At 72.5% G+C, this 86,906-nt stretch carries 74 protein-coding genes and 1 riboswitch; of the genes, 38 read left to right on the top strand and 36 right to left on the bottom strand.

What is annotated here, in order from left to right; all coding sequences use genetic code 11:
* Window positions 1-383 (top strand): RNA-guided endonuclease TnpB family protein (locus OQ02_RS32650; protein WP_033442497.1); only part of this gene is annotated, 383 nt, incomplete at its 5' end.
* Window positions 384-487: 104 nt separating this feature from the next.
* Here OQ02_RS32650 and OQ02_RS32645 read toward each other — a convergent pair.
* The 4 genes from OQ02_RS32645 to OQ02_RS32630 are packed head-to-tail and all read right to left on the bottom strand — an operon-like array spanning window position 488 to window position 10,791.
* Window positions 488-3,895, bottom strand: coding sequence for a DUF5682 family protein (locus tag OQ02_RS32645; RefSeq protein ID WP_033442496.1), 3,408 nt, complete (start codon window positions 3,893-3,895; stop codon window positions 488-490).
* A complete protein-coding gene (locus OQ02_RS32640) occupies window positions 3,876-5,072 on the bottom strand; it encodes an ATP-binding protein (RefSeq protein ID WP_051773077.1) in 1,197 nt (398 codons plus the stop codon). Before OQ02_RS32640 ends, OQ02_RS32645 begins: the two co-directional genes overlap by 20 nt.
* A 5-nt stretch (window positions 5,073-5,077) precedes the next feature.
* Window positions 5,078-9,931, bottom strand: a complete 4,854-nt coding sequence (locus OQ02_RS32635; RefSeq protein WP_033442495.1) for a hypothetical protein — start codon at window positions 9,929-9,931, stop codon at window positions 5,078-5,080.
* Window positions 9,931-10,791 (bottom strand): DUF4132 domain-containing protein, encoded by an 861-nt coding sequence (locus tag OQ02_RS32630; RefSeq protein ID WP_033442494.1) that lies wholly within the window; start codon window positions 10,789-10,791, stop codon window positions 9,931-9,933. The genes OQ02_RS32635 and OQ02_RS32630 overlap by 1 nt, the downstream gene beginning before the upstream one ends.
* Before the next feature lie 179 nt (window positions 10,792-10,970).
* Here OQ02_RS32630 and OQ02_RS44335 point away from each other — a divergent pair, with 179 nt between their 5' ends.
* The 7 genes from OQ02_RS44335 (at window position 10,971) to OQ02_RS32600 (ending at window position 19,951) form a co-directional block, all read left to right on the top strand.
* Complete coding sequence (locus OQ02_RS44335; RefSeq protein WP_156077459.1) at window positions 10,971-11,141, top strand: hypothetical protein; 171 nt, start codon at window positions 10,971-10,973, stop codon at window positions 11,139-11,141.
* Window positions 11,142-11,446: 305 nt separating this feature from the next.
* Window positions 11,447-12,646 (top strand): putative glycoside hydrolase, encoded by a 1,200-nt coding sequence (locus tag OQ02_RS32625; RefSeq protein WP_197043603.1) that lies wholly within the window; start codon window positions 11,447-11,449, stop codon window positions 12,644-12,646.
* Between the two features lie 183 nt (window positions 12,647-12,829).
* Window positions 12,830-13,594, top strand: a complete 765-nt coding sequence (locus tag OQ02_RS32620; RefSeq protein WP_051773075.1) for an AfsR/SARP family transcriptional regulator — start codon at window positions 12,830-12,832, stop codon at window positions 13,592-13,594.
* Between the two features lie 82 nt (window positions 13,595-13,676).
* Window positions 13,677-13,868 (top strand): DUF6229 family protein, encoded by a 192-nt coding sequence (locus OQ02_RS32615; protein WP_063747199.1) that lies wholly within the window; start codon window positions 13,677-13,679, stop codon window positions 13,866-13,868.
* A gap of 2 nt (window positions 13,869-13,870) precedes the next feature.
* Window positions 13,871-16,693, top strand: coding sequence for a type 2 lanthipeptide synthetase LanM family protein (locus OQ02_RS32610; RefSeq protein ID WP_033442491.1), 2,823 nt, complete (start codon window positions 13,871-13,873; stop codon window positions 16,691-16,693).
* 5 nt (window positions 16,694-16,698) lie between these two features.
* Window positions 16,699-18,576, top strand: a complete 1,878-nt coding sequence (locus tag OQ02_RS32605; RefSeq protein ID WP_197043602.1) for an ABC transporter ATP-binding protein — start codon at window positions 16,699-16,701, stop codon at window positions 18,574-18,576.
* On the top strand, window positions 18,569-19,951 hold the full coding sequence (locus OQ02_RS32600) for an FAD-binding oxidoreductase (protein WP_051773074.1): 1,383 nt from the start codon (window positions 18,569-18,571) through the stop codon (window positions 19,949-19,951). The genes OQ02_RS32605 and OQ02_RS32600 overlap by 8 nt, the downstream gene beginning before the upstream one ends.
* Here OQ02_RS32600 and OQ02_RS32595 read toward each other — a convergent pair.
* The 5 genes from OQ02_RS32595 to OQ02_RS32575 form a co-directional block, all read right to left on the bottom strand.
* Window positions 19,930-20,145, bottom strand: a complete 216-nt coding sequence (locus OQ02_RS32595) for a hypothetical protein (RefSeq protein ID WP_033442489.1) — start codon at window positions 20,143-20,145, stop codon at window positions 19,930-19,932. The genes OQ02_RS32600 and OQ02_RS32595 overlap by 22 nt on opposite strands.
* A 133-nt stretch (window positions 20,146-20,278) precedes the next feature.
* On the bottom strand, window positions 20,279-20,692 hold the full coding sequence (locus OQ02_RS32590) for a hypothetical protein (RefSeq protein WP_033442488.1): 414 nt from the start codon (window positions 20,690-20,692) through the stop codon (window positions 20,279-20,281).
* Window positions 20,693-20,701: 9 nt separating this feature from the next.
* Window positions 20,702-21,409, bottom strand: a complete 708-nt coding sequence (locus OQ02_RS32585) for a response regulator (RefSeq protein ID WP_033442487.1) — start codon at window positions 21,407-21,409, stop codon at window positions 20,702-20,704.
* Window positions 21,406-22,626 (bottom strand): sensor histidine kinase, encoded by a 1,221-nt coding sequence (locus OQ02_RS41540; RefSeq protein WP_156077457.1) that lies wholly within the window; start codon window positions 22,624-22,626, stop codon window positions 21,406-21,408. Before OQ02_RS41540 ends, OQ02_RS32585 begins: the two co-directional genes overlap by 4 nt.
* Window positions 22,623-23,159, bottom strand: coding sequence for a hypothetical protein (locus tag OQ02_RS32575; RefSeq protein ID WP_033442486.1), 537 nt, complete (start codon window positions 23,157-23,159; stop codon window positions 22,623-22,625). The genes OQ02_RS41540 and OQ02_RS32575 overlap by 4 nt, the downstream gene beginning before the upstream one ends.
* Before the next feature lie 286 nt (window positions 23,160-23,445).
* On the opposite strand from OQ02_RS32575, the gene OQ02_RS32570 reads away from it, so the two are divergent.
* From OQ02_RS32570 to OQ02_RS32560, 3 genes are read left to right on the top strand one after another with little or no spacing between them, the layout of a single operon-like run.
* The gene (locus OQ02_RS32570; protein WP_231500324.1) at window positions 23,446-24,624 is read left to right on the top strand and encodes a 3-deoxy-7-phosphoheptulonate synthase; all 1,179 of its coding nucleotides are present in this window, start codon (window positions 23,446-23,448) and stop codon (window positions 24,622-24,624) included.
* A gap of 14 nt (window positions 24,625-24,638) precedes the next feature.
* Entirely contained in the window at window positions 24,639-25,637 is a 999-nt protein-coding gene (locus OQ02_RS32565) for an FkbO/Hyg5 family chorismatase (RefSeq protein WP_081916102.1), read from the top strand.
* A complete protein-coding gene (locus tag OQ02_RS32560; protein WP_033442485.1) occupies window positions 25,634-25,840 on the top strand; it encodes a hypothetical protein in 207 nt (68 codons plus the stop codon). Before OQ02_RS32565 ends, OQ02_RS32560 begins: the two co-directional genes overlap by 4 nt.
* A 208-nt stretch (window positions 25,841-26,048) precedes the next feature.
* On the opposite strand, the gene OQ02_RS32555 is transcribed toward OQ02_RS32560, so the two are convergent.
* Both OQ02_RS32555 and OQ02_RS32550 read right to left on the bottom strand, forming a co-directional pair.
* Complete coding sequence (locus OQ02_RS32555) at window positions 26,049-26,348, bottom strand: DUF1540 domain-containing protein (RefSeq protein ID WP_033442484.1); 300 nt, start codon at window positions 26,346-26,348, stop codon at window positions 26,049-26,051.
* A 133-nt stretch (window positions 26,349-26,481) separates the two neighbouring features.
* Window positions 26,482-28,023, bottom strand: coding sequence for a substrate-binding and VWA domain-containing protein (locus tag OQ02_RS32550; protein ID WP_033442483.1), 1,542 nt, complete (start codon window positions 28,021-28,023; stop codon window positions 26,482-26,484).
* Window positions 28,024-28,162: 139 nt separating this feature from the next.
* On the opposite strand from OQ02_RS32550, the gene OQ02_RS32545 reads away from it, so the two are divergent.
* On the top strand, window positions 28,163-28,930 hold the full coding sequence (locus tag OQ02_RS32545; RefSeq protein WP_197043601.1) for a class I SAM-dependent methyltransferase: 768 nt from the start codon (window positions 28,163-28,165) through the stop codon (window positions 28,928-28,930).
* A 271-nt stretch (window positions 28,931-29,201) separates the two neighbouring features.
* Window positions 29,202-33,302 carry an alpha-(1->3)-arabinofuranosyltransferase domain-containing protein gene (locus OQ02_RS32540; RefSeq protein WP_081916101.1) on the top strand — a complete coding sequence of 1,367 codons (4,101 nt, stop codon included), beginning with the start codon at window positions 29,202-29,204 and terminating at the stop codon, window positions 33,300-33,302.
* Here OQ02_RS32540 and OQ02_RS32535 read toward each other — a convergent pair.
* On the bottom strand, window positions 33,280-34,464 hold the full coding sequence (locus OQ02_RS32535; RefSeq protein ID WP_033442481.1) for a hypothetical protein: 1,185 nt from the start codon (window positions 34,462-34,464) through the stop codon (window positions 33,280-33,282). The genes OQ02_RS32540 and OQ02_RS32535 overlap by 23 nt on opposite strands.
* A gap of 65 nt (window positions 34,465-34,529) precedes the next feature.
* Between OQ02_RS32535 and OQ02_RS32530 the strand changes: the two genes are divergently transcribed.
* Genes OQ02_RS32530 through OQ02_RS32525 form a run of 3 tightly spaced genes read left to right on the top strand, consistent with a single transcriptional unit; the run spans window position 34,530 to window position 37,096 of the window.
* Complete coding sequence (locus tag OQ02_RS32530) at window positions 34,530-36,173, top strand: hypothetical protein (protein ID WP_033442480.1); 1,644 nt, start codon at window positions 34,530-34,532, stop codon at window positions 36,171-36,173.
* A gap of 3 nt (window positions 36,174-36,176) precedes the next feature.
* Window positions 36,177-36,350 (top strand): DUF2613 family protein, encoded by a 174-nt coding sequence (locus tag OQ02_RS44330; RefSeq protein ID WP_156077456.1) that lies wholly within the window; start codon window positions 36,177-36,179, stop codon window positions 36,348-36,350.
* Between the two features lie 41 nt (window positions 36,351-36,391).
* A complete protein-coding gene (locus tag OQ02_RS32525; RefSeq protein WP_033442479.1) occupies window positions 36,392-37,096 on the top strand; it encodes a class I SAM-dependent methyltransferase in 705 nt (234 codons plus the stop codon).
* 25 nt (window positions 37,097-37,121) lie between these two features.
* On the opposite strand, the gene OQ02_RS32520 is transcribed toward OQ02_RS32525, so the two are convergent.
* The 7 genes from OQ02_RS32520 to OQ02_RS40380 form a co-directional block, all read right to left on the bottom strand.
* On the bottom strand, window positions 37,122-38,147 hold the full coding sequence (locus OQ02_RS32520; RefSeq protein ID WP_051773070.1) for a DUF3068 domain-containing protein: 1,026 nt from the start codon (window positions 38,145-38,147) through the stop codon (window positions 37,122-37,124).
* A 17-nt stretch (window positions 38,148-38,164) separates the two neighbouring features.
* A complete protein-coding gene (locus OQ02_RS32515; RefSeq protein ID WP_063747198.1) occupies window positions 38,165-39,571 on the bottom strand; it encodes a glycosyltransferase family 4 protein in 1,407 nt (468 codons plus the stop codon).
* Window positions 39,572-40,318, bottom strand: a complete 747-nt coding sequence (locus OQ02_RS32510; RefSeq protein WP_051773069.1) for a dolichyl-phosphate beta-glucosyltransferase — start codon at window positions 40,316-40,318, stop codon at window positions 39,572-39,574.
* A 212-nt stretch (window positions 40,319-40,530) separates the two neighbouring features.
* On the bottom strand, window positions 40,531-41,712 hold the full coding sequence (locus tag OQ02_RS32505; RefSeq protein ID WP_033442478.1) for a PucR family transcriptional regulator: 1,182 nt from the start codon (window positions 41,710-41,712) through the stop codon (window positions 40,531-40,533).
* 140 nt (window positions 41,713-41,852) lie between these two features.
* A complete protein-coding gene (locus OQ02_RS32500) occupies window positions 41,853-42,326 on the bottom strand; it encodes an SRPBCC family protein (protein WP_033442477.1) in 474 nt (157 codons plus the stop codon).
* Between the two features lie 45 nt (window positions 42,327-42,371).
* Window positions 42,372-42,797: a hypothetical protein gene (locus OQ02_RS47295; RefSeq protein WP_231500323.1), complete on the bottom strand. Its 426-nt coding sequence runs from the start codon at window positions 42,795-42,797 to the stop codon at window positions 42,372-42,374.
* Window positions 42,767-44,032: a cellulose binding domain-containing protein gene (locus OQ02_RS40380; protein ID WP_231500322.1), complete on the bottom strand. Its 1,266-nt coding sequence runs from the start codon at window positions 44,030-44,032 to the stop codon at window positions 42,767-42,769. The genes OQ02_RS47295 and OQ02_RS40380 overlap by 31 nt, the downstream gene beginning before the upstream one ends.
* A 142-nt stretch (window positions 44,033-44,174) precedes the next feature.
* Between OQ02_RS40380 and OQ02_RS32490 the strand changes: the two genes are divergently transcribed.
* The 4 genes from OQ02_RS32490 to OQ02_RS32475 all read left to right on the top strand — a co-directional run bounded on the left by OQ02_RS32490 (window position 44,175) and on the right by OQ02_RS32475 (window position 49,094).
* Window positions 44,175-45,035 (top strand): sigma-70 family RNA polymerase sigma factor, encoded by an 861-nt coding sequence (locus tag OQ02_RS32490; RefSeq protein ID WP_033442476.1) that lies wholly within the window; start codon window positions 44,175-44,177, stop codon window positions 45,033-45,035.
* Between the two features lie 148 nt (window positions 45,036-45,183).
* Window positions 45,184-46,572 (top strand): glycosyl hydrolase family 18 protein, encoded by a 1,389-nt coding sequence (locus tag OQ02_RS46235; protein ID WP_033442475.1) that lies wholly within the window; start codon window positions 45,184-45,186, stop codon window positions 46,570-46,572.
* 80 nt (window positions 46,573-46,652) lie between these two features.
* Window positions 46,653-47,597, top strand: coding sequence for a DNA polymerase domain-containing protein (locus OQ02_RS32480; protein WP_033442474.1), 945 nt, complete (start codon window positions 46,653-46,655; stop codon window positions 47,595-47,597).
* 201 nt (window positions 47,598-47,798) lie between these two features.
* Window positions 47,799-49,094 carry a M28 family peptidase gene (locus OQ02_RS32475; protein WP_033442473.1) on the top strand — a complete coding sequence of 432 codons (1,296 nt, stop codon included), beginning with the start codon at window positions 47,799-47,801 and terminating at the stop codon, window positions 49,092-49,094.
* A gap of 190 nt (window positions 49,095-49,284) precedes the next feature.
* Here the strand turns inward: OQ02_RS32475 and OQ02_RS32470 are convergent, their stop codons facing one another.
* The gene (locus tag OQ02_RS32470; RefSeq protein ID WP_033442472.1) at window positions 49,285-49,692 is read right to left on the bottom strand and encodes a VOC family protein; all 408 of its coding nucleotides are present in this window, start codon (window positions 49,690-49,692) and stop codon (window positions 49,285-49,287) included.
* A 129-nt stretch (window positions 49,693-49,821) separates the two neighbouring features.
* Here OQ02_RS32470 and OQ02_RS32465 point away from each other — a divergent pair, with 129 nt between their 5' ends.
* Window positions 49,822-50,532 (top strand): TetR/AcrR family transcriptional regulator, encoded by a 711-nt coding sequence (locus OQ02_RS32465; protein WP_033442471.1) that lies wholly within the window; start codon window positions 49,822-49,824, stop codon window positions 50,530-50,532.
* Between the two features lie 400 nt (window positions 50,533-50,932).
* Here OQ02_RS32465 and rph read toward each other — a convergent pair whose 3' ends face one another.
* A complete protein-coding gene (rph, locus tag OQ02_RS32460) occupies window positions 50,933-53,578 on the bottom strand; it encodes a rifamycin-inactivating phosphotransferase (protein WP_051773068.1) in 2,646 nt (881 codons plus the stop codon).
* Between the two features lie 250 nt (window positions 53,579-53,828).
* On the opposite strand from rph, the gene OQ02_RS32455 reads away from it, so the two are divergent.
* The 3 genes from OQ02_RS32455 (at window position 53,829) to OQ02_RS32445 (ending at window position 57,038) form a co-directional block, all read left to right on the top strand.
* Complete coding sequence (locus tag OQ02_RS32455) at window positions 53,829-54,374, top strand: PadR family transcriptional regulator (RefSeq protein WP_033442470.1); 546 nt, start codon at window positions 53,829-53,831, stop codon at window positions 54,372-54,374.
* Window positions 54,371-56,377, top strand: a complete 2,007-nt coding sequence (locus OQ02_RS32450) for an NADPH-dependent 2,4-dienoyl-CoA reductase (RefSeq protein ID WP_033442469.1) — start codon at window positions 54,371-54,373, stop codon at window positions 56,375-56,377. The genes OQ02_RS32455 and OQ02_RS32450 overlap by 4 nt, the downstream gene beginning before the upstream one ends.
* A 61-nt stretch (window positions 56,378-56,438) precedes the next feature.
* The gene (locus OQ02_RS32445) at window positions 56,439-57,038 is read left to right on the top strand and encodes an HD domain-containing protein (RefSeq protein WP_231500321.1); all 600 of its coding nucleotides are present in this window, start codon (window positions 56,439-56,441) and stop codon (window positions 57,036-57,038) included.
* A gap of 49 nt (window positions 57,039-57,087) precedes the next feature.
* Here OQ02_RS32445 and OQ02_RS32440 read toward each other — a convergent pair whose 3' ends face one another.
* A complete protein-coding gene (locus OQ02_RS32440; protein ID WP_033442467.1) occupies window positions 57,088-57,951 on the bottom strand; it encodes a fructosamine kinase family protein in 864 nt (287 codons plus the stop codon).
* A 95-nt stretch (window positions 57,952-58,046) separates the two neighbouring features.
* Between OQ02_RS32440 and OQ02_RS32435 the strand changes: the two genes are divergently transcribed.
* The gene (locus OQ02_RS32435; RefSeq protein WP_081916098.1) at window positions 58,047-59,183 is read left to right on the top strand and encodes a hypothetical protein; all 1,137 of its coding nucleotides are present in this window, start codon (window positions 58,047-58,049) and stop codon (window positions 59,181-59,183) included.
* Window positions 59,184-59,211: 28 nt separating this feature from the next.
* Here OQ02_RS32435 and OQ02_RS32430 read toward each other — a convergent pair whose 3' ends face one another.
* Window positions 59,212-61,743, bottom strand: a complete 2,532-nt coding sequence (locus OQ02_RS32430; protein WP_033442465.1) for a DUF4118 domain-containing protein — start codon at window positions 61,741-61,743, stop codon at window positions 59,212-59,214.
* A 132-nt stretch (window positions 61,744-61,875) separates the two neighbouring features.
* Between OQ02_RS32430 and OQ02_RS32425 the strand changes: the two genes are divergently transcribed.
* Window positions 61,876-63,570, top strand: coding sequence for a PHP domain-containing protein (locus OQ02_RS32425; RefSeq protein WP_033442464.1), 1,695 nt, complete (start codon window positions 61,876-61,878; stop codon window positions 63,568-63,570).
* Window positions 63,570-64,109, top strand: coding sequence for a hypothetical protein (locus OQ02_RS41535; protein ID WP_051773067.1), 540 nt, complete (start codon window positions 63,570-63,572; stop codon window positions 64,107-64,109). The genes OQ02_RS32425 and OQ02_RS41535 overlap by 1 nt, the downstream gene beginning before the upstream one ends.
* An 8-nt stretch (window positions 64,110-64,117) precedes the next feature.
* On the opposite strand, the gene OQ02_RS32415 is transcribed toward OQ02_RS41535, so the two are convergent.
* Both OQ02_RS32415 and OQ02_RS41530 read right to left on the bottom strand, forming a co-directional pair.
* Window positions 64,118-65,842, bottom strand: coding sequence for a hypothetical protein (locus OQ02_RS32415; RefSeq protein ID WP_033442463.1), 1,725 nt, complete (start codon window positions 65,840-65,842; stop codon window positions 64,118-64,120).
* Between the two features lie 14 nt (window positions 65,843-65,856).
* Window positions 65,857-66,609: a hypothetical protein gene (locus OQ02_RS41530; RefSeq protein WP_051773066.1), complete on the bottom strand. Its 753-nt coding sequence runs from the start codon at window positions 66,607-66,609 to the stop codon at window positions 65,857-65,859.
* 36 nt (window positions 66,610-66,645) lie between these two features.
* Here OQ02_RS41530 and OQ02_RS32405 point away from each other — a divergent pair, with 36 nt between their 5' ends.
* Window positions 66,646-67,176: a hypothetical protein gene (locus OQ02_RS32405; protein WP_033442462.1), complete on the top strand. Its 531-nt coding sequence runs from the start codon at window positions 66,646-66,648 to the stop codon at window positions 67,174-67,176.
* Window positions 67,177-67,342: 166 nt separating this feature from the next.
* Here the strand turns inward: OQ02_RS32405 and OQ02_RS32400 are convergent, their stop codons facing one another.
* From OQ02_RS32400 to OQ02_RS32390, 3 genes are read right to left on the bottom strand one after another with little or no spacing between them, the layout of a single operon-like run.
* Window positions 67,343-67,936, bottom strand: coding sequence for a TetR/AcrR family transcriptional regulator (locus OQ02_RS32400; RefSeq protein ID WP_033442461.1), 594 nt, complete (start codon window positions 67,934-67,936; stop codon window positions 67,343-67,345).
* A 57-nt stretch (window positions 67,937-67,993) separates the two neighbouring features.
* Complete coding sequence (locus OQ02_RS32395; protein ID WP_033442460.1) at window positions 67,994-69,529, bottom strand: MDR family MFS transporter; 1,536 nt, start codon at window positions 69,527-69,529, stop codon at window positions 67,994-67,996.
* A gap of 12 nt (window positions 69,530-69,541) precedes the next feature.
* Complete coding sequence (locus tag OQ02_RS32390) at window positions 69,542-70,150, bottom strand: TetR/AcrR family transcriptional regulator (RefSeq protein WP_033442459.1); 609 nt, start codon at window positions 70,148-70,150, stop codon at window positions 69,542-69,544.
* A 187-nt stretch (window positions 70,151-70,337) separates the two neighbouring features.
* Between OQ02_RS32390 and OQ02_RS32385 the strand changes: the two genes are divergently transcribed.
* Window positions 70,338-70,619 carry an isoamylase early set domain-containing protein gene (locus tag OQ02_RS32385; protein WP_033442458.1) on the top strand — a complete coding sequence of 94 codons (282 nt, stop codon included), beginning with the start codon at window positions 70,338-70,340 and terminating at the stop codon, window positions 70,617-70,619.
* 5 nt (window positions 70,620-70,624) lie between these two features.
* Here OQ02_RS32385 and OQ02_RS32380 read toward each other — a convergent pair whose 3' ends face one another.
* Both OQ02_RS32380 and OQ02_RS32375 read right to left on the bottom strand, forming a co-directional pair.
* Window positions 70,625-72,022: a carotenoid oxygenase family protein gene (locus OQ02_RS32380; RefSeq protein WP_051773065.1), complete on the bottom strand. Its 1,398-nt coding sequence runs from the start codon at window positions 72,020-72,022 to the stop codon at window positions 70,625-70,627.
* Window positions 72,023-72,085: 63 nt separating this feature from the next.
* Entirely contained in the window at window positions 72,086-72,400 is a 315-nt protein-coding gene (locus tag OQ02_RS32375; RefSeq protein WP_033442456.1) for a winged helix-turn-helix transcriptional regulator, read from the bottom strand.
* A 97-nt stretch (window positions 72,401-72,497) separates the two neighbouring features.
* Between OQ02_RS32375 and OQ02_RS32370 the strand changes: the two genes are divergently transcribed.
* The 3 genes from OQ02_RS32370 to OQ02_RS32360 all read left to right on the top strand — a co-directional run bounded on the left by OQ02_RS32370 (window position 72,498) and on the right by OQ02_RS32360 (window position 74,947).
* Entirely contained in the window at window positions 72,498-73,097 is a 600-nt protein-coding gene (locus tag OQ02_RS32370) for an NADPH-dependent F420 reductase (RefSeq protein ID WP_033442455.1), read from the top strand.
* Between the two features lie 42 nt (window positions 73,098-73,139).
* On the top strand, window positions 73,140-74,063 hold the full coding sequence (gene pip / locus OQ02_RS32365) for a prolyl aminopeptidase (protein WP_033442454.1): 924 nt from the start codon (window positions 73,140-73,142) through the stop codon (window positions 74,061-74,063).
* Window positions 74,064-74,137: 74 nt separating this feature from the next.
* Window positions 74,138-74,947, top strand: a complete 810-nt coding sequence (locus tag OQ02_RS32360) for a Clp protease N-terminal domain-containing protein (protein WP_033442453.1) — start codon at window positions 74,138-74,140, stop codon at window positions 74,945-74,947.
* On the opposite strand, the gene glyA is transcribed toward OQ02_RS32360, so the two are convergent.
* A complete protein-coding gene (gene glyA / locus OQ02_RS32355; protein WP_033442452.1) occupies window positions 74,923-76,179 on the bottom strand; it encodes a serine hydroxymethyltransferase in 1,257 nt (418 codons plus the stop codon). The genes OQ02_RS32360 and glyA overlap by 25 nt on opposite strands.
* A 28-nt stretch (window positions 76,180-76,207) precedes the next feature.
* Window positions 76,208-76,294: riboswitch (ZMP/ZTP riboswitch) on the bottom strand.
* Between the two features lie 279 nt (window positions 76,295-76,573).
* On the opposite strand from glyA, the gene OQ02_RS32350 reads away from it, so the two are divergent.
* The gene (locus tag OQ02_RS32350) at window positions 76,574-77,434 is read left to right on the top strand and encodes a hypothetical protein (RefSeq protein ID WP_033442451.1); all 861 of its coding nucleotides are present in this window, start codon (window positions 76,574-76,576) and stop codon (window positions 77,432-77,434) included.
* Window positions 77,431-78,090, top strand: a complete 660-nt coding sequence (locus tag OQ02_RS32345; RefSeq protein WP_033442450.1) for an extensin family protein — start codon at window positions 77,431-77,433, stop codon at window positions 78,088-78,090. Before OQ02_RS32350 ends, OQ02_RS32345 begins: the two co-directional genes overlap by 4 nt.
* Window positions 78,091-78,222: 132 nt before the next feature.
* On the opposite strand, the gene OQ02_RS32340 is transcribed toward OQ02_RS32345, so the two are convergent.
* The 4 genes from OQ02_RS32340 to OQ02_RS32325 form a co-directional block, all read right to left on the bottom strand.
* Entirely contained in the window at window positions 78,223-79,581 is a 1,359-nt protein-coding gene (locus OQ02_RS32340) for an MFS transporter (RefSeq protein ID WP_033442449.1), read from the bottom strand.
* A gap of 137 nt (window positions 79,582-79,718) precedes the next feature.
* Window positions 79,719-80,219: a DinB family protein gene (locus tag OQ02_RS32335; RefSeq protein WP_231500320.1), complete on the bottom strand. Its 501-nt coding sequence runs from the start codon at window positions 80,217-80,219 to the stop codon at window positions 79,719-79,721.
* A gap of 41 nt (window positions 80,220-80,260) precedes the next feature.
* The gene (gene ligD, locus OQ02_RS32330; RefSeq protein ID WP_231500319.1) at window positions 80,261-81,253 is read right to left on the bottom strand and encodes a non-homologous end-joining DNA ligase; all 993 of its coding nucleotides are present in this window, start codon (window positions 81,251-81,253) and stop codon (window positions 80,261-80,263) included.
* A gap of 166 nt (window positions 81,254-81,419) precedes the next feature.
* On the bottom strand, window positions 81,420-82,253 hold the full coding sequence (locus OQ02_RS32325; protein WP_033442448.1) for a helix-turn-helix domain-containing GNAT family N-acetyltransferase: 834 nt from the start codon (window positions 82,251-82,253) through the stop codon (window positions 81,420-81,422).
* A gap of 99 nt (window positions 82,254-82,352) precedes the next feature.
* Between OQ02_RS32325 and OQ02_RS32320 the strand changes: the two genes are divergently transcribed.
* From OQ02_RS32320 to OQ02_RS32310, 3 genes are all read left to right on the top strand, one after another.
* Window positions 82,353-83,666 carry an FAD-dependent oxidoreductase gene (locus OQ02_RS32320; protein WP_033442447.1) on the top strand — a complete coding sequence of 438 codons (1,314 nt, stop codon included), beginning with the start codon at window positions 82,353-82,355 and terminating at the stop codon, window positions 83,664-83,666.
* An 89-nt stretch (window positions 83,667-83,755) separates the two neighbouring features.
* Window positions 83,756-84,883, top strand: coding sequence for an MFS transporter (locus tag OQ02_RS40375; RefSeq protein ID WP_331281565.1), 1,128 nt, complete (start codon window positions 83,756-83,758; stop codon window positions 84,881-84,883).
* A 31-nt stretch (window positions 84,884-84,914) separates the two neighbouring features.
* Entirely contained in the window at window positions 84,915-85,268 is a 354-nt protein-coding gene (locus tag OQ02_RS32310; protein WP_033442446.1) for an MmcQ/YjbR family DNA-binding protein, read from the top strand.
* A 4-nt stretch (window positions 85,269-85,272) separates the two neighbouring features.
* On the opposite strand, the gene OQ02_RS32305 is transcribed toward OQ02_RS32310, so the two are convergent.
* On the bottom strand, window positions 85,273-85,932 hold the full coding sequence (locus OQ02_RS32305; RefSeq protein ID WP_033442445.1) for an arsenate reductase ArsC: 660 nt from the start codon (window positions 85,930-85,932) through the stop codon (window positions 85,273-85,275).
* 113 nt (window positions 85,933-86,045) lie between these two features.
* On the opposite strand from OQ02_RS32305, the gene OQ02_RS32300 reads away from it, so the two are divergent.
* The gene (locus OQ02_RS32300; RefSeq protein WP_033442444.1) at window positions 86,046-86,741 is read left to right on the top strand and encodes an arsenate reductase/protein-tyrosine-phosphatase family protein; all 696 of its coding nucleotides are present in this window, start codon (window positions 86,046-86,048) and stop codon (window positions 86,739-86,741) included.
* Window positions 86,742-86,906 lie beyond the last annotated feature (165 nt).

Raw genomic sequence — 86,906 nt, 5'->3', positions numbered from 1 at the left:
TGCTGCACAAGCTGACCACTCGACTCGTCCGGGAGAACCAACTGGTCGTGATCGAGGATCTCGCGGTCCGCAACATGCTGCGCAACCGGTCGTTGGCCCGCGCGATCTCCGACGTGGCCTGGTCGGATCTGCGGTCGATGTTGGAGTACAAGTGCGAGTGGTACGGCCGCGACCTGGTCGTGGTCGACCGCTGGCTGCCCTCCAGCAAGACCTGTTCGGCCTGCGGGTTCCTGCTGGACACGCTGCCGCTGCGGGTGCGTAGGTGGACCTGCCCCGGCTGCGGGGCTTCGCACGATCGCGACGTGAACGCCGCGCGCAACATCCTGGACGCCGGGCAGGCGGTCGCAGCCTGTGGAGCCGGAGTAAGACCGACCCGACGCTAGTCGGCGAGGCATCCGGCGAAACCTCCCTTCCGAGGGAGAAGAAACAGGAACCGGCGGGCGCGAGCCCGACGGGGAATCCTCACCCTTCGAGGTAGGGGAGGTTGTCAACCGCGCACCTTCTCCCCCACCCACCGCGCCAGCTCCTGCGGGCTCAGCGCGGCGATCGGCATCCCGGCCGCGACCAGCGCGCCCGCTACCGACGTGGAATAGCGGGCGACGCCGCGGTCGTCGAGGCTCGCGCAGCCGAGCACGGTCACCCCGGAGGTGACCAGTTCCCGCACCTGCCCGACGAGCGGCCCGACCGGACCGCCCTCCTCGAAATCACTGACCAGTACCACCATCGTCCTCTCCGGAACGGTCACAAGGGAACGGGCGTGGCGCAACGCTCCCGCGATGTGGGTGCCGCCCCCGACCCGAACCTCCAGCAGCAGCGACAACGGGTCCGCCACCCGGTCGGTCAGGTCCACGACTTCCGTCGAGAACGCCAGGAAGTGCGTCGACAGCGCGGGCACCCCGGCGAACACCGAGGCGGTCAGCGCCGACCACACCGTCGAGGCCTCCATCGACCCCGACACGTCCACCACCAGCACGAGCCGCCAGTCGCTCGACCGCCGACCCCTGGTGCGGAACACCGGGCGTTCCGGCACGACCACCACCCGCCCGTCGGCGTCACGGCGCGCGGTGGCGAGGTTCGCGCGGAGGGTGCGCGGCAGGTCCAGCCGACCGCCGGGGCGACGGGTCGGCACCGGCAGCTGGATACCGGACAACGCCGGCCGCATCCGGTTGGCCAACTGCGCGGTCAGCTCCCGCACCAGCCGCGCCACCAACGGCCGCAGCCGCGCCAGCGCCGACTCCGACAGGCCGCCGGCCAGCGACAGGACGTTCCGCAGCAGCTCCACCGAAGGCCGCACCGAGCCGGGGTCGATCTCCAGCGCCGCTTCCAGCCGGCCGCCTTCCGCCGCCGCGGCCAGCACCTCCTCCCGGACGTGGTCGCCGAACAGGTCCCGCAGCTCCTCCGACCACTCGCGCACGCCGGGGAACGGGCTGGAGCGGTCCGCCCCGAGATCGCCGGCCGACGCGCCCTCACCGCGGTCACGCCCGTACAGCTCGTCCAACGCGGCGGCATAGCGCTCGCCGCCCGCCGGCCGTTCACCGTTCGCCCCGAGCACCAACCGCCACCGGATGGCCGCCGGCAGCGTGCCCCCGGAGGTCGCAGCCGCCTTGACGGGCTCGACCGGCGACACCGCGCGGTCACGAGGGCCGGGCAGCAAACCGCGGGCACGCAGGGCATCCACACCGGCCTGCTCGGCTTCCAGCCAGGCCGCCAACAGCTCGGGATCCGGGGCGCCGGCAGCGTCGACCCGCTCGCCCGTGCGCTCCTCCACGACCGTCAGCACCCGGGCCCGCGCCGCCGGGCCGACCGACGTGAACGCCCCGCGCAACGCGGGCAGCCGGTCCAGGAAATCCCGGTCCGCCAGGCCTTCCACACGGTCCAGCAGCGGCGACAGCGCTTCCGGCGTCTCCAGCAACGGCCCCGCCGCCGCCAGCACGCCGGTCAGCCCGCGCCGCAGCGCGTCCCGCCGTTCGGGGGAGCCGGCACCGTCCACCCACGACGCGACCCGCTCACCCAGCGCTTCCGGCGGCACCAGCCCGAGCAGCACCCGCACCGCACCGGCGGCACCGGCGATCAGCGGCGCGCCCTCGTCGGCCAGGCGCCGCAGGCACGCCGCGAGCCGCAACCCGTGCACGTCGTGCCGCTGCCCCAGCTCCACCAGCGCCCGCGCGTCCGCCACGTCCTCCGACCCGGCGAGCCCGTCGAGCAGGGCCACCGCCGCCGTCTCCAGTTCCCGCGCGAGCGACGGGTGCGCGTCGAGCACCTCACCGGGAGTCCCGGGCAGGTGACCGGCGCGCAACCGGTCCAGCAAGTCCAACGCCGCCAACAACTCCCGCAACGTGCCGGCGGACGGCAGCACGGTCGCCGCGTCGTCCAGCAGCGTGTCCACCAGCTCGGGCAACCCGCACCCGGCCGCGTCGGAGAGGTCGGTCAGCACCGCGGCGGGTGTGTGCCCGCCGCGCTGCTCCCGTTCAACACGCCGGGCGCGCAACCGACCGGACGCGGCCAGTTCCAGCGTCGCGCCCCACAACCCGGCCACCGGCAACGTGGCCGCCGTCGCCGGGGTCCACTCCGCCGTCCACCGGGTGGTGAGGGCGTCGGCGCCGCCGACGCCCGTGGTCGCCGTCTCCCCGGCGTACGTCACCCCCAGCACGGTCAACCGCCGCAACGCCACCTCACGCCGCGCGTCCAGCGCCGACCGCAACGGGTCCAGCCGCAACGACACCGGCTCCCGGGAGTCCGGACCGGGCAGGCGGAGCGACGCGAGCAGTGCCTCCACCGCCGGCGCCAGACCGGACCGGGGCGTGCCGGGCGCGAGCAACCCGGTGCGGTGCCCCACCAGCACGTCCCCGGCGGCCCGTGCCACGACCCGGCCTCGGCCCAACGGCTCGGCGTGGGTCAGCACGGACTGCACCGCCTCCACCACCTCGCCCCGTCCGGGTGCGGGCAGGTCGCGCAGCCGGGCCAGGTCCACGGCCAGCCGCAACGCCTCCCGCGCCTCACCCGGACCGGCCGGGTGGCCGAGTTCCCGCACCCGCCCGCAGATCCGCACGATCACCGACGCCGCCGCGGCCTCGACCGCGTCCGGGTCGCCGGCCGCCTCCAGCACCGCCTGCTGCCACTCGGGGTCGCGGATGCCCGCCGGGTAGCCGGACCGCTCGTCCAGCAACCCGAACCCGTACGGCACCAACGAGGTGACGACGTCCGCCTTCGGCACCGGCGAGTCGTCCACCGGTCCGTCCAGCAGCGCCGCCGCGTGGAACGACCCGATCACGGCCGCGCACCGCCGTCCGCCCGCACGCTGGACCGCGCGCCGCATCCACGCTTCGCGGCGCAGGTCGAACGGATCCACCCCGCCGTCCTCGGCGTCCCGGCGCAACGCCCAGCCGACCAGCAGAGCCGCCCGCCGCACCGCTTCGGGGGTCTGGCCCGGCGCGGCGGCCTCCACCAGCCGGTCCCACAGGTCGTCGCCGTCACGGCCGGTGGTGGCCCGGCGCAACGCGTCCGCCAGCGGTGACGCGCCCTGCCGTCCGCCTTGGTGCCCGTCACCGCGCGACGCGATCGGCAGGTCGCACGGGCGGACCTCGACGCCGTTCCGGTACGCCCACCGGATCGCGGCCAACTCGGGTGAGAAGTCGGCGAACGGGTAGAACGCGAGGGCGCCGTCAGGGGACGCGCCCGACAACGCGACCGGCGCGACCAGGTCGGGATCGGCCAGGAACGGCAGCCACTCCCCCAACTCCTCGGGCAGCTCGACCAGCAGCACCTCGGGCGCGAACGACTCCAGCAGCGCGGGCATCACGCCGGCGAGCGCGGGCGAGTGGTGCCGCACCCCGATCAGGTGCGGCACCTCGTGGTCGGCCAGCCGGTCCGCGAGATCAGGCGTCGAGGACGTCACGGAGTTCCCACAGCCGTCGCCAGGTGCGCGCGCCCGACTCGGCCCGCCGCCGCACCGCGCCGTCCCAGTAGCCGAGCAGCCGGACCGCGTCGGACGGGTCGTCCTTGCGGACCACGCCGAGCAGGTGCCCCGGCAGCAGCGACAACGTGTCGCGGTCGCCGGGGAAGTACGCGTCGGCCAGCCCGAGCGAGGTCGCCACCGACACCGCCTCCGCCGTGCTCATCACGGTGGACGGCCGTTCGACCGCCCAGCCCTCCTCGGACACCCCGCTTCGCAGGTCGCGGAACGCGGTGACCAGCACTTCCAGCACCACGTCGTCCACCGCGAACGGCGCGCTGACCCGTTCGAGCGCGGCGCTCGCCTGCCGTCGCACCAACGCCGTCTCGGCGGCCAGGTCGCCGATGGGGCCGACGGCCTCGAAGTTGAACCGCCGCTTCAACGCCGCCGACATCTCCGACACGCCGCGGTCGCGCAGGTTCGCGGTGGCGATCACCGTGAAGCCGGGCGCGGCGTGCACGGTCGCGGCGTCCGTGCCCGACAGCTCTGGCACGGCGATGCGCCGGTCGGACAGGATGGACACCAGCGCGTCCTGCACCTCGGGCAGGCAGCGGGTCACCTCTTCGACCCGCACCACGCCGCCGCCGCGCATCGCGTTGAGCACCGGTGACGGCACCAGCGCACGCGGACTCGGGCCTTCGGCCAGCAGCAGCGCGTAGTTCCAGCCGTAGCGCAACTGGTCTTCGGTCGTGCCCGCCGTGCCCTGCACGACGAGCTGGCTGCTGCCGGACACGGCGGCGGCCAGCAGTTCGGACAGCATCGACTTCGCCGTGCCCGGTTCGCCGACCAGCAACAGGCCGCGCTCGCCCGCGAGCGTCACGACGGCCCGTTCGACCAGCGCGCGTTCACCGACGAACTTGGGGCTGATCAGCAGCCGCGACGGCACGCCGTCCGCCGAGGCGCCCTTGGGCAGCGCCAGGACGTCGCCGCTGCCCATCACGAACGTCACCACGGCGCGCGGGGTGAGCCGCCACCCCGGCGGCCGGGGGCCGCTGTCGTAGGCCGCCAGGAACGCCAGCTCCTGATGGAAGGCGTCCTCGGCCGGCTCGACCTGCCTCGATCCGCCCTGCCGGGACTCACCCTGCCGGGACTCACCCCGACCGGGTTCGACCCCCTTGATCGCGGTCACCTGCGTCCTCCGGTCTTCAGCTCTTCGTAGGCGGGGGCGTCGCCGTCGAGGATTCGCCCCCAAGCGCGCGCGAACAGGTCCGCGACGGGTTCCAGCGGCACGATCGCGCCGGGCCGGCCGCTGGGGTACTCGAACATCTGCGCCTTCCACACCTCCAGCGGCAGGTGCGGCGTCGACAGGGCCAGCCACCCACCGGGCAGGAACAGCGACCGCCCGGCCCGCGCGCGCTTCGCGGTGAGCACCAGGTCGGTCTCGGCGAGAGCGGCACGGGCCTGCTTCAGGCGGGCGGGTTTCCACCCGGTCCACCTGGCCACGTTCGCATCGGTGGGATCGGGCAGCGCCAGCAGTTGCAGGTACAGCACCGCCGCGTCCTCGGGCAGCCCGAACCGCTCGGCGGCCTCGGCCACCAGCGCGGGCACGGACACCGTCGGGTCCTGGTGGTACGCGGCCGGGTCGACGCCTTCGGGCGCCTTGACCGCGCACGCGGCGGTGAGCCGGTCGTCCGCCAGCCGGTCCAGCACCGCCAGCGCGTCGTGCCCGCCGCCGATCTGCGCGAGGGCCTTGAACAGGTCGCGGTCGTCCGGGGGGACCAGGCCGGGACGCGCGATGAGCCGGCAGTACTCGTCGCCGACGCGGGTCAGCTCCAACCAGTCGCGGTACCGGTGCACCTCCCCCGCGGCGGGCTCGCCGACGCCGAGCAGCGCGCAGACCTTGGCCAGGTCGACCCAACGGCCGAGTTCCACCGCGAAACCGGGGTGCGCCACCCGCTGCCGCGCCAGCGACAACGTCTCCGGCAGCCGGGAGCGCAGCGGCGAGCCGACCGGGAGCCGGTGCGCCAACCACAGCAGCACCTGCGGCACCGCACCCAGCGCCGACCGGTCGAACCCGTCGGAGTTGCGGGCCACCAGCGTCGAGCCGTCGAACACCAGGTCGGCGTCCTTGCCGAGCCACGGCGTGATGTCGGGGTTGACCACACCCGTCACGTACTCGCCGACTCGCTGCACCTGCACGAACTTCACCGCGTCGGCCAGCACGTCGTCCGGCACCGGCGACCGCTGCCCGTGCTCGGCGGTCCACACCTCGGCGACCGCGTCCACGTCGGGTCCGCGGGTCCACAGGTCGACCGGGTCGGCGGGCACGGCGGCGACGAGCAGCCGGCGGAGGTACCAGCGGGACAGCCCTTGCAGCCGTTCCTTGGCCGCCTTCGCACCGGCCGCGGACAGGCCGACCAACTGCCGTTCGGCGGCGTCGAGGAACTTCGCGCCCCACTGGAGCACGCCCGGCATCCCGGTCAGCACCACAGTCGCCTCGGCGGTGCTCAGGCCCGTGCGCTCCACCAGCGCGGGCACGGCCTCGGGGAACCACGGCGCGGGCCCGCGTTCGGCCAGCACGTCGAGGAACCGGGTGATCTGCTCGCCCGGGAACGGCGTCCGCACCTCGTCGGCGAACTGCACCCGCCAGCCCTTCGGCAGGTGGAAGACGCCTGGTGTGCGGCTGAACTGGAGGCCGTTGAACCGCCTGCCGGGCTCGCTGCGCCACTGGGTCTCGAACATGGCGACGAACCCGTCGCGCACCGGCACGACCCGGTCCTTCGGGTTGAGCTGATCGTCGTCCACGACCACGCCGACGGACCGCCAGTGCCCCGCGTGGTCGGTCAGGCCGGCGTCCGCGACCGACCGCAGCACGAGCACCAACGCGGCCCGCTGGTTCTCGGGGGTGAGCGGCGACGCGGCGCGGTACGCCAACGCGGCCAGGTCCGGCACCGCCTGGAACCAGTCCGGCACCCCGGACTCGGGCAGCTCGCGTGCCACCGGCTCGGTCTGACCGGCCGTCTCGGCGAGCGCGGCGATCAGCTCGGGCAACCTCGTCGGGGCGTGGCCCTCCGAGTAGCGGGACGAGTAGTTGCCGAACCAGCCGAGCGCGGCGGCGACCTCGTTCTCGCTGATCGCGGGCCCGGTCGGCGCGACGATCGGCTCGACCAGCCGGGCCGCTTCGGCGATCGCGGCGTACTCGCGGTAGGCGCTCAGCAGTCCTGCCGCGCGCCGGACCACGTCGGCCACGCCGGTGATCAACCCCGGGTGGGTGATGCCGGGCAGGGCCGCGGTGACGGCGTCGGCCAGACCGCCGCGTTCACCGCGGACCAGCACGGCGAGCTTGTCGCGCAGGGACGGCGCCTTCTCCTTCTGCTCCGCCAGCGCCGCGGCCAGCATGGCGTCCACGGCCTCCCTGGTCACGCCGCGCAGTGCGGCGGACCCGGCCTCGTCGCGCGGTCGGAGGAGGTGCCACCAGTCCAACGACGGCACGAGCGGCGTGCCGGCCGCGTACGGCGGGTTCTTCCCGCCGGCCGACACGGACGACAACTCGACGCCGTCCGGGTCGAACAGCACCATCGAGTCGCGCCCGCCGGCCAGGGTCAGCTCCGCCCCACCGGGCAGGCGCAGCAAGCCGATCGGGGTGCGGCGGCTGACGGCCAGCCGGACCCGGCGCCCGTCGACGCCCTCACCGGTCGACGAGCCGTCCGCTTCACGGCGCACCCGCCAGCCGTGCAGGCCGTTCGCCGCGCCGAGGGGGCTGCCCTCGGTCGCCGGCACGGCGGGCCGAAGGTCGCAGTCGCTGAACAACAGGGATGCCCCGTCGACGGCGAAGTCCTCCACGAAGCGGGGCAGACTCGCCCGACCGCGCTCCCCGGTGGCCGGGTCGACCTCGAACCAGCGCCACCGGTGTTCGTGGTACGCCTCGGTCCACACCGTCGTGCCGTCGCTGTTCGTCGGCTGCGCCGTCGGCACGACCGTGTCGCCGGGGTGCACGGCACGCCCGCCGGTGAAGCGCCCGCCGCCGGGCAGCGCGATGGACGGCGCGATGGAGTCGCGCCGGTAGTAGTAGCGGTTGCCCTCGCCCAGCCTGAACACGTGGTCCGGTGCGTCGCTCCAGTACGCCAGTTCGTCCTCAGGACCCTGCCAGCGCACCAGCAGCACACCGTCGAACCACGATGCGCGCGGCTCCGGCCGGTGACCGCGGGCGTCGACGGGGATGCGGGAGATGTGCTCGGCGAGCACCTCGTCCGGGCCGACGACCACGAACGTCTCACCGCGGCGCAGCACGAGCGCGGGCCAGCCCTCGCCGCACACCTCGACACCCGAGTCCTTGGGCGCGGCGGCGGACCGCAGCCGGGCGACCGCCTCTTCCAGCGCGGGCCACCCCAGCTCGTCCAGCAGACCGGCGCGCAGCGTCGTGCGCAGTGCGGCGGCGACGTCGGTGGCGGCGATCGACTCGGCCGCCTCCGGCACGTCCAGGAACGCCTCGGGCAGTCGCACCACGAGCTGGTTGCTCAGGTGGGCTTCCAGGCCCGGCAGGCCGGTGGCGGTGATGTCGGCGGCGGCAGCGGTGACCCAGGTGCGCAGCGCGGCGCGCAGACCCGGCACGGCCATCGCGGCGACCAGCACGTCGGCGGCGACCGTCTGCTTCCGGGACACGGACCTGAGGTACGCGACGAACCCCCTGCCCAAGGCCTCCCCGAACCGCTCGGACGCGGCCAGCGAGGTCAGGTCACGGTGGCCGGGGTTGTCGTCGGACAACCACCCGGCCACGCCGAAGGTGTCGAAGGACTCCTCGGGCGCGATCGGCACCCCGCGCGCCACCAGCAGGTCGAGCACGTCGAGTTCGCCCTGCTGCCGGTAGCGCAGCGCGCGGACCGGCACGCCGTTGGCGACCAGCCGGTCGGCCATCGCCTCCACCAGGTCCAGCAGCTTCACCGAGCGCCCTACGTCCCGCCACCCGGACCGGCGGACGTCGAGGACCGCCGACAGCCACTCGGCGGGTTCGGCGGGCACCTCGTCCGGCCCCACGAGGGCACGGGTCGCGCCGCACGACGTGAGGATGTCCAGCCACAGGTCGATCGCGCCCCCGGCGTCGGGCACGAACGACAGCAGCCGCGCCCGCACCTCCACGTCGTCCGTCGCCAACGCCACCAGCGAGTCGCGGTACGCCTTCCAGAACGCGGTGCCCGCGCGGCTGATCGCGGAGCTGTCGAGGACGGCGTGCAGCAGCTTCGCGTCCTCGGCGCGGAGGTCCCGCTTGGCGGCCTTCGCCAACCGCCGCAGGTCTTCCGGCATCCCGGTGTACGGGGGCAGGCCGCCGCGGGTCCGTTCGACGCACAGCGTGTAGAACAGCTCGTAGGCCGCGTCGGCGTCGTGCTTGCGAGCCAGGCCCTTGGCGTGCGCGGACAGCGCCTTGGCGGTGAGCGCGCCGGCGAAGGCGAACTCCAGGAACACCTCACGGGTGCGTTCCGGGTCCACCGCCAGGTCGTGCACCTCCTCAGCCTCGCGGGCCTTGCCGAACATGCTCGCCGCGTAACTGGTGTTGCCGTGCTGGAGGAAGATCCGCCCGGCCTGCTCGTAGAACGTGGGCAGGAAGTGCGGCGCGGACCTTCCGAGCATGGTGCCGAGCGACGTGAAGCCGTCCTTCGCCGAGCCTGCCTTCGACTTGGCCGTGCGGGCCAGGCGTTCGATCTCCTTGACGAGGTTGAGCGCGTGGTGGGCGTTGGCCGGGTCGTGCACCAGCGCCCACGCGGGGAAGCCCAGCGCGCTGCGCCGACCGGTGCCGACACCCTCGACCCGGCTCGGCGCGTCGAAGCCGAGGTATTCGCAGGTGAGGTCTTCGGCGCGGCCGAGGACGGCGGGCACCAGCCGCACCACGACGCGGTCGTCGAGCGCCGGGTGGCTGTAGTGGCGGGCGGTGACCGTGTCGCGGTCCTCGCCGACGTCGGAGGTGCCGGGGAGCACCGCGCCCGCCGAGAGGAGTGCGTTCGAGTGCCGCGCGTCCGACTTGCGCGCCTTCGACGTCCGGGCCATCACTGGTTCACCACCGCTTCCTCGACGACGCGGCCGGCGTGGATCGCCGCCGCCATGCGCATGCCCTCGGACCAGGCCACCGGTCCGACGTCGGCGAGCGGCACCGCGGTTCCGTCCTCCAACGCCCACGTCAGCCCGCCGGTCCACGTCTCGCTCTCGGGGTAGTCCGAGCCGAGCCAGTAGCGGGCCTCGACCACCCGGCCGTCCTCGAACGCGGAGTACACCGCGTCACCGCCGCGGACCGGGTAGCCGAGCGTGCGGCACCGGCTGAGCGCGTGGTTGAGCTGCTCGAACTTCCCGCCGGAGTAGTCGTCGACGGACGTCTTGCCCGCCACCGAGTCGGGCCGGGTGAACGTCTGCCGGAACAGCTGCTGCGCCTTCTGCTCGACGCCGAGCTCCGCGCCGAACTCGCGCAGCTCCTCCAAGTCCTCCAGCAGCACGGGGTGCGGGATGCCCACCACCTCGGGCCGCAGCCGGCGCGTGTCACCGTCGAGGGTGACCACGCCGAGCCCGCGCTCCGGATCCGCGTCGCGCAGGAAGCCGGTCTCCGGGCCGCTGCCGTCGTCCGCCGTCACCACGAGGTCCCGCAGGGCGGCGGCCCACGTGGCGTCCGCCCAGACCTCCGCGATCAAGGCCGCGGGCACCGGCAGCGAGCGCACCATCCAGCCGTCCACGGCGGCGAGGCACTCGGCCTCGTGCCGGGACAGCCATTCGGCGAGCTGCCTCAACTGGACGACCCGGGGGTCGTCCTTCAGCGACGCGGGTACCGAGGAGAGGAGCTTTCCCTTGCCGTTGCGGCACTGGACGCGCCCGTTCTCCCCGAGCCGCACCTGGTACCCGGCGGCGTCCAGCCAACCCACGGTTCCTCCTGCGAATCGTTCACGACGGTGTTGGGGCAGGAGGCTAGCGAGGGGGTCCGACAAAACGATCAGTTCGGTGGGTTCGTCGCCACCCTGTGACCACGGGTCAGCGGGTTCCGCACCTCAAGCCTTGCCTAATTCGGGTGTGCTGTGACCCGCGTCTCCCTAACCTCATCCCCATGAGACTGCTGCTGTGGATCGCACTCACGTGCGCGCTGGCGGTCGAGGGGGCCATGGTCCTTCCGCTGCTGGCCGGCGTGGTGATCGTCGGCTGTGCCGAGGTTCGACCGAGGTCGCCTCGGCCGCAGCCGCGGCGCCGCCACGATCTCGCCGTGGGTCGACCGGAATAGAACCGGAGAAGAGCGGGTATTTCGTGCGTGCGGGGCGCACGACTACTTGACCGCGCGCCGGCAAAAGGTTTTACTGCCGAGTAACACCGGGCGACCGGACAAAGGTGATGCGGGCAGTTCGAACACGGTGGCGGGAGCCCTTTACCCACGATCGCGATCGGCATTGTCGCGACGGTATCGGACACTGCCCTGTCGCGATTGGGGTCGACATGTCCCTGCTCGATCGGCACGAACACGGCCGGAATGACCGCGGCCGACTTGCGAGGTGCGGCCGGAGCCGCATACTGCTGTCCACCGTGGTCGCCGTGACCGTGTCGGCGGTCCTGGTCGCCCCGGCGGGATCCGCGGTGGCCGCGGGCAGCGGTTCGACCACGGGCGGAGGTGGGCGCGTGCAGTCCTTCTGGCTGCACTTCAACGGCACGCCCATCTCCGACATCACCCTGTTCACCGAGGCGCGCAGGCGCAGCTACATCGTGCTGAACGCGTGGGAGGACCGGCTGGTGCCCAAGCTCAAGGCGGTGAACCCGGCCATTCCGGTATTCGTCTACAAGGACCTGTCGTCCACCCGTTCGTACGCCTGCCGCAACGGGGTCGACGACGAGCAGTTGCCGACCGGAGTGGGCTATTGCGAAGCGAAGAAGAACCACCCTGAGTGGTTCTTGCTCGATCCGCAGGGCCGGGAGTTCGAGTACGACGGCTATTCAGGGCATTGGCAGATGGACGTGGGCAACTCCGCGTATCAGAAAGCATGGGCCACTCGAGTGGTCGAGGACAGCACGGCTTCCGGATTCGACGGCGTGTTCATGGACAACGCGCTGTTCCCCTGCGACGCCTATCACCCGGGAGTGTGTCCCGCGAAGTACCCGACCGACGCCGCGTTCCAGCAGGCGTACCTGTCGATGCTGGCGAACACGCGGGACGAATTCGTCGCGGCGGGGTTGAAGACGGTCGCGAACCTGTCCAACGCCCGCGTGCACGACGGTGTCTGGGACGCCTACACCGAGCACCTGGACGGCGGCTTCGACGAGTGGTGGCTCGCGTTCGGCGACGGGAACCTGCTGTCCGAGTACCCCGAGGGGTGGAGCAGGCAGGTCGCCGAGATCGCGTCGAACGAGGCCCGCGGCAAGATCACCTGGGTGCAGCCGCACTTCACCGCGGGCAACGAACGGGCGTTCCGGTACGCGCTGGCCGGCTACCTCATGGCCAACGGCGAGCGGGCCGCGATCGCGGAGCTCCAGGAGACCGACCGCTACGGCGAAGCGTCCCCCTGGCACCGCGAGTACAACTGGGACCTCGGCACGCCGTCCGGGCCCTACCGGTCCGTGGCGCGGAACGTGTTCCGGCGCGACTTCTCGTGCGGCGCGGTCCTGGCCAACGCGAACCCGACCGGCAGCCGGTCCGTCACGGTGAAGCTGGGCGGGCCGCACGTCGACGAGCGCGGCACGGTCGTGAAGTCCGTGTCGCTGCCGGGCACCACCGGTTCGATCCTCCGCAAGTTCTGCTGACGACTCCGGCGCGGGGCAGGTGGAACCGGAACCTCCACCTACTCGCCGTGCCCACGCCGTTCCAGCGCACCGCACCGAACGCCTTCGCCCGCCCGCAGTGACGTGCGAACGTGCGGGGACGTCGGTGTCCGTCGCCCTCAACCCCTGGTATATCGGGAGGTCTGCCCGCGAAGGGGTTGTCGGATGGCGGTTCTGGTGCTGGGACGTCCCGTGGTGCGGTCCGGTGGTGTGCTGCGCCACCCGGCGCGGCGGATGAGCCGCGTCCTGCTCGGTCTGCTCGCGTTGCGGGCCAACCGCGCGTTGCCGTCGGAGTGGATCGTCGAGGCGCTGTGGCCGGACCACCCGCCGGCGTCGGCCGCGTCGAACGTGCGCACGCACCTGGCGGAGCTGCGCAAGCTGCTCGGCGCGACCCGCCAGTCGGGCATCGTCAGCACGCGCGACGGGTACGTGCTGGTGGCGCCGCCGGACGGCGTGGACGTGACCATGTTCCAACTGCTCTTGGCCGAGGGGCGGGAGTTGCTCGGCCACGGCGCCCACGCCGAGGCGGCGCGGTCGTTGGCGCGGGCGGTCGGCCTGTGGCGGGGACCGGTGATGGCCGGGGTGCCGGTGCCCGAGCCGGTCCGGCCCGATGTGACGATGCTGGACGAGCAGCGGATCGGTGCCGTCGAAGACCTCGTCGGCGCCCGGCTGGCGCTCGGCTCCCACGACGAGCTGGTGCCCGTGCTGGCCGGGCTGGTGGTCGAATACCCGCTGCGGGAACGGTTCTGGCGGTACCTGGTCGCCGCGTTGGCCGCCGCGGGACGGCGCACCGAAGCCGTCGCGGTGCACCAACGGCTGGTGCGGGTCCTCGACGCGGAGCTGGGTGTGGCGCCGAGTCGGGAGACGACGGAGCTGTACGAGGCCGTTCGGCGCAACGACCCCGCACCGGAACCGGGTGGGCGCAACTGAACGGCGCAGCGCGAACCTTTGTGTGCGCCACCGTGTGCGCCGGATTCCTACACTCCGGCTCCCATCGAGGAAGGGAGCACGGATGACCTCCGCAATGCTGCTCGACGCCGAGGAACTGGTGGCGCGCTGGCGCGCCGGCCTCGACGAGTGGGACAACCCGGCCGGTCCGCTGTTCGCCAACGGCGAGTTCGCCGAGGGTGACATCGTGGCCTGCAACCCGCCGGGCAGCCGCTGCTCGTCGTGCACCGCGTCCGCCCCGGTGTACTGCTGCTGACGATGGCACCTGACGAGGTCGGCGAGCTCGACCGGACCCTGGATTGGCTCATCGGTCCCGCGCTGGACCGGTTGGCCCGTTGTGCGGCCGAGGTCGCCGACCTCGGCGCCGCCGAGGCGGGAGCGGTGCTCGACGCCGCCCGCGGCGCGTTGTTGGACACCGTGCGGCGCAAGGTCGTGCGCGTGATCGTGCTGGAGCTCAACGCGGCGCGGGTGACCGGCAGGCTCGTCGCCGCCGACCCCGCCGGCCGCTGGGCGGAATTCCTGGACCGGGCGGCGGAACCCAATTTCTGGCACGACCTGACCCGCCACTACCCGCACCTGGTGACGCGACTGCGCGCGGTCGTGGCGAACCGGGTCGACGCCGTGCGCACGATGGTGACGCGGTTCGCGGCCGACCGGTCCCGGCTGGCCGACCTGCTCGGCGCGGACGCGGGCGAGCTGCGCAAGGTCGAGTTCGGCGCCGGGGACAGCCATCGCGGCGGCCACACCGTCACGCTCCTGCACTGCACCGGCGGCACGGTGGTCTACAAGCCCCGTCCGATGGAGGTGGACCGGCGGCTGGCGGAGTTCCTGGCGGTGCTGACGGCCGGCGACGCCGACGGCATCCGGGTGCCGCGCGCGATCGTGGCCGACGGCTACGGCTGGGCCGAGCACGTGGCGCACCGGTACTGCGAGACCGACGCCGAGCTGGACGTCTTCTACCGGGGCCTCGGCCACTGGTTGGCGGTGATGCGGCTGGTGTCGGGGACGGACCTGCACGCGGAGAACATCATCGCCTGCGGCCCGGTGCCGGTGGTGGTGGACTGCGAGAGCGTGTTCACGCCCCGGCCCCCGCACCCGCCGACCGGCGCCGGCGAGGCGACCGACCTGGTCGCCGAACAGCTGAACGGAACGGTGCTGCGGACCGGTCTGCTGCCCGGCCGCGGCGCGGGGCTCGGCTGGCGCGGCGTGGACGGGTCCGCGATGGGCGGGCTGCCGGGTGAGCAGCCGGACGTCGGGATGCCCGACCTGGTGGGCGCGGGCACGGACCAGGCACGGGTCGTCATCGTGCCGCAGCAGCTGCCGCCGACCCGGAACCTGCCCGACCCGCACCCCAGGCTGGCCCGCCACTGGCCGCGCGTCGTGGCCGGGTTCGACGAGATGGCGGCGCGGATCACGCGGCTGGACCAGGCCGGTGATCTGGAGCCGCTGCTGGCGACGTTCGCCGACTGCGTGGTGCGGGTGATCGTGCGCGACACCGAGTCGTACACCGAGCTGGCCCGGATGCTGTGGCACCCGGCCGGCCTGCACGACCAGGACAAGGCGGAGCGCAAGGCGAGGGCGTTGCTCGCACGGCACTCGATGAACACCCGCGGTCCGGGCGACCCGGACGTGCACGCGGCCGAGGTCGCCGAGCTGCTGAACGGCGACATCCCGGTGTTCACCACCACGCCCGCCGAGGGCTGGCTGCACACGCCCGCCGGCACGGTCTGCGGGCCGCGGGTCGACCAGGTGGAGCTGGCGCTGCACAACTGGCGCACCGCGGACCTCGCACTCGAACGCCGCGTCACGCACGCCGCGCTGGTCAGCGCCTACCTGAACCAGGGCGGGGAACCCGACCTGCACCGGATGACCACCCCGCCGGCGAATCCGTCCTCTTTGGACTCACGTCGCCGCGCGCTGGCCGCGGAGCTGGTGCGCGAGCTGGCCCGTGAAGCGATCCGCGGCAGCGACGGCACGGCGACGTGGTTCGCGCCGATCCTGGACCGGTCCGGGTGGCAGACGACCCCGCTGACGCCCGACCTCTACGGCGGCACGCTGGGTGTCGCCGTCCTCCTCGCCGCCTACCGCCGGGAGGTCGCGGCGGGTCGTGCCGACGCGGTGGACGACGTGTCGGACCTGCTGGCCGAGACCGTGCGGACCGCCGCGCTGACCCAGCGGTGGTGGGCCGCCCAGTCCGAGCACACCCGGCGCAGACCCGACCCCGTCGGCGGGTACATCGGTCTCGGCTCGCAGATCTGGTGCTGGCTCACGCTGCACCGGCTGGGGCTCGACTGCCTGGACGACGCGGTGTTCCTGGCCGGGCAGATGCCCGCCGCGATCCCCGCGAGCGAAGGGCCGGACGTGGTCGTCGGCACGGCCGGCGCGATCGTGCCGCTGCTGGTGCTGGCCGAGCGGACCGGCCACGCGCGGTGGGTCGACCTGGCGGTGGACGCGGGCCGGCGGTTGGTCGACGAAGCGCGCACGGACGGCGGTCTCGTCCGGTGGGCCGCGCCGAACTGGCCGGACGGCATCGGCGGGTTCGCGCACGGTGCCACCGGCATCGGGTGGGCGCTGCGCGAGCTGGCGGCGGTCACCGGTGAACGCCGGTTCTCGTCGTTGGCGGAGGGCGCGGCGGCGTTCGAGGAGACCTGGTACAGCCGGGAGCGGCAGGCGTGGGTGGACCCCCGTGAGCCGGGCACGATCGCCGCCGCGTGGTGCCACGGCGCGGTCGGCGTCGGCCTGGCCACGCCGGACCCGGACGTGCTGCGTCGCGCGGCGGCGTCGGGTCTGCGCGACGGCATCGGGTGGACCCACACGCTGTGTCACGGCGACATGGGCACGTGGGAGCTCCTGACGACCGCGATCGACGCCGGCGTCGCCCCCGACGGGGTGGACCGGGCGACCTTGGACGCGATGGTGATCGGCAGCGTCGAGGCCGAAGGGCCGACCACCGGCCTGGCGCGCGAGGTGTACTCGCCGAGCATCATGTCGGGCTCGGGCGGCATCGCGTACCAGTTGCTGCGGATGCACCCGGACTGCGACCTGCCGTCCGTCCTGCTGCTGGGCGACGGCCCGACGTGACCGGGGTGGAGTCCGAGGAGGACGACCCGCGCGACGGCGCCCTGGTCACACCGCACTGGCAACTGGGCGACGACGCCACCACCGCGCCCCGCCGCGTACTGCGCGGTCTGCCGTCGGCCACCTGGCCCGTGCTCGCCATGATCCGCCAAGCCGCGCCGGTGCCCGCCCTGGCCGTCGCGGTGATGCAGGTGGTGTCCGGGCTCGCGGCGGCGTTCGGGCTGTTCGCCACGACGGGTGTGCTGACCGAGTTGCTGGCGAGCGGACCGACCACCGAACGGGTGTTGGCCGCCCTGCCGAACCTGCTGCTCGTCGGCGCGGCGTTCGGGCTGCGCGGCGCGATGGACGTCGGTGTGTCCCTGGCGCACGCCCGCATCACGCCCGCCGTGCGGCGGTTGGCCGAGGAACGGCTGTACGCGGCCGGTCTCGCCGCCGATCTGGCCGCGTTCGACGACTCCCGGTTCCACGACCGGCTGCACCGGGCCCGCGACCGCGGCCTGTTCTACCTCGAACGGGCGGCCGACAACCTGGTCGAGCTGCTCGGCGCGGTGCTCGGCATCGTCGCGGCCACCGGCAGCCTGGCCGTTCTGCACCCGGTCCTGGTCCCGGTGCTGCTGCTGGCCGTGATCCCGGACGGGTGGGCGGTGCAGCGGGCCGCGAAGCTCGCCTACGCCAGCGTCGGCCGGACCGTGGTGCTGGACCGGCGGGTGCAGATGGTCGCCGGTCTGGCCACCGAACGGGAACCCGCCGCCGAGATCCGCGCCTACCAGGCCGAACCGTTCGTGCTGCATGAGTACCGGGTAGCCGCGGACCCGCTGCGGGACGAGGACGTCCGGCTCGCCACCGCGCAGGCCCGGGTGCGTGGCGTCGGCCGTGCGCTCGCCGGGCTCGGCCTCGCCACCACCTACGTCGTGCTGGGCGGGCTGGTGCGGTTCGGCTGGGTGCCGCTGGCCGTCGCCGGCACGGCGGTGATCTCGATCCGGGTCGCCACCAGCGCGTTGAACCGGCTGGTGCTGGCCGCCAACCAGCTCGTCGAGCAGGGCATGTACGTGGCGGACTACCAGGAGTTCCTCGCCTCCGCCGCGCGGTCCGCGCAACGCGACGGCGTCGACGCGCCGATCGATCCCGGCCGGGTGACGCTGGACCGCGTCACGTTCCACTACCCCGGCAGCGCCCGACCCGCGGTCCGGGACGTGTCGCTGACCATCGAGCCCGGCGAGACGATCGCCCTGGTCGGTGAGAACGGATCGGGCAAGACCACGCTGGCCAAGCTGATCGCCGGTCTCTACCCGCCGACGTCCGGCGCGGTCCGCTGGAGCGGGCACGACATCGCGCTGGTGGACCGGAGCCAGGTCGCCGACCGGGTCATGATGGTGCTCCAGGACCCGGTCCGGTGGCCGCACACGGCCCGGGTGAACGTCCGCGTCGGCAGGCACGACCGGCCCGACCCGGACGGGCTGGCGGTGCTGGGCGCGGCGAGGCAGGCGGGCGCGGACGAGGTCGTCGACCAGCTGCCCGACGGCTGGCACACGTTGCTGTCCAAGCAGTTCCGGGGCGGGGTGGAGCTGTCCGGCGGCCAGTGGCAGCGGCTCGCCGTCGCCCGCGGGCTCTACCGGGACGCGCCGCTGCTCATCTGGGACGAGCCGACCGCGCCGCTGGACGCCAAGGCCGAGTTCGCGGTGTACGAGTCGCTGCGCGCGTTGGCCGAGGACCGGACCGTCGTGCTCATCACGCACCGGCTGGCGAGCGTGCGGCACGCGGACCGGATCCTCCTGCTGCACGAGGGGGAACTGGTCGAGGAAGGCACGCACGCCGAACTGCTGGCGCTGGGCGGCCGGTACGCGGAGCTGTCCAAGTTGCAGAGCCGGCTGTACGCCGATGCCTGAGCTGGTCGGGCCGGACGATCCGCGGTACGCGTGGTCCCGCAGCCAGTTCATCGGACGTCCGCACGAGGTGCTGCCGCGCGAGGTCGCCCGCTGCTCGTCCGCCGCCGACGTGGTCGCCGCGCTCGCGCTGGCCCGCGGGCGCGGGTGGCCGTTCGCCGTGCGGGGTGGCGGGCACAGCAACGCCGGCCACTCCAGCACGACCGGCCTGCTGCTGGACCTGGCGCCGTCGGACTCGCTGTCGGTCTCGGGCGACCTGGTGACGGTCGGCGGCGGTGTCCGGATCGGACGGCTGGCCGAGGCGTTGGCCCCGTCGGGCCGGCTGGTTCCGGTCGGGTCGTGCCCGTCGGTCGGGTTGGTCGGCGCGGCGCTCGGCGGCGGGTTCGGCGGTCACGGCCGGCTGCACGGGCTCACCTGCGACGCGCTGGTGTCGGCCGAGGTCGTGCTCGCGTCGGGTGACGTCGTGGAGGCGTCCGAGGACCGGGAAGCCGACCTGTTCTGGGCGCTGCGCGGCGCGGGTGGCGGCAACTTCGGCGTGGTGACCCGTGCGACGTTCCGGACCGTGCCCGCCCGGCCCCGCACCCACCTCCGGATGACGTGGGACTTCGGCCACGCCGACGCGTTGATCGACTGGTGGCAGCGGTGGGCGCCGGACGCGCCGGACGGGGTGTCGGTGGAGTTGGTCGTGCTCGGCCCCGAGTCACCGGACGAGGAGCCGGCGGTGATGCTGGTCGGGGCGGTGCCCGACCGTGACGCGCTCGCCTTCCCGGCGGGCTTCGACGTGCCGCCGGTGTTCACGGAGGTGGTCGACGTGTCCGCCGCGGACGCCGTGCTGCTGCACGCGACCCCGCACTCGGCCGTCGCCCGTGACCCGGTGGACCTCCCCCTCGCACACGAGCGGCCGGGGATGTCGACCGCCAAGACCGAGTTCTTCGACCGGCCGTCGCCGGCCGAGGCGGTGTCGGCGCTGCTCCGGCACTTCGCGGCGGGTCGTCGGCACGGCGAGTCGCGGGAGGTCGTGTTCACGCCGTGGCGCGGCGCTTACGGGCGGGTCGCGCCGGACGCCACCGCGTTCGCCCACCGTGACCAGGCGTTCCTCGTCAAGCACACGGTCCTGGTCGGCCCGAACGGCGCGGCCCGTCGTGGGCAGGAGGTGCTGGGCTGGCTGGCGGCGTCCTGGGCGATCCTCCACCCCGGGGGCACGGGCCGGGTGTACCCGAACTTCCCCGACCCGGCCCAGGACGACTGGCTGACCGCGTACTACGGGACCAACGCGGAGCGCCTGCGCGTCGTCAAGTCGCACTACGACCCCGACGGCACGTTCCGCTTCGCGCAGTCCGTCCCCGGTGCGGCTGCTCAGGTCGGGAAGATCCAGTAGAGGTCCCAGCCGCCGGCCTTCCAGCAGACGTGCTCGTCGACGTCCCAGGGCTTGTTCCGCCCCGCCTCTTCGCACTCCTGCTCGGTCGCGTAGGTGGCGACGTACTGCCAGTAGTCCATCGCCGCGGGTGCGACGGTGGCTGACGCGGGTGGGGCACCCAGCAGGAGCAGGGCCGCGAGGACCAGTGCGCGCATCGGTTCTCCCTTCACGGAAAACGCTTTCCACGCGGCGGTCCACCGATGACAGCACAGTGACCGGCGGCCTGGCAATGCGCCTGCCGGCGACCCGCGCGGGGTACCGAAGGCGCGGCCGGCCCTATCTATCCGGTCACTCGTCGTCCAGCTCGACGTCCGTCAGCTCGTCCACCCCGACCACGTCGGCGCCGTTGAACACCACCACGACACCCAACTCGCCGAGGCCGGCCACGCTGCACTCGGCGAACCGGACCAGCCAGTCCCGGCCCGGGTGGAAGGTGAACTCCGGTTCGGCGACGGCGTCCGGGCCGTAGCCGGGACGATCGCGCAGGTGCTCGTCGACCGCCTCGTGCGCGGTCTTGAGCAGTCGTTCGCGCTCGTCGAGTACCGAGCCGATGAACGCGAGGTCGAGGTCGTCGGCGGTGGCCGGCTCCTCCACCAGCACGCTGACCGACGTCCCGGCGGCGGTCGCGTTCCAGCACGCCACACCCTCGGGCGTGTGGTCCACCGGCGTCAGCTCGCCGAAGCCGGGAATGGTGATCGTCACCCCCGGATCCTAGCCGCCCGGACTGCGACCGGCGGGCGGCGGCGGACAGCTGCCCGGTGCGACGAGGCCGCTGTGGAACGCGGCGGCAATTGCCTGGGCACGATCGCGCAGCCCGAGCTTCATCAGGATCCGACCGAGGTGGGTCTTGACCGTCGCCTCGCCCACCACCAGGTGCGCGGCGATCTCCGGGTTCGACAGCCCGTGCGCCACGAGCACCAGCACCTCGCGTTCCCTCACCGTCAGCTCGCCCAGCTCCACCGACGTCGGCAGCTGGTTGCTCGGCCGGGCGGCGAACTCGCGGATGAGTCCTTTCGCGACGGTCGGGTGCAGCCACGCCTCGCCGGACGCCACCGTGCGCACCGCGTCGACCAGCTCGCGCGGCACGGCGTCCTTCAGCAGGAACCCGGACGCGCCCGCCCGCAACGCCGCGTACACGGCCTCGTCCACGTGGTACGTCGTCAGGATGATGATCTTGGTGGCGTGGTCCTCGCCCTCCGGGTCGGCGTCGATGATCCGCCGGGTGGCCTCCACCCCGTCCACGCCCGGCATCCGCACGTCCATCAGCACCACGTCGGGGTGCAGCGCGCTCGCCCGCGCCACCGCGCCCTCGCCCTCGTCCGCCTCGGCCACCACCTCGATGTCCGGTTCGGCGTCCAGCAGCATGGCGAGGCCGGCCCGCACCAGCGGCTGGTCGTCCACCAGCATCACCCGGATCACCGGCGCTCACCCACGGTCTCGCTCGCGACCGGACCGGCCACCGGCAGCACGGCCGCCACCCGGAAACCACCCGCCGGCAGCGGGCCCGCCTCCAGCCGCCCGCCCACGATCGCCAACCGCTCGCGCAGCCCGGCCAGACCGTGGTCGGTGGAGAACGTGCGGTCCGGCCGCCGCCCGCGCCCGTCGTCAGTGACCTCCACGACCAGCTCGCCGGACGTCCACCGCAGCCGCACGTCCACCGCCGCGCCCGGCCCGACGTGCTTGGTCACGTTCGTCAGCGCCTCCTGCACCACCCGGTACGCGGCCAGGTCGACGCTCGCCGCCAGCCGACGCGGCTCACCCTCCACCCGCGTGTCGACCCTGATTCCCGCCGCCGCAATCGTGCCGACCAGCTGGTCCAGGTCGGCCAGACCGGGCTGCGGGAGACCGTTCAGCACGTCGGGCTCCAGGTCCTCGTCGTCGTGGCTCAGCCGCAACGCCGTCAGCATCCGGCGCAGCTCCCCCATCGCCTGCTCGCCGGCCTCCTCGATGTGCCGCAGCGCGTGCCCGACCCGCACCGGGTCGCTGTCGAGCAGCCGCCGCCCGCCCGCCGCCTGCAACACCATCACCGTGACCGAGTGCGCCACGATGTCGTGCAGCTCGCGCGCGATGCGGGTGCGCTCGACCGCCACCGCCTCCTGGGCCGCCACCCGCCGGCGGAACTCCAGGTCCTCGGCGTGCTGCCGGCTCAACCGCGCCCACCGCCCACCGGCCCACACGCACCCGTACAGCAGCAGGTTGAACGCCATCGTGGCGTACAACGCCACCACGGCCTCGTCCTGCGTCCTCGAACGGGCTTCCAGCAGCGACGACGTCAGCGCCGGGACCGCACAGGCGAGCAGGGACACCACGGCGACCCGGTTCGCCGCGTGCAGCGCGACGGTGAACAGCGCGACGCACGTCGTCGCGGTCGGGGTGAAGTCCATCCCCCCGACCGGCGCGGCGAGCACCGCGCAGGCCCACACCACGACGAAGACCGGCACCGGGTACCTGCGCCGCACCAGCAGCGCGAGGAACGCGACCGCAGCGATCGCGATCACCGGCCAGGCCCGGGCGCCACCCGACCGGTCGGTGCTGACCGTGGAGAACAGCAGCAGGTCGAGGATCGAGGTCGACGCCGCCAGCCCCACGTCGACCGCGGTCTGCCGGGACAGCCACCCGGACCGCCGTGCGGTCATGACCTGGGCGGGGCGCACACCTTGATGACCGGGCACAGCCGCGCCGGCCCCGGTGCCAGCGCCCGGTGCTCGAACGCGGGCGCGCGCTGGGCGTCCTCGGTCGTGGCCGCCTGGCGCAGGAGGTCCGGGGTGAGGGCGTCGCGCACGCCCGGCGCGATGGCGCCGATGGTCTCCAACGCCGCCCACAGATCACCCTGGTGCTCGCGCACGGCAGCGTCCAGGTCGGGGCCGCTGAACCCGGTCACCTGGGGCTCGTGCCGGGAGGCGTTGCCGAACCCGAGCACGGCGAGCCTGTCGCCACCGCCATCGGGCAGCGTGGACGCCATCAGCACGCGCTCGACGGCCAACCTCTCGACCCGCCCGCCCCCGTCGAGCGGCAGCGGCAGCACCAGGAGGTCGATCCCCTCGCCGGCCTCGGCCAGCTCCGCGGGCGCGGACGGCACCAGCACCTCGTCCGGCGCCACCAGCAGCCCGGTGGCCAGGTGGCCTTCCCAGGGTTTCTCGGCGAAACCGCGGGCCTGGACGGACACCACGAGACGCACGTTAGAACCGGACACTTTTCCTCCCCGTTGGTACGTGATCCACGCGTGCGGCGCGTTTTCACCACGCCGCGAACAAATGGGACCACTCCCTCCCGGCCATATCGTCCCCCCAGGGTCCGATCTTGACGATCCCCCGCAGGGCTTACCTCGATCGGGCGACGCAGCACGGGAAAGCTGACCCGTCGAATCCCACCGGGGACAGACGAAAAGGCACCCGCGATTCGGAAGCATTGCGGCCGGAAGCAGCACCGCGGAAACCCGATCGACGGAGGCCCCTGTGTCCACGGAACCCGTTCCGCGCAGTCACGCGAGGGCGTTGTCCGAATGGGAGACGGCGCACTGGAAATCGCTGCCTGCCGCGCAACAACCGCCGTGGCCGGACCGCCGGGCACGGGCGTTCCGTGCCCGGCTCACCCGGCTGGAGGGCCTGGTGACACCGGCGGAGGTCGCGGCGCTGCGGGTCGAACTGGCCGAGGTCGCGGCCGGCCGGCGGCTCGTGCTGCAGTCCGGTGACTGCGCCGAGCCGTTCGCCGAGTGCGGGCCGCGCCACGTGTTTCCCAAGGCGGCGCTGCTCGACCGGCTGGCCACGGCCCTCGGCGACGACCTGCCCGTGGTGCGGGTCGGCCGGCTGGGCGGGCAGTTCGCCAAGCCCCGTTCGCACCCGACCGAGGTGGTCGACGGGGTCGAGCTGCCGGTGTACCGGGGCGACCTGGTCAACGCGCCGCAGCCGGACGCGCGGGCCAGGCGGGCGGACCCGGCGCGGCTGATCGCGGGCTACCACGCGGCGCGGTCGGTGACGGAGTTCCTGCGCCGCCACCAGCCCCGGCTGCGGACCAGCCACGAGGCGTTGGTGCTGGACTACGAGCTGCCGATGGTGCGCCTGGACGAGCGGGGCGTCCCGCTGCTGACCTCGACGCACTGGCCGTGGGTCGGCGACCGCACCCGTGACGTCCACGGCGCGCACGTCCGACTGCTGGCGTCGGTGGCGAACCCGGTGGCGTGCAAGGTCGGCCCCGGCACTCGTCCGGACGAGCTGCGGGCGCTGTGCGACCGGCTCGACCCGGAGCGCGAACCCGGTCGGCTGACGCTGATCGCGCGCCTCGGCGCGGACCGGGTGTCGGCGCTGCTGCCGCCGCTGGTGGCCGCGGTCCGCGCGGCGGGCCACCCGGCGATCTGGCTGTGCGACCCGTTGCACGGCAACACGGTCACCGACGCCGACGGCCGCAAGGCGCGCCTGGTCGAGGCGGCCGTCCGCGAGGTGGCGGACTTCCGGGCGACCGTGCACGTCGCCGGCGGCGTGGCGGGCGGGCTGCACCTGGAGACCACGTCGGACGAGGTCGAGGAGTGCGGGTGGGACGACTTCCCCACCGGCCCTCACCTCAGCCTCCGCGACCCGCGGCTCAACACCGGACAGGCGCTCGCCGTGATCGCGGCGTGGCGTGACGTCCGACTCTGAGGGGGAGAACAACCATGCACAGCAACACGATCACGACATCACCGTGCTCGCTCCTGACGGCGGCGGACTTCGCCGGCCTGGCCGGTGACACCGTGCTGGGCGCGGTCCGCCACTCGACCGGCGCCGGTCCACCGCGGTGGGAGCACGGCCTCCCGGTCCTCCCGCTGCACATGCGGCGGCCCGGTGAGCACGAGGTGGTGGAGGTCTGGCACACGGACGGCCCGGTGGTGCGGACCGGCGAGCACGAGGGGCTGCTCTACGCGCACGACGGCGAGGTGCTGTTCTGCGCGGGGTGGATCGGGCCGTCCGCGGACTGCGGCGAGGCCGCGCACCGGGCGTACCTGGCGGCGTTCGAGCTGGTGGAGCGCTTGGGCTACCCGAACGTGTTCCGGATGTGGAACATGCTCGAAGGCATCACCGACCGCAGTGCGCACGGCACCGAGGTGTACGCCGACTTCCGCGTGGGCCGTGGCCGGGCGTTCGACGAGCGTGGCCGCGACATGCCCGCGTCCACCGGGATCGGCGCGCTCGGCGGCGGCGTCGCGTTCTACTTCCTGGCGCACCGGACGCGGGCCGCCGTGCACCTGGAGAACCCGTTGCAGAGGCCCGCGCACGCCTACCCCAGCCGGTACGGGCCGAGGTCGCCGAGCTTCGCGCGGGCCACCTACCTGGCGTCGGAGCACGGTCCAGGCTCGCTGTACGTGTCCGGGACCGCGAGCATCCTCGACCACGCCACGGTCGCGCGCGGTGACGTGGTCCGCCAGTGCCAGGTGACGCTGGCGAACATCGCCACCCTGATCGGCGAGGACAACCTCGCCCGGCACGGCGTCGACGGCGGCTACCGGCTGCACGACCTCCGCACGGTCAAGGTCTACGTCAAGCGCCCCGAGGACGTGCCGACCGTGACGCGCCTGTGCCGCGACGAATTCTCCCGGCGCGCGGACATCGCCGTGTTCACCGTCGACGCCTGCCGCCCGGACCTGCTCGTCGAGATCGAAGGGAGCACGCGGTGAACCGAGTCGACCCGACCACGTCGGTCCTGGCGGAACCGCGCCTGGTCCGCGTCCTCACGGTCACGGACGGCGAAGCGGGCTACGACCGGGCCGACTTCGGCCTGGCGACGCTCGTGGACGTGCCGGCGACCTCACAGGTGCTGCGGACCGACTACCGGTTGCGGGCGTTGAGCGGCGCGCTCACCGCGGGCCGTTCCGCCTGACGAAGTACCCGCTTCGGCGGGCCCGTGATGAAGAACGTGGTGCCGGCGCTCACGCCGCACCATCGCCGACGGCGTCGAACCGCCGTTCGGCACGTAGCCGGTCGGTCAGCTCTGAGGGGTGCTGACCGGCCGGCACGCGCCGCTCGTCGCGCGGTTCGGGGCCGCCCCTGTGCTGAGGGCCGTCCCTGTTCTGGCCGTGCCGCGCGGGTCAGGCCTTGGTGTAGGTCAGGCAGTTGGCCGCGTGGTCGCCCTGACCGGGCCCGACGCGCACACCGGACGCGGTGCACTCCAACTCCTTGTTGTGGACGCAGTCCGTGCGCGAGCACGCCCCGACCTGCGCGACGACCTTCGGCAGGCCGCCCTTGCGGGCGAGCGGGATGAACGTTCCGCAGTCGGCGGCGCCGTCGGCACCGCTGACGGTGATCGCGAAAGCGTGACAACCATCGTGGTTGTACGAACAACCCGTGACGGTGCACTCGCTGACGGCCGGCATTTCCGTGGTGGCCATAACCGCTCCTCTGGCATCAGCTCCGGGACTGCGACGTTGCCACCGACCACCCGGTACCGCAACACGAAACCATTGAGGGAAGCCTAACCAAAGGGCCTTGAAATGGTTTTCGATCAGCCCCTCGAAATGTGATTCAGGGTTTGCAGAGCGGTGGTTGGCAGAGCATGCCGCTCAACGCGCCGTGGAAGATCGAGTCGATCGCCGCCGGGTCCGGTGTGCTGAACGCCCGGCCTCCCGTGGCAGTGGCGATCGCGGTCAGCTCGGCCAGGTCGGCGTCGGGGCCGATGCCGAGGCCTACCAGCGGCAGCGGGCGGCGCGGGTCCTGGAGCGCGCGGAGTTCGGCCAACAGGGTGTCCGACGTGATGCCGTCGGCGTCCTCGTTGCGGCCGTCGGTCATCACCACGACCACGTTCAGCCGGCCCGGTTCCCAGTTCTGCCGCGCCGCGCGGTAGGTGGCGAGCACGCTGTCGTACAGGCCGGTCGCGCCGCCCTCGATGGCCCGCACCGCGCGCAGCTTGGCCAACGAGTCGCCGGCCAGGTGTTCGGACACGGTCCGCGCGGGCAGCAGTTCGCGGTGGTCGCGGTCGCCGTCCAGGTTCGTGGAGAACAGCGAGATGCCGACCTTGGTGGTGGGTTTGACCAGTTCGAAGCCCGCTTCGGTGGCCTTGAGCGTGACCGCCATCCGGTCCAGGCGGGTGCCGGGCACCGGTTGGGCCATCGACCCGGACACGTCCAGCAGGATCTGGAGGCGACCGCTGAGGTTGATCGCCGCCCACTGGTTCAGCATCTCGTCGGCGACGTCGGTGTCGGGCACGGCGACGGGTGGGACGGTGGCGGCGGTGGTCCGCCCGGACGTCGGACCGGCGGTGCCGTCCGGCCGCCTGAGGCCGTGTTCGGCGAGGTCCGGTGCGGTCCTCGCGTCGAGGAGTTCGGCGAGCAGCCGCCGGGCCGCGTCCCGTTCTCCCGACCGGGGCATCACGGTGAACGGGTAGTCGAGCGGCGGCACGGGCGGGTCGGCGTAGGCGGCCACCAGGCCGTCGTGCCGCAGCAGGGCCTGCTCGGACACGGGGAACGCGGCGAGCGGGTCAGGTCCGCGGAGCCTGGCGAACAGGTCCGCCGCCCGTTCCTCGGTGTCGGCGGACAGCCGCCGGAGGGTCGCGGTCGCCGAGGGGAGTTGCCGGACGCCGAGCACGGCGGACAGCCCGGTCGGGTCACGCGCCGGGTCGGGCAGGCCGACGCGCAGGTCGAGCACCTCAGGCCAGGTCAGGGGGTCACCGGGCCAGCCGAGCGCGCGGGCCGACTCCTCGGCCACGCCGAGCACGACCGGTGACGAGGCGATGGACGTGCCGCCCACCGGCAGTTCCCACGCCCGCCTGGCCTGGGTCCGCTGCAACCACACGGTGGACTCCGGGATCCACACGTCAGGGTGGTCCGCGGCCGGATCGGCGAGCGCGTCACCGGTTCGGGCGGACTCCGCGCCGGTCACCACGACGCGCAGGCACGGGTCGGCGAGCCGGCGGGCCGCTCCCTCCACCACGGGTGCGATCTCGGGCGCGGCGGTGACGTCGAGGGTCCGGGTGCAGTCCGCGGCGGAGAACCGCAGGTGCGGGTAGCCGATCCAGGCCGTGACGGCGAGGAGCAGCAGCACACCGAACACGACCGCCGGCCTGCGCACCGCGTTCCTCCCGAGGGCGTGAAGGGCCGATCGCACGGTAGCCGCCCGCCGTTTGTCCGCGCGCACAAAACCTTCTGTGACCAGTGCCAACGCCGTCGCCGTTAGGTTGCCGGGCAGGGCTGTCACGGGAGAGGCGCGAGTGGACTTCGACCAGGTTCGCCGGGACTGGACCACGCTCGGCGCGCGTGATCCGCTGTGGGCGGTGAGCGTCGCGCCCGACAAGCGTGGCGGGCGGTGGGACGTCGACGAGTTCCTGGCTCAGGGACGTCGGGACGTGGCGCGGACCCGCGAGTGGCTGGCGGCGTTGGGGCTGCCGACCGGGTGGGAACGGGTGCTCGACTTCGGGTGCGGTGCGGGTCGGTTGTCGCAGGCGTTGGCGGAGTTCGCGGACGAGGTCGTCGGGGTGGACGTGTCGGTGCCCATGCTGGAGACCGCGCGTGCCCTGGACCACCGCCGGCGGCGGCTCGCGGACGGTGGCGGGACGTGCCGGTTCGTGCTGAACGAGGCGCCGGACCTGCACGTGTTCCCGAGCGGCAGCTTCGACCTGGTGTACTCGGAACTGGTCTTGCAGCACCTGCCGTGGCGGGTGACGGCCGGGTACCTGGCGGAGTTCGTGCGGGTGCTGAGACCGGGTGCGGTGGCGCTCGTGCAGTGCACGACACGTCCGATGTGGACGGTCAAGGGAATGGTGTGGCGCGTCGCGCCACGGCCGGTCGTGCGGCTGGCGCAGCGCGTCCTGCTCGGCTACCCGGCGCCGATGTTGATGACGGCGGTGCCGGCGGCGCGGCTGCGCGCGGTGGTGCGGGCGAGCGGCGGCGAGGTAGTCGACACCGCGACCACGCGTGAGCCCGCGACGCACTGGGTGTCTTCGCGGTACGTGATCCGCAAGCTTTCCGGGGAGCGTTGACATCAGGACCGCGAAGCCGCCGGCGAACGCGCGGGGCGGGGCGGCCCGGCCGACCTCTCCGGCGGCACGGCCCACCACTTCGCAGGCAGCCCCACCGACCGCCCCACAGCCGTCCCAGCCGACCGCTCGGCAGTCATCCCAGCCGACCGCTTCGCCGGCGTCCCCGCTGACCACTTCACCGGCGTCCCCGCCAACCGCCTCACAGGCATCCCAGCCGACCGCTCCACAGGCCCGGCCGACCGCTTCGCAGGCGTCCCCGCCGGGGGAACCCCTGGATTCGATCCTGCCACGAGGGTCCGACAAGAAAGGGCGTTCAGGTCGGCGCTGTGGACAACTGCGGGCTGTCCACAGGTCTCCTGCGACGTGGATCGTCGCCGGGCTGATCGCCCTCTCGTTCCTGCAACTGCCCGGCCGCACCACGTTCGACACGAAGCTCGACCTCGTCGTGGACCCGCTGTCCTTCCTGGCCCGCGCGTTGCACCTCTGGAACCCGGCGGCCAGCGGCGGGGAGTTGCAGAACCAGGCGTACGGCTACCTGTTCCCCATGGGGCCGTTCTTCGTGCTCGGAGACCTGACCGGCCTGCCGCCCTGGGTGACGCAGCGACTGTGGTGCGCGTTGCTGCTGTGCCTGGCCTACGGCGGCGCGCTGATGGTGGCGCGGGCGCTGCGCGTCGGCGCGGAACCGGCCCGCCACGTCGGCGCCCTGGCCTACGCGCTGGCACCGCGGATGCTGACCGAGATCGGCCCGCTGACCGCCGAGACGCTGGCCGCGGTGATGTTGCCGTGGGTGCTGCTGCCGCTCATCGGGGCTCATCGGCTCGGGTCGCGCAAGGCCGCCTGCCTGTCCGCGGTCGCCGTACTGGGCATGGGCGGCGTGAACGGGGCCGTCGTGGTGATGGCCCTCGTCCTGCCGGGCCTGTGGTTGCTGACCCGCCGCTGGACGTGGGCGCACGCGCGGCTGGTGGCGTGGTGGTGCGCGGCGGTGACGGCGGCGGTGTCGTGGTGGCTGCTGCCGTTGGTGCTGCTCGGCCAGTACAGCCTGCCGTTCGTGGACTACGTCGAGTCGGCCACCAACACCACCTCGCCGACCTCGCTGTTCCAGGTGTTGCGCGGCACGAACCAGTGGGTCGCGTACGTCGTCCAGGGCACGCCGTGGTGGCCGGCCGGATTCCTGCTGGTCGACCACCCGGTGCTGATGGCCGCCACCGGTCTGCTGGCGGCGGTCGCGCTGGCGGGGTTGGCCCGCGCCGGCCTGCCGGAACGGCTGTTCCTGACGTTGGGCGTGATCACGGGCGCGGTGCTGCTGACCATCGGGTACGTCGGCGCGTTGGACAGCCCGCTGTCGGAAGCGGTGCGCGGTCTGCTCGACGGCCCGCTGGCGCCCCTGCGCAACGTGCACAAGTTCGAACCCGGGTTGCGTCTGCCACTGGCGCTGGCGCTGTGCCACGCCCTCACCGCGCCACCACCACAGCGCCACGCCATCGCCGCACCCGGACGTCGGCGGCACGCACGCACGAGGTGGGCGGTCGGGGCGGTGCTGGTGCTGGTGGCCGCCGCACCCGCGTGGCTGCTCACGCTGCGGCCCGGTCCGGGGTGGGACGAGATCCCGGCGTACTGGCACGAGGCCACCGCCTGGCTCGCCGACGCCGACGCCGACGCGAACGGCCGGACGCTGCTGGTGCCGGGCACCGGGTTCGCCGAGTACACCTGGGGCCGGCCGATCGACGAGCCGGTGCAGTCGCTGGCCCGGTCGCCGTGGGCGTTGCGCAGCCAGATCCCGCTCGGATCGGAGGGCAACACCCGGCTGATGGACGCCGTGGAGGACGCGCTGGCGGACGGTCGTGGCGCGCCGGGCCTGGCGGACTTCCTGGCACGGTCCGGGCATCGGTTCCTCCTGCTGCGCAACGACGTCGAACGCACCGACGTGCCGCCGGTGGCGGTGCTGCGCGAGTCGTTGGCCCGCTCCCCCGGTCTGACGAGGGCGGCCACGTTCGGCCCAAACGTCGCGTCGACGGCGGCCGTGGACGCAGGCCTGGACGAGGTGCCCGCACTGGAGGTCTACCGCGTCGACCGGGACGTCCCACGCGCCACAGCGGTCGCGCTGGAGGACGTGGCGACGGTGAGCGGCGGTCCCGAGTCGTTGTTGCCGCTGCTGGACTCCGGCCTGCTCGACCCGCGCCGGCCGACCGTGCTGGCCGGTGACGGCGGCGCACCGGAGGGAGCGGACTGGCTGGTCACCGACGGTCTGCGCAACCGGGAGCGCAACGTGGGCCGGATGCGGGACAACCTCGGCCAGACGCTGACCGCCGACGAGCAGGCCCGGCAGGTGCGGCCCGCGTTGGACGTCCTCCCGTTCGACGGCGTGGAGCACCGGACGGTCGCGGTGCACCGGGGCGTCCGAGGGGTCACCGCGTCGTCGTCGGCCGGGTTCGCCGACTCGGTGCGCGGCTCGGACCTGGCGTCGATGCCGTTCGCCGCCCTGGACGGCGATCCGTACACCGCGTGGCAGTCGTCCACGGTGGACGGCCCGGTGGGCCAGTGGCTGGAGGTCGCGCTGGACACCCCGCGCGTGGTGACCGAGGTCGGCCTGCGGGTGGTGGACGACCGGCGGGTGGGGTGGCCGGTGAGCCGGGTGCGGATCACCACGGACGCGGGCGAGTCCGAGCACGAGGTGGCCCGCGGATCGGGTGGGCAGCGGTTCCCCGTGGTGGCGGGGCTGACCGGGCGGGTCCGGGTGACGGTCCTCGCGGTGGCGGCCGGACGGGTGACGGGCAACGTGGGCATCGCGGAGCTGAGCGTGCCCGGTGTCGCGCCGGAGCGCGCGCTCCGCGTCCCCGCCGACGTGGATCCAAAGCCCGGCCAACGGACCGCGTTCGCCTTCACCAGGGGCTCTCAACCCCGGTACGCGTGCCTGCGAGCGGGCGAGGTGGTGCGGTGCGACGCGTCGCTGGCCCGGTTCGGCGAGGAGCCGCAGGGCCTGCACCGGCTGTTCCGCACGACGACGCCCGCGACCTACGCCGTCGCTGGCACCGTGCTGCCGGCCGGTGGCGCGTCTCCCCCGCTGGTGCTGCCGGGGCTGACCGTGGCGGCGTCCACCCAGCTGGCCGGCGATCCGGGTGCGTCAGCGCTCGGATCGGTGGACGGCAATCCCGCCACGACGTGGATCGCCGACCACACCGACCAGCGGCCGGTGCTGCGGTTGGCCTGGGACCGACCTCGGCCCGTCACCGGCATCCGGCTGGCGACCGCGGCCGGTTCGGGCGCGAGCACACCGTCCGAAGTGGACATCACGACGGCGGCGGGCACGGTGCGACGGGAGGTGGGGCCGGACGGCGCGGTCTCGTTCTCCGGCACGACCGATCGCCTGGAGATCGCGGTGACACGGGTCGCGCCGGGCTCCCCGGGAGCGCCCGGCATCACCGAACTGACCCTCGACGGCGTCGAGCTGCCGGCCATCCGGCAGGACACACCGGTGACGGTGCCGTGCGGACGTGGTCCGGAGCTGCGCGTGGACGGGATCGCCTACGACACGTCGGTGTCCGGCACGGTCCGCGACGTGGTCGAGCACCGCTCGCTGCCCCTGGTCACCTGCCCGGACCTGGCCGAAGGCCTGGAGTTGAACGCGGGTGAGCACGAGCTGCGGACCGGGCGCACGGCCGACTTCCTGGTGCAGGACGTGTGGTTGCGCCCGGCCGGCCCACCCGCCCCGGCACCGCGGGCGCGGGCGGTCGAGGTGGTGGAGTGGACCTCGGCGCACCGGCGGGTGCGGGTGGCGGACGGGCCGGCCGCGGTGCTCGCCGTGCCGGAGAACGCCAACGACGGCTGGGTGGCGACCGTGGCCGGTCAGCCGTTGCCCAGGACGCGGGTCGACGGGTGGCAGCAGGCGTGGCGGCTGCCGGCGGGCGCGGTGACGGTGGTGCTCGAGTTCCACCCGGACCGGTCGTACCGGACCAGGCTGCTGATCGGAGCCTTCGCCGTGGTGCTGTTGCTGGGCGCGACCCTGCTGCCGGCACGTCGGCGCGTCCGGGTCACGGCGGGCGCAGCACCGCAGGTCGAGCGCGTCACCGCGCCGGCCGGCGGTCGGTGGGTGCCGTGGGTGGTGACCGCGCTGCTCGTCGTGCTGGGCGGGATGGCGGGACTGGTGGCGTTGTTGGCGTGCCTGTTCCTGCGCAGCCTCGCGCCGCGACGTCGGCGGGCGGTGTCGATGGCGCTCGCGTTCGGTGGCGTGGCGGTGGCGACCGGTGTCAGCGTGACCGGTCGGGTGTCGGGCCACGGGCAGGACTGGGCTTACGGCACGGCGGCCCAGGCGGCGGTGCTGGTGGCACTGGCCGCGGTGGTGTCGGCCAGGATCAGGTGGTTCGACCATGCCTGACTTCGACGGCCGCGCCGGCCAGCACCAGCAGCCCGGTCGCGACCACGGCGGCGCTCACCACCTCGAGCGGGGAGTCGTTCAGCCACAACAGGACCAGCCCGGTCTCCACCGCGACGGCGAGCCACGTCAGGAGGGTGGCCCGCCGGTCGTGCCCCGCGATCCGGGCGAACAACAGGATCTGCGCCAGCGACAGCAGCGACCCGACCACGGCGAACGGCCACAGCGACAGCACGCTGAACGCATAGGACTGTCCACCGATCAGCAGCAGCGCCTGCGGTCCGAACAGGACTGCACCGAGCACCACCACGCCGTCCAGCGCCGCGCACACCGCCAACGCGCCCCCCACCGCACGCCCACGACCGGCGCCGGCCAGCCGCGGCAGGACCATGACGGCGACCGCGTTCGGCAGCCAGTACGCGATCTTGGTGAGCACCGCTCCGACCGCGTACTCCCCCGACGCGACCGGCAGCGCGTGCCGGGCCAGCACGAGGTCGAGGTTCACCAGCACCACCATCGCCAGCAGCGCCTGGACCGCGTGTCCGATCTCCCGCAGGCGGGCGAGGGGGAACCGGGCGGGCAGCGGCCGTCCGCACACGACCCAGCCCACGACCGCCGACACCGCCGTGCCCGCCGCGACACCGGCCACCGTGCCGGTCGTGGACCGCGAGATCACCAGCCCCGCCAACGCGCCGCCGACCCTCAGCCCCGCCTCGGTGGCGACGAAGGCACCGAACACCGCGAACCGCCGACGCCCCTGCAGCAACCCGTGCCACAGACCGTTGAGCGTCAGCGGCCCGATGGCACACGCCAGCCACACCACCGCGAGCACGTCGTCCACCCGCAGCACCCCGACGACCACCGGCACCGCGATCCCGGCGAGCACCGCGACGACCGACGCGACCGCGAGCCCGAGACCGACCAGCGGTGCGCGGGAGTCATCGGGATGACCGGCGACCCGCAACGCCACCACGGTCTGCACCCCCATGGCGGGCACCGCACCCACCAACAGCACCGCCATCAACGCACCCAGTTCACCGAACGCCGCGGGCAGCAATGCGCGGGCCGCGACGACGGTCAGCAGGTACCCGGAGGCGTTCGAGGCCATCACCCCGGCGGTGACGGCGAGCGCCTGCCCCCTGGCGTGACGCGTGCTGACGGTCACGGCGCTCCTCTTCGGTTACCGGGTGAGGTCTGCACTGTATCCACGCCTCCGGGCGGTGGAAACCCTTGACCGCCAAGGAGTTCGTGGACCGGGGCGCCCTGACGGCGGTCTCCGTGGCGATGGCCTTGGCGGTGCTCGCACCGGTGCTCGGACCCGGTTTCGTGCTGACCTACGACATGGTTTTCGCGCCACAGCACAGCTTCCTCCCCGACGGTGTCGGCCTGGGCACGACCCCGGCGCGTTCGGTGCCCGCCGACGCCGTCATCGCCGCCGCGACCCTCCTCGTCCCCGGTGACGTGGTCCAGAAGCTCCTGCTGGCAGCAGCACTGGTCCTCGGCCCGCTGGGCGCTGGACGGTTGGTGCCGACGACGTCGACCGGTACCCGGTTGGTCGCGGCCACCGCGTACGGGTGGACGCCGTTCGTCGCGGAACGGCTTTTCATGGGCCACTGGCCGTACCTGCTCGCCTACGCGTGCCTGCCGTGGGTCGCGGCAGCCGGGTTCGCGCATCGGCGGGGTGAGCCGAAGTCGTTGGCACGACTGGTCTTGTGGTCGGTGCCCGCCGTGCTCACCCCCACCGGCGGGCTGCTCGCCGCGGGGACCGCGCTGGCCACGGCCGGACGGCTCCGCGTCGTGCCCGCGTTGGTGCTGCTCAACGCGCCGTGGTGGGTGCCGTCGGTGCTGCGTCCGCCGACTTCCGCACCGGACGCGGTCGGGTGGTTCGACGCGAGGGCCGAGAACTGGGGCGGTATCGCGCTGTCCGTGCTGGGCACGGGCGGTTTCTGGAACGCCGACGTGGCACCCGCGAGCCGTGGGGTGCCGGTCGTCCCGCTGCTCACGCTGGCGGTCGTGACGTTGGCGGCGGCGGGTTGGCCGGTCCTGGTCCGCCGGATTCCGCAGGTCCGCGGCCTGCTCGCGCTCGGTGGCGTGGGCCTCGTGTTCGCCCTGGCAGCCCACCTGCCGTTGGGCACGGCGGCGTTGCAGTGGCTGGTGACCACCATCCCCGGCACGGCGCTGCTGCGTGACGCCCAGAAGTGGGTGGCGTGGTGGGCACTCCCGCTCGCCCTGGGTTTCGCCTTGGCGGTGGAACGCGCACGGCCCGCGTTGCCCGTCGCGATCCTGTTGCCGGTGCTCGCGATGCCGGACCTCGCCTGGGGCGGCTGGGGCAGACTCGCCGCGGTCGACTACCCGGCCGACTGGTCGGCGGTCCACGGCATCCTCACCCACGACGACCACCCCGGTGACGTCCTCGCCCTGCCACTCGGTGCTTTCCGGCGGTTCACCTGGAACGGGAACCGCACGCAGCTCGACCCGGCACCGAGGTTCCTGCCGCGCACGACCGTCATCGACGACACCGTGCACGTCGACGGAATCCCCATACCGGGTGAGGACACGCGCCTCCCCGCGCTCCGCGAAGCCCTGCGCCACAACGACGACCTGGGTGCGCTGGGCATCGGGTGGGTCCTGGTCGAACACGGCACTCCCGGACAGGTCGACCCCAGGACGACCGAAACGCTCACCGAGGTCCACCGCGGCCCGTGGCTGAGCCTGTACCGCGTGCCCGGTCCCGTCTCCGTGAACCAGGTCGGACCACCTCGCGCACCGGTGGTCGCGGCCGACCTCGCGGCACTGCTGCTCATCGCCGGATGCCTGTTGTGGCAAGCGTTACCGGCCGGTAGATTGATCGGACACCGACGGCACGAGGAGTGACACGTGGGCAAGATCGTCGCAGCAGTGGTCTCGATCCTGGCGGGCCTGGCGCTCGCCGCCGGCGGCGCCGTCACCCTCGTCGGCGTGGCGGGACCGGACAGTTCCGTCGACTTCGAGCACGCGCCCGCCGCCAACGGGTCCGGCGGCGCGGTCGACTACGGCACGTCCGGCAACTAGCGTCCACTGTGGACAAGCCCAGGGCAACGCTGTCCCGGTCCGTGCGGCTGTTCCGCGCGTTCCGCGACGAGCAGACCGACCGGGACACGTTCTACCGCGTGCTGGCGCAGGACTCGGCGGACCAGGTGGAGTCGTACGCACCGCTCGACGGGCGGGTGCTGCTGGACGTCGGCGGCGGTCCCGGCTACTTCGCGGAGGCGTTCCGGGCGAAGGGCGCCCGGTACGTCGGCCTCGACCCGGACGTCGGCGAGTTGTCCGCGCGCGGCGCTCCGGGGCAGGACATGGTGCGGGCCAGCGGGACGAACCTGCCGGTGCGCACCGGTTCCATCGACGTCTGCTACTCCTCGAACGTGCTGGAGCACGTGTCGGCGCCGCACGCGATGCTGGCCGAGATGGTGCGGGTGACGAAACCGGGCGGCACGGTGTTCCTGTCGTTCACGCCGTGGTGGTCGCCGTGGGGTGGGCACGAGACGTCGCCGTGGCACTACTTCGGCGGGCACTACGCGGCACGCCGGTTCGCCGCGCGGCACGGGCACGAGCCGAAGAACCGGTTCGGCACCAGCCTGTTCGCGTTCTCCGTCGGCGCCGCGTTGCGCTGGGCCCGGCGGTGCGAGGACGCCACGCTGGTCCGGGCGCTGCCGCGCTACCACCCGTCATGGGCGACGTGGGTCGTGCACGTGCCGGGTCTGCGCGAAGTGGCGAGTTGGAACGCGGTGCTGGTGCTGCGCAAGGACGGGGACGCCTGAGCGGGCGCCCCCGTCCTGCGGGTTGTCACACCGGCGCGGCGACCTTCGTCGGCGGTCCCGGCCTGCTGTGCCGGCCGCGGCCGTCCGCGAGGAACAGCAGCAGCGACACCACGAGCAGCACACCGCCCACTGCCCACAGGACCGGTGGCGGACCGGTGATGAGTGACAGCCGGGAGACGTTCTCCTCGCTCTCCGCGACGTTCGCGGCCACCGTCTCGTCGTCGAGGGTGAGCTCGCCGTCGAACACGACGGTCCCCTGCCCGACGCCCTGCCCCTCGGTCCGCAACTCCTGCCGCACGTCCTCGCCGCCCGCGATGACCTTGCCCGTGACGGGTTCCACGAACAGGGTGCGCGTCACCTCGTAGTACAGGTCGGCGTGCACGGTCGGCACTCCCGGTTCACCCACCAGCGCGCCCGGCACGTCCCGCTCGTCGATGCGGGTCGGCGGGATCTGCTGCACGAACCGGTACGTCTTCAGGCCGCGCACGGTCTCTTCGCCGAGGTAGCGGATGTCGAGGGCCTTCTTGACGTTGCCGTCGTACCAGAGGTGGTCGCGGCGTTGCGTGTCGAAGGGGAACTTGAAGCTCAGGCCGGGCTGCTGCGGCACGCCCCGCTCGGCGACGACCCGCTGACCGGACACGTCCTCGTAGTACTGGTTCTCACACGGGGTGACGCCTTCGGCGGTGTGCCGGTCCAGGCACAGCGAGCGCAGGCCGGCGGTGACGACCAGGCCGTCGGCGTCGGAGGTGACCTTGGAGGCTTCGACCCACACCGTCACGTCGCCGTCCTCGGTGACCTCCTCGGCGCGGAGGTTGCCGGTGACCTTGGTGCTGGAGGTCAGGGTCAGGCCGTCGCGGATCTCGGGCCTGGCCCGGTCCCCTTCCGGCACGTAGACCAGCGCGGTGATGCCGGTGCCCCGGGCCACCGACAGGGTGTCGATGTCGTGCGGGACCTTGGCGAGTCTCGGGTAGGCGTACAGGCGCAACAACAGGCCGGCGGCCACCGCGAACACCCCCAGGCCCAGCAGGACGAAGGTGACGTAGCGACGCAAGGGTCCTCCTCCAACGGTCACGATCGCGGTTGCGATCGGTGGTCTTCACCCGAAGACGGCACCGCGCCGAACGGCTCCCCGCCCAGCAGCTCCCCGCCGAACGGCTTGTCGCCCACTCGCCCGAGCAGCCGTTCGGTGGCGCTCGCCGCGCGCACGGTCACGTCCTCGGCACCGGCGGCGCGCAGGGCCACCAGCAGGTCACCGGGCCGGCACTGCTCGACCAGCACCCACCCCGGTCCCACCCGCATCCCGGGCCGACGCGGCACGTCGCGCGGGGTGAACTCGGCGACCGACGCCTCCGGCATGCCGGGCAGCCAGCCCCCGGCGGTCGCACCCCCGATCAGCGAAGCGAACCGCGCACCGGAGTCGTCCCAGTCGAACCTCGCCGCCCAGTCACGGCACCTCGCCGCGACCTGCGCCCCGGTGGCCGGGTCCGCCAGCTCGGTGAGCGCCCGGAACAGCGCGTCGGCAACCTCGGCGACCTCGGCACCGCGCGGCATGAGCCAGCCCGTTTCGCCGTCCCGGACGGAGTCGCGCAGCCCGTCCACGTCCCGGCACGCGGTGGGCACGCCGTGCGCCGCGGCCTCGACCACGGCCAGCCCCCAGCCCTCGCCGTCGGACAACGTGACGTTCAGCCAGGACCGGGCCAGCAGGTCGGACTTCACCGCCTCCGGCACGTGCCCGTGCACGACCACCGCCCCGCCGCAGCGCGCCGCCCGTTCCCGCAGCGCGGCTTCCTCGGGTCCGCCGCCCACGACGTGCAGCCGGACCCCTGGCAGCCGGTGCCGCAGCACGTCCACCGCGTCGACGAGCCGGTCGACCCGCTTCTGCGCCACCAGTCGCCCCAGGCACACCAGCGTCGGCTCGGACGCGCGCGGCGGCAGGTGGGCGGGTGCCGGGTCCGCGCCGTTGGGCACCACGTGGACCGGCCCGCGCCAGCCCAGCCGAGAGCGCATGGCGTCCACTGTGGACGGCGACACGGCGACGGTGACCGCGTTCCGGTACACCCGGCGGGCCACCGGCCCTTCCAGCCACCGCCCGACGGCCGCGAGCCACGCCGGGAAGTGCACCCGGAACTGGTCGTGGTGCACGTGGTGCACGACCTGGACGACCCTGGCACGCCCCACCGCGAGCGGGCTGAAGAACGGGATGCCGTTCTGGCAGTCCACGACCACGTCGATCGCGCGCCGGTGCCGGAAGAGCCACAGCAGCGCCCACGCGTACACGGTCCACCGGCCGCCCCGGCGCACCACCGCCACCGGCCCGACGGAGTCGGAGGCACCCTGCCCGGTGTCCCGCGCGGTCAGGAAGGTGACGTGCGCGCCGGTCCGCGCCAGCGACGACGCGATCCGGGTCGCGTACTGCTCGGCGCCGCCCGCGAACCGGTGGCCGGAGTCGCGCCAGTTCACCACGACGATCCGCATCTACGCGGCCTCCGCGACGAGCACCGGCCGCGCCACCGGCTGTTCCTCCGCGTCGAGCAGGGCCCGGATGCGGTGCAGGGCGGCGAAGCTGCGGTAGCCGTCGCGGAGGGTGTCGAACGTCGACCCGGCCACGTCGATCCACCGCACCGGCACCTCCTCGATCACCGCGCCGAGCCGCTGCGCCCGCCCCAGGACCTCGACGTCGAAGGTGAACCCGGTGGTGCGCAACGGCCCGAACGCGGCCCGCGCGAGGTCGGCGGTGAAGAACTTGAACCCGCACTGGGTGTCGCCGATCCCGGGCACGATCGGCTGGGCGGCCCGGCGGAACGCCCACGCGCCGACGTGCCGCAGAGGGCTGTTCCGCGCCCGCACGTCCGACCCGGGGTGTGCCCGTGAGCCGACCACGACGTCCACCCCGCGGCGCAGCCGGGCGAGCACGGACGGCACCGCGTCCACGCTGGCGGCCAGGTCGGCGTCGCAGAAGCCGACGAACCGACCGCGCGAGGCGAGCACACCGGCCCGGACGGCCGCGCCCTTGCCGCGTTCCGCGCAGTGCAGCAGCCGCACCGGGCCGTCGTGCGCGCGGACCACGTCCACGGTGCCGTCGGTGCTGGCGTTGTCGACCACGACGACCTCGGCGGCGATGCCGCGCAACGCCATGTGCAGCCCGACCAGGCTCGCGGGGAGCCGTCGTTCCTCGTTGTAGACCGGCACCACGACGGACAGCTCGACACCCGCAAGGCGCATCGACAGGCTCCTCAACGTTGAGACGCAGGTCACACCGGCCGTAAGTTACTCAACAGTAGATCCGGTGGGTCGACACTCAAGAGGTGATCGGAACGGCAGCCCCCGCCGTACCGCCGCAAGGTGCAACGCGTACACCTGTTCAGCCCAGGCGCCATACCCGCGAAGGACCGAGCAAGACAACGAACATTGTCCCCACGCACAAAACCGCGGGCTCACCCGTCGAGTCGGACGCTCTCCACGGCCAGGTACAGCTCGGAGATCCCGCGCGGATCGGTCAGGTCCCGGCCGGTCAGGTCCTGCACCCGGCGAATCCGGTAGCGGACCGTGTTGGGGTGCACGAACAGCCGCTCGGCGGCGTCCTTGGCGGAACCGCGCTCGGCGAACCACGCGTGCAGGGTGGTCAGCAGGACGTCCCGTTCGGCGGACGGCAGCGCGAGCAGGTCGGCCAGCACGTGGTTGGCCAACTCCCTGGCCAGCTTCTGCGCACCGGCCACCAGCGTGGTCAGCGGACGGTCGCCGAACCCGACCAGGCCGGTCTCCCCCGGCGCCAGGCAGGCGCGAGCGATCCGTGCCCGCCGCAACGCCGCCGGCAGCAACGCCAGACCCGACACCGCCGGACTCAGCCCGACCGCGAACGACGCCGCGTCCAGTGCCTGCCGCAGCGCGCGAACGTCGGCCGTGCGTTCGACGGCCACCACACCCACCTCGCCGTCCGCCAACCGCCGCCACACCGCCCGCAGCCTGCTGTGCTGGACCAGGTCGGACAGGCAGCGCTCGCCGGTCGGCTCGCCGTAGACGACCACGAACGGCCCGGTGGGCGGCAGCCGCAGCACCCGCGCGGCGTCCTCGAGCTCCTCCGGCTTCGTGTACCGGCCGTCGAGCAGACCTCCGATGACGGCGATCCTGGCCTTCTCGTCGTAGCGCGCGGAGTCCGTGGCCACCTCGGTGTAGGCGTCGGCGATCACGTCGGAGAACGAGTCGATGATCTGCCAGACGGTGGTGCTGGCGGGTAGCAGCTGCTCGGACGTCAGCGTGCGGGACGACGCGGCCAGCCCGAGCATGCCCTCGTAGGCGAACGTGCCCGCGATCCGGAACGCGCGCAGCACCGCCGACAGCGGGATGCCCAGCCTCGCCTGCGCCCGGCCGGTCTTGCGCGCGGCGTCGAGATCCACCTCGCGGGCCTCGATGAACGCGTTGAAGGCGTGCCCGAGGTTGACCTCGCACACCTTCCGCACCTCGGCCGGCGCGCTGATCTCCAGCCGCCGGTAGAACTCCTCCTTCTGCCCGAGCAGCCGGGCGAGCTCGTCCGCGAGCTCGGGCAGCCTCCGCAGCTGGCCGCGCACGATCTCGATCAGCTCGGCCGGCAGCGGCGCCATCATCGTCGAGGCGACCATGGGATCAACGTAACCCCGACATCACCTGTCGCGGAAACCCTTGGTATTCAACAGATATCACTGCACCGATGAAGACGGCGCCCCCGCTCGTGCCCGGCAGTGCTGTCCCCTGAACCCGCGGAGGACCCTCGTCCAAGGGATCACTCCGCGCTCCGCGCCCCTTCCAGCGCCGCCTTCAGCCGGGCCAGCGTGCTCTCGATGTTGCGCTGGTTCTCCGCACTCCGGTCGCGCACACCGGTCGCCAGCACGGACAGCGGCCGGAACCACGCCGGACGGCGGTCCCACGTGCTCTCGGTGACGCGGCAGCCGGTGTCGGTCGGCTCGATGTCGTACTGCCAGCGCGACACCACCAGCCCCAGCGAGCGGACGTCGAAGGCGAACCGGGTCGGCTCCGCGTCGGTCACGGTCGCGACCGTGCGCCAGACGCGGAAGCCGCGCCGGTTCGACCCCGCGAAGCGGGCGCCCACCGCGGGCCCCGCCGCCGGGGCGAGCCACCGGCCACCGGAGGACTCCTGGGCCAGGTCTGCCATCCCGGGCAGGTCGCTCACCAGGGCGTACACGTCGTCTGCGGAGGCGTCGACGTCGACGTGCGCCCGCGCGTTCGGTTCGGTCACGCCCGGAACCTAGCCGATCACCTTACCGACCGGTAGCCCGCCGGGTCAGGGCGTGACGGTGATGTTGGTCAGGCCGTTCACCGCCCGCGTCACCGTGTTCGACGCGTGCACCACGTTCGGCACACCCGGGCACTTCGACGTGGACGTGATCCGGATCGCGTACTGGCCGACACCGCCCAAGTCGGAGTGGTTGTCCCGCCACACGTTGCCGCAGCCGTTGGTGAACGACGGCGTGGTGGCCGGGTTGTGCGTCTCGTAGCCGTTCGCGAACGTCCCCGGCGCGGCGAACGTGCCGGTGTTGCCCTCGATCAGGTAGCCGACGCCCTTCACGTCGACCCACGAGTCCGCCGAGTTCTGGCCCGAGATCCCCGTGCCGTCGAACGCGTTGCCGCGGATCACCCCGTCGAACGTGCCTTCCTTGACGTCCACGTGCTCCGCCGTCACGCCCGGCCCGATGCGGTTGCCCAGCACCCGCACCCGGTCGCTGCGGTCGACGCCGCCGGAGTTGCCGTGGCACGCCCAGTTCGAGTTCGCCGACCCGATGTAGACCGCCTCGCCGTACCCCTGCTGCACCAGGCCCGTGTGGCTGATCGTGGAGTCGCGCAGCACGCTGTCCGCCGACGAGCGCCGGAGTGCACGGCCTCCTCGTCCACGTGGTGCACGTGCACGCGGTCGATCACGGTGTGGTGCGAGTTGTCCGCGACGATGCCCTTCTTCGACTCCCGCACGGTGAACCCGGTCAGGTTCCAGTGCGGCGCGTCGTGCAGCCACAGCCCGTAGCCGGGGTCCCAGCCGGGCGTGGGCGTCGGACAGCCCGGCGCGGAGCCGGACGGGCCGTCGTTGACCAGCACCGCGTCCGCCGGTCCGGTGAGCGTGGCGGGAGCGGCGGCGGTGCCGGGTCGGGTGATCGCGAACGCGCCCCGGTACACGCCGGCGGCCATCCGGATGGTCTGGCCGGGAGTGGCGGCGGCCAACGCGGCCTGGAGCTGCGCGGCCGTGGAGACGTCCACAGTGGACCCGCCGCCCGTGCCCGCGCTGGTCGTGGCGGTGACTTCGGGGCTCGCGCCGGAGACGTTGCCCGCCGCGTCACGCGCCCGCACGGTGAACGCGTACGCGGTGCTCGGGAGAAGGCCCCCGACGGTCACGGCGGTGGACGCCGTCGACGCGACCACCGCCGTGCCGCGCAGGACCTGGTAGTCGGTGACGCCGACGTCGTCGGTCGACGCGGTCCACGTCAACGACACCTCACTCGCCGTCACCCCCGTCACCCGCGGGCTCGAAGGAACGGTGGGCGCCGACGTGTCGGGCGCCGGACCGCCGCCGTCACACGGGACGCCGTCGACCTCGCAGCCGGTCGGCAGGCCCAGACCGGACACGTTGAACCCGAAACCCGCCGTGCCCCCGGGGGGAATCCGGCCGTTGAAGGCCGCGTTCGCGAACCGGTAGTGCTGCCCGTCGCGGGTGAGCACCGAGTTCCACGCGTTGACCACGGTCGACCCCGGCGGGAGGTCGAACTCCACCACCCAGCCGGTGCTCTCCGCGTCACCGGTGTTGGTCAGCACGTACTGCCCGCCGTACCCCGTGCTCCACACGGACGACTGGCTGAACGCGGCCGACACGGTCGCCGCGTCGGCCCGCGCCGAGCCGACGAGCAGTGCGACGAGGCAGGCGAGCGCGACGCCCACCGCCGTTGGACGCTTCCCCATGCGATCGATCTCCTCGGGTCTCCGGCGGCGACCGTGACTCGACCTCTGGCTACCACGTCGGCGGCGGGTAGTCGAGGTGATCGCCCGTCACCTTTCGGCCTCCCGCTTCGTCTACCGGGTGGACGAAGCGGGGAGGGGACCGATGGGCGACGAGCCGGCGGACCGATTCGAGGCGCACCGCGCGCACCTGCGCGCGGTGGCCTACCGGATGCTGGGCTCGCTGCCCGAAGCGGAGGACGCGGTGCAGGAGACGTGGCTCCGGCTGTCACGGGTCGACGCCGCCGAGGTCGACAACCTGGCCGCCTGGCTGCGCACCGTCGTCTCCCGCGTGTGCCTCGACGTGCTCCGCCACCGCCGGGTCAGCCGGGAGGACAACGTCGGTCACCTGCCCGAGACGCCCACCGAGGACGACCCCGCGATGGAGGCGGTCCTGGCCGACTCGGTCGGGCGCGCGTTGCTCGTCGTCCTGGACACCCTCACGCCCGCCGAACGGGTGGCGTTCGTCCTGCACGACACGTTCGCCGTGCCGTTCGACCGGATCGCGCCGATCGTCGGCCGCAGCGCCGCCACCACCAAGAAGCTCGCCAGCCGCGCCCGCCTGAAGGTCCGCGGCGGCGGTGCGCTCCCCGAGCCCGGACTCGGCCGCCAACGGCAGGTCGTGGACGCGTTCCTCGCCGCCGCGCGGCTGGGCGACTTCGACGCGCTGATCGCCGTGCTCGACCCCGACGTCGTCCGTCGCGCCGACCCCGCCGCCCTGCCGCCCGGCGCGGCCACCGAGGTCCGCGGCGCACCCGCCGTCGCCCGCGAGACCGTCGCCCTCACCGCGAACTCCCACCACGCCGAACCGGCCCTGGTGGGCGGAAGGGTCGGCATCGTCGTCGCCCCACGCGGTCGGCTGCTGTTCGCCCTCACCGTCACCGTCGAGCGCGACCGGATCACCGCGTACGAGGTCATCGCCGACCCCGCCCGGCTGCACCGGCACGACATCGCGGCCCTCGGCTGAACCACGACGCCGAACCCCGACGCTGAACCACACCGCTGAATCCCGACCCTCAGCCGACTTTTATCGTGACTTGATTCAAGGGTGTCCAGTAAGGTCGGGCGCGGCTGCCACTACCCCCGACCGCGTCCGTTCTCGAAAGGACACGTCCATGCAGTCCCCTGCACAACCACGGCGAACGTCGACCCGGTGGGGCGCCGCAGGCCTCGCCCTCGCCACGATGGCGGCCGGCCTCACGGTCGCCGTCGCCACCGCGCCGGCCGCTCAGGCCACCGTCCTGCCCAACGGCTTCAAGAGCGTCGGCTACCTGCCGTCGTGGGCCGGCAGCGTCAACGCCGTCCAGTACACCAAGCTCACCCACATCAACTACGCGTTCGCCCTGCCGAACTCCAACGGCACGCTCCAGGCCATCCCCGACCCCGGCAAGCTCTCCTCGCTGGTCACCCTGGCCCACGACAACGGCGTCCGCGTGTCCCTCGCGATCGGCGGCTGGAACGACGGCAACGACTCGGCGTTCGAAGCGCTGGCCGGCAACGCCACCAGCCGCACCACGTTCGTCAACAGCGTCGTCAACGCGGTGAACCAGTACAACCTCGACGGCGTCGACATCGACTGGGAGTACCCCGACCCCGGCACGTCGGGGAACAACTTCACCGCCCTCATGGGACAGCTGAGCACCGCCATGCACAGCCGCGGCAAGCTGCTCACCGCCGCCGTCGTCTCCGGCGGCACCACCGCCGAAGGCGTCCAGCCCGCCGTGTTCGGCCACGTCGACTGGCTCAACATCATGGCCTACGACGGCGGCAGCCCGCACGCGAACTACGACTGGTCCATCGGCACCGTGAACTACTGGAAGTCCCGCGGCCTGCCCACCGCCAAAGCCGTCCTCGGCGTGCCGTTCTACAGCCGGCCGAACTACTACACGTACGCGCAGCTGGTCGCGATGGACCCGGCCAACGCCAACCGCGACTGCGTCACCGTCAACGGCGCGCAGCAGTGCTACAACGGCGTCCCCACGATCAAGCGCAAGACCCAGTGGGCGATGGCCAACGCGGGCGGCGTCATGAACTGGGAGCTGTCGCAGGACACCAGCGGCAGCACGTCGCTGGTCAGCGCCATCTACGACACCGTCATGGGCGGCACCGCGCCGCCCGGACGCACCGGCCCCGTCACCGGTATCGCGGGCAAGTGCGTGGACGTGGCCGGCGCGAACACCGCCAACGGCACGGCGGTCCAGCTGTGGACGTGCAACAACACCGCCGCGCAGTCCTGGACCGTCGGCGGTGACGGCACCCTCCGCGCCCTCGGCAAGTGCATGGACGTGAGCGGCGGCGGCACCGCCAACGGCACCGTCGTCCAGCTGTGGGACTGCAACGGGACCGGCGCCCAGACGTGGCAGGCCCAGTCGAACGGCACCCTCCGCAACCCCGTCTCGGGACGGTGCCTCGACGCCACCGGCCCCAGTTCGGCCGACGGCACCAGACTCCAGATCTGGGACTGCTTCGGCAGCTCCAACCAGGTCTGGCGACTCCCGGCCTGAGCCGGCGACACGGCCCGCTCCACTGCGGAGCGGGCCGTGTCCGGCTTGCCGAGGAAGCCCTGAACGGCAAGGGTGGTGCGATGGGTGAAGAGCGGGACGGCGTGGCGTTGACGAACCTCGACCAGCCGCTGTTCGACGGGGCCGACGCGACCAAGGGCGACCTGGTCGACTACCTCGACGCGGTGCGGGACCGGATCATCCCCGGGTTGGCCGGTCGGCCCCTGTCGGTGATCCGGGTCAGGCCCGGACAGGAGCCGTTCACCCAGAAGAACCTGCCGAAGTACACGCCGCCGTGGGTGCCGACGGTGACGCTGTGGGCCGAGACGTCCAAGCGCGAGATCCGGTACGGGGTGTGCGAGGACCGGCGCACGCTGCTGTGGTTCGCCAACCAGCGCGCGGTCGAGTACCACGTCACGTTGGGGCTCGCGGGCGCGTTCGAACGGCCGACCTACCTGGTGCTCGACCTGGACCCGCCGGAGGGCGCCGGGTTCGACGTGGTCGTGGCGGCGGCGAAGCTGGTCCGCCGCGCGCTGGCCGACGACGGGCTGTCCGGGGTGGTGAAGACGAGCGGGTCCAAGGGCGTGCACGTGTTCGTGCCGGTGGACGGCGTCGACCACGACGTCGCCGCCGCCACGCGTGCGCTGGCGGCGCGGGCCGAACGGCTGGACCCGGAGTCGGCCACCACGGCGTTCATCAAGGACGACCGGGGCGGGCGGGTGTTCCTCGACTCGACGCGGGCGTACGGCTCGACCGTGGCCGCCGCGTACAGCCCGCGCATCCGGCCGGGCGCCACCGTGTCGTTCCCGGTGGACTGGGACGACCTCGACTCCGTGACGCCCGCCGACTTCACCGTGCGGACCGCCGTCGGCCTGCTCGGCGACTCGGACCCGTGGCACTCGCGGATGCCCGCGCCGCAGAAGCTGCCGGACGACCTCGTGGCGGAGGGGCACACCATCCCGGTGGCCCGCGTGCAGGCGATGCACGAGGGCAAGCGCCGGGCTCGGGCCCAACGCGCCCAGCAGTAGACGTTCCGTTCTCCGGGCGGTTTTTCCGGCCCGCTTTGCCGTCACCGCGATCGACGACTGATTTCAGTCTGCACTGAAGTTATCGAGCTAATGGAATTGTCGGTGGTGCGTCCGAACGTGCCACGACGAAAGTCGCTACCGCATGGTGTCCCGTGGCCGCAGGCTCAGGCGTGGCTATCCCTACACCCTGCGGAGGCAGCCATGTCCTTGAAGAGGACGACACCGGTGGCGAGCGCCCTGTTGCTCGCCGCGGCCCTGCTCAGCCCACCCGTCGCTACCGCGGCCCCGGTGGGCGCGTTGGCCGTGCCCGACATCTCGCTGACCAACGTCCAGGCGCACCTGAACGACCTCCAGACGATCGCCGACAACAACGGCGGCAACCGGGCGCACGGCCGGCCCGGCTACCTGGCGTCGATCAACCACGTCAAGGCCAAGCTCGACGCGGCCGGGTACCAGACGTCCGTGCAGCAGTTCACCTACAACAGCGCGACCGGGTACAACCTCATCGCCGACTGGCCGGGCGGTGACCCGAACGACGTGCTGATGCTCGGCGGGCACCTCGACAGCGTGAGTTCCGGACCGGGCATCAACGACAACGGCACCGGGTCGGCGGGCCTGCTGGAGGTCGCGCTGACCGTGTCCCGGTTGAGCTTCGCGCCGCAGAAGCACATCCGGTTCGGGTGGTGGGGCGCGGAGGAGCTGGGCCTGGTCGGCTCGAACCACTACGTGAACAACCTGCCGACGACCGAGCGGTCGAAGCTCAAGGGGTACCTGAACTTCGACATGATCGGCTCGCCGAACCCCGGCTACTTCGTCTACAGCGCCTCCGGTCAGCCGACCGGGTCGTTGCACTTGCAGCAGACGCTCCAGGCGGCGTTCAGCGTGCCGACCGAGCTGACGTCGGTCGGCGGTCGCTCCGACCACGCCGCGTTCGCCCGGGCCGGCATCCCGGTCGGCGGCACGTTCACCGGCGCCGAGGTCATCAAGACGGCGGCACAGGCCCAGAAGTGGGGCGGCACGTCCGGCGTCGCCTTCGACCGCTGCTACCACCGCTCGTGCGACACCACGGCCAACGTCAACGCGACCGCGTTGGACCGCAACAGCGATGCCATCGCCTACGCCCTGTGGACCCTGGCCGGTGCGGGCACCCCGCCCGGACCGCGCTTCGAGAACCTGACGGACGTGACCATCCCCGACCTGAGCACGGTCGAGAGCCCGATCACCGTGTCCGGGGTCGCCGGCAACGCGCCCGCCGCGCTGGCGGTGGGGGTGGACATCACCCACACCTACCGGGGTGACCTGGTGATCGACCTGGTCGCACCGGACGGCACGGCGTTCCGGGTGAAGAGTTCGAACAGCGACAGCGCGGACAACATCCTCACCACGTACTCGGTCAACGCCTCGGGTGAGGTGGCGAACGGGACGTGGAAGCTGCGGGTGCAGGACGTCGCGTCGGCGGACGTCGGCCGGATCAACGGCTGGTCCCTCCAGTTCTGACCCCAGGCGAGTCCTGAACCCAGGCAGGTTCCGGCCCCGGCCAGTCCCGATCCTGGGTACACGCCCGGCTCGCGGTGGCGAAGCTTCCTGCGGCTCCGCCACCGCGCGCCGCGGCACCGTTCTCCAGCGGGTGGACCCGTGGTACTCCGGCCACCTCACCCGCCGCCGCGGCCGAACCCCCCGGGACGGCTCATCCCTGCGCTGCGGCCTCGTCCATCCAGAACAGCTCCCACAGGTGGCCGTCGAGGTCGGCGAAGCTGCGGCCGTACATGAAGCCGTGGTCCTGCGGCTCCTTCACGAACTGGCCACCGGCCGCCAGGGCCTTGTCGGCCAACTCGTCCACGCGCTCACGGCTCTCCAGGGACAGCGCCAGGATCACCTCGGCGGTCTTGCCCGCGTCGGCCATCTCCTTCGAGGTGAGCGACGACTGGAAGAACGGCTCGGTGAGCAGCATCGCGTAGACGCTCTCGCCGAACACGACGCAGCTTGCCTTCTCGTCGGTGAACGCCGGGTTGTGCTTGAAGCCGAGCGCGGCGAAGAAGTCGATCGACTTCGCCAGGTCGCCGACCGGCATGTTCACGAAGATCTTGACGGACATGGTCGAACCCCCACTGGTACGGACGGATACCGGGTGTCCCCCGGATACTTGAGTGTCCGATGGACACTGGGTGTACGATAGACACAGATCGACAACGCGGGCAAGCCCTGATTCGGAAGTGGTGAGTGGATGGCGAGCGAGGACCAGGGCACGGACCTGCTGTGGGGTCCGCGGCAGAAGCCGGCACGGGCGCCGAGGCTCGCGCTGACCGTCGACCGCATCGCCGGCGCCGCGATCGAGGTGGCGGACGCGGAGGGCATGGCGTCGGTGTCGATGCAGCAGGTGGCGGCCAGGTTGGACGTCACGAAGATGGCGCTGTACCGGCACGTGTCGAGCAAGGCGGAGCTGGTCGCGGTGATGATCGAGTCGGCTGTCGGCGAGCCGCCGAACCTGCGGACGGTGCCGGGTGGGTGGCGGCCGAGGCTGATCACGTGGGCGGATCTGATGCGCCGGACGTGGCGGCGTCACCCGTGGCTGCCCGCCGCGACCACCGGCGAACGCATGACCGGGCCGCGCGAGGTCGGGTGGACGGAGTCCGCCGTGGCCGCGCTCGGTGACACCGGGCTCGACGGTGGTGAGCGGATGGATGCGGTGTTCCTGCTCAGCGGGCACATCCGGAACACGGAGTCGGCGGCGACGGCGGGCACTCAGCCGTGGACGGCCGAGAAGCAGCTGCGGGACATCCTTCGCGACCACCGCGAGCGGTTCCCGGCGCTGCACGAGGCCACGATGTCGACGGCTGGCACGGTTCGAGACAACGGCTGGGAGTTCGGTCTGAACCGGATCCTCGACGGGCTCGAAGTGCTGATCGAGGGACGGCGGCCGGAGCGGACGAGCTGACCGCGCTGAACGTGAGGGAGGGGTTGGCGGACAAGCCACAGGCCGGCGAAGTGGGGTGTTCGGGCTCGCCCCGCCAGGTGACGCGGACAGGGCGGTGCGACGCCGGGTCTGGTGCGGTGTGCGCCTGTCCGGCCTGACAACGCAGGCCGGACAGGCGGGGCGCCGAGCACCGGTCAGCGCGGGTTCCGCAGCGGATCACCGAGTCCGGCCTGGCACCGGAGGCCGAACACGCGAAGCGGAAAGCACCGGCCGGGGCCGGTTCCGCAGTGGGTCCGGTCCTACACCGCAGGCCGAGCGCGCTGGGTGCCGCGCACCGGCAGGGGGCAGCACCGCGGTAAGGGCGAGCCCAGCACTGCCCCAGCAGGCCCGCCCACCCAGCCCGGCGCAGCGGCCTGGGTGCTCACCGGGTTCCGGGGCTGTGCCTTGGAAAGCCGACCCGGTGGTCGCCGTCCGGCGAGAGGATCTCGATGTACCCGTCGGTCCCGTTCACCCGAATCCGCTGCCCATCCCGGATCAAGCGCGTGGCCCCTTCCACTCCGACGACAGCCGGCAGGCCGTACTCCCGCGCGATCACCGCGCCATGCGTCATCAGCCCCCCGACCTCCGTCACCAGACCCGCGATCGCGACGAACAAAGGCGACCAGCTCGGGTCCGTGTGCGCCGTGACCAGGATGTCCTCCGGTTCGAGGTCGGCCTCGGCCACGTCCAGGATGACCCGCGCCCGCCCTTCGACCGTCCCGGCGGACACCGGCAGGCCCACCAGCGCACCGGTCGGCAGGTCGTCACGTCGGTACGCCCCCACCACGGCCTCACCATCCGACGTGAGCACCCGGGGTGGCTTGAGCGCTTCGTCCGACCTGAACGCCTCCTTGCGCCGACGGATCACCTCGTCGTCAACCCGGTTCGTGCGCACGACCTCCTGGAGTTCCTGGAACCGCAGGTAGAAGATGTCTTCCTTCTCCCGGAGCACACCGGCCCGCACCAGGCGCACGGCCTCGTCCAGCAAGGCCTGCTTGTACACGGCGTAGCGACTGACCATGCCGTACTTCGGGTACTCCCGATACCCGATGAACGTCCGGACGCGATCGATCATCCGCTTGGTCTCCTCGGCCTTCCGCTCCCCGCCCGGCAGCGCCCGCAGGCGCTCCAGCAGCTCCTGCTCCTTGTCCCACGCCTCCTTCCGCCCCTGCTGGAAACGTCGCTCGGCAGCGCCTGGCTCGAAGTTCCTGATGTTGGACAGGAGCATGGGCAGCAACGTGGTGGGCCGTTCGCTCCACCGCGGCCTCGTGACGTCGATCTCGCCGACGCACCGCATCCCGTACTTGTCGAGGTACGCCACGATGGCGTCGCGCGCTTCCCTCCCGCCCGCGAGCCCGTCGAGCCGGTCCAGGAAGCCGTCGTCCTCGACATCGCGCAGAAAGGCGACGACGTCCGGGTACGGCCGGATCACGTCCGCGACGTCGAGCAGCGCCAGCCCCATCTCCGACGTGACGTTGTCGGGAACGGACTGCGACAGCGTGTCGGCCGCGTTCTTCTCCCCCAGCCACTCGTGCAGGTGCTCGTTGAGCCACCACGTCGTCTGCATCGCCGCCATGATCACCTGGTGGCTGCGCGGGTCGAAGAGGATCTTCTTCAACTCCTGCAGGTCCGCCAGGACGAAGTCGAGCAGCTCCGACCCCGACTTCGTCCGGATGTCGCGCTTCACCGCTGCGATGGAAGCCTCGCTGCGCCCGACCAACTCGGCGACGACGGCCGCGTCGGTCTCGATCGTGGCCGGCGCGACGCCGGGGATCGGCTCGCCCGGACCGTCGTCCGGGACCGACGGGATGAAGCCGTCGCGCCCGAGGACGGTCCGCAGCGCGTCCCCCATCAGCGGGTCGGACTTCCCCACGACGTCCAGGAAACCGGCTCGGCGCGCGGGCGACGCCAGGATCCCGGTGACGTCCACGAACAGGCGCCCGCCGGCCTCGGCCATGGGCCGTGGCGTCGTCAGCTGCCACAGCGAGAGTCCCAGTGGCTTCATCGCGTCGGTCATCATCTGCTGGTGACCGACTGAGACGTAGACGTGGTTCTCCCCGTCACCGGCCTCCGGGATGGGGAACAGCGTCGTGATCGGCCGGCTCTGGACGACCTGGAACTCGTCGTCGACCAGGCACCACTCGATGTCCTGGGGACGGCCGAAGTGCGCTTCGATCCGTCGTCCGAGCCGCACGAGCCGCACGACCTGCGGGTCCGTCAACGTCGGCCGGTCGCGCCGCTCGGGCTCGATCGCCCGTTCCCGCGTCCCACCGGCCGGCGAGGCGCAGACCTCGAACTCCTTGTGGGCGACCGACTTGGCGACGACCTCGTCGTCCCGCACCTCGTACGAGTCCGCGTTCACCAGGCCGGAGACCAGGGCCTCACCGAGGCCGAAGGTCGCCTCCACGGACGCGACCTTCCGGTTGGACGTCACGGGGTCGGCCGTGAACAGGACACCGGCCGCGTGCGGGAACACCATCTGCTGCACGACCACGGCCATCTGGACCTGGCGGTGGTCGAAGCCGTTCCGCAGCCGGTAGGCCACCGCCCGCTCGGTGAACAGCGAGGCCCAGCACCGGCTGACGTGCCGGAGGATCGCCGCCGCACCCGCGACGTTCAGGTACGTGTCCTGCTGGCCCGCGAAGGAGGCCCCCGGCAGGTCCTCCGCCGTCGCGCTCGACCGGATGGCGCAGGCCGTCCGCTCGCCGAGCCGGGCGACCGCGCCGGTGACGGCCACCGCCACCTCGTCGGGGACGGCGACCTCTTCGAGCGTCCGTCGGATCTCCGCGCTGACCGCGCGAATCGCGTCCCGGTCGTCCGGGTTCACCCGCGACAGCCGGTCCAACCGGTCGTCGATCGACGGTGCGTCTTCCACCATTCGACGGAAGGCGTCCGTCGTCACGCAAAAGCCGGGCGGCACGCGGACGCCGTCGATCCGCGAGAGCTCTCCCAGGTGCGCGCCCTTGCCTCCCACGACCGCGACCTGCGCCTGGTCGATCTCCTCAAGACCGAGCACGTAGCTACCCATTCGCCGACCTTCCCCCCGTCGACCCTTTCGGGCCTGTTGCATTCCACGATTTCCGGCTTCGGCCGGAGATTCTGCGGTACGACCCGGGCCTTGCCGCAAGACCCCCGTCGTGCTATATGGTGAAAGTGGCAAGGAGTCGACGACTTCCTTGCCTTTGTCATTTTTCGCCTCGAATTCATTTCCCGCCCGGTTCGCGGTGACCTATGCAACTAGTTGCACTGCACCCCGTTGCACGGCTACCGTCACCGCCATGGCGTTGGAGCACGCGATCCTGGTGTCGCTGGACGAGCGCTCGGGCTCGGGCTACGAACTGGCCCAGCGGTTCGAGAAGTCCATCGGCTTCTTCTGGGCCGCCACCCACCAGCAGATCTACCGCACCCTCAAGCGCATGGTCGACCTCGGCTGGGTGTCCTGCCACGAGGTCACCCAGGATGGCCGCCCGGACAAGAAGGTCTACGAGGTCACCGGCGGTGGCCGCGCCGAGCTGACCCGCTGGCTCTCCTCCCCCGGCGAGCCCGAGACCGTCCGGAACGACCTCGCGGTGAAGGTGCGCGGCGCGTCGTTGGGCGACGCCGGAGCCGTGATCGCCGAGCTGGCCCGACACCGCGACCTGCACGCCGAACGACTCGACGTCTACCTCGCGTTCGAGAAGAAGGACTTCCCCGACCCGTCGGCCCTGTCCGGCCGCCGCCTGCACCAGTACCTGATCCTGCGCGGCGGCATCCGGGCCGAGCAGGGGCTGGTCGAGTGGTGCGACGAAGCACTGGCCGCGATGCGAGAGGACCAACGGCGATGACCGCCTACCCGAACCTGCTCAAGCCCCTGGACCTGGGCTTCACCACCCTCCCCAACCGGGTCCTCATGGGTTCCATGCACACCGGCAACGAGGACCGCGCCAAGGACTTCGACAAGCTCGCCGCCTACTTCGCCGAACGGGCGCGCGGCGGTGTGGGGCTGATCGTCACCGGTGGCTTCTCCCCCAACCTGGCGGGCTCGCTGTACCCGTTCTCCTCGAAGCTCACCACGCACCGCGAAGCGCGCGACCACCGCACCATCACCCAAGCCGTGCACGAGAACGGCGGCAAGATCGCGGTCCAGCTGCTCCACGCCGGCCGGTACGGCTACCACCCGTTCACCGTGTCCGCCTCCGCGCTCAAGTCCCCGATCAGCAAGTTCCGCCCGCGCGCGCTGTCCGACCGCGGCGTGCGGGCGCAGGTCGACGCGTTCGCCCGAGCCACCGCCCTGGCCCGCGAGGCGGGTTACGACGGCATCGAGATCATGGGTTCCGAGGGCTACTTCATCAACCAGTTCCTCGCGCCCCGCACCAACAAGCGCACGGACGGCTGGGGCGGCACACCGGAGAACCGACGCCGCATCGCGGTCGAGGTCGTGCGGCGCTGCCGCGAGGCGGCCGGGCCCGACTTCGTGCTGATCTACCGCCTCTCGATGCTCGACCTGGTCGAGGACGGCCAGACGTGGGACGAGGTGGTCGCGCTCGGCCAGGAGGTCGAGGCGGCCGGTGCGACGATCATCAACACCGGCATCGGCTGGCACGAGGCACGCGTGCCGACGATCGTCACGTCGGTGCCCCGGGCCGCGTTCACCAACGTCACCGCCAAGCTGCGCCCGCACGTCGGCATCCCCGTGGTCACCTCGAACCGCATCAACATGCCCCAGGTCGCCGAGGAGGTGCTGGCCCGCGGTGACGCGGACATGGTCTCGATGGCCCGCCCGTTCCTGGCCGACCCGGAGTGGGTGCGCAAGGCCGAGACCGGCCGGTCGGACGAGATCAACACCTGCATCGCGTGCAACCAGGCGTGCCTCGACCACACGTTCGCGCTGAAGAAGGCGTCCTGCATGGTCAACCCGCGCGCGGGCAACGAGACCACGCTCCGGCTGCTCCCCACCCGCCGCGCCAAGCGGGTCGCGGTGGTCGGCGCCGGTCCGGCGGGGCTCGCGGCGGCGACGTCCCTGGCCGAACGGGGGCACGCGGTGGAGCTGTTCGAGGCGGACGACGACATCGGCGGCCAGTTCGCCATCGCCCGGCGCATCCCCGGCAAGGAGGAGTTCGCCGAGACGATCCGCTACTACCGGCGGCGGATCGAGCTGACCGGGGTCAAGCTGCACCTCAACCGGAAGGCCGACACCGACACCCTGGCCGACTTCGACGAGGTCGTCCTCGCCACCGGTGTCACGCCGCGAATCCCCGAGATCCCCGGCGTGGAGCACGCGCTGTCCTATGTGGACGTCGTGCGGCGCGGCGCGCCCGTCGGCGACCGGGTCGCGGTGATCGGCGCGGGCGGCATCGGGGTGGACGTCACCGAGTTCCTCACCCACACCTCCCTCGACCTGGACGGGTGGCGGTCCGAGTGGGGCGTCACCGATCCCGCGCAGGTGCGCGGCGGCGTCACCGCGCCGAAGCCGGTGAAGCCCGCGCGCCAGGTGTACCTGTTGCAGCGCAAGTCGTCCAAGATCGGCAAGGGGCTCGGCAAGACCACCGGCTGGGTGCACCGCGCGGCGTTGGCGGCCAAGGGCGTCGAGCAGCTGACCGGGGTGAACTACGAGCGGATCGACGAACGGGGCGTGCACATCTCGTTCGGGCCGAAGCGCGAACGGCCCCGGGTGCTGGAGGTCGACACGGTGGTGGTGTGCGCGGGGCAGGAGTCCGTGCGCGACCTGGTGGACGTGCTGGCCGAACGCGGTGTCGTCACGCACGTCATCGGCGGCGCGGACGTCGCGGCCGAGTTGGACGCCAAGCGCGCCATCGACCAGGGCACGCGCCTCGCGGCCACCATCTGACCGGCGGAACGGTCGTCAGGTCACCGAGTGATCCCCCGCCGTTCCACCTAGGCTGGACGCCGTGGACTTCTTCACCCCGCCTGATTCCAAGGCCGCCGCCGCGGCGCTCGACGTGTGCCACGAGTACGCCGAGCCGTGGTTGCTGAACCACTCGCTGCGGGCACACGCGTGGGCCGTCGTGCACGCGGCGTCCGCGGACATCCCGCACGACGGCGAACTGCTGTACGTGGCCGCGCTCCTGCACGACCTCGCGCTCACCCCGCCGTTCGACAGCCACACCATGCCGTTCGAGGAGGCGAGCGGCCACCTGGCTTGGGTGTTCGCGGCCGGCGCCGGCTGGGGACGGGTGCGGCGGGACCGGCTGGCCGAGATCATCGTGCTGCACATGCGCGACGACGTGTCCGCGGACGACGACCCGGAGAGCCACCTGTTGCAGGTCGCGGTCACCGCCGACGTGTCCGGTGGCGGGTTGGACCGCTTCACCGACCAGGTCAAGGACGACGTGGTCACCCGGTTCCCGCGGCTCGGGTTCGCGGAGGCGTTCCTGGCGCGGGCCGACGAGCAGGCCGCCCGCAAACCCGGCTGCGCGGTGGCCGAGCTGATGGGCAGCGGGTGGACGGACCGGGTAGCGGCGAACCCGCTGGACGCGACCGGCCGGTGATCGGGGCACCGTCACCCCGGCTCGGCGGCCGGCCACCACTCGATCGGGCCTACCCGCCGGACCGCGGCACCCGGTGGAACGGGCGCACCACGTCGCGGAAGTAGCCCAACGCGCCCCAGCGATCACCTTCGTGCGCCAGGGTGCTGAGCACTTCCCGCAGGTTCAGGACGTGCATCCGGTCCTGCCAGCCGGGCTCCGGCGGCCGGACCTCGTGGTAGGCGGCGAAGAACCCGGCCGGCGAGTGGTCGCTGCAGAACATCATGCTCACGTCCACCTCCGGCCACGTCCACGACACCGCCGGGTCGATGAACGCGGGTTCGCCGGCCGCGGTGGCCACGACGTTGTTGTGCCACAGGTCGCCGTGGGTCAACGCGGGCGGCGCGGCGGGCACGATCTCCGGCAACCGCGCGCAGAGCCGTTCCAGCGCGTCCCGGTCGTCGGCGGTCAGCACCGCGTCGGCCTTGGGCTCGTCCAGGTACCGGAGCAGCCGCTGCTCGGCGAAGAACACGTGCCCGTCGTCGTGCCACGCGTTGTGCTGGGGCAGCAAGCCGAGCCACCCGTCGTGGTCCCAGCCGAACCGCGGGCCGCGCACGTCGTGCAGCGCGGCGATCGCCCGCCCGGCGCTCTCCCAGAACGCGTCGGACGCGGGCGGCTGCGGCGTGAGCGCCTCCAGCAGCATCCAGTCGGGCCCGACGTCGTGCACCCGAGGGGTCGTCAGACCGTGTCGGCGGAGCACGGCCAAGCCTTCCGCCTCGATCTCGAACAGCGTGGGCGGCGCGGCCTCGTTCGTCTTGAGCACCCGGTCGGCGTGGCGGGCCAGCCACACCGCGTTGACCACGCCACCGGTGAGCGGGACGACCTCGTCCCCCAGCGCGGCCAGGACCTCCTGCGCCAGAACACCCGGGACGGACAACGATCCCCCGATTCCGCTGTCCGGCCGTCGCCGGTACGACTGCGCCCAGACTACCGTCGAAATCGATTCAGCGGACATCTCGCAATGGAGCGACCATGCCCAAGTTACGCACGCCCGCAGCCGTTCTCGCCCTGGCCGTGGCCCTGCCTCTGCTGACCGCGCCCGCCGCGCGGGCAGCCGCCGTCGTCACCGAACTGCCCGGCCTGCCCGGCTACCCGACCCACCGCACGATCTCGGTCAACGACCTCGGCCAGGTCGTCGGAGCCGCCTACGGCAACGGCGCGCCGCACGCCGTGCAGTGGGCGCGCGGCAACGCGGGCACCGACCTCGGCACCGGGACACCGACCGGGCTCAACCAGATCGGCCAGGTGCTCGGCCTCGTCGCGGTCAGCGGCGCCGGGCCCTACGTCCAGCGCCCCCTCATCTGGCACGAGGGCAAGGTCACCGACATCACGCCGGCCGGATCGGGCTGGGTCTCCGCGTCGGCGATCAACAACAACGGCGCGGTGCCGATGACGTACTCCACCTCGCCTTACGGCTACCACCAGGAAAGAGCGGCCGTGTGGCGGGACGGCAAGCACACGGCGCTGCCGCTGTCCGGCCCGCACCTGTCGCTGAACGCGATCAACGACGCCGGGGTCGTCGCCGGGTCGAAGACGCCCATGTTCGGCACCGACGTGCACGCGTTCCGCTGCGTCGACACCACGAAGTGCGAGCCGCTGGCCGCCGCGCCCGGCTCCGGCAGCTACTCGGTGGAGGCGATCAACGAGGCCGGGGTGATCGTCGGCAACCGGGGCACGCAGGCGCTGCTCTGGGAAGGCGCCGGCGTGACCGTGCTGTCGCCGTCCGGCCAGGTGGCGAACGGTCCGCAGGCCATCAACGAGCGCGGTGACGTCGTCGGCTGGTCCACGGGCTTCAACGCGGTCAGGCGGGCGACGCTGTGGCCGGGCGGCGGCAAGCCGGTCGACCTGGGCGTGCCCGGACCGTCCGAGGCGGTCGCGGTCAACGAACGCGGTGACGTGATCGGCTGGACCTCGGCGGACAACCCCGACGCGCCCCGCGCGTTCCTGTGGCGCGACGGCAGGATCACCTACCTCGGCTCGCTCGGCGGCGCGCACACCCTGCCGGTGGCGTTGAACGACCGCGGCTTGATCGTCGGCGAGAGCACCACCGCCGACGGCACCCTCAAGGCCGTGAAGTGGACCCTGATCAGCACCACTCCGCAGGGCTGACGCCCCTCTCGGACCCCGGTGGCGGCGCTCAGCCCGTCACCGGGGCGATCGGCAGCGAGATCACCATGGTCAGGCCGCCGCCGGGCGTGTCCTCCGCCGTGATCGCGCCGCCCATCGCGTCCACGAAACCCTTGGCCACGCTCAACCCGAGGCCGACCCCCGGCGTGGCGGCACGGTCGCCCAGGCGTTGGAACGGCGCGAACACCGCGCTCGCGGTGTTCTTCGGCAGCCCTTGGCCGTGGTCGACGACGCGCAGCTCGACCCGGTCGCCGTAGGCGCTGGCGCGCACCGCGATCTCCGGCTCGTCCACCTTGATCCGGCCGTCGCCGTCCACGTCCACCACCCGGCGCGGGCTGAGCCGGCCGTGCCGCAGCGCGTTGTCGATCACGTTCGCGACCACGCGTTCCAGCAGGCCGACGTCGGCGAGGACGGGCGGCAGGTGTTCGGCCACGTCCACGGACAGCATGCCGCGCCCGTCGATGCCGGCCAGGGCCCGCGCCACCACCTCGTCGTACGTCACGGCACGCAGTTGCGGTGCGACCGCGCCAGTGGCCAGCCGGGACGAGTCCAGCAGGTTGTCGATCAGCCCGGTCAGCCGGTCGGCGGACACCTCCACCGTCTCCAGCAGCTCGGAGGTGTCCTCCTCGGACAGCCGCAGGCCGGTGTCGCGCAGGCTGCCGATGGCGGCCTTGATCGAGGTCAACGGCGTGCGCAGGTCGTGACCCACGGCGGACAGCAACGCCGTGCGCAGCTCGGTCGTCTCCGCCCGCCGCTGCGCCTCGGCGGTCTCGGCGGCCATCCGCTGCTGCCGCAACGCCAGCAACGCCTGACCGGCCGCCGCTTCCAACGCCCGCTGGTCCCCCGCCGGCAGCGTCCGGCCGCGCAACGACAGGTGCACGTCCGCCGTCACCGGCACGTCCACGTCGGCGTCGTCCGGCTCCGCGCACGGACTCGGTCCGACGCACGCCACCCGTTCCCACTCGCCGTCACGCCGCTCCAGCAACGCCACCGACTCCAGCCCGAAGTTCTCCCGCACCTTCTCCAGCAGCCGGACCACCGGGAACGGGCTGGTCAGCACGGTCCGCGCGTAGGAGGCGAGCAGCGCGGCCTCGGTCCGGGCCCGCGCGCCCTGCTCGGCCAGCCGCGCCGCCCGGTCCACCACCAGCGCGACCAGCACCGCGACCACCGTCATGGCGACCAACGTGACCAGCGCCGCGGGTGTGCCGACGGCCAGGCTGAAGCGCGGCGGTGTGAAGAAGTAGCTCAGCAGCCCCGCCCCGAGGAACGCGGCGCCGAGCGCCGGGCCGAGCCCGCCCACCAGCGCGACCACCACCGCGGCCAGCAGGAACCCGACCACGTCGGTGGAGAACGCCAGGCTGTCCCGCCACAGCAGTCCCGCGCCCGTCACGGCGACGGGCAGCAGCACCGCCAACGCCCAGCCCAGCAGGCTGCGCCACCGGGCCTTCGCGCCGCCGAGACGCCACCGGGGGACGCGACGCGCCTCGTCGTGCGTGACCATGTGCACGTCGATCGGCCCGGACGCCTGGGTGACGGCCGCACCGATGCTCTCGGCGAACACCCGCGCCAGGCGTGAGCGGCGGGACGTCCCCAGCACCAGCTGCGTCGCGTTCACGCCGCGCGCGAAGTCCAGCAACGCGGTCGGCACGTCGTCGCCGACCACGGTGTGGAACGTCGCGCCCACGTCCTCGGTGACCCGCCGCAACGCGGCCACCAGCCGCGGTGACGCACCGGTCAGCCCACCGCCGCGCATGATGTGCACGACCACCAGCTCCGCGCCCGCGCGCACCGCGATGCGGCGGGCCCGGCGGATCAGCATCTCGCTCTCCGGGCCGCCGCTGATGGCCACCACGACCCGTTCCCTGGTCTCCCAGGTGTCGGTGATGTGCTGCTCCGAGCGGTACCGCTGCAACGCGACCTCGACCTGGTCGGCGACCCACAGCAGGGCGAGTTCGCGCAACGCGGTCAGGTTGCCGATCCGGAAGTAGTTGCCCAGCGCCGCGTCGATCCGGTGCGCGGCGTAGACGTTGCCGTGCGCGAGGCGCCGGCGCAGCGCCTCCGGCGTGATGTCGACCAGTTCTACCTGCTCGGCGCGTCGCACCACCTCGTCCGGCACGGTCTCGTGCTGCGCCACGCCGGTGATCCGCTCGACCACGTCGTTGAGCGATTCGAGGTGCTGGACGTTGACCGTGGACAGCACGTCGACGCCCGCGTCCAGCAGCTCCTCGACGTCCTGCCAGCGCTTGGCGTTGCGGGAGCCGGACCCGTTGACGTGGGCCAGCTCGTCCACCACCGCGACCTCCGGCGCACGGGCCAGCAGGGCGTCGAGGTCCAGTTCCGCGTGGTCGGGAGGCAGCCGCTCCAGGCCTTCGAGCAACGCCTCGACCTGCTCCCGGCCGTGCGTCTCGACCAGGCCGACGACCACGTCGGTGCCGCGGGCCCGTCGTCGGTGCGCCTCGCTGAGCATGGCGAACGTCTTGCCGACACCGGGCGCCGCGCCGAGGTAGATCCGCAACTCGCCGCGCTTGCGCTTGCCGTCCACAGCGCCAGTGTGCTCGCGCGGGGAGAGGGATGTTCACCGGGTGTTCGCACGCGACCACCGCCGCCACTCATGGCCGAATGACGATACTTCGCTCCGACCACCGCCGTCCGGGTCAGATCGGAGCTGGAACGCATGTCGCACCACCACCCCCACGACCACTCCCACGAGCACCACCACGAAGAGGTCGAGGGGAGCTGGCGCGACAGCGGTGACGACCGGCCGCTCTCGGTGGCACGACGCCGTTTCCTCGCCGGACTGGGCGCGGCGGGCGTGGCCACGACGCTCGGCGCGACCGCGGCCCACGCGCACGACGACCGCCCGGCCACGCCGGTGAACCCGTGGCGCGGACGCGGGCGCTGGTACGCGGGCGACCACCACATCCACACCAAGTACTCCTCCGACGGCCAGTACGAGGTCGCCCAGCAGGTCGCCAAGGCCCGCGAGCACGGGCTGGACTGGGTCGTCATCACCGACCACGGCGGTGTGGCGCACGAGAAGTTCTCCGTCGACCTGGTCGCGCCGGACATCGAGCAGGCCCGCAAGTCGCACCGGGACGTGCTGGTCTACCAGGGACTGGAGTGGAACATCCCGGGCGCCGAGCACGCCACCGTGTTCCTGCCGCCCGGCCGGTCCACGGTGGACATCCTGCGCGCCTTCGAGGCCGCCTACGACGGCGGCGTCCTGTCCACCCCCGTCGACCGCGGCGGCAAGGGCGTGCTCACCCGCTCCACGTCGGCAGACGGCGAGCCGTACGCGTTGGCGGCCCTGCGCTACCTGGAGTCGCAGGTGCTGTCCGGCCGCACCGAGATCGCGCTGATGTTCGCCAACCACCCGGCCCGGCGCGGCGTGGACAGCCCGCACGAGTTCCGCGGCTGGCGTGACGCCGCGCCCGGTGTGGCGGTGGGCATGGAGGGCGCGCCCGGCCACCAGGCAGCGGGCATCAAGACCGCCGACGGTGGTCGCGGCGGCGCGCGCGGGTACTACGACGGCTCGCCCAACCAGGACAGCTTCCCGGGCTTCGCGCCGACCGCGACCGAGAACCCGTACCGCACCTACGGCGGGTTCGACTGGATGACCGCGAAGGTCGGCGGCCTGTGGGACTCGCTGCTCGCCGAGGGCAGGCCGTGGTGGGTCACCGCGACCTCGGACGCCCACCAGGTGCACCAGGACACCCACAAGCCGGGCGTCGGCAACCACAACGAGACCGGTACCCGCGGCGCTCCCGTCGACACCGGCGCGCCGCAGGTCTACGGCGACTACTGGCCGGGCTACTACAGCTCGACGCTCGTCGGCGCGAACTCGAAGTCCTATGTGGACTTGATGCGCGGCATGCAGGGCGGCAAGGTCGTCGCGGTGCACGGGCGGCTCGTCGATGGGCTGGACCTGCGGGTGCGGTCGCTCGGCGAGGGCGACAACCGCGGCGTCACCATCGGCGGACGCACGTTCGTCCGGCGCGGTGACGACGTCGAGGTGGTGATCGAGGTCGACCTGGCCCGTGCCGCGAACTTCGCCGGTGTGGTGCCCCGACTGGCGAAGGTGGACCTGATCGCGGGCCCCGTCACCGGTCCGGCGGTCGACCGCGACGCGTTCTCCGCGCCGGCGACGAAGGTGGTCAAGTCGTTCGAGGTCAACCGCACCGCGCGCGGCACGGTGAAGTTCACGCACACGTTCCGCGGTGTCGAAGGCGCGTTCTACCTGCGGCTGCGCGGTTCGGACGGCAACCGGTCGACGTCGGACGGCAACCCGGTGATGGACGTGATCGGTGACGCCGACCCGTGGGCGGACCTGTGGTTCTACGCGAACCCGGTGTTCGTCGACGTCGTCTGATGAGCTGGCTCGGCGCCGTGCCCACCCTGCCCGGCGGGCACGGCGCGGCGCACGTGGACGCACTGCTGCTGGCCGCGCTCGACGACGTGCCGGCGGGCTTCGTGTGCACGCACACCGACCGGCTCGGGCCGGTCGCCGTCACCACGCTGTCCGCCCACGTGACGGGTGAGGTCGACGTCGACCGCTTGTCGGCGGCCCTGGGCGGCCCGGTCGCCGTCGACGTCGACCCTGATTCGCCTGCTTCACGTGCCGCGCGGGCGGGCCGGGAACGGACCGACGGCCGGTGCATCCGGTTCCCCGGCCAATCGGCGCTCACCGGCACGCACCCGGCGGCGGAGGTCGTCGCCGGTTCGGCGATCGACCGGGTGGTCGGCATCGGTGTCCCGGTCGCGCCGACCGACCTGGTGGAAACCCTGGGCTTCCTGCGCCCGGTCTGCCAAGACGGGGAGCTGGTGCTACTCGTGGAGCCCGCCGTCGGCGGCGTTCTGCGCCCGGTTGAGGCGGAAAGCCCCCACGAGTGTTGCGGCGGCGGTCACTGACGGCGTCGTCAGCCGGTGATGTCCACGTCTCCCGTCAGCGATCCGGACTGGAGCACGGGCCCGCTCAGCGTGCCGCCCTCGGCGACGGTGACCGTGTTGACGGTGTTGTTGACGACCGACTGGACCTGCTGGTCGAAGGACGCCGTGTGGTAGCCGGCCGTCCGGAGGATCTCCGACACGGCGAGCGTCACCCTGGTGCGCAGGAGGTGCGTGTAGCGCTCGATGTCGGCCTGCTGGAAGTAGCTGTGCACCTCGGTGTCGGCCGCCATCTCCCGCAGCGTCAGCAGCGACCCGTACTTGTCCGCGTCCACCCGACCCCGGTCCGGCGGGAGGGGACGCGGGCGGGTCGCCAGCCGCACCACCCGGGAGAGCGTGCTCGCGGGCAGCAGGACCAGGTCCATGAGCGCACGGCCCACCGGCACCCACGCCGAAGCGGGCTCCGAGTCGACGGACTTCAACTCGGCGCTGACGGGCCGCAGCACGCACGGCGTCCACTCCAGGTAGAGCGTGGAGTCGTCCATCGCCACGTGCACGAAGACGGACAGCACCAGGTCGCGGTCCCACGTCTCGACGGAGAACCGGCGGTAGAACCGGGACCACTCGAGCGGGCTGTCGCGGAGTTCGTGCGCGTGCGAACGGGGCACGTGCGTGTACGGCGGCACACCCGGGCGCTGGAGGTAGGGCGCCGAGGCCGGGTAGCGCAGGTGGTCGACCAGGCCCTCCGCGGAGACGACCACGTAGTCGTCCACGCCGAGCGCTCCCAGTCGACCGCTGGGTGAGAGCAGGGACGCGGCACGCAGGTCGGTCACCTTGCTCGTGATGCCGTCCAGGAGCGTCGCGGTGTCGAGCGACCCGCCGGCCGGCCGGTCCTCGGAGCGGCGTTCGAGGGGCACGGCGACGGTCCACGGTTCATGGATGTCACCGGCGCCGACGAACGGGTTGTAGCCGCGGTGCACCAGGAGCGGGACCAGGTCGTCCTCTTCGGACACCCCGGGAGCGAGGCGCAGCACGGTGCCGTGGCGCTGGTCGATGCGTGCGGCCAACCCCGGTGCCAGGCGCAGCAGAGCACGGTCGAACGGGCGTCCGGCGCCGCGGCGCAGCGGCCCGAAGCGTTCGGTCACGTGCTGGGCGATGGCCAGGCGGTTGGCCAGCAGCACCATGAACGCCAACGCGAGCAGCACCAGGCCCGTCACGTCCTCGAACGCGTCCTCCGCGAGGCTTTCGGCGCCGCCCGTGGTGCCGATCGTGCTGATCACCGGGCCGAGCGAGAAGAGGACGGTGAGGAAGGCGACCGCGGTGCGGACGGGACGGACGCGGCGTGCGGTGCCGTTCCGCTCCCGCGTCGCGCGCCAGAGGCGGACGAGCTTCGGCAGGCTCAGCACCAGGGCGGCGGTGATCCACAACACGGACAGCGGGAGGGCGAAGACGAACGTCAAGCCCAGCAGCACCAGCACGAGCACGTCGACCACGTCCGTGCGCAGCCTGGCGGCGAGCGCCTCGGTGAGCACGGCCGCGGTGTCCACGCCGGGAGCGGGTGCGGCCGGGCGGGTCGGCTCGACCAGCAGTTCGCGCAGGGCCGCGTCGGCGAAGTCGCGGCTGAGGTGGGCCGCGGCGCTCAGGTGGCGCGTCCCCTCGTCGCGCTCGGCGCCCACATCGGGCCCGGTGTGCTCGTGGGGCTCGGTGTGCTCGTGGGGCTCGGGTTGCCGCGCCCACCTCGTGTCGGCCAGGACCATGTCGCTGTCGCTCCTCAGGGGGTGTCGCTGTGGTCGATCATGGTGTCGAGCAACCGCGCGGCCTCGGCCCACCGGCTCTGCGGGGCTTCGGCGACCAGGACGTACTCGATGCCCTTCACCCGCCAGTGGCGCGAGCGGGACTGGCGGGCCTCACCGCCGGACGTCCGGTACTGGAATTCCCAGTCGACGGCGTCGCGACCGTCGTGCGTGGTCTCCTCCAGCGTCACGGTCCGGTAGCCGGACCGGCGGGACGCGGTGTCGTCGGCGGCCAGCGTGATCGTCTCCAGGAGGCCGTACGGCTCCGGCGCGGCACCGCCGAACCGCACCTCGACGTCGGCGTCCAGCTGGTTCTTCGCCACGACGCTGCCCGGGTTGCCGCTCGACGAGACGGCGAACGAGTTCGGCAGCACGGTGACGAGGCCTTCCGGCCCGGTGTACCTGTAGTACCCGGCCGGTGTGCCACTGGGTCTGGTGCCGGTCGTCGTCGTGTACCGCGTGGAGGTGGGACGCGTGGTGGTGGGCCACGACTCCGACGTCGTCGTGCCGGCTGAGGCGTACGGAGTCGGATCGGGCTCGAACAGCGGGGGGACGTAGATCGTCCCGAGGCCGAGGCCCAGGCTCACCACCAGGCACGGCAGCGCCACCGCCGCGGCGAACCCGAGGGAACCCGGCACCGTCGGCCGCCGCGCCCGTTCGGGATCCTGTTCGCCGGGGCGCTGCTCTGCCGAGCCTTTCTCGGCTATGTTCGCGCCGAGCGGATCGTTCATGGAAACCTTCTCCCGAACCGAGAATCGGAGGTCGACGTGGAGAATCGAATCGGCATCGCCGATGCCGTCGCCGAGCGCTGGGCCGAGGTGGCCGAGGCCGAGCGGCAGTGGACGGCGGAACCGTCCCGGGAGGCCGCCGACCGGCTGGCGGCGAGCCTCCTCGCGGTCGCGGACACCTGCCGCTCGGTGACGCGCGACGGTGACCTGGAGATCGCCGGCCCGGCCCAGTTCGCCGAGTGCGCGAGGGTCGCCGGGCGACTGTCCGAAGTGGAACCCGCCGACGCGGACCTGGCCCGGCGTGCGCGGGCGCTGATCGAGCAGGTCCGGCACGGGCAGACTTTCCGCTGGTACGACCCGGTGCGCACGGCGGCGCTGTGTGCGGCCGGCGTGATCGTCGCGTTCGGCGGTGCGGCGCTCGGCGGGGACAGCGAGGACGTGGCGATGGTCGTGCTGGCCTCGGTCCTGGGCAGCGCGCTGATCTTCACCACCATCCTCACCGCCCGACGGCCGGTGTGGCGGGTGCACGCCGAGCAGATCGCGCCGATGGTCCGCCGACACGGGCTGTGACCCGACGACAGCGCGGACCGAACGCCGCTCACCACCACTTCGCGAACCGCTCAGCTCGACCTGGAATCCACGCGTTTCGCCGCGATGATGGCACAGGGGAACAGCGGTCGACCCGCACAAATTCGGAGAGCGCGGAAAACGCCCCCGAAGGTGTCACCACTTCGCATTAATGCGGAAAGCGATCAGCGAAACCCGCGTCCAGCCGGTCGATCATCACACCGATCAGGTCGGACAGCTGGGGCCGCTCGGCGGCGTCCAGCCACCAGCCGACGACGACCCGCAGCGTCGCCATCACGGCGGCGGCGAACATCATCGGGTAGAGGTCGGCGGCCGGGTCGACGCCGACCCGTGCGGCCACGACGGCGGCCAGCTCCCGTTCCTGCACGGTGAAGGCCGCGACCTGGTGCGGCAGCAAGGCGGGCGTCCGGCGCAGGACGCGCAGCTGCGCCACCCGTTCGGGGTCGATCCGCTCGGGCACGACGTCGATCAGGGCGGCGTGCAGCGCACGCAACACCGGTTCACCCGCGGGGCGACCGGCGAAGGCCTGGACGAACGCGGCGGCGGTGGCGACGTCACCGGCGACGACGGCTTCCTCTTTGGAGGAGAAGTAGTTGAAGAACGTGCGGAGGGAGACGCCGGCCTCGTTCGCCACCTGTTCGACTGTCACCCCGTCGAGGCCGTGCTCGACGCACAGTCGCAGTGCGGCATCGGCCAGCGCCGTGCGAGTGGCCAGCTTCTTGCGTTCACGCAGTCCTGACACGCGCGGAAGTGTCGCACCTGTCCGGTGATTACCCGGACAGGCGCGACACCCGTGTCTTCAGTGGTTGTCCGCCATCTCGGCGGCCAACCGCTCGTCACCGCTGAGCGTCTTGAGCGGCTTCTCCTTGATGAACAGCACCGCGACCAGCGCGAGCACCGCGATCGGCGCGCCGATCAGGAACAGCTCGGCCGTGGCCGTGGCGTAGATCTCGCGCATGACCACCCGCACCGGCTCGGGCAGCAGCGCCAGGTCGGGCACGGTCGCCTCGGCGCCGTCGGGCGCCGGGCCGAACTTCTCCTCGCTCAGGCCGGTCACCCGGTTGGCGAGCACCGCGCCCAACGCGCTCACGCCGATCGCGCCGCCGAGGCTGCGGAAGAACGTGAGGGTGGACGTGGTCGCGCCGAGGTCGCGGGCCGGCACGTCGTTCTGCGCGGCCAGCACCAGGTTCTGCATGAGCAGACCGACGCCGACGCCCAGCACGGCCATGTGCACGCTGACCATGAACACGCTCGTGTTCGCGTCGATCGTGGCCAGCAGCAGCATGCCGCCGACCATGATCACCCCACCGGCGACCAGGAAGGCCTTCCACTTGCCCCACTTGGTGATCAGCTGCCCGGCGACGGTGGACGACACCAGCAGGCCGAAGATCAGCGGCAGGCTCATCAGGCCCGCCTGGGTCGGCGTCTTGCCCAGGCCGATCTGGAAGTACTGGGACAGGAACACCGTTCCGCCGAACATCGCGACGCCGACGAGGGCGCTGGCCAGCGTCGTCATCGCGACCGTGCGGTTGGCGAAGATGCTCAGCGGCACGATCGGGTCCGCCGCCCGCGACTCCACCCAGACCGCCAGGGCCAGCAGCACCACGCCGACCGCGACCAGCAGCGCGGTCCACGCCGAGGCCCACTCGAACTGGTGGCCGGCCAACGTCGACCAGACCAGCAACGTGGACACGCCACCGACGATCAGCGCCGCGCCCAGGTAGTCGATCTTGACTTCCTTGCGCACCACCGGGAGCTTCAGCGTGCGCTGGAGCAACATGATCGAGGCGAGCGTGAACGGCACGCCGATGAAGAAGCACCAGCGCCAGCCCAGCCACGAGGTGTCCACGAGGACGCCGCCGATGAGCGGCCCGGCGACGGTGCCGACACCGAAGACGGCGCCGAAGATGCCCGCGTAGCGACCCATCTCGCGCGGCGGGATCATCGCCGCCATCACGATCGTCGCCAACGCCGTCATACCGCCCGCGCCGAGGCCCTGGACGATCCGGCTGGCGATCAGCACCTCGACGTTCGGGGAGAACCCGGCGATGAGCGAGCCCACCGCGAACAGGCCGAGCGAGAGCTGGATCAGCAGCTTGCGGCTGTAGAGGTCGGCGAGCTTGCCCCACAGCGGCACGGTCGCCGTCATGGCCAGCAGCTCGGTCGTGACGACCCAGGTGTAGACGGACTGCGAGCCGTGCAGGTCGGCGATGATGCGCGGGAGCGCGTTCGAGACGATGGTCGAGGCCAGGATCGACACGAACATGCCGAGCATCAGGCCGGACATGGCTTGCATGACGTCCCGGCGCGAGGTCGTGCCGGTTTCGGTGGACATCGGATCCCCCAGTTAGTCGCGGTGTGGTTCGGCGAGCCCGTGAGCGAGCATGTCGACGGCTTCGGCGAGCAGGACGTGCAACGGCGTGGCGGTGCCCGCCCACCGGGCGATGGCCACCCGGAACGCCGCGCCCGCGGCAGCGCCCAGCAGCAGCGGGTAGGTGTCGTCGGCGGGCAGCCCCACCCGTTCGGCGATCCCCGCGACCAGCTCGCGCTCGACCACCTCACCGCCGGAGAACACCTTCGCCAGCAGCACGGGGTGCTGCTGCACCACGCGCATCCGCTGCAACCAGAGTTCGCGGTCGTCCGCCAGTTCCGCGGCGACCTCGGCCAACAAAGCGTCGCGCACCGCCGCCGCGGCGGACAGCTCCGCGGGCGCGGCGAGCACGCGTGCGCGCATGCGGGGTCCGGCCTCCGGGTCGGGTCCGAGGACGGCGTCTTCCTTGCCGGCGAAGTAGTTGAAGAACGTCCGCGGCGAAACCCCCGCTGCGGCGCTGATGTCCTCGACGGTCACGTGATCGAGACCGTGCTCGGCGACCAGCCGCACCGCGGCGTGCCCCAAAGCCGTCCGGGTCTGCCGCTTCTTGCGGCCACGAAGCCCTTCGGCCGCCTGCGTGCTCACCCGATCAGCGTAAAGAAAAACATGCACGTCCTGCAAGTTTGCAGACCGTGCACACTTGTGATCCCTCTCTCAGCCGTCATCCCCGGCAGGGCACGTCACCCCGACGCGTGACCGTCTACTTCGAACAGCCACACCGCGCCGGCCGCTAGGGTGCCCGGAAGGCAAGATCGACCTTTGAGGGAGAACGATGCTCCGCAGCACTCGCCTCTTCGGCCCGAAGCGCCGCGTCACCTTCTCGCTACCACTCGACCAGCCGCACGGCCCGGTGAGCGTGGTCGGCACCTTCAACGGCTGGACCCCCGGCGTGCACGAGCTGGTACCCCGCCGCGACGGCACGCGCACCGTCACCGTGATCCTCCCGCCGGGCACGCACCGCTTCCGCTACCTGGCCGACGGCGGCCTCTGGTTCGACGACACCGACGTACCCCACGTCGACCACGACGGCTGCGTGATCACGATCGAAGCCTGAGCCCGTCAGGTGGCGGCGGTGAACTGGCCGTGGAAGCCGAACGGGATCGCGTGCGGCACGTCGGCCCGCGCGACCTCCTCGAACGTGGCCGCGTCGAGCACCAGCAAGCCGGACCGACCCGCGTCCGCGTCCAGCACCACGGACAGCAGCACGCCGTCGTCCTCGGCCCGCGCCCCGGGCGCCGCGACGAACACCGGCTCACCGGGGTAGCGGCCGGGTTCGTGCCACCGGATCGTCCGTCCACTTCGGACGTCGAGCTTGACCAGCTGGTTGAGGAAGTCGCGCGTGCCGTTGTCGTGCGCGCCGACGCCGTAGGCGTACCGGTACTCGCGGCCGTTGTGCGTCCCGTAGGCGATGCGCGGCAGCTCCAGCGAGTCCCCCGCAAGCCGCCGCGACCGGACGCCGCCACCGGACAGGTCCACCTCGTACCGCGTCGGGAACGCCAGCGGCAGCTCCGCGTCGCCGCGCACCCGGTCCAGGTACAGCGCGTCGACCACGGTCGAGTCCGGGTACGCGGCGACGTCCACGACCACCCCGCCGTCCACGTCGTAGGCGTTGATGTGGTGGAAGGCGAAGAACGCGTCGGTGCGCTCGTCCGCGACCACCGCGCCGTCCCGCTGGTCCACCACCAGGAAGCGGGTGCCCAGGTCCGGCCGCCACCGGTAGTTCTCGATGAACGGCCGGGCGCGCAGCAGCAGTGACAGCGGGTTGACCACGAGCGGGAACACGGCCAGCACGACGTGCCGCTCGGTGATGGCGAAGCTGTGCAGGTAGCCGGGGCGATCGGTGGGCAGGGACGCGATCGGCTCGCGGGCCGGCCCGCGTTGCCGGTAGATCCGGTAGGCGCTGCGCCTGCCGAACTTCAGCACGTAGTTGACCAGGTCGCCGGTCAGCGGCGCGCGGTGCGGGTGCGCGGTCGTGACGTGGCCGTCGAGCGCGTCGCCGTGGTCGGCGAGGCCGACGGTGGCGAGCGTGGTCCGGTCGAACTCCACCGCGATCGGCGTCTCGGTGAGCGCGAAGTCCCGGTCACCGTCGGAGGTCACGTTCACGTTGGCGTTCGACGTGCGGCGCAGTCGGGGGTGGGTGAAGAAGCGGCTGAAGATCGAGCGGCACGGGTCGGTGGCGAACTCGCCGTACGCGATGTGCCCGTCCCGCCGCGCGGCGAGGTAGGACGGCGTCTCCAGGTACCGGTTGCGGTAGGTGACCGCGCCCTCGGCGAAGCCGAACCGGTGCAGCATCGCCAGGCCGTCGAACCAGTGGCGGAACGAGCCCTTGTCGGTCTCGAACTTCGCGGGCCCGTTGCGCACCAACGTGCCGGCCAGCCACGGTGGCAGCTCGCCGCGCACCTCCAGCTCGACGTCGACCTCCTGGCCGAGGGTCTGGAACCCGGCTCGCACGCCCATCACGACCCCTCTCCACGACGGCGTTGCACGACAAGGTTACAAAACGCCGTTTTACTTCAGCCGTCAAGCCTGGAGGATCTCGTCGCCGCGCTCGTGCGCCCACCGGCCGAGCGCGTCGAGCGGGTCGAGCAGGCTGCGCCCGAGGTCGGTGAGCCCGTACTCGACGCGGTCGCGCCCCGCGTTGCGGGACACCAGCCCGGACGCCTCCAACCGGCGTACGGTCTCGGTGAGCACCTTCGGCCGGATGCCGCCGATCTCGCGGCGCAGGTCGGACGGGCGGCGCGGGCCGTGCCGCAACGCGTGCAGCACCACCGGGTTCCAGGTGTTGGCGAGCAGGTCGAACGCCTGCCGCGCGCGGCAGTCGGCGAGGAAGGTCACGAGCGGTCCCCCTGTGCGGTGGACACCATTCGGTGCCCGTCGGGCTCTCTAGCGTCGGTCCCAGCCAATCACTTCGGCCGGAGATCGAGGGAGAGACGTGCGGATCGGTGTGCTGGGGTCGGGCGGGATGGCCGACGCGTTGGGCGGTCGGTGGGTCGAGGCGGGGCACGAGGTGGTGATCGGCGGGCGTTCGCGCGAGCGCTCGGCGGAGCTGGCGTCGAGGATCGGCGCGCAGGCCGGGACGCCCGAGGACGCGGTGGCGTTCGGGGACGCGGTGCTGCTCGCCGTGCCGGCGGCGGTCGCGGCCGATGTGCTGGGGCACGCACCGGGCCGGGTGGTGGTCGACTGCACCAACTCGGTGGTGCCGGGTCGGTTCGTGCTGGACGAGCCGCGTGCCGCGGCACGGCTCGCGGCGGCGTCCGGCGCGCACGTGGTGAAGGCGTTCAACCTGTGCCACGTCGACGTGTGGCGCCGGCCGTCGTTGACGTTCGAGGGGCGGCCACTCGGCGTGCCGATGTGCGGCGACTCGGCCGACGCGCTGGGCGTCGTGGCGGAGCTGGCGCGGTCGATCGGGTGCGCGCCGGTGGACGGCGGGCCGTTGGAGCGCGCCGAGCTGCTGGAGGCGATGACCGCGTTCGCGATCGGGTTGTGGATCGGCGGCACGGACGTGAGGGCGATGTTCCCACCGAGTCCGTAAGCGCTAATATAACAGCACTGTTGCATCCGTGAGGGAGGAACCGTGCTGTACCCGGAGATCGAGCCGTACGACCACGGCATGCTCGACGTCGGCGACGGGCACCACGTGTACTGGGAGGTGTGCGGCAACCCGGACGGCAAACCCGCGGTGGTCCTCCACGGGGGTCCGGGCTCCGGCTGCACCTCCAACGCCCGCCGCTACTTCGACCCCACCGCCTACCGCGTCGTGCTGTTCGACCAGCGGGGCTGCGGCCGGAGCACACCGCACGCCGGTCAGCCGGTGGTCGACCTGTCCACCAACACCACCGACCACCTGATCGGCGATCTCGAACGACTGCGCGAGCACCTCGGGATCGACCGGTGGCTCGTGTTCGCCGCGTCGTGGGGATCGGTCCTCGGCCTCGTGTACGCGGAACGCTTCCCGCACCACGTGTCGGAGATGGTCCACGCGGGCGTGGCGACCGGCCGACGGTCGGAGACGGACCTGTTGACCACCGGTCTGGCGCCGATGTTCCCGGAGGCGCACGCCCGGTTCCGCGAGTTGGCGCCGACGGGCGATCCCGCGGCGGGATACCTGGAGCTGCTCCTGTCCCCCGACCCGGTCGTGCACCACCGGGCGGCCGGCGAGTGGTGCGCGTGGGAGGACGCGATCCAGCCCTTGACGACCGGCGGACTGCGGTTCGACCCCCCGAAGCAGGCGTTGGCCTTCGCACGGCTGGTCACCCATTACTGGGCACACGGTTCGTGGCTCCCGGAAGGGATCGTCCTCGACGAAGCGTGGAAGCTCGCGGGCATTCCGGGCGTGATCGTTCAAGGAGAACTCGACCTGGGAAATCTGGTCGGCACGCCGTTCCAGCTCGCGCACGCGTGGCCGGACGCCGAGCTGATCCTCGTCCCCTCGACCGCGCACGGCGGCAGTGACGCGATGACCGAAGCGAGGGTCGCCGCTACGGACAAATTCCGGTAACGCCTGGAAACTCGGTGCGATGCTGTGATTGGAGCGGGGTAGCCGCGATTCGCGGCGAGGTGCACGCACGGGGGGTGCCGGTGCCGGACAGGTTCACCGAGAGCGCGCGCAAGGTCTCCGTGTTGGCACTCCAAGAGGCGCTCAGCCTCGACCACAGCGCCATCGGCACCGAGCACCTCCTCCTGGGCCTGATCGGCGAAGGCGGCGCGGCGGCATCGGTGCTGAAGTCGTTCGGCATGTCGTTGTCGAGCTGCCGGGCGCACGTGCGGAGGATCGACGGCCTGGGCACCTCCCCCGTGCGCGGCCACCTGCCGTTCACCCCCGGCGCGAAGCGCGCCCTGGCCTACGCGGTGCGGGAATCCCTGGCGCTGGGCCACCTGCACGTCGACACGGGCCACCTGCTGCTCGGCGTCCTCGCCGAATCCGACGGGATCGCGCTCGACGTGCTGACCGGTTCCGGCTTGTCCCCCACCGACGTCCGGGACCGCGCGTTCGCCGCCCTGGCCGGGATCGAACTCCAACCCACCCAACGTCAGGCACGCCTGTTCCTCAGCTACCGCCGCCCGCAGGACCTCCACCTCGCGGGACGCATCGCCGACCGGCTGGACGACATCGGCCGGGCGATCGTGGGCAACGTGGCCGAGTGCGACGTGCTGCTGGCCGTGGTCGGCCCGGACTGGACGCCGACCGACCTGATGCGCGCGGAGGTTGAACGCGCGGCCGAACTGGCCGTGCCGGTGATCCCGGTGCTGGTCGACGGGGCCGAACTGCCCGTCGACCAGCTGCCGGGACCGGATCACGTCACCGTCCGCCACGAGACGTTCCGGGCGGACGTCGGCCGGTTGGCCGACGTGGTCCGCTACGCCCAGCCGGGCATCGGGTAGCCCGCCATCAGGTCGGCCACCTCGGCCGCGATCCGGTCCAGCGCCTGCTCGTCCTGCGCCGCGAGGATCGCCCGCTCGATCCACTCCGCGATCTGCGGCATGTGATCCGGCGTGAGGCCGCGGGTGGTGATCGCGGCCGTGCCGAGTCGCACCCCGGAGGGGTCGAACGGCTTGCGCGGGTCGAACGGGACGGTGTTGTAGTTCGCCTCGATCCCCGCCCGGTCCAGCGCCTTCGCGGCGGGCTTCCCCCCGACGCCCTTGCCGGTCACGTCCACCAGGATCAGGTGGTTGTCGGTGCCACCGGAGACCAGGTCGAAGCCCCGGTCCAGCAGCGCGGCGGCCAACGACCGGGCGTTCTGCACGACCGCGTGCGCGTAGAGGCCGAAGGACGGGTCCAACGCCTCGCCGAGCGCGACCGCGATGGCCGCCGTCGTGTGGTTGTGCGGACCGCCTTGCAAGCCGGGGAACACGGCCTTGTCGATGGCCTTCGCGTGCGCGGCGTCGGTGAGGATCATCGCGCCGCGCGGCCCGCGCAACGTCTTGTGCGTGGTCGTGGTGATCACCTGGGCGTGCCCGACCGGTGACGGGTGCGCGCCGCCCGCGATCAGGCCGGCGATGTGCGCGATGTCGGCCGCGAGCACCGCGCCGACCTCGTTCGCGATCTCGGCGAACGCGGGGAAGTCGATGGTGCGCGGGATGGCCGTGCCGCCGCAGAAGATGACCTTCGGGCGTTCGGCGCGGGCGAGGTCGCGGACCTGGTCGAGGTCGACCACCCCGGTTTCCTTGCGCACGCCGTACTGCACGCTGCGGAACCACTTGCCGGTGGCCGAGACGCCCCAGCCGTGGGTGAGGTGGCCGCCGGCCGGGAGAGCCATGCCCATGACCGCGTCACCGGGGTCCAGGAACGCCATGTAGACGGCCAGGTTCGCCGGGGAGCCGGAGTACGGCTGGACGTTCGCGTGGTCGGCGCCGAACAGGGCCTTCGCCCGCCCGATCGCCAACTCCTCCACCGGGTCGACCACCTGCTGGCCCTCGTAGTACCGGCGGCCCGCGTAGCCCTCGGAGTACTTGTTGGTCAGCACCGAGCCGGTGGCTTCCAGCACGGCGGTCGAGACGTAGTTCTCCGAGGCGATCAGCCGGACCTTCTCGAACTGGCGGCGGGCCTCGGCCTGGACCAGGCGGGCGACCTCGGGGTCGGCACCGGTCAACGACGGGATGGCGGGTTCGTGCACGACGACCTCCACGCGCGCGGGGGCGCTGCCGTAGCACCCAGGCGCGCGGTGCGATCCGGCTCAACGCTCCCCGGTGGTCTGTCCCACCCTCCGCACGCCAGTCGCGAACGACCGGATCGTACGCCCGCACGCCCCGCCGCACCACGGAGTTGCGACAGGCCGCACACCCGCGCGGCACCTGCCACACCGAACCTCTGCCGCACAACACCGCACCGCACAACACGGGCCGAACAGCAGCCGCCGCGCTGTCCGGCCGCGCCAGGTTTGGGCGGAATGGACCATTGCCGCGACGAACGGCCGGCCCAATACTCGGGGTTGGAAACTATCGGGTTGGAAACCTTCCAACCGTCCCTGCACCACGTCAGCACTTCCCCCTGCCCCCGAAAGGACTGACGTGCTCGATCGGCGAACGTTCGTGCTGGGTGCTGCCGCTTCCGCGGCCCTCGCCAGCGCACTACCGGCCCACGCGGCTGCCTCGGCACCCGCGTCGGGCGCTACACCGGACACAGCCACCCCGGACAAGACCGCCGGCGTCTTCGCCGCGGCTGACGGCACCCCGCTGCTCCTGACCCACCGCGACGACCAGTGGGTGCTCGTCGACGAGGGCGGTTCGGTGCGCATCACCACCGGCCTCGCGGGCGCCGACCTGGTGGACGTCACCAGCGACGGGACCACGTTCATCGCCGTCGGCGCGGTGAGCGGCGACCCCATCGCCACCATCTGGGAATCCACCGACGGCATCGCGTGGCACGAGGTGCGCCGCCTGCACGGCGTCCGCTCGGAGTTCACCGCCGTCGGCGGCGGCCTGGCCCTCGGCTCCGTCGTCAAGCACGAGCGCGCTTCGGTGGTCCGCATCGCCGCGCGCCGCACCGCGAACGGCTGGACCACCGTGCGGGTGCGCGGGCTGGAGTGGACCGACGGCCTGTCCGCCACCGCTGTCGCCGCGACCGCCGACGGCTGGATCGTCGCGGCCGTCGACATCTCCGGCACCGTCCTGCACACGTCGCGCGACGGCGTCAGCTGGACCACCCGCCCCCGCCTGGACGACGTGGCGGTGCGCGGGCTGACCGCGGTGGACGGCCGCGTGCACTGGGTCGGCAACGAGATCGTCGACGCCACCCCGCTCGCCGGCGTGCTGGACGCCGGCACCACCCGACCGGACGTGCCGGCGGACGCGAAGGCACTGGGTGTCGCGGGCACCCGGTCCGGCTGGCTCACCGGCGGCCGACTGATCACCGCGGAGGCGACCCGATGATCACGTTCAGCCGGATCGACGGCACCCCCGTCTACTACTGGCGTTCCAGCCGCGGCAACACGACCCTGCGCAACTGGCAGGCGACACAGGGCTTCTACGACTCCCTGGTGCTGTGGATCCGGGACCTGCGGTCGTTGTCGTCGGCGTACGGCAGCATCACGTACCTGGTGTCGGCGGGCTTCTACGTGAACAAGCCCGGCCAGCACGGCGCGGGCACCGCGATGGACCTCGACTACGTCCGGTGGAGCGGCGGGCAGGTCTCGTCGCCGCTCGACCAGCACCACGCGTCCGGCACCCTCGCCACCCGGCGCCGGTACCTGGCGGTGGACGCGGCGTGCCGGCGGCGGTTCCGGTACGTGCTGGACGGCTGGTACAACTCCGCCCACGCCGACCACATCCACTCCGACTTCGGCGGCCTGCCGGTCCGCTGCGTGACGGGTTCGGACAGCGACACGAAGTTCGTGCAGTCGCTGTGCAACAACTTCATGAGCTCGGGCCTGGTGGTGGACGGCATCTGGGGCCCGAAGACCGACAGCGCGTTCACCACGGCCAAGTCCCGGCTCGGTGTCACGGGCGACCCGCACACCAGCAGCTCGGCGTGGCAGACGTTCCTGTCCGCCGCGGCGCGCCGGGGGTTCGCGAACCAGGCGTTCTGACGTAGACGGGCCCGCGAGTCGCCTCGCGGGCCCGTCTTAGGCCTGCACACCGGCCCGTCGACCGGCAATCCGTTGCGCGGCACCCTGTTGACGGACAACCCGTTACGCGGCATTTCGTCGCGCGGCAATCCCTTACGCGGCAACCCGGTTCCGGCCTACCCACCCGCTCGCCACGATCAGCAGGCCGACGACCGTCGCGATCACCGGCACCGCCAGCGCGCGGTGGAAGCCCTCCAGCAACCCGGCCTCCCCCACGCTCAGCGACGCGGCCACACCCAGGCCGAGCGCGCCGCCGAACTGGAACGACGTGTTCCAGATGCCACCGGCCAGCCCTTGCTCCTCATCCGCGACGCCGTCCACCGCGACGATCGTCAACGGGCCGTAAACCAGGGTGAACGCCACCCCGAGCAGCACCATGGTCGGGAACATCCCGGTCCAGTAGCCGGCGTCGGCGGGGATGCCGAGGAACAGCGCGTACGCGACGAGCGCGACCGCGAAGCCGGCGGACAGGACCTTGTAGTTGCCGAACCGCTCGACCAATTTTGGCGTCAGGGTCGGGGCGAGCACCGAGTCGATGGCGATCACCAGGAGGGCGAGCCCGGTCTCCAACGGCGTCCAGCCGCGCAGGTCCTGCAGGTACAGCACGGTGATGAACTGGAAGCCGACGAACGACCCGGCGAACAGGATGGTGGCCAGGTTGGCCCGCACCAGGTTCCCGCTCCGGAAGATGCCCAGCCGGATCAGCGGCGCGCTGGACCTCCGTTCGACGACCACGAACACCGCCAGCAGCACGATGCCGAGCGCCGCGGTCAGCACCGTCTCGCCGAGCGGGACCTCCGGGGCCACCACCACCGTGTAGACCACGCCGACCGCACCGAGCGTCAGGGTGACCGCGCCCAGGACGTCGAAGCCCTGGCCGGTCCGTGCCTGCGCCTCGTCGTGCGCGATCAGCCTGACCGCCAAGACGAGGATCACCGTGGCGAGGACGACCGGGACGAAGAACACCCAGCGCCAGCCGAGCGCGGTCAGCAGGCCGCCGACGACGAGGCCGAGCGAGAAGCCGCCCGCCGCGGTGGCCGCGTACCAGAGCAGGGCGCGGTTGCGCAGCGGTCCCGCGGCGAAGCTGGTGGTGATCAAGGACAGCCCGGCGGGCGTCATGAACGCGGCGGCGAGACCGGTCATCGCGCGGGCGGTGATCAGCATCCAGCCTTCGGTGGCCAGGCCGCCGAGGCCGGAGAACACGACGAACACGGTCAGCCACAGGACGAACATCCGGCGGCGGCCGAACAGGTCCGCGGCGCGACCGCCGAGCAGCATGAAACCGCCGTACGCGAGCACGTAGGCGCTGATGACCCACTGGAGTTCGCCCGGCGCCATGCCGAGGTCCGCCCTGATCGCGGGGAGGGCGACACCGAGCATCGACACGTCGACGCCTTCGAGGAAGATCGAGCCGCACAGCACGAACAGCAGTGCGCGGGCGCGCGGGGTCATGCGGGTTGGGCCACCGTCGACCGGCGGGCTCTGCGATGTCGTGTGCACTTCGCTCCTTGGTCCGTGTCTTGCATGCACATGCATCCTCTGTCATGTGCGGCGGACGCGGAAGAAGGCACTTTGAAGTCACCTGGTGGTCAGCGGGGCCCTAACCCCGTCTTCCCGTCCAGCAACTCACGCGCGGCGTCGAGGTGACCGGCGTGGCGTGCGGTTTCCTCGATCATGTGCAGGACGATCCGACGCAGGTCCGTGGTCTCGTCCCCCAACGAACCCGGGTGGCGCCCGACCGGGGCCGCGGACAACGGCGTGGACGCGAGCGCGACGTCGGACCGCTCGCACTGCTCCCGGTAGAACGCGAACACCTCCGACGGCGATCTCGGTGTGGTGAACGGCTCGGGGTCGACCCACGGCAGCGGATCGGCGTGCCCGGCGAGGATCTGCTGGAACCAGTGCCGCTCGGCGTAGCCCAGGTGTTCGACCATGGCCAGCGGTGTCCAGCCCGAGGGCAGGACCGGGGTCGTCAACGCTTCGTCGTCGAGTCCTTCCAGGATCGCCAACACCGCACCGCGCTGCGCGTCCAGGAACATCGTCAACGCGCTCTTCTCCTCGTCCACCTCGGCCCCCGTCGTCCGGATCACGTGATCGCCGGGAAGTTAACAGGCACCACCGACAATTCCGGTCAGCCCGACGCCGGGGGCGGCATCGCGACGTCCGCGGGGTCCTTGTCCGGCCGCAGCCCGCGCCACGACGAGTGCCGCAGCCGACCGTCCGCCGTCCACGTCCGGAACTCGACCTCGCCGACCAGTTCGGGCCGCACCCAGTGCGCGCGGCGTGCCTGGTCGAGCGGCACCGGGCCGGCGAACGGCGACGCCGTGCGGGCCAGTGGCAGCAGCCGTTCCCGGAGGTCGCGCAGCGCCGCGTCGGTGAAACCGGTGCCGACCTTGCCGACGTACCGGAGCCCGTCGTCGGTCGGCACGCCGAGCAGCAGCGACCCGACCGTGCCCGCGCGGCGACCGTCACCGGGCCGCCAGCCGCCGACCAACACCTCCTGCGTGCGCACCAACGGCACCTTCACCCACGCCGTCGACCGACGTCCGGGCTCGTAGCGGGAGGTGACCCGTTTGGCGACCACGCCTTCGAGCCCGTAGTCCTGGGCCACCGCCAGCACGTCCCGACCGTCCACGTCGGTGAACGACGGTGGCGCGCGCACCTCGTTCCGGCCGCTCAGGCCGAGCGCCGCCAGCTCCTCGCGGCGGGTCGAGTACGGCTCGCCGAGCAGCGACCGGCCGTCCAGGTGCAGGAGGTCGAACACGTAGTAGACGACGGGCACGCGGGCGAGCAGCTCGCCACCGGGGCGCGCGACGTGCATGCGGGACTGCAGGCGGCCGAAATCCGGTTGCTTCCGTGCGCCGAGAGCGACGATCTCCCCGTCCAGGACGGCGTCCCGGTCACCCAGGAGTGACGACAGCGCGCGGACTTCCGGGTAGGTCGCGGACACCTCCAGGTCGTTGCGGGTCAGCACCCGCACCCGCCCGCCGCGCACGTAGGCGACCGCCCGGACACCGTCCCACTTGAACTCGAACGCCCAGCCCGTGCCCACCGGGAGCGCGCCCGACGAGGCCAGCATGGGCCTGATCAGCTCGGGGAACCCCGACTCGGCGCGCAACGGCATGCGACCGTCCCTTGTAGACGGACATTCGCGCCAAGTGTCACCCCGGCGGCCCGGTGCCGCACGTCGGAGGTGCGGGCCGGGCCTGTTCCGAGCGTCGAATTCGGGGGTTCCGAACGTAGGACACGGTGGTTCTGAACGTTGGACTCACGGGTTCTGAACGTTGGACTCACTGGGGTTTGCGGCGTTCGAGCATGACGGTGTCGCGCCACGTGCCGTGGTGCTGGGCGATGCGTTCGCGGACGCCGACGGTGCGGAAGCCCGCCGAGTGGTGCAGGGCGATGCTGGCCCGGTTCTCCGGGAAGATGCCGGTCTGGAGGGTCCACAGGTCGCCCCCGTCGGCGGCGGTGACCTGCCGGTGCAGCAACGCCTTGCCCACGCCGCGCCCCCGGAAGCCCTCGCCCACGTACACCGAGTTCTCGGCCACGCCGGAGTAGCACTCGCGGGTGGACACCGGGGTGACGGCGGCCCAGCCGGCGACCTGGCCGTCCACGACCGCCACCCAGCGGTGGTCGGGGAGCCACTTGGACTCGAGCGCGCGGCGGCTCGGTGTCTCGGTCTCGAAGGTGGCGTTGCCGGTGGCGATGCCCTCGCCGTAGATCCGGCGCACGTCCGCCCAGTCCTCCTCGCGCAGGGCGCGGACGGTCACGTCGGGAGGCAGGTCGGTAGGGCAGCACGGCCGGGTGACGATCGTGCCCATCACCGCGTCGGCGGCGTGCGGCAGGCCGGTGCAGCACGCCGCGTTGACCGATACGAGGGTCGCGGTGCCCTCCTTGCGCAGCCGGACGAAGCCCACGTCGGCGAGTTTCCGCAGGTGGTGCGAGCACGTCGACTGGCTCACGCCGACCGCCTCGGTGAGCGCGCCGACGGTAATCTCGCCGGGATGGATGGCGACGGTGTGCAGCAGCCGCACTCTCGTCGGGTCGGCCAGGCAGGCGAACCACTCCGCGTACGTGGTGGCGTCCTCCGGCGCGAGGCCTGGGGTGGGCAGCAGCGTCGTCATGGGCCCAGACTATCGACAAACACCGATGGTTGCATCTATCTACGTTCCTCGATACATTCTCCTCGTTCGATCGATGAACCCCGATGAAAGAGGTGTCTGGTGGACGAGCTCTCCGTGGTCGTGGTCGGTGCGGGGCCGGTCGGGTTGGCCGCGGCGGCCCACCTGCTTGAGCGCGGGTTGAGGCCGTTGGTGCTGGAAGCGGGCCCGCAGGCGGGTGCGGCGGTGGCGCAGTGGCGGCACGTCCGACTGTTCTCGCAGTGGTCCGAGCTGATCGACCCGGCCGCTCGCCGGCTGCTGGAGCCGACGGGGTGGCGTGCGCCCGACCCGGCCGGCTACCCGACCGGTGAGGAGTGGGCGGCGGAGTACCTGGTGCCGTTGGCGCGGGCGCTCGGCGACCACGTCCGGGTGAACGCACGGGTGGTCGGGGTCGCCCGCCGGGGACGGGACCGGGTCGTGGACGCCGGCCGTGACAGCGAGCCGCTGACGGTGCACGTCGAGGGCGGCGAGCGGATCACCGCCCGCGCCCTGGTCGACGCGTCGGGCACGTGGGGCGTGCCGAACCCGCTGGGCGGCGACGGGCTGCCGGCCGCCGGCGAGGCGGAGGCCTCGGACCGGATCGGCTACCGCGTGCCGGACGTGGTGGGCGAGCGGGCGCGGTACGCGGGCAAGCGGATCGCGGTGGCGGGCAGCGGGCACTCCGCGCTCACCGCCCTGGTCGCGCTGGCGGACCTGGCCGAGCGGCACCCCGATACGAAGATCACGTGGTTGCTGCGGCGCGGCGCGGTCGGTGCCGTGTTCGGCGGCGGCGAGGCGGACCAGCTGCCGGCGCGCGGCGCGTTGGGGCTCAAGGCGAAGGAAGCGGCGAAGGCCGGGCACGTCGAGGTGGTCACCGGGTTCCGCACGGCGGCGGTCGAGCGTGACGGCGAGCGCCTGGTGCTGGTGTCGCAGGACGGGCACCGGCTCGAACCGGTGGACGAGGTCGTGTCGCTGACCGGGTTCCGGCCGGACCACTCGTGGCAGTCCGAGGTGCGGCTGGACCTCGACCCGGTGCTCCAGGCGCCCACCAAGCTCGCCCCGCTCATCGACCCGAACGCGCACTCGTGCGGCACCGTCTACCCGCACGGCGCGAACGAGCTGCGGCACCCCGAGCCGGGCGTCTACCTGGTGGGCATGAAGAGCTACGGCCGCGCGCCGACGTTCCTCGCGCTGACCGGGTACGAGCAGGTGCGCAGCGTGGTCGCCGAGATCGCGGGCGACCACGAGTCGGCCGCGAAGGTCGAGCTGACGCTGCCGGAGACCGGCGTGTGCGGCGGGTCCGGCGTGTTCGACGTGGCGAAGCCGGAGTCGTCGGGCTGCTGCGGCGGCCTGCCGGTGGCGGACCTGACCCTCACCGCGCCGGGTGCGCGGGTCTGAGGTGGCGGGGCCCGGCGTGATCGAGGGGCACGCCGGGCCCCGCCGCGTGCTGGTGGTGCTGTGCCTGACGCAGATCACCAGCTGGGGGGGTGCTGTTCTACGGCTTCCCGGTGCTGGCACCGGCCATCGCGGCCGACCGTGGTTGGTCCGGCGCGGCGGTGACCGGCGCGTTCTCGGTGGCGCTGCTGGTCAGCGCCGTGGTCGGGGTGCCGGTCGGGCGGCTGCTCGACCGGCACGGCCCCCGCCTGGTGATGACGGTCGGGTCGGTGCTGGCGGTCGCGGCGCTGGGGGTGGTCGCGTCGGCGCGGTCCCTGGCGTGGTTCTACGCGGGGTGGGTGCTGGTCGGGGTGGCGATGGCCGGGGTGCTGTACCAGCCCGCGTTCGCCGCCCTGACCCGCTGGCACGGCGCGGAACGCCGGGTGGCCGCGCTGACCGTCGTGACGTTGGCGGGTGGGCTGGCGAGCACGGTGTTCGCACCGCTCACCGACGCGCTGGCCGGGCACTTCAGCTGGCGGGAGACGTACCTGGTGCTCGCCGCGCTGCTGGCCGTGCTCACGGTGCCCGCGCACCTGTTCGGGCTGCGGCTGCCGTGGCCCGCCCACCCGGCGGCGGCGGACGGGAGCCGGCCGACCACGATCGCGCGCAGCCGTCCGTTCGTGCTGCTCGTGGTCTCGATGAGCATCGGCGCGCTGGCCGTCTACGGGATCGTCGTCGCTCTCGTGCCGCTGTTCGTGGAACGGGGCGTCTCCCCCACCACCGCCGCCTGGGCCCTCGGCTTGAGCGGTGTCGGCCAGGTTCTCGGACGCCTCGGCTACGGGCGTCTGGTGGCGAGGTTCGGCGTGAAGGCCCGAACCGCGGGCGTCCTGTCCGCGGCGGCGATCACGACCCTCCTCTTGGGACTGGTACCCGGTCCGGCGGTCGCGCTGGTCGCCGCCGCCGTCCTGGCGGGGACCGTCCGGGGCGTCTTCACGCTCACCCAGGCCACCGCCATCTCCGACCGCTGGGGCACCGCCCACTACGGCCGGCTCAGCGGTGTCCTCCACGCACCGCTGACCGTCACCGCCGCCGTCGCACCGTGGGCCGCGATCGCGCTCGCGGGGCCGCTGGGCGGGTACCCGGCGGTGTTCACCCTGCTCGCGGTGATCGGACTGGTCGCGGCGGCGATCTCCCTCAAGTCCGTGCCGTCCCGACGGGAGACCTACCCCGACGGGACCTAAACTGAGGAGCAGGACGTCTCAGGGGGCTGCGGTGGCTGTGGGTAGTGACGAGTTCTTCCGGGTGGTGGACGCGCTCGCCGACGTCGAACGCGCGGAGAGCGGGCAGTACAGCTCGTTCAGCGTGCGCGGCAAGCGGTTCGGCTACTACTGGCCGCGCACGCAGACGGTCGGCCTGAAGCAGACCATCTCGGAACAGCTCGCGCTGGTGGCCGAGCGGCCGGACGTCTTCGAGGAGCAGTTCACGTCCGGCGGCTTCGGCTGGGTCGTCGTCCACCTCGAGGGCGTCGAGGCCGACGAGTTGGCCGAGCTGGTCTTCGAGGCGTGGCGGCTGTCCGCGCCCGAGGAGCTGATCGCCCTGGTGCCCGACCCTGCCCGAGCCGGCTGACGGTTCAGGCGATCGGCACGTCCAGGTCGGCGAGCAGGGCGCGCACCCGGCGTTCGATCTCGTCGCGCACCGGGCGGACGTCGGCCACGTCCCTGCCCTCCGGGTCGTCCAGGGTCCAGTCCAGGTAGCGCTTGCCGGGGTGGACGGGGCACGCGTCGCCGCAGCCCATCGTGACCACGACGTCGGCGGCGCGGACGATCTCGTCGGTCCACGGCTTGGGGAACTCGCCGGTGATGTCGATCCCGCGTTCGGCCATCGCCGCGACCGCGGACGGGTTGATCTCGTAGCCCGGCTCGGAGCCGCCGGACCACGCCACCGCCGCGTCCCCGGCGAGGTGTCGGAAGAAGCCCAGCGCCATCTGGCTGCGACCGGCGTTGTGCACGCACAGGAACAGCACGGTCGGCTTGCCGTCCTGGTGGTGGCCTTCCACCCGCGCCAGGGCTTGCAGGCGTTGGCGGGCGAACCGCTCGGCCAGCAGCGGCAGGTAGTTCGGGACGGTGCTGTGCGCGGCGAACCGGTCGTAGCTGGAGTGCAGGAACCGCTCGATCGTCTCCGCGCCGAACACCCCGTCGAACGACTCCCGCAGCCGGACGGCGGAGGTGCGCAGGGCGAGCTGCTGGTCGACGCTCAGGTCATGGCGGCGGTGCTCGCCGGTCTCGGTCATCGTCCCGGTCCTCCGGTCATATCGCTCAAGCTTCATTGACTCAATAGTGGTTGAGCAATATGGCCGGCGTCAACACGTTGACTGCGTGAACCCGCTCAAGCATGATTGAGTCAATGACTACTGACTGGCCTTCGGGCACCGTGGCCCGTGCCCGCGTGCACGCGGCCCTCGGCGAGCCCGCGCGGCTCGCCCTGGTCGACCTGCTCGTGCTCGGCGACGCCTCGCCCGGCGAGGTCGGTCGCAAGCTCGGGCTGCCGAGCAACCTGCTCGCCCACCACGTGAAGCTGCTCGAACAGGCGGGCGTGGTGGAGCGGTCCCGGTCGGAGGGCGACCACCGGCGCACCTACCTGCGCCTGCGCACCTCCGCCCTGGCCGACCTCGTGCCGACCGGGCTGCGGCAGGCGCCTCGGGTGGTGTTCGTGTGCAGCCACAACTCGGCACGCTCACAGCTGGCCGCCGCGCTGTGGAAGAAGAGCAGCGCCGTACCGGCTGCGAGCGCGGGCACCCGACCGGCCGAACGGGTCCACCCGCTGGCCGTCGCCACCGCCCGCACGCACGGCCTGTCGCTGCACCGCGCCCGCCCGCACCACCTGGACGACGTGCTGCGCCCCGACGACCTGGTCGTCGCGGTCTGCGACAACGCGCACGAAGAACTCGAAGACTCACCGCACACCGCCCGGCTGCACTGGTCCGTACCCGACCCGGCCGCCGTCGGCACCGAGGACGCGTTCGACATCGCCTACCGCGACCTCGCCGACCGCGTCGAACGCCTCGTGCCCGCCGTCCGCCCCGCCACCGAGGAATCCTGAATGCCCCGCCCGTTGTCCCACCGGCTGGTGGCCGAGTACCTCGGCAGCCTGCTCCTCGCCGCCCTGGTGATCGGCTCCGGCATCGCCGCCCAACGCCTCTCCCCCGGCGACGTCGGCCTGCAACTGCTGGAGAACGCCGCCGCGACCGCCGTCGGCCTCTACGCC

It is taken from the genome of Saccharothrix sp. NRRL B-16314 (assembly GCF_000716595.1).
Lineage (GTDB): Bacteria > Actinomycetota > Actinomycetes > Mycobacteriales > Pseudonocardiaceae > Actinosynnema.
This window is presented reverse-complemented; position numbering and strand designations above follow the sequence as displayed.

Excerpts from the sequence above, each read along its gene's own strand:
- OQ02_RS32455 (WP_033442470.1), top strand. The coding sequence starts at position 53,829 with ATGGCGTTGGAGCACGCGATCCTGGTGTCGCTGGACGAGCGCTCGGGC.
- OQ02_RS32555 (WP_033442484.1), bottom strand. The coding sequence starts at position 26,348 with ATGGCCACCACGGAAATGCCGGCCGTCAGCGAGTGCACCGTCACGGGT.
- OQ02_RS32510 (WP_051773069.1), bottom strand. The coding sequence starts at position 40,318 with ATGCGCCTTGCGGGTGTCGAGCTGTCCGTCGTGGTGCCGGTCTACAAC.
- OQ02_RS32415 (WP_033442463.1), bottom strand. The coding sequence starts at position 65,842 with ATGGTCCTGGCCGACACGAGGTGGGCGCGGCAACCCGAGCCCCACGAG.
- OQ02_RS32385 (WP_033442458.1), top strand. The coding sequence starts at position 70,338 with ATGCTCCGCAGCACTCGCCTCTTCGGCCCGAAGCGCCGCGTCACCTTC.
- OQ02_RS32345 (WP_033442450.1), top strand. The coding sequence starts at position 77,431 with ATGATCACGTTCAGCCGGATCGACGGCACCCCCGTCTACTACTGGCGT.
- ligD (WP_231500319.1), bottom strand. The coding sequence starts at position 81,253 with ATGCCGTTGCGCGCCGAGTCGGGGTTCCCCGAGCTGATCAGGCCCATG.
- OQ02_RS32435 (WP_081916098.1), top strand. The coding sequence starts at position 58,047 with ATGCCCAAGTTACGCACGCCCGCAGCCGTTCTCGCCCTGGCCGTGGCC.
- OQ02_RS32490 (WP_033442476.1), top strand. The coding sequence starts at position 44,175 with ATGGGCGACGAGCCGGCGGACCGATTCGAGGCGCACCGCGCGCACCTG.
- OQ02_RS41530 (WP_051773066.1), bottom strand. The coding sequence starts at position 66,609 with ATGAACGATCCGCTCGGCGCGAACATAGCCGAGAAAGGCTCGGCAGAG.
- OQ02_RS32515 (WP_063747198.1), bottom strand. The coding sequence starts at position 39,571 with ATGCGGATCGTCGTGGTGAACTGGCGCGACTCCGGCCACCGGTTCGCG.
- OQ02_RS32425 (WP_033442464.1), top strand. The coding sequence starts at position 61,876 with ATGTCGCACCACCACCCCCACGACCACTCCCACGAGCACCACCACGAA.
- OQ02_RS32565 (WP_081916102.1), top strand. The coding sequence starts at position 24,639 with ATGCACAGCAACACGATCACGACATCACCGTGCTCGCTCCTGACGGCG.
- OQ02_RS41540 (WP_156077457.1), bottom strand. The coding sequence starts at position 22,626 with ATGACCGCACGGCGGTCCGGGTGGCTGTCCCGGCAGACCGCGGTCGAC.
- OQ02_RS32325 (WP_033442448.1), bottom strand. The coding sequence starts at position 82,253 with ATGACGACGCTGCTGCCCACCCCAGGCCTCGCGCCGGAGGACGCCACC.
- OQ02_RS44335 (WP_156077459.1), top strand. The coding sequence starts at position 10,971 with ATGAGACTGCTGCTGTGGATCGCACTCACGTGCGCGCTGGCGGTCGAG.
- rph (WP_051773068.1), bottom strand. The coding sequence starts at position 53,578 with ATGGGTAGCTACGTGCTCGGTCTTGAGGAGATCGACCAGGCGCAGGTC.
- OQ02_RS32475 (WP_033442473.1), top strand. The coding sequence starts at position 47,799 with ATGTCCTTGAAGAGGACGACACCGGTGGCGAGCGCCCTGTTGCTCGCC.
- OQ02_RS32465 (WP_033442471.1), top strand. The coding sequence starts at position 49,822 with ATGGCGAGCGAGGACCAGGGCACGGACCTGCTGTGGGGTCCGCGGCAG.
- OQ02_RS32595 (WP_033442489.1), bottom strand. The coding sequence starts at position 20,145 with ATGCGCGCACTGGTCCTCGCGGCCCTGCTCCTGCTGGGTGCCCCACCC.
- OQ02_RS32620 (WP_051773075.1), top strand. The coding sequence starts at position 12,830 with ATGGCGGTTCTGGTGCTGGGACGTCCCGTGGTGCGGTCCGGTGGTGTG.
- OQ02_RS32635 (WP_033442495.1), bottom strand. The coding sequence starts at position 9,931 with ATGGCCCGGACGTCGAAGGCGCGCAAGTCGGACGCGCGGCACTCGAAC.
- OQ02_RS32600 (WP_051773074.1), top strand. The coding sequence starts at position 18,569 with ATGCCTGAGCTGGTCGGGCCGGACGATCCGCGGTACGCGTGGTCCCGC.
- OQ02_RS32340 (WP_033442449.1), bottom strand. The coding sequence starts at position 79,581 with ATGACCCCGCGCGCCCGCGCACTGCTGTTCGTGCTGTGCGGCTCGATC.
- OQ02_RS41535 (WP_051773067.1), top strand. The coding sequence starts at position 63,570 with ATGAGCTGGCTCGGCGCCGTGCCCACCCTGCCCGGCGGGCACGGCGCG.
- OQ02_RS32380 (WP_051773065.1), bottom strand. The coding sequence starts at position 72,022 with ATGGGCGTGCGAGCCGGGTTCCAGACCCTCGGCCAGGAGGTCGACGTC.
- OQ02_RS40380 (WP_231500322.1), bottom strand. The coding sequence starts at position 44,032 with ATGGGGAAGCGTCCAACGGCGGTGGGCGTCGCGCTCGCCTGCCTCGTC.
- OQ02_RS32450 (WP_033442469.1), top strand. The coding sequence starts at position 54,371 with ATGACCGCCTACCCGAACCTGCTCAAGCCCCTGGACCTGGGCTTCACC.
- OQ02_RS32305 (WP_033442445.1), bottom strand. The coding sequence starts at position 85,932 with ATGACCGAGACCGGCGAGCACCGCCGCCATGACCTGAGCGTCGACCAG.
- OQ02_RS32480 (WP_033442474.1), top strand. The coding sequence starts at position 46,653 with ATGGGTGAAGAGCGGGACGGCGTGGCGTTGACGAACCTCGACCAGCCG.
- OQ02_RS46235 (WP_033442475.1), top strand. The coding sequence starts at position 45,184 with ATGCAGTCCCCTGCACAACCACGGCGAACGTCGACCCGGTGGGGCGCC.
- OQ02_RS32610 (WP_033442491.1), top strand. The coding sequence starts at position 13,871 with ATGGCACCTGACGAGGTCGGCGAGCTCGACCGGACCCTGGATTGGCTC.
- OQ02_RS32300 (WP_033442444.1), top strand. The coding sequence starts at position 86,046 with ATGACTACTGACTGGCCTTCGGGCACCGTGGCCCGTGCCCGCGTGCAC.
- OQ02_RS32505 (WP_033442478.1), bottom strand. The coding sequence starts at position 41,712 with ATGGTCGCCTCGACGATGATGGCGCCGCTGCCGGCCGAGCTGATCGAG.
- OQ02_RS32470 (WP_033442472.1), bottom strand. The coding sequence starts at position 49,692 with ATGTCCGTCAAGATCTTCGTGAACATGCCGGTCGGCGACCTGGCGAAG.
- OQ02_RS32615 (WP_063747199.1), top strand. The coding sequence starts at position 13,677 with ATGACCTCCGCAATGCTGCTCGACGCCGAGGAACTGGTGGCGCGCTGG.
- OQ02_RS32395 (WP_033442460.1), bottom strand. The coding sequence starts at position 69,529 with ATGTCCACCGAAACCGGCACGACCTCGCGCCGGGACGTCATGCAAGCC.